The 115,343-nt window shown below is 45.4% G+C and carries 100 protein-coding genes, 4 tRNA genes and 2 rRNA genes (2 of these 106 only partly in view); 44 read left to right on the forward strand and 62 right to left on the reverse strand.

The window, feature by feature from the left end; genetic code table 11:
- The 4 genes from L0P89_RS01755 to L0P89_RS01770 form a co-directional block, all read right to left on the reverse strand.
- A 23S ribosomal RNA gene (locus L0P89_RS01755) occupies positions 1 to 457 on the reverse strand; it reaches 2,370 nt to the left of the window's first position.
- A 207-nt stretch (positions 458 to 664) separates the two neighbouring features.
- A tRNA-Ala gene (locus tag L0P89_RS01760) sits at positions 665 to 738 on the reverse strand.
- A 138-nt stretch (positions 739 to 876) separates the two neighbouring features.
- Positions 877 to 950: transfer RNA gene (locus tag L0P89_RS01765), tRNA-Ile, on the reverse strand.
- Positions 951 to 1,059: 109 nt separating this feature from the next.
- Positions 1,060 to 2,583: ribosomal RNA gene (locus tag L0P89_RS01770) — 16S ribosomal RNA — on the reverse strand.
- The 16S and 23S rRNA genes sit together here with 2 tRNA genes alongside, the layout of an rRNA operon.
- A 364-nt stretch (positions 2,584 to 2,947) precedes the next feature.
- Between L0P89_RS01770 and thrS the strand changes: the two genes are divergently transcribed.
- From thrS to L0P89_RS01795, 5 genes are all read left to right on the forward strand, one after another.
- Entirely contained in the window at positions 2,948 to 4,888 is a 1,941-nt protein-coding gene (thrS, locus tag L0P89_RS01775) for a threonine--tRNA ligase (RefSeq protein ID WP_235266692.1), read from the forward strand.
- 27 nt (positions 4,889 to 4,915) lie between these two features.
- Positions 4,916 to 5,473, forward strand: a complete 558-nt coding sequence (gene infC, locus L0P89_RS01780; RefSeq protein WP_409557569.1) for a translation initiation factor IF-3 — start codon at positions 4,916 to 4,918, stop codon at positions 5,471 to 5,473.
- Between the two features lie 52 nt (positions 5,474 to 5,525).
- Entirely contained in the window at positions 5,526 to 5,723 is a 198-nt protein-coding gene (rpmI, locus tag L0P89_RS01785) for a 50S ribosomal protein L35 (RefSeq protein WP_235266693.1), read from the forward strand.
- A 126-nt stretch (positions 5,724 to 5,849) separates the two neighbouring features.
- Positions 5,850 to 6,194: a 50S ribosomal protein L20 gene (rplT, locus tag L0P89_RS01790; RefSeq protein WP_235266694.1), complete on the forward strand. Its 345-nt coding sequence runs from the start codon at positions 5,850 to 5,852 to the stop codon at positions 6,192 to 6,194.
- 90 nt (positions 6,195 to 6,284) lie between these two features.
- The gene (locus tag L0P89_RS01795; RefSeq protein ID WP_235266695.1) at positions 6,285 to 6,953 is read left to right on the forward strand and encodes an SGNH/GDSL hydrolase family protein; all 669 of its coding nucleotides are present in this window, start codon (positions 6,285 to 6,287) and stop codon (positions 6,951 to 6,953) included.
- 23 nt (positions 6,954 to 6,976) lie between these two features.
- On the opposite strand, the gene L0P89_RS01800 is transcribed toward L0P89_RS01795, so the two are convergent.
- Positions 6,977 to 7,399 carry a secondary thiamine-phosphate synthase enzyme YjbQ gene (locus tag L0P89_RS01800; RefSeq protein ID WP_235266696.1) on the reverse strand — a complete coding sequence of 141 codons (423 nt, stop codon included), beginning with the start codon at positions 7,397 to 7,399 and terminating at the stop codon, positions 6,977 to 6,979.
- A gap of 102 nt (positions 7,400 to 7,501) precedes the next feature.
- Here L0P89_RS01800 and L0P89_RS01805 point away from each other — a divergent pair, with 102 nt between their 5' ends.
- Positions 7,502 to 8,293 carry an HAD family hydrolase gene (locus tag L0P89_RS01805; RefSeq protein WP_235266697.1) on the forward strand — a complete coding sequence of 264 codons (792 nt, stop codon included), beginning with the start codon at positions 7,502 to 7,504 and terminating at the stop codon, positions 8,291 to 8,293.
- Here the strand turns inward: L0P89_RS01805 and L0P89_RS01810 are convergent.
- The 5 genes from L0P89_RS01810 to tgt all read right to left on the reverse strand — a co-directional run bounded on the left by L0P89_RS01810 (position 8,290) and on the right by tgt (position 14,538).
- Positions 8,290 to 9,489: an asparagine synthetase B gene (locus tag L0P89_RS01810; RefSeq protein ID WP_235266698.1), complete on the reverse strand. Its 1,200-nt coding sequence runs from the start codon at positions 9,487 to 9,489 to the stop codon at positions 8,290 to 8,292. The two genes, L0P89_RS01805 and L0P89_RS01810, sit on opposite strands and share 4 nt — an antisense overlap.
- A 76-nt stretch (positions 9,490 to 9,565) precedes the next feature.
- Positions 9,566 to 11,116 carry a replicative DNA helicase gene (dnaB, locus tag L0P89_RS01815; RefSeq protein WP_235266699.1) on the reverse strand — a complete coding sequence of 517 codons (1,551 nt, stop codon included), beginning with the start codon at positions 11,114 to 11,116 and terminating at the stop codon, positions 9,566 to 9,568.
- A gap of 167 nt (positions 11,117 to 11,283) precedes the next feature.
- Positions 11,284 to 12,237: an acetyl-CoA carboxylase carboxyltransferase subunit alpha gene (locus L0P89_RS01820; RefSeq protein ID WP_235266700.1), complete on the reverse strand. Its 954-nt coding sequence runs from the start codon at positions 12,235 to 12,237 to the stop codon at positions 11,284 to 11,286.
- 91 nt (positions 12,238 to 12,328) lie between these two features.
- On the reverse strand, positions 12,329 to 13,408 hold the full coding sequence (locus tag L0P89_RS01825) for an LptF/LptG family permease (RefSeq protein ID WP_235266701.1): 1,080 nt from the start codon (positions 13,406 to 13,408) through the stop codon (positions 12,329 to 12,331).
- Positions 13,408 to 14,538 (reverse strand): tRNA guanosine(34) transglycosylase Tgt, encoded by a 1,131-nt coding sequence (tgt, locus tag L0P89_RS01830; RefSeq protein ID WP_235266702.1) that lies wholly within the window; start codon positions 14,536 to 14,538, stop codon positions 13,408 to 13,410. Before tgt ends, L0P89_RS01825 begins: the two co-directional genes overlap by 1 nt.
- 156 nt (positions 14,539 to 14,694) lie before the next feature.
- Between tgt and L0P89_RS01835 the strand changes: the two genes are divergently transcribed.
- The 3 genes from L0P89_RS01835 (at position 14,695) to L0P89_RS01845 (ending at position 17,186) form a co-directional block, all read left to right on the forward strand.
- Positions 14,695 to 15,540: a transketolase gene (locus L0P89_RS01835; RefSeq protein WP_235266703.1), complete on the forward strand. Its 846-nt coding sequence runs from the start codon at positions 14,695 to 14,697 to the stop codon at positions 15,538 to 15,540.
- 15 nt (positions 15,541 to 15,555) lie between these two features.
- Complete coding sequence (locus L0P89_RS01840) at positions 15,556 to 16,509, forward strand: transketolase family protein (protein ID WP_235266704.1); 954 nt, start codon at positions 15,556 to 15,558, stop codon at positions 16,507 to 16,509.
- An 89-nt stretch (positions 16,510 to 16,598) separates the two neighbouring features.
- Entirely contained in the window at positions 16,599 to 17,186 is a 588-nt protein-coding gene (locus L0P89_RS01845; RefSeq protein ID WP_235266705.1) for a porin family protein, read from the forward strand.
- A 48-nt stretch (positions 17,187 to 17,234) separates the two neighbouring features.
- Here L0P89_RS01845 and L0P89_RS01850 read toward each other — a convergent pair whose 3' ends face one another.
- Positions 17,235 to 18,197: an FKBP-type peptidyl-prolyl cis-trans isomerase gene (locus L0P89_RS01850; RefSeq protein ID WP_235266706.1), complete on the reverse strand. Its 963-nt coding sequence runs from the start codon at positions 18,195 to 18,197 to the stop codon at positions 17,235 to 17,237.
- Between the two features lie 80 nt (positions 18,198 to 18,277).
- On the opposite strand from L0P89_RS01850, the gene L0P89_RS01855 reads away from it, so the two are divergent.
- Together L0P89_RS01855 and L0P89_RS01860 are read left to right on the forward strand one after the other, a co-directional pair.
- Entirely contained in the window at positions 18,278 to 18,649 is a 372-nt protein-coding gene (locus tag L0P89_RS01855; RefSeq protein ID WP_235266707.1) for an RNA-binding S4 domain-containing protein, read from the forward strand.
- Positions 18,650 to 18,681: 32 nt separating this feature from the next.
- Positions 18,682 to 19,179, forward strand: coding sequence for a phosphoribosyltransferase domain-containing protein (locus L0P89_RS01860; protein WP_235266708.1), 498 nt, complete (start codon positions 18,682 to 18,684; stop codon positions 19,177 to 19,179).
- Here the strand turns inward: L0P89_RS01860 and L0P89_RS01865 are convergent.
- Positions 19,171 to 19,683: a shikimate kinase gene (locus L0P89_RS01865; protein WP_235266709.1), complete on the reverse strand. Its 513-nt coding sequence runs from the start codon at positions 19,681 to 19,683 to the stop codon at positions 19,171 to 19,173. The two genes, L0P89_RS01860 and L0P89_RS01865, sit on opposite strands and share 9 nt — an antisense overlap.
- 101 nt (positions 19,684 to 19,784) lie before the next feature.
- On the opposite strand from L0P89_RS01865, the gene L0P89_RS01870 reads away from it, so the two are divergent.
- A tRNA-Lys gene (locus L0P89_RS01870) sits at positions 19,785 to 19,857 on the forward strand.
- A gap of 98 nt (positions 19,858 to 19,955) precedes the next feature.
- Here L0P89_RS01870 and L0P89_RS01875 read toward each other — a convergent pair.
- From L0P89_RS01875 to L0P89_RS01895, 5 genes are all read right to left on the reverse strand, one after another.
- Positions 19,956 to 20,618 carry a hypothetical protein gene (locus L0P89_RS01875; protein ID WP_235266710.1) on the reverse strand — a complete coding sequence of 221 codons (663 nt, stop codon included), beginning with the start codon at positions 20,616 to 20,618 and terminating at the stop codon, positions 19,956 to 19,958.
- A gap of 100 nt (positions 20,619 to 20,718) precedes the next feature.
- On the reverse strand, positions 20,719 to 21,564 hold the full coding sequence (locus L0P89_RS01880) for a universal stress protein (protein ID WP_235266711.1): 846 nt from the start codon (positions 21,562 to 21,564) through the stop codon (positions 20,719 to 20,721).
- Between the two features lie 162 nt (positions 21,565 to 21,726).
- Positions 21,727 to 22,584 (reverse strand): universal stress protein, encoded by an 858-nt coding sequence (locus tag L0P89_RS01885; protein WP_235266712.1) that lies wholly within the window; start codon positions 22,582 to 22,584, stop codon positions 21,727 to 21,729.
- 97 nt (positions 22,585 to 22,681) lie between these two features.
- The gene (locus L0P89_RS01890) at positions 22,682 to 23,734 is read right to left on the reverse strand and encodes a response regulator (RefSeq protein ID WP_235266713.1); all 1,053 of its coding nucleotides are present in this window, start codon (positions 23,732 to 23,734) and stop codon (positions 22,682 to 22,684) included.
- Positions 23,731 to 24,969 (reverse strand): PAS domain-containing sensor histidine kinase, encoded by a 1,239-nt coding sequence (locus L0P89_RS01895; RefSeq protein WP_235266714.1) that lies wholly within the window; start codon positions 24,967 to 24,969, stop codon positions 23,731 to 23,733. The genes L0P89_RS01890 and L0P89_RS01895 overlap by 4 nt, the downstream gene beginning before the upstream one ends.
- Positions 24,970 to 25,053: 84 nt before the next feature.
- Between L0P89_RS01895 and L0P89_RS01900 the strand changes: the two genes are divergently transcribed.
- Entirely contained in the window at positions 25,054 to 25,470 is a 417-nt protein-coding gene (locus L0P89_RS01900) for a hypothetical protein (RefSeq protein WP_235266715.1), read from the forward strand.
- A gap of 3 nt (positions 25,471 to 25,473) precedes the next feature.
- Here L0P89_RS01900 and L0P89_RS01905 read toward each other — a convergent pair whose 3' ends face one another.
- A complete protein-coding gene (locus L0P89_RS01905; protein ID WP_235266716.1) occupies positions 25,474 to 26,295 on the reverse strand; it encodes a universal stress protein in 822 nt (273 codons plus the stop codon).
- A 179-nt stretch (positions 26,296 to 26,474) separates the two neighbouring features.
- Between L0P89_RS01905 and L0P89_RS01910 the strand changes: the two genes are divergently transcribed.
- The 5 genes from L0P89_RS01910 to L0P89_RS01930 all read left to right on the forward strand — a co-directional run bounded on the left by L0P89_RS01910 (position 26,475) and on the right by L0P89_RS01930 (position 30,370).
- A tRNA-Leu gene (locus tag L0P89_RS01910) sits at positions 26,475 to 26,558 on the forward strand.
- Between the two features lie 146 nt (positions 26,559 to 26,704).
- Positions 26,705 to 27,604, forward strand: coding sequence for a MerR family transcriptional regulator (locus tag L0P89_RS01915; RefSeq protein WP_235266717.1), 900 nt, complete (start codon positions 26,705 to 26,707; stop codon positions 27,602 to 27,604).
- A gap of 10 nt (positions 27,605 to 27,614) precedes the next feature.
- Complete coding sequence (locus L0P89_RS01920; protein ID WP_235266718.1) at positions 27,615 to 29,072, forward strand: NAD(P)/FAD-dependent oxidoreductase; 1,458 nt, start codon at positions 27,615 to 27,617, stop codon at positions 29,070 to 29,072.
- 3 nt (positions 29,073 to 29,075) lie between these two features.
- Positions 29,076 to 29,918, forward strand: coding sequence for a phytoene/squalene synthase family protein (locus L0P89_RS01925; RefSeq protein WP_235266719.1), 843 nt, complete (start codon positions 29,076 to 29,078; stop codon positions 29,916 to 29,918).
- Entirely contained in the window at positions 29,918 to 30,370 is a 453-nt protein-coding gene (locus L0P89_RS01930) for a sterol desaturase family protein (protein ID WP_235266720.1), read from the forward strand. The genes L0P89_RS01925 and L0P89_RS01930 overlap by 1 nt, the downstream gene beginning before the upstream one ends.
- A gap of 2 nt (positions 30,371 to 30,372) precedes the next feature.
- Here the strand turns inward: L0P89_RS01930 and L0P89_RS01935 are convergent, their stop codons facing one another.
- The 5 genes from L0P89_RS01935 to L0P89_RS01955 form a co-directional block, all read right to left on the reverse strand.
- Positions 30,373 to 30,936 carry a TlpA family protein disulfide reductase gene (locus tag L0P89_RS01935; RefSeq protein ID WP_235266721.1) on the reverse strand — a complete coding sequence of 188 codons (564 nt, stop codon included), beginning with the start codon at positions 30,934 to 30,936 and terminating at the stop codon, positions 30,373 to 30,375.
- 78 nt (positions 30,937 to 31,014) lie between these two features.
- Positions 31,015 to 33,285: an aconitate hydratase gene (locus L0P89_RS01940; RefSeq protein ID WP_235266722.1), complete on the reverse strand. Its 2,271-nt coding sequence runs from the start codon at positions 33,283 to 33,285 to the stop codon at positions 31,015 to 31,017.
- Between the two features lie 159 nt (positions 33,286 to 33,444).
- Positions 33,445 to 34,398, reverse strand: a complete 954-nt coding sequence (locus tag L0P89_RS01945; protein WP_235266723.1) for an AAA family ATPase — start codon at positions 34,396 to 34,398, stop codon at positions 33,445 to 33,447.
- 4 nt (positions 34,399 to 34,402) lie between these two features.
- Positions 34,403 to 35,839: a peptidylprolyl isomerase gene (locus tag L0P89_RS01950; RefSeq protein ID WP_235266724.1), complete on the reverse strand. Its 1,437-nt coding sequence runs from the start codon at positions 35,837 to 35,839 to the stop codon at positions 34,403 to 34,405.
- Positions 35,799 to 36,527, reverse strand: a complete 729-nt coding sequence (locus tag L0P89_RS01955) for a peptidyl-prolyl cis-trans isomerase (RefSeq protein WP_235266725.1) — start codon at positions 36,525 to 36,527, stop codon at positions 35,799 to 35,801. Before L0P89_RS01955 ends, L0P89_RS01950 begins: the two co-directional genes overlap by 41 nt.
- Positions 36,528 to 36,790: 263 nt before the next feature.
- Here L0P89_RS01955 and L0P89_RS01960 point away from each other — a divergent pair, with 263 nt between their 5' ends.
- The 5 genes from L0P89_RS01960 to aqpZ all read left to right on the forward strand — a co-directional run bounded on the left by L0P89_RS01960 (position 36,791) and on the right by aqpZ (position 39,927).
- Positions 36,791 to 37,246, forward strand: coding sequence for an SRPBCC family protein (locus L0P89_RS01960; protein ID WP_235266726.1), 456 nt, complete (start codon positions 36,791 to 36,793; stop codon positions 37,244 to 37,246).
- A gap of 3 nt (positions 37,247 to 37,249) precedes the next feature.
- Positions 37,250 to 37,504: a hypothetical protein gene (locus tag L0P89_RS01965; protein WP_235266727.1), complete on the forward strand. Its 255-nt coding sequence runs from the start codon at positions 37,250 to 37,252 to the stop codon at positions 37,502 to 37,504.
- Positions 37,505 to 37,514: 10 nt separating this feature from the next.
- Positions 37,515 to 38,651: a serine hydrolase gene (locus L0P89_RS01970; RefSeq protein WP_235266728.1), complete on the forward strand. Its 1,137-nt coding sequence runs from the start codon at positions 37,515 to 37,517 to the stop codon at positions 38,649 to 38,651.
- Positions 38,648 to 39,166, forward strand: a complete 519-nt coding sequence (locus tag L0P89_RS01975) for an SRPBCC domain-containing protein (protein ID WP_235266729.1) — start codon at positions 38,648 to 38,650, stop codon at positions 39,164 to 39,166. The genes L0P89_RS01970 and L0P89_RS01975 overlap by 4 nt, the downstream gene beginning before the upstream one ends.
- Positions 39,167 to 39,234: 68 nt before the next feature.
- Positions 39,235 to 39,927, forward strand: a complete 693-nt coding sequence (gene aqpZ, locus L0P89_RS01980) for an aquaporin Z (protein WP_235266730.1) — start codon at positions 39,235 to 39,237, stop codon at positions 39,925 to 39,927.
- 51 nt (positions 39,928 to 39,978) lie between these two features.
- On the opposite strand, the gene L0P89_RS01985 is transcribed toward aqpZ, so the two are convergent.
- The 15 genes from L0P89_RS01985 to recR form a co-directional block, all read right to left on the reverse strand.
- Positions 39,979 to 41,613, reverse strand: coding sequence for a Gfo/Idh/MocA family protein (locus tag L0P89_RS01985; protein WP_235266731.1), 1,635 nt, complete (start codon positions 41,611 to 41,613; stop codon positions 39,979 to 39,981).
- Positions 41,610 to 42,095 (reverse strand): DoxX family protein, encoded by a 486-nt coding sequence (locus L0P89_RS01990; RefSeq protein ID WP_235266732.1) that lies wholly within the window; start codon positions 42,093 to 42,095, stop codon positions 41,610 to 41,612. The genes L0P89_RS01985 and L0P89_RS01990 overlap by 4 nt, the downstream gene beginning before the upstream one ends.
- A 171-nt stretch (positions 42,096 to 42,266) precedes the next feature.
- A complete protein-coding gene (gene rimO, locus L0P89_RS01995) occupies positions 42,267 to 43,577 on the reverse strand; it encodes a 30S ribosomal protein S12 methylthiotransferase RimO (protein ID WP_235266733.1) in 1,311 nt (436 codons plus the stop codon).
- A 68-nt stretch (positions 43,578 to 43,645) separates the two neighbouring features.
- Entirely contained in the window at positions 43,646 to 44,512 is an 867-nt protein-coding gene (locus L0P89_RS02000) for a DUF2911 domain-containing protein (protein ID WP_235266734.1), read from the reverse strand.
- Between the two features lie 3 nt (positions 44,513 to 44,515).
- Positions 44,516 to 45,472: a signal recognition particle-docking protein FtsY gene (ftsY, locus tag L0P89_RS02005; RefSeq protein WP_235266735.1), complete on the reverse strand. Its 957-nt coding sequence runs from the start codon at positions 45,470 to 45,472 to the stop codon at positions 44,516 to 44,518.
- A gap of 116 nt (positions 45,473 to 45,588) precedes the next feature.
- Positions 45,589 to 45,741: a DUF4295 domain-containing protein gene (locus L0P89_RS02010; protein WP_235266736.1), complete on the reverse strand. Its 153-nt coding sequence runs from the start codon at positions 45,739 to 45,741 to the stop codon at positions 45,589 to 45,591.
- A gap of 9 nt (positions 45,742 to 45,750) precedes the next feature.
- A complete protein-coding gene (gene rpmG, locus L0P89_RS02015; RefSeq protein ID WP_235266737.1) occupies positions 45,751 to 45,933 on the reverse strand; it encodes a 50S ribosomal protein L33 in 183 nt (60 codons plus the stop codon).
- Positions 45,934 to 45,945: 12 nt separating this feature from the next.
- Positions 45,946 to 46,182 carry a 50S ribosomal protein L28 gene (gene rpmB, locus L0P89_RS02020; protein WP_235266738.1) on the reverse strand — a complete coding sequence of 79 codons (237 nt, stop codon included), beginning with the start codon at positions 46,180 to 46,182 and terminating at the stop codon, positions 45,946 to 45,948.
- Positions 46,183 to 46,253: 71 nt separating this feature from the next.
- On the reverse strand, positions 46,254 to 47,501 hold the full coding sequence (locus tag L0P89_RS02025; RefSeq protein WP_235266739.1) for a competence/damage-inducible protein A: 1,248 nt from the start codon (positions 47,499 to 47,501) through the stop codon (positions 46,254 to 46,256).
- A gap of 80 nt (positions 47,502 to 47,581) precedes the next feature.
- Positions 47,582 to 47,920, reverse strand: coding sequence for an Hpt domain-containing protein (locus L0P89_RS02030; protein ID WP_235266740.1), 339 nt, complete (start codon positions 47,918 to 47,920; stop codon positions 47,582 to 47,584).
- Positions 47,920 to 48,531 (reverse strand): fumarylacetoacetate hydrolase family protein, encoded by a 612-nt coding sequence (locus L0P89_RS02035; RefSeq protein WP_235266741.1) that lies wholly within the window; start codon positions 48,529 to 48,531, stop codon positions 47,920 to 47,922. The genes L0P89_RS02030 and L0P89_RS02035 overlap by 1 nt, the downstream gene beginning before the upstream one ends.
- A 6-nt stretch (positions 48,532 to 48,537) precedes the next feature.
- Positions 48,538 to 49,314, reverse strand: coding sequence for a 3'-5' exonuclease (locus tag L0P89_RS02040; protein ID WP_235266742.1), 777 nt, complete (start codon positions 49,312 to 49,314; stop codon positions 48,538 to 48,540).
- Between the two features lie 8 nt (positions 49,315 to 49,322).
- Positions 49,323 to 50,096, reverse strand: a complete 774-nt coding sequence (locus L0P89_RS02045; protein ID WP_235266743.1) for a prolyl oligopeptidase family serine peptidase — start codon at positions 50,094 to 50,096, stop codon at positions 49,323 to 49,325.
- Between the two features lie 59 nt (positions 50,097 to 50,155).
- Positions 50,156 to 51,508: a dihydrolipoamide acetyltransferase family protein gene (locus L0P89_RS02050; protein WP_235266744.1), complete on the reverse strand. Its 1,353-nt coding sequence runs from the start codon at positions 51,506 to 51,508 to the stop codon at positions 50,156 to 50,158.
- A gap of 80 nt (positions 51,509 to 51,588) precedes the next feature.
- Positions 51,589 to 52,209: a recombination mediator RecR gene (gene recR, locus L0P89_RS02055; RefSeq protein WP_235266745.1), complete on the reverse strand. Its 621-nt coding sequence runs from the start codon at positions 52,207 to 52,209 to the stop codon at positions 51,589 to 51,591.
- Positions 52,210 to 52,357: 148 nt separating this feature from the next.
- Between recR and L0P89_RS02060 the strand changes: the two genes are divergently transcribed.
- Entirely contained in the window at positions 52,358 to 53,821 is a 1,464-nt protein-coding gene (locus L0P89_RS02060) for a sodium:solute symporter (protein WP_235266746.1), read from the forward strand.
- 44 nt (positions 53,822 to 53,865) lie between these two features.
- On the opposite strand, the gene L0P89_RS02065 is transcribed toward L0P89_RS02060, so the two are convergent.
- Entirely contained in the window at positions 53,866 to 54,225 is a 360-nt protein-coding gene (locus L0P89_RS02065; protein WP_235266747.1) for a CoA-binding protein, read from the reverse strand.
- 373 nt (positions 54,226 to 54,598) lie between these two features.
- On the opposite strand from L0P89_RS02065, the gene L0P89_RS02070 reads away from it, so the two are divergent.
- Positions 54,599 to 57,049, forward strand: coding sequence for an outer membrane beta-barrel family protein (locus L0P89_RS02070; RefSeq protein WP_235266748.1), 2,451 nt, complete (start codon positions 54,599 to 54,601; stop codon positions 57,047 to 57,049).
- A gap of 92 nt (positions 57,050 to 57,141) precedes the next feature.
- Here the strand turns inward: L0P89_RS02070 and L0P89_RS02075 are convergent, their stop codons facing one another.
- The 4 genes from L0P89_RS02075 to L0P89_RS02090 all read right to left on the reverse strand — a co-directional run bounded on the left by L0P89_RS02075 (position 57,142) and on the right by L0P89_RS02090 (position 60,751).
- A complete protein-coding gene (locus L0P89_RS02075; protein ID WP_235266749.1) occupies positions 57,142 to 57,684 on the reverse strand; it encodes a pyridoxamine 5'-phosphate oxidase family protein in 543 nt (180 codons plus the stop codon).
- Between the two features lie 4 nt (positions 57,685 to 57,688).
- Complete coding sequence (locus L0P89_RS02080) at positions 57,689 to 58,696, reverse strand: 3-oxoacyl-ACP synthase III family protein (protein WP_235266750.1); 1,008 nt, start codon at positions 58,694 to 58,696, stop codon at positions 57,689 to 57,691.
- Between the two features lie 102 nt (positions 58,697 to 58,798).
- Positions 58,799 to 60,112: an ABC1 kinase family protein gene (locus L0P89_RS02085; protein WP_235266751.1), complete on the reverse strand. Its 1,314-nt coding sequence runs from the start codon at positions 60,110 to 60,112 to the stop codon at positions 58,799 to 58,801.
- A gap of 6 nt (positions 60,113 to 60,118) precedes the next feature.
- Positions 60,119 to 60,751: a TetR family transcriptional regulator C-terminal domain-containing protein gene (locus L0P89_RS02090; protein WP_409557558.1), complete on the reverse strand. Its 633-nt coding sequence runs from the start codon at positions 60,749 to 60,751 to the stop codon at positions 60,119 to 60,121.
- A 407-nt stretch (positions 60,752 to 61,158) separates the two neighbouring features.
- Here L0P89_RS02090 and htpG point away from each other — a divergent pair, with 407 nt between their 5' ends.
- From htpG to L0P89_RS02105, 3 genes are all read left to right on the forward strand, one after another.
- Positions 61,159 to 63,048: a molecular chaperone HtpG gene (gene htpG / locus L0P89_RS02095; RefSeq protein WP_235266753.1), complete on the forward strand. Its 1,890-nt coding sequence runs from the start codon at positions 61,159 to 61,161 to the stop codon at positions 63,046 to 63,048.
- Between the two features lie 124 nt (positions 63,049 to 63,172).
- Positions 63,173 to 64,510 carry a hypothetical protein gene (locus tag L0P89_RS02100; protein ID WP_235266754.1) on the forward strand — a complete coding sequence of 446 codons (1,338 nt, stop codon included), beginning with the start codon at positions 63,173 to 63,175 and terminating at the stop codon, positions 64,508 to 64,510.
- A gap of 4 nt (positions 64,511 to 64,514) precedes the next feature.
- Positions 64,515 to 64,874, forward strand: a complete 360-nt coding sequence (locus tag L0P89_RS02105) for a hypothetical protein (RefSeq protein WP_235266755.1) — start codon at positions 64,515 to 64,517, stop codon at positions 64,872 to 64,874.
- Here L0P89_RS02105 and L0P89_RS02110 read toward each other — a convergent pair.
- Positions 64,871 to 65,278: a sigma-E factor negative regulatory protein gene (locus L0P89_RS02110; RefSeq protein WP_235266756.1), complete on the reverse strand. Its 408-nt coding sequence runs from the start codon at positions 65,276 to 65,278 to the stop codon at positions 64,871 to 64,873. The two genes, L0P89_RS02105 and L0P89_RS02110, sit on opposite strands and share 4 nt — an antisense overlap.
- Positions 65,271 to 65,849 carry an RNA polymerase sigma factor gene (locus L0P89_RS02115; protein ID WP_235266757.1) on the reverse strand — a complete coding sequence of 193 codons (579 nt, stop codon included), beginning with the start codon at positions 65,847 to 65,849 and terminating at the stop codon, positions 65,271 to 65,273. The genes L0P89_RS02110 and L0P89_RS02115 overlap by 8 nt, the downstream gene beginning before the upstream one ends.
- Before the next feature lie 131 nt (positions 65,850 to 65,980).
- On the opposite strand from L0P89_RS02115, the gene L0P89_RS02120 reads away from it, so the two are divergent.
- Positions 65,981 to 66,334: a DUF6249 domain-containing protein gene (locus tag L0P89_RS02120; protein WP_235266758.1), complete on the forward strand. Its 354-nt coding sequence runs from the start codon at positions 65,981 to 65,983 to the stop codon at positions 66,332 to 66,334.
- 68 nt (positions 66,335 to 66,402) lie between these two features.
- On the forward strand, positions 66,403 to 67,035 hold the full coding sequence (locus tag L0P89_RS02125) for an MOSC domain-containing protein (RefSeq protein WP_235266759.1): 633 nt from the start codon (positions 66,403 to 66,405) through the stop codon (positions 67,033 to 67,035).
- Positions 67,036 to 67,094: 59 nt separating this feature from the next.
- On the opposite strand, the gene L0P89_RS02130 is transcribed toward L0P89_RS02125, so the two are convergent.
- Positions 67,095 to 67,466, reverse strand: coding sequence for a hypothetical protein (locus tag L0P89_RS02130; protein WP_235266760.1), 372 nt, complete (start codon positions 67,464 to 67,466; stop codon positions 67,095 to 67,097).
- Between the two features lie 228 nt (positions 67,467 to 67,694).
- Here L0P89_RS02130 and L0P89_RS02135 point away from each other — a divergent pair, with 228 nt between their 5' ends.
- Both L0P89_RS02135 and L0P89_RS02140 read left to right on the forward strand, forming a co-directional pair.
- The gene (locus L0P89_RS02135; RefSeq protein ID WP_235266761.1) at positions 67,695 to 68,573 is read left to right on the forward strand and encodes an AraC family transcriptional regulator; all 879 of its coding nucleotides are present in this window, start codon (positions 67,695 to 67,697) and stop codon (positions 68,571 to 68,573) included.
- The gene (locus tag L0P89_RS02140; protein ID WP_235266762.1) at positions 68,573 to 69,172 is read left to right on the forward strand and encodes an alpha-ketoglutarate-dependent dioxygenase AlkB family protein; all 600 of its coding nucleotides are present in this window, start codon (positions 68,573 to 68,575) and stop codon (positions 69,170 to 69,172) included. The genes L0P89_RS02135 and L0P89_RS02140 overlap by 1 nt, the downstream gene beginning before the upstream one ends.
- Positions 69,173 to 69,446: 274 nt before the next feature.
- Here the strand turns inward: L0P89_RS02140 and L0P89_RS02145 are convergent, their stop codons facing one another.
- Positions 69,447 to 70,220, reverse strand: coding sequence for a S1/P1 nuclease (locus L0P89_RS02145; RefSeq protein ID WP_235266763.1), 774 nt, complete (start codon positions 70,218 to 70,220; stop codon positions 69,447 to 69,449).
- Between the two features lie 88 nt (positions 70,221 to 70,308).
- Between L0P89_RS02145 and L0P89_RS02150 the strand changes: the two genes are divergently transcribed.
- The 9 genes from L0P89_RS02150 (at position 70,309) to L0P89_RS02190 (ending at position 79,531) form a co-directional block, all read left to right on the forward strand.
- Positions 70,309 to 72,543, forward strand: coding sequence for a transglycosylase domain-containing protein (locus tag L0P89_RS02150; RefSeq protein ID WP_235266764.1), 2,235 nt, complete (start codon positions 70,309 to 70,311; stop codon positions 72,541 to 72,543).
- A 73-nt stretch (positions 72,544 to 72,616) separates the two neighbouring features.
- Complete coding sequence (locus L0P89_RS02155) at positions 72,617 to 73,477, forward strand: SPFH domain-containing protein (RefSeq protein WP_235266765.1); 861 nt, start codon at positions 72,617 to 72,619, stop codon at positions 73,475 to 73,477.
- An 11-nt stretch (positions 73,478 to 73,488) separates the two neighbouring features.
- Positions 73,489 to 73,986: a DUF6141 family protein gene (locus tag L0P89_RS02160; protein ID WP_235266766.1), complete on the forward strand. Its 498-nt coding sequence runs from the start codon at positions 73,489 to 73,491 to the stop codon at positions 73,984 to 73,986.
- Positions 73,973 to 74,131 (forward strand): DUF4177 domain-containing protein, encoded by a 159-nt coding sequence (locus tag L0P89_RS02165; protein WP_235266767.1) that lies wholly within the window; start codon positions 73,973 to 73,975, stop codon positions 74,129 to 74,131. The genes L0P89_RS02160 and L0P89_RS02165 overlap by 14 nt, the downstream gene beginning before the upstream one ends.
- The gene (locus L0P89_RS02170) at positions 74,128 to 75,057 is read left to right on the forward strand and encodes an alpha/beta hydrolase family protein (protein ID WP_235266768.1); all 930 of its coding nucleotides are present in this window, start codon (positions 74,128 to 74,130) and stop codon (positions 75,055 to 75,057) included. Before L0P89_RS02165 ends, L0P89_RS02170 begins: the two co-directional genes overlap by 4 nt.
- Positions 75,050 to 75,223, forward strand: a complete 174-nt coding sequence (locus L0P89_RS02175) for an Arc family DNA binding domain-containing protein (RefSeq protein ID WP_235266769.1) — start codon at positions 75,050 to 75,052, stop codon at positions 75,221 to 75,223. Before L0P89_RS02170 ends, L0P89_RS02175 begins: the two co-directional genes overlap by 8 nt.
- A gap of 64 nt (positions 75,224 to 75,287) precedes the next feature.
- Entirely contained in the window at positions 75,288 to 77,486 is a 2,199-nt protein-coding gene (locus tag L0P89_RS02180) for a DUF5916 domain-containing protein (protein ID WP_235266770.1), read from the forward strand.
- A 39-nt stretch (positions 77,487 to 77,525) separates the two neighbouring features.
- Complete coding sequence (locus tag L0P89_RS02185) at positions 77,526 to 78,788, forward strand: DUF819 domain-containing protein (protein ID WP_235266771.1); 1,263 nt, start codon at positions 77,526 to 77,528, stop codon at positions 78,786 to 78,788.
- Positions 78,789 to 78,829: 41 nt separating this feature from the next.
- Positions 78,830 to 79,531 (forward strand): DUF4369 domain-containing protein, encoded by a 702-nt coding sequence (locus L0P89_RS02190; protein WP_235266772.1) that lies wholly within the window; start codon positions 78,830 to 78,832, stop codon positions 79,529 to 79,531.
- Between the two features lie 7 nt (positions 79,532 to 79,538).
- On the opposite strand, the gene L0P89_RS02195 is transcribed toward L0P89_RS02190, so the two are convergent.
- The 8 genes from L0P89_RS02195 to L0P89_RS02230 form a co-directional block, all read right to left on the reverse strand.
- Positions 79,539 to 79,811, reverse strand: coding sequence for a hypothetical protein (locus L0P89_RS02195; RefSeq protein ID WP_235266773.1), 273 nt, complete (start codon positions 79,809 to 79,811; stop codon positions 79,539 to 79,541).
- A 25-nt stretch (positions 79,812 to 79,836) separates the two neighbouring features.
- Positions 79,837 to 80,805 carry a type I phosphomannose isomerase catalytic subunit gene (locus L0P89_RS02200; protein WP_235266774.1) on the reverse strand — a complete coding sequence of 323 codons (969 nt, stop codon included), beginning with the start codon at positions 80,803 to 80,805 and terminating at the stop codon, positions 79,837 to 79,839.
- Between the two features lie 5 nt (positions 80,806 to 80,810).
- Complete coding sequence (locus tag L0P89_RS02205; protein WP_235266775.1) at positions 80,811 to 81,218, reverse strand: 6-carboxytetrahydropterin synthase; 408 nt, start codon at positions 81,216 to 81,218, stop codon at positions 80,811 to 80,813.
- Positions 81,215 to 81,745, reverse strand: coding sequence for an isopentenyl-diphosphate Delta-isomerase (gene idi, locus L0P89_RS02210; protein WP_235266776.1), 531 nt, complete (start codon positions 81,743 to 81,745; stop codon positions 81,215 to 81,217). Before idi ends, L0P89_RS02205 begins: the two co-directional genes overlap by 4 nt.
- 76 nt (positions 81,746 to 81,821) lie before the next feature.
- The gene (locus tag L0P89_RS02215) at positions 81,822 to 82,784 is read right to left on the reverse strand and encodes a type IX secretion system membrane protein PorP/SprF (protein ID WP_409557559.1); all 963 of its coding nucleotides are present in this window, start codon (positions 82,782 to 82,784) and stop codon (positions 81,822 to 81,824) included.
- Positions 82,785 to 84,788, reverse strand: coding sequence for an Ig-like domain-containing protein (locus L0P89_RS02220; protein WP_235267977.1), 2,004 nt, complete (start codon positions 84,786 to 84,788; stop codon positions 82,785 to 82,787).
- 46 nt (positions 84,789 to 84,834) lie between these two features.
- Positions 84,835 to 85,479, reverse strand: a complete 645-nt coding sequence (locus L0P89_RS02225; RefSeq protein WP_235266777.1) for a hypothetical protein — start codon at positions 85,477 to 85,479, stop codon at positions 84,835 to 84,837.
- Positions 85,480 to 85,501: 22 nt separating this feature from the next.
- Positions 85,502 to 94,462 (reverse strand): beta strand repeat-containing protein, encoded by an 8,961-nt coding sequence (locus L0P89_RS02230; RefSeq protein ID WP_235266778.1) that lies wholly within the window; start codon positions 94,460 to 94,462, stop codon positions 85,502 to 85,504.
- 115 nt (positions 94,463 to 94,577) lie between these two features.
- On the opposite strand from L0P89_RS02230, the gene L0P89_RS02235 reads away from it, so the two are divergent.
- Positions 94,578 to 94,745 (forward strand): hypothetical protein, encoded by a 168-nt coding sequence (locus L0P89_RS02235; RefSeq protein ID WP_235266779.1) that lies wholly within the window; start codon positions 94,578 to 94,580, stop codon positions 94,743 to 94,745.
- Between the two features lie 867 nt (positions 94,746 to 95,612).
- Here the strand turns inward: L0P89_RS02235 and L0P89_RS02240 are convergent.
- The 4 genes from L0P89_RS02240 to L0P89_RS02255 form a co-directional block, all read right to left on the reverse strand.
- A complete protein-coding gene (locus L0P89_RS02240) occupies positions 95,613 to 99,296 on the reverse strand; it encodes a beta strand repeat-containing protein (protein ID WP_235266780.1) in 3,684 nt (1,227 codons plus the stop codon).
- A 215-nt stretch (positions 99,297 to 99,511) separates the two neighbouring features.
- Positions 99,512 to 101,437, reverse strand: coding sequence for an OmpA family protein (locus L0P89_RS02245; protein ID WP_235266781.1), 1,926 nt, complete (start codon positions 101,435 to 101,437; stop codon positions 99,512 to 99,514).
- A 10-nt stretch (positions 101,438 to 101,447) separates the two neighbouring features.
- Positions 101,448 to 102,398, reverse strand: a complete 951-nt coding sequence (locus tag L0P89_RS02250; RefSeq protein ID WP_262911460.1) for a type IX secretion system membrane protein PorP/SprF — start codon at positions 102,396 to 102,398, stop codon at positions 101,448 to 101,450.
- A gap of 16 nt (positions 102,399 to 102,414) precedes the next feature.
- The gene (locus tag L0P89_RS02255) at positions 102,415 to 107,247 is read right to left on the reverse strand and encodes a gliding motility-associated C-terminal domain-containing protein (protein ID WP_235266782.1); all 4,833 of its coding nucleotides are present in this window, start codon (positions 107,245 to 107,247) and stop codon (positions 102,415 to 102,417) included.
- A 359-nt stretch (positions 107,248 to 107,606) separates the two neighbouring features.
- Between L0P89_RS02255 and L0P89_RS02260 the strand changes: the two genes are divergently transcribed.
- Together L0P89_RS02260 and L0P89_RS02265 are read left to right on the forward strand one after the other, a co-directional pair.
- On the forward strand, positions 107,607 to 109,196 hold the full coding sequence (locus tag L0P89_RS02260; RefSeq protein WP_235266783.1) for a peptide chain release factor 3: 1,590 nt from the start codon (positions 107,607 to 107,609) through the stop codon (positions 109,194 to 109,196).
- A gap of 108 nt (positions 109,197 to 109,304) precedes the next feature.
- Positions 109,305 to 109,736 carry a hypothetical protein gene (locus L0P89_RS02265; RefSeq protein WP_235266784.1) on the forward strand — a complete coding sequence of 144 codons (432 nt, stop codon included), beginning with the start codon at positions 109,305 to 109,307 and terminating at the stop codon, positions 109,734 to 109,736.
- Between the two features lie 49 nt (positions 109,737 to 109,785).
- Here the strand turns inward: L0P89_RS02265 and L0P89_RS02270 are convergent, their stop codons facing one another.
- The 3 genes in view from L0P89_RS02270 to rpoB are tightly spaced (at most 48 nt apart) and all read right to left on the reverse strand, a layout consistent with a single transcriptional unit that may run on beyond the window.
- A complete protein-coding gene (locus tag L0P89_RS02270; protein ID WP_235266785.1) occupies positions 109,786 to 110,097 on the reverse strand; it encodes a DUF3467 domain-containing protein in 312 nt (103 codons plus the stop codon).
- A gap of 48 nt (positions 110,098 to 110,145) precedes the next feature.
- On the reverse strand, positions 110,146 to 114,444 hold the full coding sequence (gene rpoC / locus L0P89_RS02275) for a DNA-directed RNA polymerase subunit beta' (protein ID WP_235266786.1): 4,299 nt from the start codon (positions 114,442 to 114,444) through the stop codon (positions 110,146 to 110,148).
- Positions 114,445 to 114,484: 40 nt separating this feature from the next.
- A protein-coding gene (rpoB, locus tag L0P89_RS02280) for a DNA-directed RNA polymerase subunit beta (RefSeq protein ID WP_235266787.1) crosses the window boundary here: on the reverse strand, positions 114,485 to 115,343 show its end. The gene runs 2,951 nt beyond the window's last position; the window shows 859 of its 3,810 coding nt (coding positions 2,952-3,810); its start codon lies beyond the right edge, outside the window; the stop codon is at positions 114,485 to 114,487.

Raw genomic sequence — 115,343 nt, forward strand, 5'->3', positions numbered from 1 at the left:
TATTTAGCCTTGGCGGATGGTCCCGCCAGTTTCACACAGGGTTCCACGTGCCCCGCGCTACTCAGGATACCGCTATCTCCGACGCTCTTTGCCCGTACGGGGCTGTCACCCGCTGTGGCCCGGCTTTCCAACCGGTTCCGGTTCATCGCGCGAAGAACATCGCGGTCCTACAACCCCAGCACTGCCGAGACAGCACTGGTTTGGGCTGTTCCGCTTTCGCTCGCCGCTACTCACGGAATCACTCTTGTTTTCTCCTCCTCCGCCTACTTAGATGTTTCAGTTCGGCGGGTTCGCCTGCCTTACGGCATGACAGGCCTTCAGCCTGCCGGGTTGCCCCATTCGGAAATCCGCGGATCATATCGTATGTGCCGATCCCCGCGGCTTTTCGCAGCTTATCACGTCCTTCGTCGCCTCTGGGAGCCTAGGCATCCCCCATACGCCCTTCTCTTGCTTGTCGCCCCCCCCATAAAAGGGGAAGGGCCCTCTCGTAATCCTTCAATAAAATTGTTTCTACTACTACGTGTTTCTTCTTCGACTCCGCTATGGCGGCAATACCGCCACGCTTCGTCCCAATATGTCAATGAACCTTTCGACGGCGACAACGCGCCGTCCGGCCCCCCGCGCAAAAAATGTCCCAAGGACATTCCCCCGCGCCCGGGCCCTGTGGAGAATACCGGAGTCGAACCGGTGACCTCTTGAATGCAAATCAAGCGCTCTAGCCAGCTGAGCTAATCCCCCGTTTTTTCAAAACGGGAATTCCAAAATGAATGAAATCCCAAATTCCAAAAAAAATGGGGCCTTCCCAACTCCCAGAATTTCCCGTACAGTACTTTTTAAGAACCTAAAGGACCACGGCCCCTGGCCCCACCTACTTCGTAGTCTCAGGCAGACTCGAACTGCCGACCTCTACATTATCAGTGTAGCGCTCTAACCAGCTGAGCTATGAGACTGGAGCAACGGTACATGGCACCGATATATCAATGGCACATAAGGGAAGACAGCGGAAAGCCCGAAAAGGACCCGACCGCGGGCGACGGCCCCAATGGGGCGTCTCTCTAGAAAGGAGGTGTTCCAGCCGCACCTTCCGGTACGGCTACCTTGTTACGACTTAGCCCTAGTTACCGGTCTTGCCCTAGGCCGCTCCTCGCGGCGACGGACTTCAGGCACTCCCGGCTTCCATGGCTTGACGGGCGGTGTGTACAAGGCCCGGGAACGTATTCACCGCGCCATGGCTGATGCGCGATTACTAGCGATTCCAGCTTCACGGGGCCGAGTTGCAGGCCCCGATCCGAACTGTGACCGGTTTTGGAGATCCGCGCCCCCTCGCGGGGTGGCATCCCCCTGTACCGGCCATTGTAGCACGTGTGTGGCCCAGGACGTAAGGGCCGTGATGATTTGACGTCATCCCCACCTTCCTCGCGGTTTGCACCGGCAGTCCCGTTAGAGTCCCCATCTTTACATGCTGGCAACTAACGGAAGGGGTTGCGCTCGTTATAGGACTTAACCTGACACCTCACGGCACGAGCTGACGACAACCATGCAGCACCTTGCAATGTGTCCGAAGAAAAGGGCGTCTCTGCCCCTGTCACAATGCATTTAAGCCCTGGTAAGGTTCCTCGCGTATCATCGAATTAAACCACATGCTCCACCGCTTGTGCGGGCCCCCGTCAATTCCTTTGAGTTTCATTCTTGCGAACGTACTCCCCAGGTGGGACACTTATCACTTTCGCTTGGCCACGGAGACCAAAGTCCCCACAGCTAGTGTCCATCGTTTACGGCGTGGACTACCGGGGTATCTAATCCCGTTCGCTACCCACGCTTTCGTCCATCAGCGTCAGTACATGGTTGGCCACCTGCCTTCGCGATCGGTGTTCTATGTGATATCTATGCATTTCACCGCTACACCACATGTTCCGGCAACCCCACCATGACTCAAGACCTACAGTATCAAGGGCAGTCCCACGGTTGAGCCGTGGCCTTTCACCCCTGACTTATAGGCCCGCCTACGGACCCTTTAAACCCAATGATTCCGGATAACGCTCGGACCCTCCGTATTACCGCGGCTGCTGGCACGGAGTTAGCCGGTCCTTATTCTTACGGTACCGTCAGATCCCCACACGTGGGGAGGTTTCTTCCCGTATAAAAGCGGTTTACAACCCGTAGGGCCGTCATCCCGCACGCGGCATGGCTGGATCAACCTTCCGGCCATTGTCCAATATTCCTCACTGCTGCCTCCCGTAGGAGTCTGGTCCGTGTCTCAGTACCAGTGTGGGGGATCCCCCTCTCAGGGCCCCTAGCCATCGTCGCCCCGGTGGGCCGTTACCCCACCGGCAAGCTAATGGCACGCATCGCCATCCCCGTCCGATAAATCTTTAGACCCGTTGCCATGCGGCAACGGGTCGCCATGGGGCATTAATCCACGTTTCCATGGGCTATTCCCCTGACAGGGGCAGGTTCGATACGCGTTCCGCACCCGTGCGCCACTCGTCATCTGGTCGCAAGCAACCAATGTTACCGTTCGACTTGCATGTGTTAGGCCTGCCGCTAGCGTTCATCCTGAGCCAGGATCAAACTCTTCATCGTGTTGTCTTTAAATAGACCCCTAAAACGACCGAGCACCCGGCGATCAAAATGGTTCCTTCTCTTTCTTTACGCTGTCTGTATTCCCAATATGTACATGAACTTCTTTACAAAAACATGCCCCCGGAAAAACACAAAGATCCCGAGGGAAACACCTTGCCATGACGGCAAAGCGGGTGCAAATATAGAAAGCTTTTTTCCACCCAACAAAACTATTTCATCAAAAAAAATGAAAAAAAAATTATACGCTGAAAATCAACATTTTAACTTTTCAATTCTGTATAGAACCCTATTCATAAATGCCCAATTCTGTATTGTAAGCATCATTACAAGATCGTATCTTTGCCCCTTGTTAAAGAATCATGATATGATAGACATTACTTTGCCCGATGGTGCGGTCAAAAAAGTTGCTGATGGAACCACTGCCATTGAAGTGGCCCAAAGTATTAGCGAAGGCTTGGCGCGAAATGTGATTTCAGCCTCTTTCAATGATGAAACCATTGAGACAAGTACCCCGTTGACCGAAAATGGCAAATTGACATTATATACATGGAATGACGACAAAGGGAAAAAAGCTTTTTGGCATTCAACCTCCCATGTGGTGGCACAGGCTTTGGAAGAGCTCTATCCAGGCATCAAGTTGACCATAGGTCCCGCCATTGAAAACGGGTTCTACTATGATGTTGATTTTGGAGCGCATACCATATCTGAAAAAGACTTTCCACAAATTGAAAAAAGAGCGCTAGAGATTGCACGCGGCAAACATGACTTCATGATGCGCGAGGTTTCAAAGAAAGATGCACTCGATTATTACCAAGGTCAAAACAATGAATATAAGGTAGAACTCATCGAAAACCTTGAAGATGGTGATATCACATTTTGCGACCACAGCACTTTTACCGACCTGTGCCGTGGTGGTCATATACCCAACACAGGGTTTATCAAGGCCATCAAAATCTTGAATGTTGCAGGGGCGTATTGGCGTGGTGATGAGAACAACAAGCAGCTGACCAGGGTATACGGCATATCATTCCCAAAACAAAAAGAGTTGACCGAGTATCTTGAACTGTTGGAGGAAGCCAAAAAACGTGACCACAGAAAATTAGGAAAGGAACTGGAACTGTTCACTTTCTCCCAAAAAGTCGGTCAAGGGCTTCCATTATGGTTGCCGAAAGGAGCGGCTTTGAGGGAACGACTCGAAGATTTTCTCAAAAAAGCACAGAAGAAAGCGGGCTATGAAATGGTAGTGACCCCCCATATTGGGCAAAAAGAACTGTATGTCACCTCTGGGCATTATGAAAAGTATGGGGAAGACAGTTTTCAGCCCATACACACCCCAAAAGAAGACGAAGAGTTCTTGCTCAAACCCATGAATTGCCCCCATCACTGTGAAATCTATAACAGCAGCCCGTTCAGCTACAAAGATTTACCCATACGCTATGCAGAGTTCGGCACTGTTTATCGATATGAACAAAGTGGTGAACTACATGGTCTTACCAGGGTACGGGGCTTTACCCAAGATGATGCCCATATTTTCTGCACCCCAGATCAGTTGAACCAAGAGTTCAAAAATGTCATCGACCTATCATTGTACGTGCTGGGCTCTTTAGGATTTGAAGACTTTACGGCCCAAGTTTCCGTTCGTGATCTCGACAAACCAGAAAAATATATCGGCGCCGTAGAGAATTGGGAAAGAGCTGAAAAGGCCATTATCGATGCTGCCGATGAAAAGGGCCTCGACTATGTTGTAGAAAGTGGTGAAGCCGCTTTTTATGGACCTAAGCTTGACTTCATGATAAAGGACGCCTTGGGGCGCCAATGGCAATTGGGCACCATACAGGTTGATTACAACTTGCCCGAACGTTTTGATCTGACCTATAAAGGCAGTGATAACGAGCTGCACCGTCCGGTAATGATCCACCGAGCCCCATTCGGAAGTATGGAACGTTTTGTTGCGCTTTTGCTCGAACATACAGGGGGTAACTTTCCGCTATGGCTGATTCCTGTACAGGCTATTGTATTGCCAGTCAGCGAGAAACATGAAAAATATGCTGAAAAAGTTTTGAATTCCCTAGAAAATCACGAAATTCGCGCGCTCATTGATAAGCGGAACGAAACCGTTGGGAAAAAAATTCGTGAAGCCGAGTTGAAAAAAATACCCTTTATGATCGTTGTTGGCGAAAATGAAGAAAAAGCCAACACGATATCGGTCAGAAGACACGGGGGTGAAGACCTTGGAAGCATTGGCACAAGCGATTTTTCAGACTTGGTATCTACAGAAATAAATAGTACCTTAAAGTCGTTCTAGAAATTGTTTAATTAAAAAAGATCAGTCATAGCAATACGAAGAAGATTTAGGCCCCAACCTAGAAGGGAGAACAAGAATCCCCATAATATCAATGAAAAAATAACCGCCCCGAAAGTGCGATTGGTGGGCGACAATGTTGAAATGGGCATTTACCCGATTCAGCAAGCTTTGCAAAAAGCAGAGGAACTTGAACTTGATTTGGTAGAGATTTCACCTAAGGCCGATCCACCGGTCTGTAAGATCATGGATTACAAAAAGTTTCTCTACGAGCAGAAGAAGCGTGAAAAAGCCATGAAGGCCAAGGCCAGTAAAGTAGTGGTCAAAGAAATACGCTTCGGCCCGCAGACCGATGACCATGATTATGAGTTCAAGAAGCGGCATGCCGAGAAGTTCTTGAAAGACGGTGCCAAATTGAAGGCCTATGTTTTTTTTAAAGGCCGATCTATCGTCTATAAAGATCAAGGTGAAATTTTACTCTTGAGGTTGGCACAAGAGCTGGAAGAGTTCGGCAAAGTAGAACAAATGCCGAAGTTGGAAGGTAAGCGAATGACCATGTTCATCGCACCGAAGACAACAAAAAAATAAAGAGCTGATCGCTCGATTAAAATATAAGCGGAGTTAATTAAATATTTAGGAAATGCCTAAAATGAAAACAAAATCCAGTGCCAAGAAGCGTTTCAAGCTGACCGGTACCGGTAAAATCAAAAGGAAGCACGCTTTTAAGAGTCACATCTTGACCAAGAAATCGAAAAAGCGTAAACTTCGGTTGACCCATTCTACTTTGGTACACAAAGCAGATGAGGCCAACATTAGAGAGCAATTGCGTTTAAAATAATTGTTCAAAGGTTTATTCATTAATTAGTAACCATGGAGTCGGGCACATTCACAAGACCTAATATAGCGTTTGAGTGAACTATCAAGTGGCGATTATCGCCCGCCTGCTACAAAAAAGTGAAACAAAATGCCAAGATCAGTAAATTCAGTAGCTTCAAGAGCACGTAGAAAAAAAGTGCTGAAGCAAGCCAAAGGTTATTTCGGGAGACGTAAAAATGTCTGGACAGTAGCCAAAAATGCGGTTGAAAAAGCGATGTTGTACGCTTACCGCGACAGAAGAAACAAAAAAAGAAACTTTAGGGCCCTTTGGATTACCCGTATCAATGCGGGCGCCCGTCAACACGGTATGTCTTACTCTCAGTTTATGGGCAAGGTGAAAGCCAACGGTATCGAGCTCAACCGAAAGGTTCTTGCCGATTTGGCCATGAATCACCCAGAAACGTTCAAGGCCATCGTAGAAAAAGTGAAATAACGATTTTACATAAACTTTACCCCGCTTACTGAAAATCCCGCTGATAGCAGCGGGATTTTTGTATTTTAACCTGACCATAATCCAATCTAAATGTTGAAGAGTTCTTTTTTGACCCTATTGCTGCTATTGTGTTTGAACCTTTGTTCATATGCACAAAATGAATCTCTTTCGTTTTTGGCCATGGGAGATAGTTATACCGCTGCTACGGGCGAGCTGCCAAAAAACAGTTGGCCCAAACTATTGCGGGCACTCATGAACAAAAAGAAGCAACAATTTGACGAGCCCCATATTTTGGCCAAAGCCGGTTGGACGACCACCGACCTATTAAAGGCCCTCGATACCGCTCAACTCGATCCATCATATGACCAAGTAGCACTGCTTATTGGCGTGAACAACCAATACCGTGGCTTGCCCATCACCAGGTTTGAGGAAGAATTTGAACAGCTATTGCAAAAAAGTATTCAATTGGCCAATGGCAATGCCGAACAGGTTTTCATATTGACCATTCCCGATTGGGGGGTCACACCCTTTGCCGGTTTTCGAAATCGTGATAAAATTAGTGAAGAGGTCGGTCGATATAATGCGTTGATTACAGAAATGAGTGCCAAAAAAAATATACTGGTCATCGATATCACTCCCCTGTCAAGGAACATGGGGGTAAACCCAAGTTTAATCGCTTCCGACAGTTTGCATCCCTCAAAAAAAATGTACCAAAGCTGGGCCAAGAAAATTTCAAAAAAACTACGAAAGAAAAATTAAGGGAATTTTTTCTCTTGAAATGATCAATTGCCAAAGGCAGTGATGACCAATCTTCTACCTGATGCGTGGTTACGGTGCTCACACAGGTAAATACCTTGCCAAATACCGAGATTTAACCCGCCGTTGGTAATAGGTATCTGAACAGAGGTACCCATCAATGACGCTTTAATGTGGGCGGGCATATCATCGGGCCCTTCATAGGTATGTACAAAATAGGGCGCATTTTCAGGTACCAAAACATTCATATGGCTTTCGAAATCGATTCGCACCGTAGGATCTGCATTCTCATTGATGGTCAAACTGGCCGAGGTATGCATGATGAAGACCTGTAGCATTCCCTTATTGATTTTTTTGATTTCAGGAATGGCATCCAAAATTTCATCTGTAATCAAATGAAACCCCCTTGAATAGGGCTTGAGCCTTATTTCCGCTTGATGGAATTGCATCAGGTATTACTTTTTTTGGTTAAAAAATATTTAGATCCAAATTTAATGGAAAGATTACATGAATCTTATATATACCCTTACCTTTGCCCCTTATTTTGTTTTATGGACCTGTCACAAATCAAAATGGTCGTCACCGATATGGACGGCACGCTATTAAACTCAAATCACGAGGTAAGCGGGCAGTTCTTCTCACTATTTGAAAGACTGCGAAAAAAAAACATTCAATTTGTGGCCGCCAGCGGAAGGCAATATAACAGTATAGTCGACAAGCTACAGCCCATAAAAGATGATATCATCGTCATTGCAGAAAATGGTGGCTTTGCCATCGATAACGGTGAGGAGATTGTCTCAACCCCACTACCTATTGATACAAGAAATAATGTTCTAAGTATTTTGGAGCAGATCGGGGACAATTACCCGGTACTATGCGGCAAATACGCTGCCTATATTTCTGACAGTTCGCCCAAATTTGAAAAAATGTTGCGGGAGTACTATACCGAGTTTGAGATCATTGACGATTTAAAATCTTATACCGAAGAGACGATGAAGATCGCGGTCTATCATTTTGTCGATTCAGAAAAATACATCTATCCTGCCGTAAAACACTTAGAAGATTACCTAAAAGTAAAGGTGTCAGGCGAGAATTGGGTCGATGTTTCCAGTCTTAAGGCCCATAAAGGTTATGCGTTGAAAAAAGTAATGGAGCGCTACAATGTTCGATCGAACGAAGTATTGATTTTCGGTGACTACAACAATGATATTGAGATGTTGCAGCTTTCAGATTTTAGTTTTGCCATGGCCAATGCACACCCAAATGTAAAAAAGGTGGCACAATACGAGACGTTGAGCAATGATGAATTGGGGGTTGAAAAAGTGTTGGAAAAGCTGACTTAAGTTTTCTGTTTTTTCTTTCTGGCGGCAGGAAACAATACATTGTTCAAAATCAGCCGATAGCCCGGTGAGGTAGGGTGCAGTTCCAATTCGGTTTTGGGGTCTCCTACCCGATGCTGGTAATCTTCGGGATCATGACCGCCGTAGAAAGTGAAAAATCCCTTACCCTTGATGCCGTGTATGTAGCGTGCCTCGCCATTCAGTTTGCTTTCGCCCAATATCATGACCGTAGGTTTCACCTGATTTCTAGTGAATGAGGTCGTTTGACCCATAAAGCCTTTGACCAACATGGTATGGTTTTGGGTCAACATGGTAGGCACGGGATCCCATTTGGCAGAAAACTCCATCAGCGAGAAATAATCCGATTCTTTGGGTATCTGTCTTTTGGCAGTCATGTCTATGGTCGAAAACTCGTAACGCAACGGACTCCTCTCCAATACAAACTCTGTAAAGGCAAATGTTTTGTTGAAATCGAGCTTGCCCTGATAATTGGGCTCTGAGGGGTCACCATCGAACATGGGCTCACAGATATCAACTCCATTGGCGGCCAGTGCTATATCGAATGTATCGGTCGCTGAGCACATGGCAAACATGAAGCCTCCACCGATCACATAATTCCTGATTTTTTGGGCAACGGCCCCTTTTTGTTCAGACACCTTGCTAAAACCCAGTTTTGTGGCCCTCTCTTCTGCCAGTCGTTTGCCTTCGATATACCAAGGGGCAGCGCGATACATGCCGTAGAATTTTCCAAATTGGCCTGTAAAATCTTCATGATGCAGATGCAGCCAGTCGTAGAGTGCCAATTTATCATCCATTACCTCCTCATCATAGAGCGTTACATAGGGTATTTCGGCATAGGTGAGCACCATGGTCACAGCATCGTCCCAAGGCTGGTTGTCTTTCGGTGAGTAAACGGCAATCTTGGGTGCTTTTTCGAGAATAACGGCATCTTGGTTTTGGGAGGGACTACTGATTTCATCTAAAATGGCTTCTGCCTGGGCATCTGAAAGTATTTCGTACGAAACGCCCCGAATTTGACATTCTTTGCGGATAACTTCTCCATCTGGTAACAAAAACGAGCCGCCACGATAGTTCAACAACCATTGCACTTTTTGCTGCTTGGTCAAGACCCAGTAGGTGATACCATAAGCTTTCAAATGGTTTTTTTGGCTCTCGGCATCCATGGGAACGAGAATCATCGATGCGGATAGACCGGCATAAGAGATGAGACATAAGACTAAAGATAGGACGGTCTTCGCCTTAGAATCGAGAAAATCAGAAGGGAATGTCGTTGTCTTCTTCAAAATCATCACTGGCTTCCGGACCATTGTCAAAAGCCTCATCGGCAGAGGGGAAACTTTTTGTGACAAATGGATTTTCTTCATCGGCATTCATCTTGGATTGGAACTCGAATGGTGAGTCAAAGTCATCTAAGTTATCGAATTTACCCAAGGCTCCAATGAACTTTAACCTAATATTATCCAATCCGCCATTACGGTGCTTGGCCACAATAAACTCTGCCTGACCTTGTGTTGGGGTACGCTCTTCATCGTCCCATTCATCGATTTTATAGTATTCGGGGCGATAGATGAACGACACAATATCGGCATCTTGCTCAATCGCACCTGACTCACGAAGATCGGAAAGAATGGGTCTTTTGCTGCCACCACGGGTTTCTACGGCCCTTGAAAGCTGTGACAGTGCTATTACGGGCACGTTAAGCTCTTTGGCCAATGCTTTTAGGTTTCTCGAAATGGTCGAAATCTCTTGTTCACGATTGCCTCCTTTCTGGCTTGCCCCAGAAGTCATCAACTGTAGATAGTCGATGACGATCAGCTTGATCTTATGTTGGGAAGCCAGTCGTCGTGCTTTTGCCCGCAGGTCGAAAATGGACAATGATGGCGTATCATCGATGAACAGTGGTGCTTTTTCAAGTGCCTTTACCTTAACGTTCAATTGCTCCCACTCATGCTTTTCCAATCGTCCGGTACGGAGTTTTTCTGATGAAAGCCCTGTCTCTGAAGAAATAAGGCGGGTAATCAACTGTACCGACGACATTTCCAACGAAAAGAAGGCTACGGGCACTTCTGCGTTCACGGCAATGTTGCGTGCCATTGAGAGCACCAATGCCGTTTTACCCATACCGGGTCTTGCCGCAATGATGACCAAATCGCTGGGCTGCCAGCCCGATGTCAATTTGTCGATTTTATCAAAACCTGATGGAATACCGCTCAGACCTTCCTTATTGGCGATTTCTTCAATCTTTTTCTTGGCCTGAATGACCAAGTTCTGCGCCGTTTCTGCCGAACGTTTCAGGTTACCTTGTGTTACCTCGTACAGTTTTGCTTCTGCATTGTCGAGCAAATCAAAAACATCGGTTGAATCTTCATAGGCCTCTTCGATGATCTCATTTGAAATTTTGATCAACGATCGTTGAATGTACTTTTGCAAGATGATTCTTGCATGGAACTCAATATGGGCCGAAGATGCCACTTTTTGTGTGAGTTTAATGAGGTAAAAATCACCTCCAACTGCCTCAAGATGACCATCTTTCTTTAATTGCGAAGAAACGGTTAATAAGTCTACCGGCTCAGAAGATTCGAACAATTTGAAGATGGCTTCGTAGATAAACTTATGGGCATCTTTGTAAAAGACATCAGAATGCAAAATATCGATGACTTCATCGACACCCTTTTTGTCAATCATCATAGCCCCCAACACAACTTCCTCTAAATCAACAGCTTGAGGTGGAATTTTTCCTCGCTCAAGGCTAATTATCGTCGATTTATCGACTTTGCGTCCGATGATTGGGCTAGGCTTGTCCATGAATGCGAAAGTATGGAATTAACCTTTACTTAACTTTGAATGCAAAGGTTGTGATGTCAACAGGTCTTCAACAAAAGTAATGTTGATAACTCTTAAATTGTGTTAACAATGTAAAAATCGATATGTTTTGATTTTAAAAAAAATCAATCGAAACGAAAAATCAAGGGTTAGCCGTTGAAGACCCCCATATCGGCATACTTGTCCATGCGAGTTTTCACCAAATCTTTTGGTGATAACTTTTTGAGTTCTTCAAAGTGACTTGAAATTTTGTCCTTGACGATCTCGAAGGCCTTTTCGCGGTTGCTATGGGCACCTCCGGCAGGTTCGCGAACAATTTCATCGATGAGCTTCAACTTTTTCATGTCGGTGGCCGTCAATTTCAATGCATCGGCCGCTTGCTCTTTGTACTCCCAGCTCCTCCAAAGGATAGAAGAGCATGATTCGGGCGAAATAACCGAGTACCAAGTATTTTCCAACATCAATACCTTATCGCCGACACCTATGCCCAAGGCCCCTCCCGAGGCACCTTCGCCAATGATAACGACAATAATGGGCACTTTTAAACGGGTCATCTCCAAAATATTGCGGGCGATGGCCTCGCCCTGCCCACGTTCTTCGGCCTCAATACCTGGATAAGCCCCTGGCGTATCGACAAAACTCACCACGGGCACGTTGAACTTTTCAGCCATTCTCATCAACCGAAGTGCCTTTCGGTATCCTTCAGGATTCGCCATACCGAAATTTCGATATTGACGGGTCTTGGTATTGTACCCTTTTTGTTGACCGATGAACATATAGCTTTGGTCACCGATTTTGCCCAGACCACCGATCATGGCCTTATCATCCCTAACGGTTCTATCACCATGTAGTTCTAGAAAAGTATCGCCACAAATGGCATTGACATAATCCATTGTATATGGCCTGTTGGGATGTCTGGATAATTGTACCCGTTGCCATGCTGTCAAGTTTTTATAAATACTCTTTCGCGTCTCGGCCAGTTTTTTTTCGATCTGTTGGCAGGTTTCCGTGACATCGACCTCACTCTCTTCACCAATCACCTTGCATTTTTCGAGCTGTTCTTCCAATTCTTTGATGGGAAGCTCAAAATCTAAATATTCCATAACATCAACGGCATTTGTTTATGTAGTGCACAAATATAAAACTTTAGGTAAAATCGTTTGCCCATATTCTGATATTACCTCATGAACCGCACTATCGCTTGGCTTTCTGAAGAAGATAAATGCCCAAAGCGCCAAACAGCACATTGGGTATGATTACCGCCAACAACGGTGAAAACCCCGATTGCTCGGCCAAAGTACCAAAAACCTTGTCAAAAAAGATGTAGATAAAGGCCACCCCAATGCCAAATGCGAGGTTGACCCCCATACCCCCTCTTCGCTTTACCGATGATACGGCAACAGCTATAATGGTCAATACAAAAGCGGCAATGGGCAAGGCCCAGCGTTTATATTTCACAAGTATATAGGTATTGATATTGGAAGAACCCTTGCGCCGCTGCTCTTTGATAAATTCGTTCAACTCGAACAGGTTTTTGGTATCTGCGACATATGATACCGGTGTCAAATCATCGATATCGAAAGTGAAGAGCGTATCAAGCCTTCTTTTTGTTTGAATGATTTCCCTACCATCGCGAATCTTTCTCTTGGCATACGACGTCAAGCGATATATACTGTCTTTCTCGACCCATCGTATATTGGAGGCCGAGATCTTATAGTCTAACGTATCGCCCTTAAAATGTTCAAAGGTGAAATTATAGCCTATATCACGTGAAGGGTCAAATCGGCTCACGTAGATGAAGTCATTTTCATTGAGCTGGTTGAAAATGTTATTGGTCACCCGATCGGTCTTTCCCTTCTTGAAATATTTGTACTGAAATTCATTATAGTTGATGCTGGCGTGGGGCACGATGAACATTCCCATAAAGAAAATCAAGATGGCCACGATGGTCGCCCCGATAAAATAGGGTCGCAAGAACCGCCAATACGATACCCCAGAACTCAGAATGGCCACAATTTCTGTATTACTGGCCAATTTCGATGTGAAAAAAATGATGGACAGGAACAAGAAAATCGGAAACAGTAAATTGCCAATGACCAAGGTAAAATTGGCATAGAAGATAATGACCTCGTTGAGCGGTGCTTCGTTATCGATTATTTTTCCAATTTTTTCTGCCAGATTGGCCATAATGCCTATGGGCACAAAAAGCAAGAGCATTCCGATGAATGTCCAGAGATAACGCCTCAATATGTACTTGTCAAGAATGGTAAGCATTACAATCTGTTGTTCATTTTGGCGACCATGGTTTTTTTCCACTCCGTAAAATCACCCGCTAAAATACGCTCTCTGGCAGTCTTCACCAACCAACGGTAAAAACCGAGGTTATGAATGGTGGCTATCTGCTTGCCCAGATACTCGTTGGCCGCGAACAAATGCCGCAAGTAGGCCTTACTATATTCGGTATCGACAAATGTGATGCCCATTTCATCAATGGGTGAAAAATCGTCTTCCCATTTTTTGTTCTTGATGTTAATGGTTCCCTCAGACGTAAAAAGCATTCCATTTCGTGCATTACGGGTAGGCATCACACAATCAAACATATCGACCCCCAAGGCAATGTTCTCTAAAATGTTCACAGGGGTACCCACACCCATCAGATAGCGGGGTTTATTTTTGGGGAGGATGTCACAGACTACCTCTGCCATCTCGTACATCTCTTCGGCGGGCTCGCCGACCGAAAGGCCACCAATGGCATTGCCCTCTGCCCCAACGGAAGCCACGTATTCAGCTGATTGAATACGCAAATCTTTATAGGTCGACCCCTGTACTATAGGGAAAAAAGCCTGTGAATATCCATATTTGAGCGGTAGTTTTTCAAGATGTTCCAAGCACCTATCCAACCAACGATGGGTAAGGTGCATCGAACGCTTGGCATAGTCATAATCACACGGATATGGTGTACACTCATCAAAAGCCATGATGATATCGGCACCTATACTACGTTGAATTTCCATCACATTTTCAGGAGTAAAAAAATGGAGCGAGCCATCAATGTGCGATTTGAATTTAACCCCTTCCTCTTTGATTTTCCTGTTATCTGACAACGAATATACTTGGTAACCACCACTATCGGTCAAAATGTTCCGTTCCCAACCCATAAACTTATGCAGGCCGCCAGCTTTCTCAAGAATATCGATTCCTGGGCGCAAGTATAGGTGGTAGGTGTTTCCTAAAATAATATCGGGGTCAATGTCATTGCGCAGTTCGCGCTGGTGCACCCCCTTGACAGAAGCCACTGTGCCCACGGGCATGAAAATAGGGGTCTCTATGGTACCGTGGTCGGTCGTTATCGTTCCCGCCCTTGCCTTGGTATCGGTATCCGTCTTTGTTAGGTTGAATTCCAAGCCTCAAATTTGAACGCAAATATAGCCATCTTGGGTGCAGCAATCCCTTAACAAAAAAATAAAGTTATTGTCGAAAAGACCTTGATAAGTTAATTCACATTGATTTGTTTATGGCACCCAATGCCGTTACTTTTGGCGAATCAAAAAATAGAATCAATGGCAAATATTGAAACATTGGAACGTCTTGTGGTACAGGTACGGCGAGATATTCTGAGGATGGTGCACAAAGTGAACTCAGGCCACCCGGGAGGTTCTTTGGGCTGTACTGAATTTTTCGTGGCCCTTTACAATGAAATCATGAATCTCAAGGAGGGTTTTGATATGGACGGCTCAGGAGAAGATGTCTTTTTTCTCTCAAATGGCCATATCTCACCGGTATTTTACAGTGTTTTGGCCAGACGGGGCTACTTTTCAATCGATGAACTGAACACCTTTCGCCTTATCGATTCGCGCTTACAGGGGCATCCGACCACCCATGAAGGACTACCGGGAGTTCGGGTGGCGTCAGGTTCTTTGGGTCAGGGCATGTCTGTGGCCATTGGTGCAGCTTTGGCCAAAAAATTGAACAATGACGATCATCTGGTTTTCAGTTTACATGGTGATGGTGAACTACAGGAAGGCCAAAACTGGGAAGCCATTATGTTTGCCGCGGCCAAAAAGGTCGATAATCTGGTCGCTACCATCGACCGCAACGGACAGCAGATCGACGGCCCCACCGAAGAGGTGCTATATCTAGGCGATGTTGGTGAAAAATTCAGGGTTTTTGGATGGGATGTACTCGAATTGGATGATGGCAATGATTTAGAAAAGGTGATAACCACTTTGAGAGCAGCCAAAAATCGTACGGGCAAAGGCAAGCCAGTCTGCATTGTCATGAACACCGTTATGGGCAATGGCGTTGATTTTATGATGTATACCCATGCATGGCACGGCAAGGCGCCCAATGATGAACAATTACAGACCGCCTTGTCACAGAATCCAGAAACTTTGGGTGATTATTAAAAAGAAGTTCTACAGATGAAAAAGTATATAGATCAAGGAAAAAAAGATACGCGAAGTGGTTTTGGTGCAGGCATAACAGCACTCGGTAAGACCAATGAAAAAGTTGTGGCCCTTTGTGCCGATTTGGTGGGCTCATTGAAGTTAGAACAGTTTATCGAAGACAATCCAGAGCGATTCTTTCAGGTGGGCATCGCCGAGGCCAATATGATGGGCATCGCTGCCGGTTTGACCGTCGGGGGCAAAATTCCATTTGCCTGCACTTTCGCCAATTTTGCCACGGGCAGGGTCTATGACCAAATACGCCAATCCATAGCCTATTCGGGCAAAAATGTGAAAATATGTGCCTCGCACGCCGGGCTGACCCTTGGTGAAGATGGTGCCACACACCAAATTTTAGAAGATATCGGCTTGATGAAAATGCTGCCGGGCATGACCGTCATCAATCCCTGTGACTTTAACCAGACCAAAGCGGCCACCATTGCCATAGCTGAACACAAAGGCCCTGTATATCTGAGATTTGGAAGACCCAAGGTGGCAAACTTTACCCCTGAAGACCAAACGTTTGAGATAGGTAGGGCCATTACGCTCAATGAAGGAAGTGATGTTACGCTCATTGCTACGGGGCATTTGGTTTGGGAAGCCCTTAGGGCAGCTGAAAGTCTCGAAAATCAGGGTGTCTCGGTTGAGGTCATCAACATTCACACCATCAAGCCTTTAGATGAGGAAGCCATTTTGAAGTCCGTCAAAAAAACAGGCTGTGTGGTCACAGCCGAAGAACACAACTTTTTGGGCGGTTTGGGCGAGAGTGTGGCCCGAACATTGGCTGAACACTTTCCTGCCCCCCAAGAATTTGTGGCCACTCAAGATACTTTTGGGGAAAGTGGCACCCCCGAACAACTGATGGAAAAATATGGCCTGAACAATAAAGCCATTGAGAAAGCCGTTTTGAAGGTGTTGAAAAGAAAATGACATTAAAATTCAGGGACTGGCCTTTTTCTCGATTATCGAGTTTGGTATCGTCTTTGATGCTTTTCAACACGAACAAAAACGAGCACAATATGAAAAAAACACTTCTAACGGTGGTCATGGCCCTTATGGGCATAGCCACATTTGCACAGGCAGGCCCTGGCTTCGGAATCAAGGCCGGGTTAAACTATAACGGCAACGGAGACTACTTCAATTCTGCAGAACAGGCCTTTGAAAATCCTGATAGAAATGCCGGTTTCCACGTCGGGGTTTACGGTAAACTGGGCAATCGTATCTATGTACGACCCGAATTGGTCTATACGAGTACCTCTTCAGACTACAACGAGGGTGATCTAAAGATCAACAAATTGGATCTGCCCGTGTTGGTCGGAGCCAAAATCATTGGCCCATTGCATGCGTTTATAGGCCCCTCTTTTCAGTACATCCTCAGCACAAAATTCGACGATGTCAAATTCGATGATGTTGAAAACGATTTCACCGTTGGCTTAAATCTCGGAGCTGGTTTAAATCTAGGTAAGTTTGGGGTTGACCTGCGCTATGAGCGTGGTTTTACAGAGAACGAGGTCAACTTCATCGACACCAATATCACCAATTTGAATGGTGACAGGGTCGATACACGCCCTGATCAGTTGATTCTGAGCCTATCGTTAAAACTTTAGATTTTTCAACATAGTAAAAAAGCCCCGACAATGTCGGGGCTTTTTTACTTAACTATCACTATCTCGATAATCAGGGATGCCATCATTATCGGAATCGGGAAAGGTGATATTCCCCATTTCATCGATTTCAATCTCGTCACGGGTCAAGATACCATCATCATCATCATCTGGATCCTGAAAGTCTGCCGTGGGCCTGACATTTGCATTGGCTTCTGATTCTGCATCCGTATTGTCATCAAAAAGATATCCATTACCATTAAGATCTTCCATAATAGATGGTATTCCATCACCATCATCATCTGTGTCAACGATCAAATGGCCGACATCAACGGTAAAAATCAAATTTGAATAATTGGGTATGGAACCGGAGGGGCCAGCTCCTAGAAAATATCCAAGCCCAGAAGGCATAATAATCAAACCAATACCACTATCGGTATAAAAAGATGTTCCATCGGGGTTGACTACCAAACCACTTTCCGTTCCAGATTTAAAATTCGAGACGCCATTGGCAAAACCTCTTACCAGAAAGGGAAGCTGTTGCCACGTATAGGTGGGCGATGCATCAAATTTATTGCCATTCAACAACATGCCCTCATATCTAAAAAGCGTTGAATCTGCTACTGTTGGCGACAATCCTTCACCTTCTCTCGCCGACAAATAATAGTATGTGTGCGGAACATCGGTTTCTTCCTCAGCAAGATTGAACTGATTTGAAGAAACGGTTACCACTGCAGACATGAGCTCTGGCATTTCACTTAACGGTGTCTTATCGGCATTCTCGCCCGCTATGGTATCAATACGAATCTTAAAGTCAAAATCGGCAGGTGGACTTTGAAACTCTTCGTAATTATAGAAATGGCTCGCCAAGAATTCCTTGATTTCTGCATCATCTTCGGCTGCCACTTCGCTCAAAAGCCGTGGTGGTACCACCTCGAAGTCATTGCCATCATCATTTCCGCATGAAAATAGCACCATGGTAAGCACTATTATAAATATCGATCTTCGTATCATACAACTTTTATCGTATAGTCGCGCAAGATACAATTTTCCACTATTTTTGGTCATGACCTTAACAAAGATTTGCAACCTATATGCGCATAGATAAATACCTTTGGTGTGTGCGATATTACAAAACGCGAAACATAGCCACCCAAGCTTGTAAAAAGGGCCATGTAAAGGTGAATGGATTGGTCGCAAAGCCTTCCCGTGAGGTATTTGCCACCGATACCATAATGCTTAGAAAAAATCAAATCGATTATCAGCTTACGGTTTTAGACCTGCCCAATAGTAGGGTCGGTGCCAAATTGGTCGATATCTATCGCAAAGATACCACCCCAAAAGAAGCCTTTGCCCACAAAGAACTGTTGAAACATGCCAAAGAGCACTACCGAAAAAAGGGTACTGGTAGACCTACCAAAAAAGATCGCCGCGATATTGAAGGGTATTTAGACGAAACGGAATAATCTGTTTGCTTATTTTTACATAAACTATCGTCATGGCAGACCGCATTCTCTCGCACGAAAAAATACAACATAAGATTCGACGTATTGCCTACCAAATCCATGAAAGCAATGTCGATGAAAAAGAAATCGTGGTCGCCGGTATAAAGGGAGGCGGAATGAGCTTTGCCAAAAAGATTTCGGCCATACTCGAAGACATCACCCAATCAAAAATTACGCTTTGTGAGGTCAGTATGAACAAAGACAATCCATTAAAAAGTGGTGTCATGACCTCGCTTAGTGAAAGTGACTATAAAAATAAGTCAATCGTATTGGTCGATGATGTCTTGAATTCTGGTGCAACGCTGATCTATGGGGTACACCATTTTTTGAAGACCCCCCTAAAACAATTAAAGACCGCTGTTCTGGTAAACCGAAACCACAAAAGATTTCCGGTGAAAGCTGATTTTAAAGGCATTTCGCTATCGACCTCATTGAACGAGCACGTAAAGGTGGTCTTCAAGACCAAAAACGATGCTGTATACTTAGAGTGACGATAGTATTTCATCAACAATTTCTTCGGGGGTTTTGCCATCACAGAAAACAACTTCATCGGCCCGCTCATAGAAAGGTGTTCTCTCAAAGAGATGCTTACCTATAAATTCAGGAAAATCTTCATCGGCCAAAGAGCTTACCAGAGGTCTTTCAGCCTTTTCATGGCGTATACGTTCGACCAAGGCTTGAATTGATAGTTTTAAATAGATCGATTTGGCCGTACTCTTTTCAATATTATCCATATTGTGGCCATAGCAAGGCGTGCCCCCACCGGCGGCAAGTACCATGTCTTCTTTCTCGGCCAAAAGTCTTTTGAGTGCCTCGGTTTCTTTTTTTCTAAAATATATTTCGCCGTGTTGTTCAAATATTTGGGGAACCGGGATTTTTTCTTGCTCTTCAATAGCTTGGTCCAAATCTAGAAATGCGAGGTTCATTTTCTTGGCGAGAAGGTTGCCAACAGTTGATTTTCCACTGCCCATATATCCTATTAAAACTATCTTCATCGAGTGTCTTGTTCCCTGTTTTTTAGAATCGCAAATTTATCATTATTTCAACTTGTGGAATAGATAATTGGTGTTATATTTGCACCCGCAAACGGCGTTTTGACCTGATAGCTCAGTTGGTAGAGCATCTCCCTTTTAAGGAGAGGGTCCTGGGTTCGAGCCCCAGTCAGGTCACTCAGCTACGAAACAGCCCTGACGTTTCCGTCAGGGTTTTTTTATGGTATAGGTGATTGGTTTTGTCTTTAAGGTCGGCAATTTTTATATTCAAAGACTTACAACTCGGCCTGTTCTTCAATCAGTGTTTTCCTAAAAAGGATATCTTGTTCTTGTAATGCAAAAATCACCAATCTGATATAGTCTTTAACCGTTTTTCTGATATTCTTCGGATCGGTAATGTCAATGACCCCGCGCCAAATAAGCTCGCGTTCTTTACCCACGCAGATACAGTACAACGAAGTCTCGGCGTGATACACGGTGAAGTTGTCATAATAACCAGTCTCATAATAGATATCTTGATGATCAAGGTAATCGTCACTGAAATTGCCATATCGGTCTCCGAGGTTTCCCAGCTTTTTCTTGAACATCTTTCTGTTTTTAGAGCCTACGATCTTAGTGAACAGTATGGCATCAAAATCTTTGTCCAATAACTGCTGTTCAACCTCTGAGAGCTGTTCTTCAGACTGTCTTGAGGCAGTGAATTCCACATCGAACAAATCAATGCTGCGGAATGACTCTATGCCATGGTCATCAAACTTCTTTTTCATTTGGTTTTCGAACAATTCTCGTGTCTGGATATCTGAAGTCATACCAACAATGAGTACCTTACTTGCGTCAAAAATGACAATGTCTGGATTTTTCCAGTTACTCACCAAACTGGTTGATGAACATCCACCCAAAACAAATACAAGGGCTATGAGGAAAAAAAGATTTTTCATGTTCTTGATTTATGTTCAATTTAGATATTCTTCTTTTTCTGTTACAAAAAATAACTAGTTGTTTACCATTTCTTAATGAAATATATGCCGATCACCTGCATTACCTGACCAGGTTCTGCATGACCAAAAAAGGAATCTTGGCCGTAAGGCCAATTTCATCAACCGTTGAACGGTACAACATATCTTCAAAAAAAGAGTGCCTCGAGTTCACCATGACCAAAAGATCAATGTCGTGTTCTTTGATGTAGGTCATGATAGCTTCCGTTTTGTTTCTTACCTCTGTTCTTTCGAACGATATATAGCAATTGGCACAGGTATCTTTTAAAAACCGTTTGTTGTCTAATTGTCTATGGCTCAAATCGTCAAAATCGGAAATATGAAGGCAGTGGATCTCTGATTTAAAATTACGGGCCACATCGGCCAACAATTTTATTTCCCTCCTCTTGAAGGGCAGCATATAGTCAGTCGGAAACAATATTTTTTTGGGTTGCCGATAAACAAATTCCATAGGTATAGCCAACACCGGGCAATTGACATATTTGAACACCTGAACCGTATGACTCCCAAAAGTGATCTTTGCTTCTTGATTTTTTCCCCGAGTGCCCATAACGACCAAATCAACGTTCTTTTGTTTGGCCACATCGTTCACCGCATCGACCAAAGATTCAAATGCACTGATTTTCTCAAAAGTGTGCTTTGGGTTGGGCGGTATCTCGGTAACATCATCGGCAAGAGCCGAAAGTTGTGCTTTCACCCTCTCTGAAACCTTCTCTTTTTGCCGATCGAATTCATTTTGATCTACATTCTTGAATTCACCATATACCTCATCGGCATAGGCATGCAGCAAACAAAAATGGGTACGCTCGCACCAATATAGCTTCTCGGCAAAGTCTATGGCATGACGTGCGTTTTCAGAAAAGTCGGTGGGAATCAAGACCGTTTTCATCTTTTGTTTTTTTGTTTTAATCGGTCAGAACTACCCCTGAGGATAGGCTGGGGCACTTCGCCGTTGAACATCATGACATAATCAATCATCTCTTAAAGTTATGGTGGTACAATTTTTCAAACTATGATATTGGTCAATCTGAAAAGCGGTCAGCAAAAGTCTTTATTCATGAATCACGAAAAAAGGCACATTGGTATGAAAGCTGATTTTCTCGACCAGTGGATCGAACAGCATCTGCTGCAAAAAATTGAGGTTTTTGGCCACCATGATGATCATATCAATGTCTCTACTCTCCACAAAACACTGTATAGCGGCATTTACGCTCTTATTGGTCAGCATATGGGAACTGTGCCTGCCCGGAAAAGTTTCATCAAGAAAATCACTAAGATACTCTTGGTTCCTTTTCTGCTCTTGTGTAAGAATGCCCTGCAATTTTGTTACATGCATGACCCTGAAATTACTGTCATCACTTAAATGCATCATTCCTGAAAGAGCTTCCAATATTCTATGGGGATAGAAAATGTTATAATCGGTCGGAAAAGCAATCTCTTCGGGTTTTTTGAGATTTGTTTCTTTCGGAATGACCAGTGTATTATAGGGCACTTTGGTGATGACATCGCCCGTATTGCTGCCTATGATCCTCTTTCTTAGCCCCGTGGCACCTTTGGTGCCCATTACAATCAAATCAATTTTCTTCTCTTTTGCCTGTTTTTTGATTGCGTCGGTGAAGAACCCGTAATCATTGATGGCAAAAAAATGGTGTTGCTCATCTGCAGCAAGGTTTTCGGCCCTCTTCAAAAAATCATTCAGTTGTTTTTTTGAGGAAGTTGTTCCAGTATCAGTGGTCGTGAAAGTTCCATTTGTGTTTTTGGTGTCAACGGCAACAATTGGGTAATCGATTCTTTCGCTGACATGTAAGCAAAAAAAGTTGCAATCTTGCCCTTTAAACAACAATTGGGCATATTGAATCGCTTTCCAAGCATCTTCAGAAAAATCTGTTGGAATCAGGATGTTTTTCATTCTGCTATTCACTTACCTTACAAATCTAGGTGTGTGTCGAGCTTGAAAAAATGACAATTGTCAGTTTAGGAGGGTTTTGAACTAGACAAAAGGCCAGTCAAATGACCGATTTGAGGGCACTTAAATCCACAATCTTAATGTTTCTTCCACCGATTTCTATGAGGCCTTCCTTTTTAAAAGTAGAAAGGGTTCGAATGAGACTTTCGGTGGCTATGCCAGCAACACTGGCCAAATCACTTCGAGCTATGTTTATCGGTTGATCGGGCCCTTTATCAAGTATCTTGGCAAACTGTAATAACGTTCGAGCTGTTTTTTTTCTGACAGAGCCGTAGGCCATTTGCAACAATTTGTCTTTATAGCCTGAGATGTTCGATGATAGCAATTCCATCAATTCCAATGAAACATCTCTGTTTTTTTCAAGTATCTGTCTGAGATTGGTCTTTGATATTTTTGCCACTTCAACTTTTTCAACGGCCGTGGCGCTTTCTTGATAGGTGACATTCTCAAAAAAAGAGGTCAGGCCCAAAAAATTGTCGGCATGGTAGAGACCAGTGATCAGTTCTTTCCCTTCTTCATCCATTCGATGGCATTTTACCACACCTTTCGATATCAAATAAACATGGTTTGCATGGGCATTCTCACCAAATATCAATGCCCCCTTCTCAAACCTTTCCACTATACCATTATCATCAATGAAGTTTTTCAATTGGTGCAGGGAATGCATCTCTTGATCATCAGTTTCAATATCATGAAAACCACTTCTTGCTTTTTCTGTCAGTAATTGTGCCTTAGCCAGCCTACTCTCAACGGCGCTTATAAGCTCTTCTTCCTCAAAAGGTTTGGTGAGATAATCATCGGCGCCCATATCCATTCCCTTTCTTATTTCTGAGCGTTCGGTCTTCGCTGACAAAAAGATGAAAGGTATATGTTTGGTCTGCAAATCTCCCGACAATTCTTTTAGCACACCGTACCCATCCATTTCTGGCATCATGATATCGCAAATAATGAGATCGGGCTGATAAGATCGAGCCTTTTCTATTCCAATTCTACCGTTAGGTGCAGAAACAATTTCATATCCAGAAATCTCCAGTAGCTCTGTCGTGTTATCCCTAAGTGCCGTATCATCCTCTATCAGGAGTATTTTTTTCATACTTCTAATTTAGAGCTTTTAAGAGGAAGCCTCAACTCAAATGTTGTTCCCTCATTTACGATACTTGTAAAGATAATACTGCCCCCCAAGTTTTCAAGATGGGCTTTGGCGATGTTCAACCCAATGCCAGTACCTTGCGTCAAAAGAGCATTGGCAGCTCTATAGTAACGGTCGAATATATACTTCTGATCGTCTTCAGGTATACCAATACCCTCATCGATGACCCTAATGGTTATGTCTTTTTTGTGCTTTTCTACTTGTAAATCGATTGTTGAGTCTTCTGAAGAATATTTGATGGCGTTATTGATGAGGTTTGACAATACCAGTTCCAATATCTTCTCATCAAATTCAAGAACAATTTCGTCGATGTTATTCGGATACAGTATTTTTTGCCCGGTTTTCAATAACATATTAGAGCCATATACCACCTCATTGATCACTTTGCTCAAAGGAAAAACGTGAACATTATATTTGATCTTTCCTGATTCCAATTTTTCCACTGAAAGAAAATCACTCAAGATGTTGTCAAGATATTTGACCTTGCCCTTTATCGTGCTCAAGTGTTTGTTGCGTTTCTCTTGCTGCTCGGTCTGTGTATATTTTGAGAGCAAGGCCGTAGAAGTAAGTATGGCACTGAGCGGCGTTTTGAATTCGTGCGATACCATCGACAGAAACTTGGTCTTCAGTTCACCCAGTTCTTTTTCTCTTTGAAGCGCTTCATTGGCCCTTTCTTCTGCCTCTTTTCTTCTCTTGACCTCTTCTTTGAGCTCAGAAACCTTATCTTGTAATTCTTGGGTGCGCAGTATGATTTTTTGTTCTAATTCCGTATTTAATTTTTTGATATGCGTTTCTTGCTCTTTTCGGTGTGTCACATCAAGAATAAGGGCCATAACATAGGTGTTGCCAGATAGCTCAAATGGGTTTAGCCCCACTTCTAAAGGAAACTGGTCCCCGTTCTTACGAATACCGTGTAGATCCAACCCGACCCCCATACGTCTTTTCTCACCACCCAACAAAAATTTCTTTACGTGCCCATCATGTGAATGGTGAAATCGATGGGGTATCAAGACATTTAACGGTCGGTTGAGCAATTCTCCTTCTTCATAACCGAACATTTGATAGGCCGAACCATTGCAGCCCACTATTAGGCTTTTGCTGTTGACCACTAAAATACCTTCAGAAACAGCCTCAGCAAGTAATCTGAAAATACCGCCGACCTTTTCGAAAACCTTCATATTCTCAAATGTAGTCATTAACTGATTTATATCATCAAATTTGATATATGATTGCCCTACATTTATTCTCATAACCCTAATGTCATGACACTTTCAAGTTCATCAGAAGTCGGCAATGCATTTTACCAAAAAGTAGGTTGTCTGTTCTATTCAATTGCAATGGCAGACCAATCTGTACACATAAGAGAATTGGATGCTTTGAAAAAAATAGTTCGCGACCAATGGCTCTCATTAGATGATACCGAAGATGAATTCGGCTCCGATTCCGCTTTTCAAATCGAAATTGTATTTGATTGGTTATTGGAATATGAAAAGGAGGGCCCTAGTTGTTTCGAAAAATTTGAGGATTTTTACCATGAGCACTATAGCATTTTTTCTCCAAAAGTGAAAGAACTTATCCTCAAGACGGCCCATGCCATAGCCAATGCTTTTTCTGGTAAAAATAAATCTGAATTGGTGCTATTGGGCAAATTGGAACTTCTTCTAAAAAAAGATAAATAACGGCTATATTTTCATCGTAAGCACCGGGGTAACGGAACGCTTTGTCAACATTTCACCAATACTGCCCTTAAAAAAGTGAACAAGCCCGGTTCTGCCGCGTGTGGGAATGATGACCAAGTCTGCACCCTGTCTCTCACAAAAGCCCATGATTCCCTTGCCGATGCTGTAGTCATTAGAAACATCGATAACAACATCTGTACCGGCCAACGCCCGAAAAACATCGATTTTCTTGTTGATTTCCTTGGTACTCTTGAAGTCTTTGTTGGGAAGGTTTATAAACAACACTTTCAATTCGGCCGAAAATCTTTCGGCAAATTCACGAGCTCTTTTATAAGCCCTTATACTCTCTTCCCCAAGATCGGTCGAGAACACTATTTTGTTCACATCAAATGAGGAATGTTTCCTCTTTATGACCAAAACGGGCACCCGAGAGGTTCGAATGACCTTATCGGTATTGGACCCGACCACAAAAGGGCCGATTCCGCTATTCCCATGGGAGCCCATCACAATCAAATCTACCCAATTTTCTTCGGCAATTTGGTCCAGTTCACTGAATATGGTATAGTTCTGAAGCATGACCTCAACCTCTATTCCCTTAAGAAAAGGTTCCTCCAATAGGGGTTTGAAGCGCTTTTTGGCCATGTTCATGTAGTATTGGGCCTCTTCGTGCTCTTGCCTGTCACTTTTTGCCAATACTGCTTCTGAAAGCCCCAGCATATGCAACATCACTATACTGGCTTTGGTCTTTGTGGCTATCTGGGCCGCCACTTCCAAGGCATACAGAGAATATTCAGAAAAATCAATCGGAACCAAGATTTTGTCCATGGTACTTTTAGCAATCAACTTGTTGTCATAAAAGGGTCTATCACCAAAGGTACTGATTGCGATGATTATTTGAAATGAAAGTTATCACCAATAAAACCGGTGTAAGATATCGGGTCTTTTAACCTAAAATTTGGACTTGGCTGTAAAAATACTTTTCTATCTTTGCCTGCCCAAAGCACACCCGGGTGCTGGAACTGGTAGACAGGCATGGTTGAGGGCCATGTGTTCATTAGAGCGTGTGGGTTCGACTCCCATCCCGGGTACAAATCCCTACCAAATCTGGTTGGGATTTTTTTGTTTTTACCGGCCTATATCCACTCCATTTTTATTCCAATGTAAATTTTAACGTACCTTTTTAAAGGTCGAATGCTTTATTAAACTACATTTGTTTAACCATTTTTACAAAAAAATGAACAATGTAAAACAATCGTTCAGCATTCGCGATATGGAAAACCTGTCGGGAATTAAGGCCCATACCATAAGAATATGGGAAAAACGTTACAATCTTTTCACTCCCGAAAGAACAAGTACCAATATACGCACCTACAGCCTTGCGAGCCTTCAAAAATTGTTGAACATCACCTTGCTCTACAACAACGGCTACAAGATTTCCAAAATTGCCAGGATATCGGAAGGTGAGATACCCAAAAAAGTCAGTGAAATAATCTCAAGCACAAGTGAAAAGAGCCATGCCATAAATGCCTTAAAACTGGCAATGGTAAATTTCGACCAAAGTCTATTTTACGAAACATATGATGCGCTTTTAGAGAAAAAATCGTTTAAAGAAGTATTCTACGATGTTTTCATACCGCTCTTGACCGAACTTGGCCTCTTGTGGCAGACCGATACCATAAGTCCGGCGCACGAACATTTTATCACCAACTTGATAAAACAGAAAATCCATGTACATGTCGAGCAATTGCAATCCAGGGCTCCAAGAAGGAATGATAAGGTTTTCGCACTTTTCCTTCCAGAGAACGAAATACACGAAATAGGGCTGCTCTATGTGAACTATGAGATACTGCTCAGAGGCTATAAAACCATATATCTAGGTCAGACCATGCCTCTTGAAAACCTGGGTGATTTATTAAAGTACTTTGACAATATTCATTTTGTGTCTTACTTCACGGTCTCACCGACAAAAGATCGATTGGAAAAATATATTACAGATTTCACCAATGACCTGAATCGTCATGGCCAATCAAAACTTTGGATTTTAGGACGTCAATTGCAGCATCTTTCGTCGCATGAATTGCCGAGTTCTGTAAGAACGTTTGGCACAATAGATCAACTCGCAGAAGCACTCTAGCCGTATTTAAATGAAAAAAGTTGTAATCATAGGTTCTGGATTCTCATCACTGTCTACGGCTTGCTATTTGGCCAAAAACAATTTTGACGTGGTCATTCTCGAGAAAAACAGTACTGTTGGTGGCAGGGCACGACAACTCAAAAGAGATGGTTTTACTTTCGATATGGGGCCCAGTTGGTATTGGATGCCTGACATCTTCGAAAATTTTTTTCAAGACTTTGGGAAAAATACCTCCGATTTCTACCATCTTGAAAAGCTTGATCCCGCCTATAAAATATTTTTTACCGATGATCAAGTAACCATAGGTGATAGCCTTGATAAAATTTGTAAAGAATTCGAACGGTTGGAAGCCGGAAGTTCACAAGAACTTAGAAAGTTCATTGGCAAGGCCAAAAAGAATTATGATGTCGCCATCAACGACATAGTGCTTAGACCAGGGCAATCCCCTTTTGAGCTGGTCACGGCAGACACGGTTCTCAGGATCGATCAGTTTTTTAAGAATATCAGTCAAGAAGTTCGAAAAAGGGTCAATAATCCCAAATTGGTCTCCATCTTAGAATTTCCTGTGCTCTTTCTAGGCGCAAAACCCAGTAAAACCCCTTCATTTTACAGTTTTATGAACTATGCCGATTTCGGTTTGGGTACTTGGCATCCAAAAGGTGGTATGTACCAAATCATAGAGGCAATGCAAAAATTGGCCACCGAATTGGGGGTTGCTATTTATACCGAAAGCCAGGTCAACAAAATTAATGTTTCAAAAGGCCAAGTGCGATCGGTTACGGTAAACAACAAAGAAGTAGCCTGTGATATAGTGGTCAGCGGAGCCGATTACCACCATTCAGAAACATTGTTGGATGCAAGGTACAGGCAATTTTCTGAAACCTACTGGCAGAATAGAACCTTTGCTCCCTCTAGCCTTTTGTTCTATGTTGGTTTCAACAAGAAACTGAAAAATATTGAACATCATAATCTATTTTTTGATACTGATTTTGAGGCGCACGCCAAAGAAATCTATGACAATCCGAAATGGCCCGAAAAGCCATTGTTCTATGCCAATTTTCCATCGGTTTCTGATAGCACAATGGCACCTGATGATTGTGAAACAGGATTTTTCTTGATTCCCATCGCACCTGGCTTGGAGGATACCGATACACTGCGAAACCAATATTTCGACATCATTGCCGATAGGTTCGAACATCGCACTGGGCAAGAGATTAAAAATAGCATTATATTTAAAGAAAGCTATTGTGTGAAAGATTTCGTCAAAGACTACAATTCATACAAGGGCAATGCCTATGGCATGGCCAATACGCTACGCCAAACTGCTTTTCTAAGGCCACCATTGAAGAACAAAAAAGTCAAGAATATGTTCTTCACAGGGCAATTGACCGTACCGGGACCAGGTGTTCCACCCGCTTTGATATCAGGAAAATTGGTTTCAGACCTCATCATCAAACAATACAAATAGTACATGAAAGCGGTTTTCGACAAAGTTTCGTATCAATGCAGCAAAACGGTCACCAAATCGTATAGCACCTCTTTTTCTTTGGCCACTAAAATGCTATCATCCTCGATACGGTCAGACATTTATAATATTTACGGTTTCGTCAGGTTTGCTGATGAGATTGTTGACAGTTTTCATGAGTATGACAAAGAAGATTTGTTGAACCACTTTGAAGATGATCTAGAAAAGGCCCTTTCACAGCGAATCAGTCTAAACCCCATCTTGAATGCTTTTCAGCATACCTACCACACATACCAAATTCCCAAACACTTGGTAGACTCTTTTATGAAGAGCATGCGAATGGATCTTACCAAAAAAGAATATAGCACCGAAAGCGAGTATAAAGAATATATTTATGGATCGGCCGACGTGGTTGGCCTAATGTGCCTTTGTGTGTTTGTAAAGGGAGATAAAGAAAAATACGAAGCATTGAAAGAGTCGGCCATGGCCTTGGGGTCTGCTTTTCAAAAAGTGAATTTTTTACGAGACCTTAAGGCCGATTATGAAGAATTGAACCGAACCTATTTTCCATACATCAATTTAGCAGAGCTTGACGAAAAGTCAAAAAATCGCATCGTCGAAGAAATAAGAGACGATTTCAAAAAGGGTTATCTGGGCATAACGAAACTTTGCAATGATTCTAAGTTTGGTGTTTATACGGCATACAAATATTATAACAAGCTATTGGACAAATTGGTTAAAACACCGCCTTTAGAAATCAAAAATACGCGCATTAGGGTACCTAATTATCAAAAATTTGGGTTATTGGCGAAATCATATGTCAACTATAAATTAAATTTGGTACAGTAATGAAGATTCTTGTTTGGATATTGATTTTTTTGGCCACTTTTTCCTTTATGGAATTTATGGCATGGTTCACCCATAAATATATCATGCACGGATTTCTCTGGAGTCTTCACAAAGACCATCATAAAAAAGATCATGACTCATGGTTTGAACGCAACGATGCTTTTTTTCTTTTTTATGCCGTGGTGAGCATGGTCTGTTTCTATTTAGGTGCCCAGACCGACTTTTGGTACGGTTGGCCTCTTGGTTTTGGTATATTGGCTTATGGTATCGCCTATTTCATGGTACACGACATTTTTATCCACCAACGTTTCAAAATATTCAGAAATGCCAACAACTGGTATGCCCGTGGGGTCAGAAGAGCGCATAAAATTCATCACAAACATTTGGGCAAGGAAGATGGGGAATGCTTCGGAATGTTGGTAGTGCCCTTTAAATATTTCAAGAAGAAGTAAAATTATCGCGCAATCAGTGTGTCCAACAACTGATGGATCTCATCGGTGTTCCAATTCGCTATGCCATCTTCTACATGCACCGCAATGTTTCCCTCTTTGTCGATGATGTACGATGAGGGCACAATATCAACATTTACGGGGGCCTTTTCGCCAATGATCAAATAAGTGACCGGAAAAGTGAATTCTTTTCTTTGCATGAACTCTTCTACCGGCGGGCGTTCTTCATTGGTAATGACATAAAAAACGACTTCGCCCGCATATTTATCGTATAATTTTTGAATGCTGTGGAGCTCTGCTTCTGAAATCAATTTCCATGATGCCCAGAAATTGATAAAGACAACATAGTCTTTCGAATTCTCGAAATTGAAAAAATCCCAATTGGCATCCTTCAGTTTCCAGTCATAATCGACAATTTTTTTCCTTTCTTGTTCAGCAATCACTTTGGGGCCAAAGTTGAAGGCCCTAATTAAAAAGAGCTTTCCATAATAGCCCATCGGGGTTACAAAGAAAGACAGCACAAAAAGAATGAGCAGTAGGTTGAGAACGGTTTTTCTTTTAAATTTCATGGTTAGTTGGGAAGGTTTGTTCAAAAATAAAGAACTCCTGAAAAATCAGGAGTTCTTTTATTTATAATCATCAAAGCGTTAAGCATTTTCCTTTTTTATCAGGTTCAGGGCTGAACCCTCTTTAAACCATTCTATCTGTGAAACATTATAGCTATGGTTGGCCATAATGGTATCTTTGCTTCCATCTGCATGTATTACTTCAATGGTCAAGGGCTTGCCAGGAGTGAAATCAGCGATATCAACAAAATTAAAGGTATCATCTTCTTGTATAAGATCATAATCATTCTCATTGACAAAGGTCAAGGCCAACATCCCCTGCTTTTTTAGATTGGTCTCATGGATTCTTGCAAAAGATTTTACCAATACTGCGGCCACGCCCAAGTGCCTTGGTTGCATGGCGGCATGTTCGCGAGAAGAACCTTCGCCATAATTGTGGTCACCGACCACAATTGTTTTGACTCCCTCGGCCTTGTAGGCCCTTTGTGTGTCAGGCACACCACCATATTCACCCGTTAATTGGTTCTTGACAAAATTTGTCTTCTTGTTAAATGCATTGACAGCGCCTATCAACGTATTGTTGGCAATGTTGTCGAGGTGGCCCCTGTACCGCAACCATGGACCCGCCATTGAAATATGGTCGGTGGTACACTTGCCAAATGCCTTGATAAGTAATTTCATGCCTTTAAGGGCTTCTGGCTTAATGGGCACAAACGGCTCGAGCAACTGTAGCCGCTCAGAATCTTTGGCCACTTTTACCTCAACACCGCTTCCATCTTCTTTTGGAGGTATATATCCGGCATCCTCGACTGCAAATCCTTCTGGTGGCAGTTCATACCCGCGTGGTTCGTCGAGCATTACCTCTTCCCCATCCTCATTGATCAGTTTATCGGTTACAGGGTTGAAATCTAACCGGCCTGCAATGGCGATGGCGGTGACCAGTTCGGGCGAACCCACAAAGGCCAAGGTGTTTGGATTGCCATCAGCCCGCTTTGCAAAATTTCGATTGAACGAATGTACAATGGTATTTCGGGGGCCATTGGCCGCCTTGTCACCATAGCGGTCCCACATACCGATACAGGGGCCACAGGCATTGGCAAATACCGTGGCGCCAATATTGTTGAACGTATCGATAAAGCCATCACGTTCAATCGTGTAACGAACCTGCTCAGAACCAGGGGTGATGGTAAACTCTGATTTTGTCTTTAGATTTTTATCGGCCACTTGTTTTGCCAAAGATGCCGCTCTTGAAATATCTTCATAAGATGAATTGGTACAAGAACCGATAAGTCCGACCTCAACGTTCAAAGGCCAATCGTTTTCTCTTGCCGCTTCACTCATCTCTGATATGGGGGTCGCCAAATCTGGTGTGAAAGGCCCGTTCAGATGGGGCTCTAAGGTAGATAGGTCGATTTCTATCAGTTGGTCGAAATAATCCTCTGGATTTTCATAGACCTCGGGATCGGCGGTTAGATGTTCTTTTACCTCTTTGGCCGCATCTGCCACATCGACACGATCAGTGGCCCTTAAATAGCGATCCATTGATTCGTCATAGCCAAAAGTAGAGGTCGTGGCCCCAACTTCGGCACCCATATTACAGATCGTACCCTTACCGGTGCATGACATTGAGGTGGCTCCCTCACCGAAATATTCGATAATGGCGCCCGTACCTCCTTTTACCGTTAGAATATCGGCCACTTTCAAAATAACGTCTTTGGGGGCCGTCCACCCTGACAATTTTCCGGTCAGTTTGACCCCAATGAGCTTGGGAAACTTTAACTCCCAAGGCATTCCGGCCATTACATCAACTGCATCGGCGCCGCCTACTCCTATGGCTACCATGCCCAATCCACCGGCATTTACAGTATGTGAATCCGTACCGATCATCATCCCCCCAGGAAAGGCATAATTCTCCAATACCACTTGGTGGATAATCCCTGCGCCAGGTTTCCAAAAACCGATTCCATATTTGTTCGAGACCGATTCTAGAAAATCGAAAACTTCATTGCTGGTTTCGTTGGCCCTTTTCAAATCTGCTTCCGCTCCTACTTTGGCCTGAATCAAGTGATCACAGTGCACGGTGGTAGGTACCGCAACTTTGGGCTTGCCGGCGTGCATGAACTGCAGAAGCGCCATTTGTGCCGTAGCGTCTTGGCAAGCGACACGATCGGGGGCAAAATCGACATAATCCTTACCTCTGGCAAAAGCTTTTTGCGGATTGCCTTCCCATAGATGGGAGTACAAAATTTTCTCTGCAAGGGTAAGGGGTCTTCCCACCAATTTTCGCGCTATTTCTACCCGTTCGCCCATGGTAGCATAGACGCTCTTGATCATGTCTATATCAAATGCCATTTTGTAGTTGAATTTTCGAAATTATAATTTGCTAAAATTACAAAATAAGAGCGGGCTTTGAAACTAATCATGCGCTGATTAGCACGCTTTTTGGCAGTTATCAAAAATCTGTGCCGGTCTTTATCACATCCTGATTATTTCACGGACAAAAATATGCCTTTACAAAAGGCTATCAATAATCGCTTCGATGGATATGCCGTCGGCCTCAGCCTTGTAGTTTTTGAGTATTCGATGTCTCAAGATACCATGTGCCACCGCTTTTACATCTTCAATGTCAGGGGAAAACTTGCCTGATATGGCGGCATGGGCCTTTGCCCCCAAAACCAAATTTTGGGATGCCCTGGGGCCGGCTCCCCAATCGATATAATTCTTGACAAAATCGGAAGCGCCATCAAGCGTGGGCCTGGTCTTATTGGCCAGCTTAACCGCATAGTCAACCACATTATCAGGAACAGGGATTCGACGAATAAGATGCTGAATGTCATTGATGGCATCTGCGCTGAAAAGCGTGTTGAGCACCACTGACCGATCTGATGTGGTCGATTTCACGATATCGACCTCTTCGTCAATGGATGGATAGCCCAATTTAATGGCGAACATAAAGCGGTCTAGTTGTGCCTCTGGTAAGGGATAGGTACCCTCTTGTTCAATTGGGTTTTGGGTCGCCAAAACAAAATAAGGTGATTCAAGCTTATGTCGCTGACCGGCAATGGTCACCGCACGCTCTTGCATGGCTTCCAACAGTGCTGCCTGTGTTTTGGGCGGGGTTCTGTTGATTTCATCGGCCAAAATAATATTGGCAAAGACAGGGCCCTTGATAAATTTGAAATTGCGGTCTTTGTCAAGCACTTCGCTGCCCAAAATATCGCTTGGCATCAAATCAGGGGTAAATTGAATACGCTTGAAGTCCAGGCCAAGGGTCTGGGCAATGGTATTCACCATGAGGGTCTTTGCCAAACCGGGAACACCAATGAGCAATGAATGCCCCCCAGTGTATATAGACAACAGAATCTGATCAACTACCTCATCTTGCCCTATGATGACCTTTGCGATCTCATTCTTTAGGGCCCGGTGTTTTTCAACAAGGTTTTTGATTGCGGCTACATCAGACATGCATTTACTCTTTTAACCAGTTATTGGCAAAATTGCAGTCTTTGTTTTCGGGGTCAACATGTATATAGGTGTCTTGAATGTGCTCGGTCATCCATTTTTGGATGGCTTTGAGTTGCTTTTCACGCAAGGCCAATTCTTGAATCTTTATGTAATCTCTGGCAAAATCTGCCACATGCTCATCATATCGGTTCGAGATTTTCATAATCTTGAATTTGGGTGCCCCTCCCCTAGGGTCATCTTCCCTTACAGCTTTCGAAATTTCACCATCCTTTAGATTTCTTACCTGGTTATAGAGTGTTGGATCCATTTTCGTCAATTCAAAACGGGAATCAAAGTTGATGGGGTTTCTAAGAAGTCCGCCATCAAATTTGGTCTCTTTTTCATCTGAAAAATTCAGGGCCGCTTCAGAAAAGGTATACTTGCCATCAAGAATGTGCTGGCGAATGGTATCAAGTTCTTTAAGGGCGGTCTCAGTAGCTTTTTCAGAAATTTCAGGAATCAACAAGATATGTCGCACATCACGCTCTTGGCCCCTTACCTTCTCAACCTTGACAATATGATAACCGAACATGGTCTCAAAAGGCTCGGAAATCTGGCCCTCTTGAAGACTGAAAGCTGCATCTTTGAACTCTTTTACAAACGGGGTCTCTTTCGTCATTCCAGGATAGAGGCCGCCTTTTGATTTTGAACCAGGGTCTTGCGAATACAAAATGGCCTTGACATTGAAGCTTGCTTCATTTTCCTCGACATCTTGCTTAATGGTCTTTAACCGATCGATGACCTTTTGTTTTTCTTCTTCAGATGCTTTTGGCTGCTTTACTATTTGGGCAATTTCAAGTTCTGCACCGAATACTGGTCGCTCACCTTCGGGAATCTTAAAGAAAAACTGCCGTACCTCTTCTGGGGTCACTTCAAGATCTTCTACTATTTTGCCCTGCATTTTTTCTGAGAGCATACGCAGTTTGTTGATTTCAAAAAGTTCAGATCTAAATGATTCTAGATCTGGTTTTTTGTAGTACTTCAACATTTTTTCAATGCTTCCAATTCTAGAGACCAGTTCATTGATTTGTGCATCGCTTTGGGCATTTACTTGATCATCTGATACCAAAAGGCTATCTTGCACCGCTTGGTGGGCATACAGCCTGTCTTCCATCAATTTTCCCAATAGCTGGCAGTGCGTGATGTCCTCGGTCGATGCCCCTTGGCTCCGAAGATCGATCAATGTCTTTTCAATATCAGATTCCAATATCACATAGTCACCTATCACAGCTGCAATACCATCTATCTTTACTTTGTTGATGGATTTCACGGTATCGTTCACGGCAGTCATCTCAGCCGATTCTTGACCAAAAGCATAAGCCAGTCCGACCGTCATGAACAACAAGAACAACGAGCTTACTCTATCTATACAGTTCAAATTCATTTTTTTTGATTGCTTCATCTATGATTTCCGTTTGTAATTTTTTGATATGGCCAAGTCTTCTTCTGTTAAGGATAATCTGTCGTATATTGGGGGTAATATAGGGCAATGGTGCGATTTCATTGGCCTCTAAAACTTGGATAACTTTTCCCAAATATACCCCTAATGAATCTTGCAGTTCAAAAAATTGTGATTTTTTTAAGTACCTGTGCTGGTTATCAGAATTCAGGGGGCTGATTTCATTAATGACCCTTGATGCACTGACCCAAACCGAATCGTTCAAGTGCAATTTCTTGAACTGTACCGCTATGGAATCGAGATATCGACGATCATCATCCTCAAAAGTCCGCAACTTCTCTTTAACCTCGTCCTTATTAAGAAATTGATTGGGCAGCACCACGAAACGAAGCTGAACCAATTTTTTGTTCAATACAAAATTCTCTTTTTCATCTTCATAGAACCCTCGTAGTTCAGCGCTGCTGATCGTAGTATCGTTTGATTGCTCGACCAGGGCATCGAGATAGGCCCGGGTGTAGAGATCGGTGCGATATTCATCAACAAGCTTATCGTACTTTGAAAGTTGTTCTTCAGAAAGATTGATTTTGGCCTTTGATAGCAGCAACTGCTTTGCCGCCCAATTGTTGATGTAGTTCACGACAAAAGCCGTACTATCTTGGGGTGATAGGCTTTCGTCTACCAAAGGTTCCATATCTTCTCGGTAGAGGTAGTGTTCACCTACCCTCGCTATGGGTTTTTTCTCTTCCTTTTCCTTAAAAAAGGAGCTACAAGATGATACAAGGCTGAATATACCTATTAAAAAAATAAGTTTGGGGTTGACTTTGGCCGAAAAATGCATTTGGCAAAAATAACAATAACTTCATGTTGGGCAAGAGTACTCTACCTTGATTAACAGATTTTTAGTAGGCACTGCAAGTCAATATTTTAGTACATTAGTAAGCAAAACCAACACCAATGAAATACACTACCGAGATTCTTATTGACCTTCCCAGAGATGAATTTCTCAAGAAACTCGACAATGCTGAAAACATGAAACACTGGCAAAGAGGTTTCATGGGCTACGAACAGCTTTCGCAAAACCCTGGTGAAGAAGGTGCCCGAATGAACCTTAAATACAAAATGGGAAAGAAAACTATTGAAATGGTAGAGACGATCATCAAAAGAAACCTGCCAGAAGAATTTCATCTGACATACGATACCAAAGGGGTACATAACATTCAGAAAAATTATTTCAAGGAAGAAGATGGCAAGACCCGTTGGATTTCTGAAAGTGAGTTTCAATTCTCTTCATTGGGCATGAGACTCATGGGGTTGCTCATGCCAGGTGCCTTTAAAAAACAGTCAATGAAATATGCCATAGATTTTAAAAACTTTGCTGAAAAGGGCATTTCAGTGCTTGACGAAAAATAACTCATGGAAAAATCGGTACATCGAAAAATAAAACTCATCTGGGACTTTCGTGGTCCTGCAGCCGCCAAAACCGCAGAACACCATGAAAAGCATTTGGCAGAATTTATCTTTCTCGAAAAATTAAACAACGACATCACAGGTTTTTCCCATTTCAGCGATATGCACAGCATGGCTTACATGGTGGTCGATGAATCAGAGATGAAAAGCGTTCGAGATGTATTAAAACCCCATAGAGGTGAGGTCTATGAAGAGATGTAAACAACAGCTCATGTCAAGAACCCTTTTGGTGGTGGCCATTGTTGCCTCATTTTTCTTGGCATGTGAACAAAAAACAGCGGGTGACCCTTTAAAAAAGGCCCTGTCATCAGAAGATGTCCGTATCAAACGGGTGATTGACAATCTCGACCAATACGAGGTGCAGATACGATATACCCAAATCGACCGCTATGGTGATAGTCTAAATTTTACCGATTACGATTTTCAGGTCAATGTCGGTACCTATTTTTATCCGGCCAGCACAGTTAAGTTTCCCGCAGCAGTTGTCGCACTGGAAAAACTGAACGAAATCGATTCGGTACATCGCGATACCCGGTTTTATATCGAGGGTGATTCTATAGAGACCAGTTTTTCTGAGGCCATACTCCAAATTTTTGCTGTCAGCGATAATGCCGCCAATAACAGGTTAATTGAGTTTTTGGGGTTCGACGACCTCAATCAAAGATTGAAAAAAAGAGGTGTTGCGCCCATACGTATTTCGCACCGGTTGTCGGTCAAAAATGGCGATGATGTCACGACAAAACCCTTGATCATCTATACGAATGATAGCACCACGGTGACTTCCAACCCCATTGTCAACAATGTTCCGGTTGCATTGAAACTAATGGGAATCAAAAAAGGAAAGGGGTTTTATGCCCAAGATTCCCTATACCAAGAGCCTTTTGACTTTGGGTTGAAAAATTATTACCCTATCAAAGCCCAGCATGCTTTGTTGAAACGGATTATTTTTCCCGAGCAATTTTCAGAGGAAGAACGTTTTGACCTCACCAACGACCAGCATCATTTTCTGTTGAACGCCATGCAAATACTCCCTAAAGAGGCGGACTATCAAAAAGAAAAATACTATGACAGCTATGGCAAGTTCTTCATCTATGGTGATTCAGAAGAACCTTTGCCAGACTATATCAACATTTATAACAAGGTGGGCTATGCCTACGGTACCCTTACCGATTGTGCTTATATAAAAGACACCAAAAACAATGTCGACTTTATGCTCACGGCCACCATTTTGGTGAACAAAGATGAAATATTCAATGACGATCTCTATGAGTATGATGAGGTGGGCATTCCTTTTTTGGCGCAATTGGGTCGTGAACTTTATGAATATGAACTAAAACGCAAAAAATGAAACCTTTTGACTTTACCGAATTCACCAAAAAAATATATATCAAGGCACCCTTGGATAAGCTGTATTGGTGTTGGGCCACAAAAACGGGCATTGAAACATGGTTCTTACGGAAAGCGGTCTATACAGATGCACAAGGAAAAAACAGGAAGCCTGAGAGCCTCATACAAACAGGTGATGACTATACTTGGGAATGGCACAATTGGAACGGAAAAGAAAAAGGCACCATCTTGGAGGCCAACGGCTCTGATTTTTTCAAATTTTCATTTGCCAATGACATTTGCAAAGTTTCCGTTGCGCTTGAAGATAAAAAAGATGCCGTACTACTCACCTTAAGACAGTATGATATGCCCACCGATGAAGAGACCAAAATGAACATATACAACGGCTGTAGCTGTGGGTGGACATTCTGGTTGGCCAACCTAAAGGCCTTCCTAGAACATGGTATCGTGTTGAATGAAAAAGAATTCGACCTCACCGACATTCCACAGGCCGGTCATATCTATGTTAATATGTAAATGGTCAAGATGTGACTTTATTGCCAAAATAGTTTCTAAACAGGTATACTAACTAAATAAGAATCATTATGAAAAAACTTGTAGCTGAGTTTATCGGTACGCTTTGGTTGGTTCTTGGTGGATGTGGAAGTGCGGTACTTGCTGCAGCGTTTCCTGAACTCGGAATCGGATTTGTAGGGGTCGCCTTGGCATTCGGACTCACCGTATTGACCATGGCCTATGCCATTGGCCATATTTCGGGTTGTCACCTGAACCCTGCAGTGACCATCGGATTGGCCGTTGGTGGCAGAATCAGTAAAAAAGACGTATTGCCCTATATTGTGGCACAGATACTGGGAGGCATAGCGGGCGCAGGAATTCTTTATCTGATCGCTACTGGAAAGCCTGGCTTTGAAATAGGTGGCTTTGCGGCCAATGGTTATGCAGAGCATTCGCCCGGTGGTTACGGTATGACGTCCGCTTTTATTACCGAAGTGGTGATGACCTTCATGTTCTTGATCATCATTTTAGGGGCCACCCACTCCAAAGCCCCAAAATATATGGGGGGCTTGGCGATCGGTCTTGGACTTACCCTTATTCATCTAATCAGTATACCTGTAACGAACACATCTGTAAACCCTGCCCGAAGTACCAGTCAGGCCCTTTTTGCAGATGGCTCATGGGCCGTTCCCCAACTTTGGCTTTTTTGGATAGCGCCTATTTTAGGGGCCATCATCGCCGGAATCGTATACAACTATCTGTCGCCCGAAAAGAGAGGATAAAAGAAGTCCCGACCCATTACAGGTCGGGACCTTTCATTCAATCATCGAAGTCTATGACAACATCTCGACGGGTTTATCAGTCTCTTTCTTGTCAAAATCCAAAGATTCTGCCAATAAGGCTTCATCAAAATCAATCCCCTCTATGGGCACCAATGTTTCGCTTTCGGCATCCCAATCGATTCGTTTGCCCAATTTCCAAGAAAGGCCGGCCATATGGGCGGTAATGGCCTCATCAAAGCCTTCATCGATTCCACAGCTCACCTTGCCACCGTTCTTGATTGCACTCAACCATTCACGCATATGTAAAAAGGTTGAATCGACCCTTTGGCCATTGATGTATGTCCACATAAGGCCCTTATCAGCGAAATATTGTGATGTGGCCGAAGAAATGGCATCTGGTACATTGGCTCCGGGGTTGTATTGGTAGATCGGAGCCACTGGTCGCATTTTCTCTGCTTCGAGCATTTCAGCATATCGGGTAGAGCCACCATCTGGCCATACGGTAAGTTTATTGCCCAGTTCCATGGTGGCATCGTGCCCCATCAAGATAGTGGGTCTGTTGAAGCCATTGCCCAAGGTGGCGCTATAACAAAAGGTCATACCCTTTTCTTTGCCCTTTTTCTGGCTGCTGCCTGTACTGAACTCAGGAAATTCCATATTCACCTGTAGTACATCGGGTACGGTTCGGCTATCGTTGTGGGTATAGATGCCACCAGATGCCATAACTGATTTTGGAATACCCATATTCAGCACACAGTTCAAACGGTCATAGTCATGGGTCAATAGGTCACCTGAAAGCCCTGAACCATACGACCACCATTTACGCCATCTAAAAAAATGGTTTTTATTGAACGGTATTTTGGGAGCAGTACCCAAAAACATTTCCCAGTCAATGGTCTGTTCACTCGCCTTTTCATGAATATCATAGTTCCAGGCACCATTGTCGTCATTCCGGTTTGTATTGGTCTGTATGAGCGAAACGTGGCCCAAAGTACCTTTCGATACAATGTCTTGTGCCGTCTTGAAACTCAACGTTTGCCTGTGCTGGTGGCCTACGGCAAATACGGCTTTTGATTTTTTGGCCGCCTCACGAAGTCTATAAGTCTCTTCAATGGTATGGGTCATGGGTTTTTCAACATATACATGAATCCCTTTATTGAGCGCGTCGATTGACATAGGGGCATGCCAATGATCGGGGGTAGCAATGACAATGGCATCGACCTCACCGCTGTCGATCATCTCTTGATGGGTCTTATAGCGTTTTATGGTATTATCTTTTGTAGCAAAGGCATTGATGGCCATCTCGGCCCGAACATCGAAAACGTCACAGACCGCTGTTATGCGCACGTTCAGCTTATCTTGTTTTAAAAAATCTTCCAAAGCTTTGTGGTTGGGATTTTCATTGGCCTCCAATTCCATGGCCTCTACCCATTCTTTGGTGGCGAAACCCATGGCGCGGCACAAATGCTCGCCCCGGCCTCCAAAGCCAATAATACCCACGCGAACAGGGTCGCCCGTTATGTCAGGTACGGTAGGCGGCAACGATGGGGCTATGTTCAACTGTTCCAATATTTCAGAGCGTTCTCTTCGGCCACTGACCGTATTGGCGGCCCCGGCCCACCAAACAGCTCCCAATATTGGCAGACCGCCCAAACCTTTTAGCAAATCTCTTCTACTCCATTTCATACCTTCTCTATTTTAGCTGTTCTTTTATTGTTTTTGAAAAAACACCCCAACCCGAAGACATGTCCGGTAGGATGTTGATAAAGAATCATACAGGCCACCAACTCTATCAGGTTTTTGTTCACGAACCAATAGCTGCCCTCGACATTTATTTGGGGTAGCCAAGGTAGCGAAGGATGCGCCAGATAATAGAGTGCCAAAAGGCCAATACCCGCCAAGGCGCCTATTTTTTCAAGAAAGCCCAAAATAAGGGTTATTCCCACCAAAATTAACGCAACTACGTTCAACGTATCGACCCATCCGATAAGGGCATCAGAGGTCAGCCAAGTAAAAAATGGTTTTAACGGACCCTGTGCTGAGGCCAAGTATCCGAAAGAGGTCCAATCAGGATCATACATTTTTGTAATGCCTTCGTACAAAAAATGCCATCCTATCAATATCCGCAATAGCACGATGCTATGTTTCAATTGCCAATTCGATTTCATTGTAGACATATGATTGAGTGGTTAAGGTTGTCAAAACAAGTTACAAGATATAAAAGTAATCTCCCTAGCAAAAAAAGGTCATGACAAATATCATAAAACGAAATTCAGGCCGATGATGAAAAAAGCAACAAAATATGGGCGACGCCATATAGATCAACTCTTCGGCAGCACTCAAGATGACAAAATGGGCATTCCGTATAAATCAAAGTCAGATGCTTCGGTGATTTTGATATTCGCAAAATCTCCGATTTTCACATAATATTTAGAGGCATCTACCAGAACTTCATTGTCGACGTCGGGGGAATCAAACTCGGTGCGACCAATAAAATAATTGCCCTCTTTTCTATCGATGATACAACGAAAGGTTTTCCCGATTTTATCTTGGTTCAGCTCCCATGAGATTTGTGACTGTACTTCCATGATCTCGTTGGCGCGCTGTTGTTTTATTTCTTGTGGTACATCATCTGCCAAATTAAAGGCATGGGTGTTCTCTTCGTGACTATAAGTGAAACAGCCCAAACGTTCAAACCGCATAGCCCTGACCCAATCTTTCAGAATTTGAAAATCTGCTTCGGTTTCCCCAGGGTAACCAACGATCAAGGTGGTACGGATGGCCATACCTGGCACAGCTTCCCTAAAATCTTGTAGCAACTTGGTCGTTTTTGCCTTTGTGGTTCCCCTACGCATACTCTTTAAAATGGGGTCTGCAATGTGCTGTAATGGAATATCGATATAGTCGCAGATTTTTGGGTCATCTTTCATAACCTCCAAAACATCCATGGGGAACCCGGTTGGAAAGGCATAATGTAGACGGATCCATTCAATTCCGGTCACTTTGGCCAATTTTTGAAGCAGCTCCGCCAAATTCCGCTTTTTGTATAAATCCAACCCGTAGTAGGTCAGATCTTGGGCGATCAGAATCAGTTCCCTTACACCATTGGCAGCGAGCTTTTCAGCTTCGGCAACCAGTTCTTCCATCGGTTTGCTTTTGTGCTTGCCGCGCATCAGGGGAATAGCACAAAATGAACATGGCCTGTCACAGCCTTCCGCAATTTTTAGATAGGCATAGTTTTTTGGGGTAGTGGTCAAGCGTTCTCCCAACAGCTCATGCTTATAATCAGCCCCCAAGGCTTTCAAAAGATTGGGCAGGTCACTGGTGCCGAAGTAGTCATCAACATTGGGAATCTCCTTTTGCAGATCAGGTTTGTAGCGTTCGCTCAGACATCCCGTGACAAATACCTTATCGACCTCGCCCGCCTCTTTTTTCTGCACATATTCAAGAATGGTGTTGACGCTTTCTTCCTTGGCATTGGCAATAAACCCGCAGGTATTGATGACCACTACATTGCCCTCTTCTTCATGCACCACCTCTTTGTTATTGGCACGCAACTGCCCCATGAGCACCTCAGAGTCGTAGACATTTTTGCTACAGCCCAAGGTCACCACATTGATTTTGTTCTTTTTAAGTGATTTTGTACGCATACCAAAGAAAATGGATGCAAAAATACAAAAGTTAATCTGTGTGGTTCCACCGAACATGCTTCATGGCCTCACAGCTTTGCTTTCCACTTTTTGATGTTCTTTTCGTTCATACGGACGAATTCGTCCTTTTCCAATTCTGAAGCGATCTTTAAAGATATCTGGGCAGATTCGATGGCTGCGCCATAATCACCCAATGCTGCTTCTACCAAACTCTTCACCCGGTGAAAATAATAGGTGTCGCCACCAATCTCAAGTGCCTTCTCGAGGTATTGCAATGCCCGTTCAAAGTCTTTGCCCTGTTCTTGTAGGTAACGGGCCGCTTCATAGTACGTCAGGGCCGTAGGGTTTTCTTTGATCTGTTTTGCAATCTCAGCTTCCATCTGGGCATCGGTATCAACGGAAAAAGGGATGGTCACTTTGGTATTGGCCCAAATCAAGTTCAGGTTGGCAGAAGTATGGGTGATATTGTCAAAGGCCATTAAAAAGTTTTCTTGGTGATAGGGTATCTCTTGTGGTATTGCCGTTATCCTGAACAAATCTTCATCAAGATTGTAATTCTTTCGCCCATCTCCCCAGTGGCCAGTGTTCGTGTGAAAAACGATTTGCCACTCCTTTTCATCGGGAAAGGCATATAGGGCATAGACTCCCTTCGGCAATTTATTGCCCATTACCTCCATATTCGCCTCTGCCGTGATTTTAGTGCTTTCATTGGCCCCGACCCGCCAGATACGCCCATAGGGCACCAAGCCTTTTTGCCCATCTTTTTGAGGACCGAACACGTGACGCCCCCGAACGGCCGGACGGGAATATTCAACACGGATTTTGGAAAGGCCCACTTCCTGTTCCACTACTGAAAACGGACTGGCTTTGGGGTGGGAGATTTGTGAATGGCATAGCCAACATGAGAGGGTAAAAAGCAGGCTGAGCCATTTCATTGTTCAAATCTTAAAAAACGAATCCACAAACTCGTATTTGTTAAAGACCTGTAGGTCATCAATGCCTTCCCCTACCCCAATGTATTTGACGGGTATCTGAAACTGATCGGAAATGCCGATCACCACCCCGCCTTTGGCCGTACCGTCCAGTTTGGTCACGGCCAAACTGGTAACTTCAGTGGCCTTGGTAAACTGTTTGGCCTGCTCAAAGGCATTTTGCCCTGTGGAACCATCCAGTATCAACAATACATCATGTGGGGCATCGGGCACCACTTTTTGCATGACCCTCTTCACCTTGGTAAGCTCGTTCATCAGGTTCACCTTGTTGTGCAACCGACCCGCCGTATCGATCAAGACCACATCGGCATCGTCGGCAACGGCAGAATTCAAAGTATCAAAAGCTACGGAAGCGGGGTCACTGCCCATTTTCTGCTTCACGATGGGCACATCAACGCGCTCTGCCCATACCTGCAATTGATCGATGGCCGCTGCACGAAAGGTATCTGCCGCGCCCAAGACCACTTTTTTGCCTTGATTTTTAAACTGACGGGCCAGTTTGCCAATGGTCGTGGTCTTGCCGACCCCGTTCACCCCGACCACCATGATGACATAGGGTTTTTTATTCTCTGGCACCAAAAATTCTTCGGCCTCGCCCACATGGGTCTCTGAGAGCAATGCTGCAATCTCTTCACGCAAAATGGTGTTCAGTTCATCGGTGCCCATATATTTGTCTTGGGCCACCCGCTCTTCAATACGTTCGATGATTTTTAAGGTAGTATTGACCCCTACATCAGAGGTGACCAATACCTCTTCAAGGTTATCGAGTACTTCGTCATCGACCTTTGACTTGCCCGCGACCGCTTTGGTCAGCTTGCCAAAAAAACTGGTCTTGCTCTTCTCAAGGCCTTTATCAAGCGTCTCCTTTTTTTCTTTTGAAAATATTTTTTTGAATAGGCTCATTGGTCCATTTAAAGTTGGAAATCAAAGATAGGAAAGTAAGGGGAGTTATGTTAAAACAAAAAAGCCGTCCTGATGGTTATGGGGACGGCTTTTTTCATTCTCATATCGTGTTTGGCTCACTTCTTCGCCAACCATTCGTTTACAAGCTCAGGGGGCATAACAGACTCTACAAAGGTGTAGGACCCTGACTTGGGCGATTTGACCATTTTGATGGCCTTTGTCAATCTTTTTGAGCTCGATTGTAATGTTGCTACGGTCTTCTTTGCCATGACTCCTGCTTATTTGATTTCTTTATGAACGGTCATACGCTTCAAGATCGGATTGAATTTTTTGATTTCGATCCTATCGGGCGTGTTCTTTTTGTTCTTGGTGGTAATATACCTTGATGTACCCGGCATACCAGAATTTTTATGCTCGGTACACTCTAAAATAACCTGAATTCTATTGCCTTTCTTTGCCATCTTGCTCTGCTATTATTTGGTGTATCCTTTGGCCCTTGCCTCTTTCAAAGCGGCTGAAACACCTCTTCTGTTGATGATCTTGATGCCCTTGGCGGAAACATTCAACGTCACCCAACGCCCCTCTTCAGGAACATAGAAACGCTTCTTTGAGATATTGGCGTCAAATCTTCTTTTGGTCTTGTTGATGGAGAAGGAAACATTGTTTCCGAACATCACCTTTTTTCCCGTAATTTCACAAATTCTTGACATCGCCTTCGCTTTGCGTGATTTTATTGAGGGTGCAAATTTAGTGCTTTTCGATTGATGCGCAAAATTCCCGCTCAGAATTTTACAATTTCCTTTTGCAAAAGCTCAAAAGCCTTGTTCACAGACTTTTGCACGATACGCTCACGGTGATTGCCCATCACGAACTGTTGTGCAAAAGTACGTTCGGGCGTGCTTATGGCAATGAAAACCGTGCCCACCTCGACATCGGAATCACCTTTGGTCGGGCCCGCATTGCCCGTGGTGGCTATCGAGAAATCAGTACCCAAGATTTGTTTTACATTCTTGGCCATTGCCACGGCCACCGCTTCACTGACCACTGAATATTGTTCGATCAACCCTTTATCAACGCCCAATAATCGTATTTTGGTTTCGGTAGCATAGCTGACCACTGTACCCTTAAAATAGTCTGAAGCCCCTGGAACGGCGGTGATATGCCCTGCAATTTTGCCCCCCGTGAAGCTTTCAGCGGTCGAAAGGGTCATCTTTTTATCGGTCAGCAATTTGGCCACCAGTGCCTCGATACTTTCATCTTCTTCTTCCCCATAAATGATATCGCCAATCAACGGATACAGTTTCTTCGCTTCGGCCTCAATTGTTTTTTTGAGCAGTTCCATATCGGTACCCTTGGCGGTCAGACGTAATCGTACCCGACCCAAATTGGGTAGATAGGCCAGTTTGACAAAGGATGGGAGCTTGTTTTCCCAATCCTCTATTTTATTGGCCACGGCACTCTCTCCCAATCCATAGGTCATGATGGTTTTATGGAGAATGTGCGGACGCTCATATTTATCAATAATTCGTGGAATCACCTGATCAATGATCAAGTTTTTCATCTCAAAGGGCACCCCGGGAAGCGAAACAAAGACCGAACCGTTTTTCTCCATCCACAGTCCAGGAGCGGTACCATAATTGTTTTTCAGTACAACGGCCCTAGTGGGCACCAGGGCTTGTTTGCGGTTCAAATCAGATATGGGCGTCGAAATGAATTTCTCGAACAGCATTTCGACATGGGCCAAGATCTCACCATCTTGAACCAGTTCATCCTCTAAAAACTCACATAGGGTATGCTTGGTGATATCGTCTTTCGTCGGACCCAAACCACCGGTCATAATGACCACTTGTGAACGCCGGTTGGCTTCTGTCAAGGCATCTAAAATATGCTGACGATCGTCTTGTACCGACGTGATTTGGTATACAGATACCCCGATCTTGTTCAATTCTTTGGCGATAAAGGCCGAATTGGAGTCGATAATCTGCCCAATCAAGATTTCATCTCCAATGGTTACGATCTCTGCCTGCATAAAAAACGTATTTGCCTACTTGAAACTTTGCAAGTAGGCAGCAAAAATAACCAAACTAAATTCAAGAAAAGTAGTGGAGATTAAAGGTCGAAGTCACTTTTCAGCTCGGCGATCACCTGTTCGATATCTTTTTTGAGCAAGGGGAATTTTCCCTCTATTTGTTCCAAATTCGATTCGTTCTTGCCCAAAGTCTCGATTTCCAGGGCTATGGCACGGGTCTGTTCCATCCCCAACAAATCAACATTGGGTTTTATTTTATGGGCCAGTTTGTAAACCTGTTCAAAGTCTTTTCGGTCAATGGCATCTTCAAGGGCCGTTAAGTCTTCAGGCACTTCCTCTAAAAAAACTGAAACCACCGACAAGACAAAATCCTCATCTCCTTCGGCCATTTCATTGACCTTTTCCAAACTATAAATCATTACCTGACGTTAATTGCGAAAAACTCTTCCGCTTCTATTCTACCGACAAGGTAGTCATTTGGCACTACTTTACCAACACCTGCAGGAGTGCCCGTAAAGACGATATCGCCCTTTTTGAGCATAAAATAGGTTGAAACGTGGGCAATGAGCTCGTCTATCTTCCACAGCATCAGACTTGTATCTCCAGATTGTACAATTTCCCCATTTTTTAACAACGAAAACCCCAGTCTGTCTAAATTTTCGTACTTCTCTTTGTGAATCCACCTACCCACTACGGCTGCACCGTCAAAACCTTTGGCCTTTTCCCAGGGCAAGCCTTTTTCTTTGAGTTTTGATTGTAGATCGCGGGCGGTAAAATCAATTCCTAAACTGACTTCATCATAGTACCTATGTGCAAATTTCTGGTCGATATGCTTGCCCACTTTTTTGATCTTGACCAAAACCTCAACTTCATAATGCACATCATTCGAAAATTCAGGAATATAAAAATCTTGTTCTTTGGGCAATACCGCAGAATCAGGCTTGATGAACACTACAGGTTCGGCAGGGCGTTCATTGTTCAGTTCGTCTATATGGGCCGCATAGTTTCGGCCAATGCATATTAACTTCATACTATATTATGCCAATTTATTGTTCAATCGGCTCAACTTGATCTGTGTCAACACCTTTTTGGTATAGAGCGGGAAGTCGGCATTCAGTATCCAGCCGAAATAGCCTGGTTCTTCATCCAAAACCTTTTCCACTTCTTTGCCTTTATGCTTTCCAAAGGAAAAAATCACATCACCTTCTTCGTTATAACCTAGAAAACCGGCAAAATCGGCAAATTTTCGATGTGTAGAGAATTCGGCCAGTTTTTTGATATTGTTCTCCAGTTCTGGATACCGTTCTAGCTGGGCCAACAGCACCTCATAAGTGGCAAGGGTATCGGCCTTGGCACTATGGGCATCCTCCAGACTTTTATCACAATAGAATTTGTAGGCCGCTTCAAGTGTACGCTTTTCCATTTTGTGAAAGATGGTCTGTACATCGACAGACACCATGTGTTTCATGTCAAAATCAACATCGGCCCGCATCATTTCCTCGGCCAGTAGCGGAATATCAAAACGGTCTGAATTGAACCCTGCCAAATCACTGTCTTTGATCAAGCTGTAGATTTCTTTTGACAATTGTTTGAAAGTAGGCTCGTTCACCACTTTTTCATTTGAGATGCCATGAACGGCAATGGCCTCTGCCGGAATCTCCATCTCAGGATTCACCAGCCAGGTCTTGCTCTCTTTGTTTCCGTTAGGATGTATCTTTAGTATGGATATCTCGACAATACGGTCTTTCGCCACATTGGTACCTGTGGTCTCAAGGTCAAAAAAACAGATGGGTTTGGTCAGTTGTAATTGCATGGATGCGGTTATTTAGATTTGGAAAATAGCCAAGAAAGCAAGCCGGGTTCTGCGAAAGCGTTGTTCCAACTATCATGGCCCACATCAGGGTATAATGAATACTTTACTTCTGCCCCTACATCTTGTAGCGCATCGACCATTTGGGTGGAATATTTTGGTGGCACCACATTGTCAGCTTCACCATGAAACACCCACCAATACACTTTTTTTAGTCGTTTTGCGATATTAGGATTTGCTCCACCGCATATCGGAAAGGCAGCTGCAAACATTCTGGGGTTGCGGTTCACCAACTCAAAGGTACCCATACCGCCCATTGAGAGTCCGCCAACGTACATCCTGTTTTTATCGACGGGATATTTTCGTTTCAAGTATTTGAGCAAGCCCTCTAAAAGCAGCAGGTCGTTTGTAGGTTCGGCATCCTGATAAAACACAAACTCGCGGTTGCCCCACTGCCCACGAACATCGGTTTTTGCCCATGAACTATTGGCCGCACACTGCGGAAATACAACGATTGCCGGGTATTTCTCACGCACATCATCCTTCAAAAACAGGCTGGAACCGTGCACCAACTGGGCCATATTGTCATTGCCCCGTTCACCCGAACCGTGTAGAAACAGAATGAGCGGATAGTCTTTTTCTTCATCATAGTCTTTGGGCAACAGCAAACGATAGGGCAATGCACCGCCGTCCATCTCAAAAACCTTCTTCACGTACATAGTGGAATCTTGTGGTATCGCTACTGAAAAGGCCAAAAGCATAAGGATCAGGCTAAAAAACTTCATGGATTCAGGTTTTCAATCCCTAAAAATAGTAATACCAGTCCTAAAAAAGATATGAAAACCTAAATTTCACGGTTTACATCCCAGGCCTCAAGATAATCAGCAACTGCTTTTACGAACATGCCGCCCAACGCGCCATTGACCACTCGGTGGTCATAGCTGTGTGAGAGAAACATTTTGCTGCGTATTCCAATAAAATCGCCCTCTTCCGTTTCAATGACGGCAGGCACTTTACGGATTGCCCCAAGGGCCAAGATCCCCACTTGTGGTTGGTTGATAATAGGTGTGCCGAACACGCTCCCAAAAGAGCCTACATTGGTGACCGTGTAAGTGCCATCTTGAATTTCGTCTGGCTTCAATTCATTGTTGCGGGCCCGATTGGCCAAATCATTCACCGTCTTGGCCATGCCCACCAAGTTCAGTTGATCGGCATTTTTGATGACGGGCACAATAAGGTTACCGTCGGGCAGTGCCGCCGCCATGCCTATATTGATATTCTTCTTTTTGATGACGTTGTCACCATCGAGAGAGATGTTTATCAGCGGATATTTTTTTATGGCAACGGCCACGGCTTCCATAAAAATCGGTGTAAATGTGAGTTTCTCACCTTCTCGTTCTTCAAAGCTCTTTTTGGTCTTGTTGCGCCAATTGACCACATTGGTCACATCGACCTCGACAAAACTCTGTACATGTGCCGAAGTGGCCACACTTTCTGTCATATGATGGGCAATAAGCTTGCCCATTCTGGTAAGCGGTATTGTTTCATCACCATCTTTCACCGCCACAGTGCTGGGCCTTGAAGGTTCTTTAGCGGTTTCTTGAATAGGATGTGGTGTCGGTTCAGCTTTTGGTTGCACCTCAATGGCTTTTGAGCCGCCATTTGCCCCTCGATTTTCGATAAAGGCCAAAATATCGTTCTTGGTCACCCGGCCTTCTTTGCCCGTACCGGGGATTGTCTCCAACTCTTGAAATGAAATGCCTTCTTCTTTGGCGATATTCTTGACCAAAGGGGAATAAAAACGCCCAGAACCTGAAAGGTCTGCTGCTGCCGGAGCTACCGATTCTTGTACCGTCTGCATTTGTTGCTCTAACTCGACCACTGGTTCGGGTGCTTCAGTGGCCCCTGTTTCTTCGGCAGGCTCATCTTCTATGGTCACTTCTTGGGAAACCTCACCTTCAGTTTCAATCACGGCGACCACTTCACCGACCTTGATCACGTCATCGACCTCGAACCTTTTTTCCAACAACTTGCCTTCGACTTCGCTCGGCACTTCAGAATCAACCTTGTCGGTGGCAATTTCGAAGATAGGTTCGTCCATTTCAATGGTATCACCCACTTCTTTCAGCCAAGCGGTCAATGTTGCCTCGGCGACACTCTCGCCCATTTGTGGCAATTTCAATTCGAATTTTGACATATTCTTATTGTTCGAGCTTTTTGAAGCTTATTTTTTGCAAAAATAATATAAAAACGGGCTGATCTTTAATTTATGCATAATTAATTTGCCTTGATGGAACTCTCAAATGGCACTCGGTTTAAAATACTGCGCCCCAAGGTCACCTCATCGGCATATTCGAGCTCATCACCCACTGAAATGCCGCGTGCAATGGTCGAAGTCTTCACATCAACACCTTCTAACTGCTTATAAATGTAAAAATTGGTCGTATCGCCTTCCATGGTCGAGCTAAGGGCAAAGATCAGTTCTTTGATTTCCCCTTCCTTTACTTTTTCCACTAGGGAAACAATGTTCAAGTCTTGTGGACCCACCCCTTCCATCGGTGAAATCTTTCCGCCCAGAACATGGTAGAGACCACGATATTGTGAGGTGTTCTCAATGGCCATGACATCCCTGATATCCTCAACCACACAGATCAGGGAAGCATCACGCTTAGGGTTAGCACAGATCTCGCACAGTTCGGTATCGGAAATATTGTGGCAGTTTTTGCAGAAATTCACCTCATTGCGAAGCTTTGACAATGCGCTTGACAGGTTCTCGGTCTGTGCTTCGGGCTGTTTCAACAGGTACAGTACCAGGCGCAAGGCCGTGCGTTTGCCTATACCGGGCAATTGTGACATCTCGTACACCGCATTTTCCAATAGTTTCGATGAAAACTCCATACCCAAAGTTAAGGATGTAAAATTACGATTTTATTGTTTGTTTTGCTTCTCACCCCAATTGCACTTTCAAGGAGAAGGAACCAAAAACCTTTCTTAAGTGGTGGGCAATGAGGTATGACTTTTGTACTTTGCGATCCAAAATTTCTACATGTCGCCGACCCAGATACTCATTTTGATAGGGGCCTATTTTTTGGTTTTGCTTCTCATCTCTTATTTTACTGGCAAAAACGATAGCAACGCCGATTTTTTCAAAGCGGGCAAGCAATCACCTTGGTACCTTGTTGCCTTCGGCATGGTGGGCGCCTCACTATCAGGGGTAACCTTTATTTCAGTGCCCGGTTGGGTCGAGGCCTCACAGTTCAGCTATATGCAGGTCGTTTTGGGCTACCTCTTTGGTTATTTTGTAGTGGCCTTTTTGCTGATGCCCATCTATTACCGGTTAAATCTGACCTCAATCTACGAATACCTGCTCGAAAGGTTCGGCCCTACCAGCCATAAGACGGGAGCCTTTTTTTTCTTCGTCTCACGGGTACTCGGTGCTGCCTTTCGGTTGTTCTTGGTGGCCATCGTTCTGCAACAATTCGTGTTCGACGACTTTGGGGTACCGTTTGAAATCACAGTGGTCATCTCCATCTTACTTATTTGGACCTATACCGCCCGCGGAGGCATCAAGACCATTGTGTGGACCGACACCCTGCAAACGCTTTTCATGATTCTGGCGGTCATTCTCAGTATCATTTTCATCAATCGTGAACTGGAATGGAGTTTTTCAGAGTTTATCGCTTCGTCTGAATTAAAAGAATACAGCACGTTTCTCTTTGTTGATGATTTTATGGCCCGAAACCACTTGCTGAAGTCGTTCATCGGCGGTATGTTCATCACCATTTGCATGACAGGGCTTGATCAAGACATGATGCAAAAGAACCTTACGTGCAAAAACCTGAAAGATGCCCAAAAGAATATGGTATCGTTCAGTTTTGTGCTGGTCGGCGTTACCTTCCTGTTCATGCTGTTGGGGGCTTTATTGTTCATATATGCCCACAAAAACAACATCGCCGTACCGTTGATGGACGGCGCCCCGAAGACAGATCTATTGTTCCCAGAAATAGCGCTCAATAGCGGTTTGGGGCTTACCTTGGCCATCACCTTTATGTTGGGGCTCATCGCTGCGGCCTACAGCAGTGCCGATAGTGCCCTCACCTCGTTGACCACCTCGTTCTGTATCGATTTCATGAACATCGAAAAAAAATCAATGGCCGATCAAAAACGCCTGCGCAAGCGTACCCATATCGCCATGAGCGCCATGTTGATTGTGGTCATTATCATTTTCAAATATGTGCTGGCCCGTAATGTAATCGATGGACTCTTGACCGTGGCGGGCTATACCTATGGGCCACTGCTTGGCCTCTTTGCCTTTGGCATATTTACCAAACTCGAAGTAAAAGATAGTTATGTGTGGTTAGTGACCGGGCTTTCAGTGGCCATTATTGCCCTAGTGGCCAACCTGCCCCCAGAACATTTGGGCGGTTATGTACTGGGCTACGAGCTCTTGCCCTTGAACGGGCTGTTGACCTTTTTGGGATTATGGTTGATAAGTAAAAAACCCGATTAGCCTTTTTTGCCAAAGGTCAACAAAAAGGTCATCTTGATCAATACCTAATACTGCCCTGTGCCCAACAACACCAAAGTGCAGGCCTCTTCGACTTCGATACCATGTTCTTCAAGTAGCGGGTAAAATTCAGGGTTTTCAGTATTTGGGTTAAAAATGACCCTACGGGGTTGAAGTTCAATGATATCGTTATAATACTCTTTTTGTCGTTCTGGGGTCATATACAATGAAATCGTATCAACTTCTTGAATGGTATTAAGATTTGTGGTAACTTGCACTCCCGAAACCACTCCTGTGCGCAATCCGAATGCTACGGTCCGTATACCATGGGCCACCAATCTTTGAATGGCTAGATTGCTATATCGGTGAGACTTTAAAGATGCCCCAAAAACCAGTGTCTTGCCCATATTGTTAATTTAAGTGTTAAACTGATTTGAAGATTGTAACTATTTTAAAAAAAACTCGTCTATTGGTAGCGTAAAAATATTCAATCATTGGTAAGTCTGTATTTTTTTATAGTTAATGGTTAGTGTTTAGTATAGCTTATCAATGTAAAGAACCCCGGCAGCAATGTCGGGGTTCACTTCTTTTGGAAAAGCACCCTCTTATTCAACCATCACAAAATCAAATACTTAAAAATAAAAAATGCATTAAAAAGTGTTAAAGCACACTTTTAGTGTAACATGAAAGCAATACTATCGTCTTATCGGTAACATCATCAATCAATCTATTCCGTACCGATAGTTATCGGTGTTTCGGATACCAATAAAACGAACAGTCATGAAAAACATAGCCGTGCTCTTAGTGCTGCTTTTTTGTACCATCAATCCAAACAAGCTATTCGCAAACGATTCTGAAGACAAAATTGGTTCCATCACGGGCAAGGTCATTGACAATGCCAAGAATCAGCCAGTGGCCTACGCCGCCATTGTCATAAAATCAGCGGATGGCAACGAGACCGTTACAGGTGGCATCACGGCTGAAGATGGCACTTTTGAAATAAAGAAACTGCCCGAGGGAAATTTCATTTTAGAAGTACAATTCATTGGTTACCAAACTTTCAAAAAAGATTTGGTCATTACCAAAAAGAATCGAAAGGTAGAATTGGGCACTATTACCCTAATCGAAGATGCCCAAAAGCTTGAAGAGGTAGAAGTTGTGGGCGAGCGAACCACTATTGAACAACGGGTAGACCGCAAGGTCATCAATGTGGGCAAGGATCTGACCACGGCAGGTGCCACGGCATCAGACATTATGAACAACATTCCGTCGGTCAACGTCGATTCACAGACCGGGGATATTACCCTACGGGGCAACTCAAATGTTCGGGTCATGGTCGATGGTAAGCTTTCAAATGTACCTGTGGCCCAGTTGCTTCGTCAAATACCTTCCACTTCGATAAAATCCATTGAATTGATTACCAATCCGTCGGCGAAGTACAACCCAGAGGGCATGAGCGGCATTATCAACATTGTACTGCACAAAAATGCCAATATCGGTTTCAATGGTAACATCAATATGGGGTTGACCAAGGGCATCGAGGCCAAATTCAATACCTCGATCGATTTGAACTATCGAAATGGCAAGTTCAATTTCTATGGTAATTATGGCACCAATATTGGCAAGTGGGTCAATGATGGGTTTATTTTCAGGGAGGATGAAAACTCGATACAGATTTTTGACTTTTTGAGCAATAACAAGTCACATCTGTACAAGCTTGGTGTCGACTTCTATTTGAACGACAAGAATACCATCTCTTTCTTCACCAATCAGAACCACTTCAACGGCAAGACCGATGCAACCACCGATGTTCAGTACAATTTAGATCCCAATCGAGATGTGATTCAATTTTTCAACAATGAGAACGACAACCTCAGCGAGCAATACAATTTTGACTATAAACTTGATTTTGCCAAAGAGGGCCACAATATAGAATTGGAAATCGACCACAATCGCTTCAACGATGATGAGGATGCCGATTTTAGGTCAAGGGGCACAACGTTGTTTCCTGATTATATGGACTTTGTCGATACCGAACGTACCCAGACCATTGCCAACCTAGACTATGTAAATCCGTTGGACAGTATTTCAAAATTGGAAGTCGGTCTGGAAGCCCGTTTGTTCGAAACTGATGTAGATTATGCTTCAACAGGATTGTCATTCAATTCAAATGGTGATTTGATTCCGACCCCAAGTACAAAATTTCTGTATGGAATGGATATCTACTCTGCCTATGTCACTTTTGGCCAAACACGTGAAAAATGGTCATATCAAGTAGGTGTTCGGGTAGAAGATGTTGAAGTAAAAGCCGATACCAATAGGGTCAGGGCCTTTACCGATGATTACTCCCAAATCTATCCCTCGGCTTTTCTGACCTACAATGTCAACGAAAAAGATCAGTTGCAGGCCAGTTTCAGCCGTAGGGTCGATAGACCGGGGCTTGGACAGGTAAACCCTATACGGGAATTTGCCACACCACTGATATCTTCTTTCGGAAACCCCAGTTTGTTGCCCCAGTTCACCAATTCATATGAACTGAATTTCACCAAACGTCTCAAAAAGGGAAGTCTGACCGCTGGTGTTTTTTATAGAACGATCGAAGAAGAAATCAACCGCGCCGTGTATGTTGACCGATTAGATTTCAATAAGCTCATCCTCACTTTTGACAATTTTGACGATACTTCGGCCTATGGTTTTGAACTATCGACAAATTATAAACCGACCAGTTGGTGGAGTATCAATGGAAGTTTTGACCTGTTCAGCCAAACACAACGGGGTATCACAGAACGACTTGAGGGCGATCAGGCCACGGCTACAGAAGACGATATTGTAATCGAAGACGTTGAGGTTGAAAACACGGCATGGAACCTGCGTATGAACAACAGCTTTACGGCCACCAAAAAATTGTCCTTTCAGATATTCGGCTTCTATCGTGGTCGAAATCAGAATTTACAGTTCACGGTCAAACCGATGTATTTTGTCAATACTGGGGCACGTTACAGTTTTGCTGAGGGCAAGGGTACCATTAGCGTAAATTTCAATGATGTGTTCAATACCATGCGGTTTCAATTTGACGGACAGCGCCCCTATGTTCAAAATGGCGAGTTCAACTGGGAAAGCCAGAACCTATATGTCGGTCTTTCTTATCGTTTTGGAAGTGGTAAAAACCGTGCAAAAGGAAGAAAACGAAGGGATAGCAATACGAAACAAGCCGGTGGCGGAATTTTATAAAGACTATTGATTTGCCTTGATGCTGAATATTGGTTGGTTAGTTCTTTTTAAGGCTTATCAATAAAAAACCCCGATTTTGTCGGGGTTTTGTTTTATTCGAATATATTGGTCTTGTGGCCATCAAGACTTGTCGTATTCTTCTTTTCCCAATATTCTTCTATCCCATTCTTTCCTTTTTCTTCAGCCCAGTTGACCAATTCTTGGCGTTGCTGTTTATACTCCATCAATGGCACTCCGAAACCGCATGAGATCTGTACCAAGTCGATCTGCACCTCAATCAATTGCCTTGCCCCTGTCATCTCTGGAAAAAGTGCAACATACTCTTTCCACGAACCATCATATTTATGATAGGCCCTTGCGGTACCATAAAGTCTAAGAATCATTGGTGGGCCTTCAAAAGCGCAGAACATAATGGTCATACGCCCATCATGCATCAAGTGGGTCGCGGTTTCATTTCCACTACCGGTCAAATTCATCCAAACAACTTTTTGTGCGTCGATGACCTTGAAAGAATCCAAGCCTTTAGGTGAAAGGTTGATACGCCCTTCATCCATGGCCGTGGCAACGAAAAAAAGATGCTGCCTTTCAATGAACCCTATGAGCCTTGGGGTAAGTTTAGACATACGCTTGCCCATAATTCTACCATTTAATGATTACACTGCCCCAAGTAAAACCACTGCCAAAGGCGGCAAGCACCACCAAATCGCCTTCTTTGATTTTACCTTCTTCCCAAGCTTCGGTAAGTGCAATGGGTATCGAGGCCGCCGTAGTATTGCCGTAGTGCACGATATTATTGAATACTTGATTATCAGATAGGCCGAATTTCTTTTGTACGAATTGTGAGATACGAAGATTTGCCTGATGTGGAATCAACATATCAATATCTGATGGTTGCAGGCCATTCTTTTGCAGCCCTTCCATGATCACCTCACTAAAACGTACCACGGCATTTTTAAAAACAAACTGCCCATTCATATAAGGGTAGTACGATTCATCGTTTGGGTCATTGTCTTCAATGATATCGAGAACCCAACGCTTGCCCATTCCAGGCGCTATCAGCGACAGTTCTTCGGCGTGTTGCCCCTCAGAATGTAAGTGCGAAGAGAGAATGCCCTTAGAAGTATCTTCTTCCCTACTGACCACGGCAGCACCGGCACCATCACCAAAAATTACGGATACCCCGCGGCCCCGAGTGGTCATATCCAAACCATGTGAATGCAGTTCAGAACCGATGACCAGCACATTTTTGTACATACCGCTCTTCACATATTGATCGGCAACAGAAAGCCCATAAACAAAGCCTGAACACTGATTGCGCACGTCAAGGGCCCCAACCGTCTTGATATCCAAATCTCGCTGTACCAATACCCCCGGACCAGGAAAATAATAGTCTGGACTCAAGGTTGCAAAAATGATGAAGTCAATATCATTTTTATCGATGCCTGCCCGTTCAATGGCAATTTTGGCGGCTTTCACCCCCATTGAAGTAGTAGTGTCGTCACCTTTGATGACGTGGCGGCGTTCTTTGATTCCGGTTCGCTCTTGAATCCATTCGTCACTGGTATCCATCACTTTTGACAAATCATCATTGGTGACCACGTTTTCGGGCACAAAATGGCCAAGACCTATTATTCTAGAATTGTACATATTGATCAGTTAAAACACCTTCACTAGATGCCATATTTCAGGAAAAGGTAAAAATAAATAATAAGAATGGTCAATTTCTTGGAAAAGTACCCTGATGGTTTCTTAGCTGGCGATATGATTTCTGAAATTATTGACCTCGACCTTGGCCCGTAAATCATGAAGTAGGTTGTAAAGTCCGAAAAAAGTACGATTCATGTACAAAAAGTGCTTTGATCCCCGGTTGCCATTCATTTTTCGAATTTGTTCGTCTTTTGAATACCGTTCGCTCAGGTCAGCAATTTTGTTCCAAAAAGCAGTTGAACCAAAGTCAAATACCTCATCATTGAACGGTGAGGTAAAAATGGTCAGCATTTCTTTGAAAAGCGCCTTAAAGAACAGCAATTCTTCTTTAGAATCTGTCTGGGTAAGAATCTCAAGCTCGTAGAGCTTTTTCATAAATACCCCGTCATTGTCGATATTGTCTTTCTGAGCCAGTTCGAAATATGGTTCATAGAACTCATTCGGTATTTTCTTGATACAGCCAAAATCAATGGCAATCAGTTTTTCTTCATCGTCAATCAAAAAATTACCCGGATGGGGGTCGGCATGTACTTTTCGAAGTACGTGAATCTGAAACATATAAAAATCCCAAAGGGCTTGCCCTATCTTATTTCCGAGCTTTTGTGAAAAATCGGTTTTGACAAACTCTCCCAAGTGCCGGCCTGTCATCCAGTCCATGGTCAAGATGCGCTCGCTTGACAGCTCTGGATAATACTTTGGAAATTCAATATTGGGAATGACCTCACAAGCACGGGTTATTTCTTGACTCTGCTGCAGTTCAAGAAGGTAGTTCGTCTCTTCGATCAATTTTCCTTCAACCTCTTTAAAGTATTTGTCAGAATCTTTTCCCTGTAAATTGAACATACGAATGGCAATGGGCTTTACGATAGCCAAATCGCTGCTTATACTTTGGGCCACCCCGGGATATTGTATTTTCACGGCCAGCTCCATACCATCTTTTCGGGCACGGTGCACCTGCCCAATACTGGCGGCATTGACAGAATCTTTTTCGAAAGCATCAAACAATTCTTCAGGATACTTGCCGAGGTATTTTTTAAAGGTCTTTCGCACCAATGGTGCAGAAAGGGGCGGAACCGAGAATTGAGACAGCGAGAACTTTTCTACATATGCCCTGGGCAGAAGATTTTTCTCCATGCTCAACATTTGGGCCACTTTCAGTGCACTGCCCTTAAGACTCTTTAGGCCATCGTAGATATCGCTGGCATTGTTTTCATTCAATTCGTCTTTGGTCAAATCAGGATTGACCAGTTTCTTACCATAATATTTCACATAATTGCCACCGATCTTTACCCCCGTTTTGACCAACGTACCGGCGCGCTCAATTTTTCCTGTGGGAATGCTGTCAAGGGTCTTCATGATCAGTTATGCAAAGGTCTCTTTGTAAAGAAATTTTCCAAAGTCGATAATGCTGTCCAAAGGGGTATTGTCGAAAACATCGAATATCGTGGTGACCGATTTCTCTATGGCCATATCGGTCTTTTCAAATGCAGGTGAAGAATCTTCCATCCAAAATTTTAAAAGAAAGAGAAACTGCACCCAGGCCCCTTCTGAAAAAATGGCAGGATTCTGCTTGGTAATTTTCAAGGTTTTGCCCTCATTGCCCAATTCGACCAATTCAGCGGCAAAATCTTTGATATGCCGACGTAGACCACTCAATTGGGCCATAGCCTCCATTTTGCCGCCCTGCTCTTTGAGGGCGAACAGTACATAGCTACGATTGAGTGTGAGCAATTCAAAAAAAGTATAGAAAAAAGAGAGCATCTTCTCTTTGTTGGCATAGCCCTCGTAGTCTTTGTTTTTGCCCAAAAGACTATTGGTCTGCTCAAAAAAAGTATTCCAAATCTCTTTTTGAAGTCCTTCAAGTGAACCAAAATCTTTGTAAAACCGATCTTCCTTTATGTTGATGATCTTACAAAACTTGTAGATGGACTTTGGAACGGTCTCATGTTCCAATACATAATTCATGTACAGGTCAATGATTTTTTCCTTGGTCATTTTTGATGAGGATGATGTTGTTGCCATAATGGGTGTATGTTAAAAAGGATCAGGCACAATGGGTCTTCTTATTTCAAAAGAAATTGAGAAGAATGTTTTAAAAACAGGAACGTGCTTCTGGCAAAGCACGTTCCAAACAACCTAACCAATAAATAAACAAACTTGTTGCAGTGTGCATCTTTTCATAGCAATTCTTTTACCACAACACGTCAAAAATACAAAACTGTTTAATCTTTTATCTTAAAAATTAAACAAAATTTTGTTAATTTTTTATTGCACACAAAATGTCACTTTGTCACTTTCAATACTATGGTATCTTTTTTGGTCAGAAAGGGTGAAATTAATGTTAACCACATTTAGGCCATAAATCAGTTTTAATGGCAGAAATGAAAAAAATAAGCATGATAATGGCAACAGGTAAAATCAATGTTTCGGTCGAGAATATTTTTCCGCTCATCAAGAAGTTTTTGTACAGTGACCATGAAATCTTTCTGAGGGAATTGATTTCAAATGCAACCGATGCAACCTTGAAACTAAAGCACCTTGCCTCTATCGGAGAGGCCAAGGTCGAATATGGCGATCCAATCATTGAAGTGAAGGTCGATAATAAGGGCAAGAAAATACACATTACCGACCAAGGCATAGGCATGACCGAAGAAGAGGTCAAAAAATATATCAATGAAGTGGCCTTTTCAGGTGCCGAAGAATTTTTGGAAAAATATAAGGATGCGGGCAAAGATGCGGGCATCATTGGCCACTTTGGCCTCGGTTTCTATTCGTCGTTCATGGTGGCCGATAAAGTTGAAATCATTACCAAAAGTTACAAAGACGAACCTGCCGTTCATTGGACCTGTGACGGCTCGCCTGAATTTACCATCAAAAAAGCCAAAAAAGAAGACCATGGTACAGAAATCATTCTGCACATTGCCGATGATGAGAAAGCGTTTCTAGAAGACCATCGCATTCGAGAACTGTTGACCAAATACAACAAGTTCATGCCCATACCCATCAAGTTCGGCACCAGAACCGAAACGCTTCCGAAACCCGAGGGTGCCAAAGAAGATGAGCCGGCCCCTACCCATGAGGTTGATGACATCATCAATAATCCGAATCCGGCTTGGACAAAAAAGCCCACCGATCTAAAGGACGAAGATTACAAATCATTTTACCGTGAGCTTTATCCGATGCAGTTTGAAGAGCCGTTGTTCCACATTCACCTAAATGTCGACTATCCCTTCAATCTTACGGGTATTCTATATTTTCCCAAGTTGACAAACGACATCAACATACAGAAAGACCGTATTCAACTGTACCAAAACCAGGTTTTTGTCACCGATAATGTAGAAGGTATCGTACCCGAGTTCTTGACCATGCTTCGGGGTGTCATCGATTCGCCCGATATTCCACTGAATGTTTCGCGCTCTTACCTACAGGCCGATGGGGCAGTGAAGAAAATCTCATCGTATATCACCAAAAAAGTGGCAGACAAACTGAACTCACTGTTCAAGAACAACCGTGAAGATTTTGAAAAGAAATGGAACGATATCAAAGTGGTCATTGAGTACGGAATGTTATCTGAAGAAAAATTCTTTGAAAAAGCAGAGAAATTTGCGCTTTACCCGACCGTTGATGGCAACTACTTCACTTTTGAAGAGCTTGAGAAGAAAATCAAGGACGCACAGACCGACAAGGACGACAAATTGATTCTACTCTACGCTTCTGACCAAGAAGCACAACATAGTTACATAGAGGCTGCCAAAGCGAAGGGATACGAAGTTTTGCTAATGGATTCGCCCATTGTGTCACACCTCATGCAGAAATTGGAGACCACCAAAGAAAAAATCTCCTTTACCCGTGTAGATGCCGACCATATTGACAACCTCATCAAAAAAGAGGATACCGCCATCTCAAAGCTTTCAGACGAAGAAAAAGACAAACTGAAAGGCGAAATTGAAAAAGTGGTGGGTGAAAAAAGTGCCTATACCATTCAATTGGAAGCTATGGACAGCAGTGCCCAGCCCTTTATCATCACTGAGCCAGAGTTTATGCGCCGCATGAAAGAAATGCAGCAGACCGGTGGGGGCGGTATGTTGGGCATGGGCAATATGCCAGATATGTTCAATCTGATCGTCAATACCAATCACGAACTGGTGGGCCAGATCTTGAATACCAAAACGGCCAAGAAACGTGAACGCCTGATCAACCAATCCCTCGATTTGGCACGATTGTCAAAGGGCCTGTTGAAAGGTGAAGAATTGACCAGTTTCATCAATCGTAGTTATGAGATGATCAAATAAGGGTATCATTTCCTTGTTCCCCTGAGCTTAACGAAGGGCAGCTGGAAATTCTATATAAATCGAAACCGCCATTTTATGGCGGTTTTTTGTTGATTGCCTATCTTACTTCCTAAATCGACCAAATATGAGCAACGATTACAAAAGCCCTGGTTTCAAAAAATTGCTCGATTCACTACAACAACAGAGTTGGGAGCTTGAATTGATTATTTCGGGTTTTGCCATTTTCGGACTTTTTACCGCCTATGAACCCCTGAGAATCGGAGCGGAAAATGCCCAGAACAATCAGCAGATCTATCAATTTGTGCTCTACTTGGTCGCGTTTATCGCCTGTAGCATCTTGCTGTTCAATTTATTGTTGCACGTAATACTACGAGGACTTTGGATAGGGGCCCTTGGGCTGCGGTACGTTTCGGGTGATATTGAATTCGATAAGCTGAAATACAGCGAAAAATTCAAAAATTACCTGAAGAAAAAGATTGTCTCATTCGACCGCTATATAGCCAATTTAGAAAACTATTGCAGTGTACTGTTTGCCATTTCTTTCTTGCTCATATTTCATGTTGTCGCCATTACACTCATCATATTGAGCATTGCCCTCGTGGCCAATTTTATCATTGACAATGACCACCTACCTGATTGGATATCAAGTTGGGTAGGTATTCCGCTCGTTTTGTTCATCTGCTTCGGAATGTTATTGGCATTTATCGATTTCATTACCCAGGGTATTTTGAAACGCAACAAATGGGTAGCCAGGCTCTATTTTCCTTTTTACTGGGTGTTCAGCTTTCTTACACTATCTTTTTTGTATCGCCCATTGGTCTATAACTTCTTGGATAATCGATTTGGCAAACGTATCATCTTTCTTCTTACACCGATCTATATTGTGATCTTACTCTTGAGTGGATTGGAGTACAGAAACTCCAATTATCTCAATAAAGAGAAGAATTCATCTACCATTTTTGCCAATAAGGAGAATTATATGGATATGATGACCGAAGATGAAGATTATCCGGGAGAAGCGGTCATACCATCTAAAGTCATCACCACATCTTACCTTCAGGTTTTCATGCCCTACTCAGAAAATATTGAAGAGCGTATTTTTGCTTTCGAAGAGTCGTTGAAGCCTGAAGAGGATAGAAGAGGACTCGCCTCGAACAATTTTAGTTTCAACACGAATTGGAGTGATAAAATCACTTCTGAAAGGCAGAAAGATAGCATTCGCAAACACTATCTGTCCATTTTTAATGAAACCTATTTTTTTAAGATCGATTCTCTACGAATCGATAGTGATTTCATTATCACCACCAATAATAAAAATCATCTCGGATTTGAAACATTCTTGAATCTGACCATGCTGAGCGAAGGCAGGCACCAATTACGGGTAATGCGAAAAAGAAGGGAAAAAGACTCTATCGTAGAATTGATCCAAGAATCCATACCTTTTTGGTATTTTAAAGACTAATATAATGAACTACCCTTGGCATTTATATCTAATGGCCAGCATGTACATTTTTGCGGGCACCATGCATTTTGTCTTTCCGAAAGCGTACATGCGCATTATGCCCCCATACATACCCCACCACCGATTGATGGTCTACTCAAGTGGTTTGGCTGAAGTCATATTGGGTATTGGCCTATGCTTTGCCCTGACCAAGAACATTTCGATATATGGCATCATGCTGATGCTCACCATTTTTTTCATCATACATTTCTATATGTTAACGGGCAAGAAAGCTGCTGCCGGTATTCCCAAATGGATATTGTTGCTCAGGGTACCCCTTCAATTTGGTTTGATATATTGGGCTTATTGGTATTTGCGGTTTTAAGTCAGTTTGCGGTCAAAATACCCTTTCAACATGGTAATCTGTATCAATACCATCATCCCAAAAAACACAACGCCATAAACCATAATGTTTGAAAAATCCATTTCAAGTGATGGCAATTTTACTTTTGACAACCAAGGTGCCAGATCAATGCGATCAAACCATCCTTCCCTAGAAGAAAAATTTCCCGTGACGATCGGGTACCCGATCAATACAAGAAACAGAACACCTATAAGTATGAGCATTTTTTTTGACATGAGGGGCTTATAGGAAATGGCACTTTTGGTGATCTCGGCCTCAATGCGATCCATGACCCTTTCAGTAAAATTTGATGGGGGTACATCCAGTTTCATATCCCGCATAGCGGAATCTACCAATTTTTCGAGTTTCTTTTGATTGTCATCCATGATTGCTCAGCATTTCAGGTTCCAATTGTTGCAATAATACTTCCGCCATTTTTTTTCGTGCCCTAAAAAGACGCACTTTCAAAGTGTTGACGGTCAATTTCATTATTTTTTCAATCTCTTTCAAATTTTTTTCCTCTAAATAAAAAAGGGTCAATAAAGCGGTATCTTCAGCAGAAAGATAATCTAAACAAGACCTTACCATTTCTGCACGCTCTTCAACTATCATGATGTCAAGTGCATTTTGCAATGATTCCATTTTGTTTTCCGTAACCTCGTTCAATTCAAGTTGATCAAAGCGTTTCTTGTTTTTTTTGATATGATCCAAACACGTATTGTAGGCGATTCTATAGATCCAAGTCGAAAATTTCGAATCTCCTTTAAAACTTTTCAGTGATGTATAGACCTTTACAAAGGTATCTTGACTGACCTCTTCGGCTTCTTCTTGATTTTTGAGCATACGAATCGCCAATGAAAACACTAGGTCTTTATGCCTATCGACCACATGAGCAAAAGATTGGCTATCACCATTGATGATCTTGTTGATCAGTGCCTGTTCGTTGTTGGTTGTCATCTGAATGTTTGACGATGACGATTAATCATTGGTTACATTTTTTTCATTTTTTTTTAATTCATGTAACCTGTTTTAAAAAAATGTCGTCATACTCAATGAACAAAATTAATAATCAAATAAAACGAACAATTATGGGATCAGAAGTAATTATTGTACCGATTATCTTTGGGGTACTATTTGCCATTGCCTATCTCTACTTTTCAACCAGAAACAAAGAGCGCCTTGCCTTAATAGAAAAAGGCGCCGATGCGAGCATATTTATGAGAGGCCGTCGCAACGGTGCGTCACCCTTCTGGAAAGTGCTTTTGCTCAACCTTGCACTTCTGTTGATAGGCATCGGAATTGCCATCTTTTTCGCCTCGATCTTGGTCTATTCATTCGGTGTAGACGAAGAAGTGGCCTACCCGGGCACAATATTCATGTTTTCAGGAATTGGCCTGCTCAGTGGTTTTTATATGACCAAACGGCTAGAAAACGAAGAATAAGCAAGTCCAAGACCGATATTTTAGAAAAAACCGTCGCTGACAACGACGGTTTTTTCTATTTTCATCATGTGAAAATTATCTCGACCAATATCGGCCAGCCCACTGCCATTATCTGGAACGGCAAAAAACAAACCACTGGCATTTATAAATACCCGACCGTACATCACATACAACTAGAAAAGGAAAGCGTGGCCCATGACACGATCGCTGATAGAAAAGTGCATGGTGGACCTTACAAGGCTTGTTATCTATTTTCTGCCGACCAATACCCCTACTGGAAAGAAATGTACCCTGATCTGGAATGGAACTGGGGTATGTTCGGTGAAAATCTGACCGTTGAAAATCTAGATGAGACCGCAATAAGAATCGGAGATGTGTACCGCATCGGTGAGGCCGTTGTGCAGGTCACCCAGCCTAGGGAACCCTGCTATAAGCTCGGCATACGCTTTGGTGACCAAAAAATACTCAAACAATTTATAGCACATGGTTATCCGGGCACTTATGTTAGGATAATCGAAGAAGGCGAGGTAAAAGTAGGCGATACCGTAGATTTGATCACAAGATCATCTTCTTCTTTGACAACAAAGCAATTTTTTGATCTGTTGTTTTCAAAAAAGAAGAATGTGACGCTCATTGAAATGGCCGTGGCCAATGAGGCCCTACCACAAAAAAAGAGACAGCGCCTTCAAAAATTCCTATAAAAAAGAATCCCGGCCAAAACCGGGATTCAAAAGATTGCTCAAACTAAAAATAACTACGCTTACTTCACGGTCACTTTTTCGCTAAAGGTTTCGTTGTTGTCAACAACTATCACTGTATAGTCATCTTCATAGGCTCTTTCAAAATTGAAAGCTTTTTCAATAACGATTTCACCTTCAAGCGTTTCTTCAAATACGATCCTGCCCTCACTGTCATAAACCTTGATGGTAACCTTTTCTTGGTCAAGGTTCAAAAGATTCATAAAAAGTTTATTGCCCTTTTTGACAAATACAGGGTCTACATCGATATTGATCAACTCTTTTTCAACCCCAAAGCCTTTTTTACCAAAAGTTTTTTCGGGTCCGTTGGCCAAAACTGTTGTTGAAGCGAACAAAATGGCCAGTGCAACTGTAAATTTTAAAACTTTTCTCATAACGTTTGTTTTTTAATATCCGCCCAACGGCAGATTGGGTTATCAAAAATTTACAGTGCAAACATACTACCGCCCTACCCCTAAAAAATACCACTGGCTTTTCCAATTTCTATGCAATTTTAACCTTAATGAAGTGTTAAATATTTTAGAATGGTAAAATACCATATTTTTTGGGTAATTTTGCACAGATTATTTAATGCCAACGTATATAATTTTACTAAAGCAAAAATGGAAACCGTGAACCAAAAACCTGCTTTTGAATCGATAGCACCCACTTTTGGCAATTCATTTACCTATCAAAGATTTGATAAGAATAAAATGAACACCAATAAAAGTTGGCATTACCACCCTGAATTAGAATTGGTCTATGTGAACGGGGGTTCTGGTAAACGCCAAATAGGTAGCCATGTCTCTTATTTTGCCGATGGCGATCTTATTTTGATAGGGTCTAACCTACCGCATTGTGGTTTCACCGATAAGTTGACCGGTAATGACAGCGAAACGGTCATTCAAATGAAAATGGATTTTTTGGGGAATGATTTTTTTGACATCCCCGAAATGGAAAAAATCAAAAAACTTTTTGAAGTCTGTAAGAGCGGTATTGCCTTTCATGGCAAAACAAAACGTAAAATCGGGGAAAAAATGGAAGTTCTTGAATACCAGACCGATTTTCAACGTTTGTTGTCGATACTCAATATTTTAAATGAGTTGGGAAACTCTCAAGAATACAAAGTACTCAATGCCGAAAGTTTCTCGATGCCCACCGAAGTCAAAGACAATGACCGTATCAATACGGTATTCAACCATGTCAAATCAAACTTCAAAGAAGATATTACCTTAGATGAAATCGCTGATATGGTCAGTATGACGGTACCCTCTTTCTGTAGGTATTTCAAAAAAATCACCAACAAGACCTTTACACAGTTTGTCAATGAGTACAGATTAGTGCATGCTTCAAAATTATTGGCCGAACAGCCCATGAGCATTACGGAGGTCTGTTATGAAAGTGGATTCAACAACTTTTCACATTTCAATAAATCGTTTAAGGCCTTTACCGGTCAAAATCCTTCTGAATACCGTAATCAATTGAAAGCGGTATTGCAGTGATGAAATACCTTTTACAAGAGCGTATTAGACTGCCAATACCCAATGCCGAAATTTGGTATTTTCCTAATTTCCTTACAGGCAACCAGGCAGACCGTTATTTTGAAACATTCAAGAATACCATTGCCTGGCAACAAGACGATATCACCTTATTTGGCAAAACCTATCCACAACCAAGACTGACCGCCCTGCATGGAAACAACGGTAAATCCTATTCGTACTCAAATGTGACGATGAAACCAAAACCCTTTACAGAAGAACTGCTTGCCATCAAACAAAAAGTTGAGACAATGACCAATGTAGCTTTCACCACTTGCCTTTTGAATTTGTACAGGGATGGGCGGGATAGCAACGGCTGGCATTCCGATGATGAAAAGGAATTGGGTAAAAACCCGGTTATCGCTTCGGTCAGTCTAGGAGCGGAACGGTATTTTCACCTACGGTACAAAAAAGATAAATCACAAAAGCAAAAACTGCTTTTGCAACACGGTAGCCTTCTGTTGATGCAGGGCGAGACGCAGCATCATTGGCAACACCAACTACCCAAGACCGCGAAAAAAATTGGTGATAGGATAAACTTGACGTTTAGGATCATCAAATAAAGAAAGTAGGCCAAATAAAAAATCGGCTCTTTGAACCGATTTTTTGATCCCATCTTCAGAAGAAACCTTCGCTGCCTTTAGCACATCGTGGGATACCGTACTAATCTCCTTGCATCCAGCTTCCTAACATTAATATAACTTCAAATCTTATGCCAAGGTATGGTCAATCGACGATTTTCCCATTTTTTGGACAAAAAGCAGTATCAGATTTATTGATGGTACGCTATATTGATTTTCAATGGGCAAGCAGCACTTTGACGGTCAAAACGACCCTTTAATCGAACAGCTCGTTCAATACCTTGGCCAATCGTAGGCCCCCGACGTGTAATTGCTTGATCATTAGCTTATTGTATTTGTAACTATACTGATAACCATGTTTTTCACCTACTTCCACAGAATCGTAAAGCTCATTGGCCAAGTCTTGTGATTCTTCCACCCAGTCATAAACTGTTCCCCGTTGGATCTGTTTTATTTCCCCTTTTGATAATTTGGGCATTGTCTGGGCAAGTTCAGTGTAAGACATTCCATAAGAATCGATCAGATTCTTATCCCACAATCGATGAAGGTTGGTGCCCTCGTCGAACCATCGTACCTGAAGGTCATTTCCTCCTCTGTCTTCCAACCTTCCTACATGCATGGGTTGGTGCAGGTCACCCACAAAATGGATGAGCATCTTCAGATAAAATACCTTGTCTTCTTTAGTACTGCCCTCATCGCTTACCATTTCAATGCACTTTTGAATGCCCATGACGACATCTCCATACGGATTTGGTTCTACCTCTGTATATTTTTTATCTGTAGGGTAGTTCACATAATGCCAAGCATTGAATTTTGAAAAATTCCTGTCTGCCTTGATCTCATCGGCAAAATTCGATACAAAGGCCAGATCATGCCCCCCAAGGAGTTGTGTGATGGTCTTTTCCGCCTTTTTGGTCAAATGCTGTTGGGCGATTTCCGCAATGGCCCTATGCCCGGTTTTTGACCAGATTTCGTCATTGGCCAGTACTAAATTGACCGAAAAACAAAAAAGAACAACAAGAATGCGCATGATAGAAATTTTGCCAAAAATAACATTGCGGTTTTAAACCAATGTTAAATTCAATCTCAATATTTTAGCGGAAATCGGATATTGCGGCATGAATATAACGAAACGGCGATTTCTAAAAATACTCTTTTGGGCGTTGGGCGTACCCTTGGCGATGGTCATTCTTTTCGTCGGTCTGGTTTATTTCGGTGCATGGGGAAAGATTCCGACCAAAAAACAACTGGCCGATTTTCAATATCAAAGGGCTTCAGAGATCTACTCGGCCGACAGTGTGCTGATCGGCAAATTTTATCTCTACGACCGTCAGCCGATCGGCTATGAACAGTTTCCCGATCATTTGGTCAATGCTTTGGTCGCCATTGAAGATGAAAGGTTTTATGAGCATAAGGGGATCGATACCAAGAGCCTCTTCAGGGTCTTCTTCAAAACAATACTGCTGCAAGACGTTGCCGCTGGTGGAGGAAGTACCCTAACGCAACAACTCGCCAAAAACCTATATCCCCGAAGGGATAGAAAAAAAGCCCATATTGCCGTGAACAAAATCAAGGAAATCATCATGGCCAAACGCCTCGAAAAGGTGCTTTCAAAAAAAGAGATCATCACGCATTACCTCAACACCGTTTCCTTTGGTGGCAATACTTTTGGTATTGAAAGCGCTTCCCTCAAGTTCTTTGACAAACCCACCAAATCACTCACTATTGAAGAGGCAGCCGTGTTGATCGGTATGCTAAAGGCCACACACGGGTACAACCCCAAGCTATTTCCTGAGAAAAGCATCGCCCGTAGAAATTTAGTGTTCTCAGCCATGGCCAACAATGATTTTATCTCCAAAAAAGAGAAAGACAGTCTGGCCCAACTCCCCTTAAACCTAAAGTATAGGGACTACGGTCAAAATGAGGGCATAGCCCCCTATTTCAGGGAAGCCGTCAGAAAAGAACTGTTGCAATGGTCAAAAGATTTCAATGGAAAAAAACCGGTCAATATCTATACCTCAGGACTCAAAATCCATACCACCCTTAACCATGAAATGCAGCTATTGGCCGAGAAGACCATGCAAGAACACATGCAATCGCTTCAACGTGATTTTGAAAAAAGCCATGGAAAGAACGCGCCATGGCTGGTCGATAAAAACCTCATCAGAAAGCAAGCCAAAAAACTGGGCATTTATAAACGATTGAAAGATTCTGGTATGACAGAAGACCAAATCTGGGATTCGCTTTCCGTCAAAAAAACCATGAAATTGAGTTTTTGGGAGGGTGAAAAAGAATACAATGCCAGTACACTCGACAGTATTTGCCACTACATGAAATTCTTGAACGTGGGCTCACTCGGCATCGACCCTAACAATGGTGCCATCAGAACATGGATAGGGGGCATTGACTACGCCCATTTCAAATACGACCATGTGTCACAGAGCAAGCGTCAGGTAGGCTCTACCTTCAAACCCGTAGTGTATACGGCAGCCCTTGAAAAAGGGTTGGATCCCTGTGGCCATATTTCGGCAAGGGAGGTGGAGTATAAGAATTTGGAAGGATGGAGTCCCAGTAACTCCAGCGATGAAGATGAGGCCTATCTAAATTATTCCATGGAGGAAGCCCTGAGCAAATCTGTGAATACCATTGCCGTAAAAGTGCTTGAAAAAACTGGAATTGAGACCGTTATCGAACAAGCACAGAAAATGGGCATCGAAGAAGAACTGCCCAAAAAACCCTCTTTGGCGCTCGGTACCGGTGAAATCAAGATCATAGAATTGGCCGGGGCCTATGCGAGCTATGTAAATGCGAGTAGACCAGTGACCCCCATGCTCATCACTTCAATCACTACGGCCAATGATTCAATCTTGCGATCTTTTTCGCCCAGGGTGCAACATGAAAGGGCCTTTTCTGAAGAAACCCGTGAAGTGATGCTCGAGATGATGAAAGCGACCGTAAATAAGGGCACAGCCTCTAGAATTCGAAATGTATATGCCCTCAAGAATGATGTCGCGGGCAAAACCGGTACCACACAATATAACAAAGATGCTTGGTTTGTGGCAGTAATGCCCAAAATGGTGCATGTAAGCTGGGTAGGGCTTGACAACCATGAAATCGGTTTCAAAAACACCCGTCTGGGCCAAGGGGCCAGTGCAGCCCTGCCCCTTTTTGCATTACTGTTGCGAGAAATGAACAAAAATGACCACTTCGATACCATCACCAAGGTGCGTTTTACGCCACCTAAAGAAACCGCACTCGCCAGACTTGACTGTGAACCCATAAAACGCGATGGCTTCCTCAAACGACTGTTCACCAATCCGAACAAAAAGAAAAAACGCAGGTTCAAAAATTAAAAGTTTTGTCCAATGAAATTAATTTGATATATTTATGATATCATTTTAATATCACATTCTAAATACTACTACGATGACAAACGAAAAAACCATTACACCGATCAATGGGTATTTGATGCTCTTCATTTGCCTTTTGTTCATTTTTGGGGGAATTGCCGCCTTGGTCAACGAACAATCACTGTGGTTCTTATTTGCTGTTTTCTTGGGGCTCTTCCTTTTCTTCGGCATTGTGCTCGTGAATCCGAATAGCTCAAGGGTACTGCTTCTCTTTGGCAAATATGTGGGCACCATCAAAAAGAATGGCCTCTATTGGGTCAATCCGTTGTACACCAAAAAGAAAATATCGTTACGGGCCAGCAACTTTGATAGCGAACGCCTAAAGGTAAACGACAAATTGGGCAACCCAGTTATGATCAGCACCATTCTCGTATGGCGGGTCACCGATACCTACAAGGCAGCCTTTGACGTCGATGATTATAAAAACTTTGTTCGGGTACAGACCGATGCCGCCGTTCGTAAGCTGGCCAGTATGTACCCTTACGATAATTTCGCCGATGAGGGCATTGAAGAAGACATCACCCTTCGCTCAAGCGTGAACGAGGTAAGCGAAGCCTTGGAAAAAGAGATACAAGATCGCCTTGAAATGGCCGGTATCGAAGTACTCGAGGCCCGGATTGGCTATTTGGCCTATGCCCAAGAGATCGCCAACGCCATGTTGAAGCGACAACAGGCCACTGCCATTGTCGCCGCACGGCACAAAATCGTCGAGGGCGCCGTTAGCATGGTCGAAATGGCCCTTGAAGAGTTGAATAAAAAAGATGTCGTGGAACTTGATGAAGAACGAAAGTCTGCCATGGTCAGCAACCTGATGGTCGTGCTCTGCTCAGACAAAGATGCCGCACCCATTGTCAACACGGGAACCCTGAACCATTAATGACCAACAAAATGAGGGTTTTCGAAGAAAAACAATGGTTTGACCAATGGTGGCTATGGGCAATGCTCATCATCGTTTCTGGAGTTTTCCTTTTGGAACCGATTAGGAAAATAAATCATAACGGGGCCTTTGCCCTCGATTATTTGGATACTGGCTTTTGGATTGGATTCGCTGTTATGGTACCCGTAGTTTTACTGTTTAGGTTTTTGGCATTGTACACAGAAATTGACGAGCATGGCATTCGCTACAGATTTGCCCCTTTTCAAGGCAATCTCAAACAAATATCCTGGCAAGAAATTGAAAAATGCCATACTCGAAAGTATAGGCCATTATTGGAATATGGAGGATGGGGAATGCGAATGGGATCAAAAGGCGGTGCCTACAATGTAAGGGGAAATTTCGGAATTCAAATCAAGTTCAAAAATGGCAATAGATTATTGATCGGCACCCAAAAACCAGAGGAGGCCCAACAAATCATCGATAAATATTTCAACAATGAAAGAATATAAAGTGGTCAAGTGGAAAATAGGGCTGACCAACAATAGCGAACGATTGGAAGATACCCTGAACGAATATGCAAAACAGGGTTGGAGAGTAGTACATATTTATGAGAATACCGCCAGCATTGTCTTTGAAAGAGATAAAAATCGATGAAAAAACTGTTGTACATCCTTTGGTTGACCGTACCGCCCTGTGCAGGGCAAGAAATCGTCGTCGAAGAGCTTGTACTCCATAACCGTGACATCTACCTGCCCGGCACCTTGAGCTACCCCAAACAAGAAAAAAAGCCGCCGCTCGCCATTTTTGTTCACGGCTCTGGCAATATCGATAGAGATGGCAATCAAGGTGAGCTGGCGCGGGCCGACTATATCAAGCAATTGGCCGACAGCCTAAATGCAAAGGGAATTGCATTTTACCGCTATGATAAGCGTACCGCAACACCTTCCAATCTTGAGAAATCAAAAAAAATGCGCATCGGTGACCTGGTCGATGACCTTAAAGTGGGCATTGAGCATTTTAAAGATGATGATCGTTTTGTTTCCTTGCACCTCATCGGCCACAGTCAAGGTTCACTAGTGGCCATGATGGCCGTTTCAAATGCCGTGCGCAGTTATGCTTCACTGGCAGGTTTGGGTACCACGGTCGATAAGGCTTTGGTACGGCAGCTCGGTGCCCAGAACCAAGATGCCGGTAAAATTGCGGAAGGTTACTTTAATGAGTTGATGGAGACCGATACCATACAAGATGTCAATCCGTTCTTAATGGCCATTTTTTCTCCCGCCAACCAAAAGTATTTGAAAGACTGGGCTTTGTTGGATCCATCGGAAGAAATCAAGAAATTGGATATCCCCACGCTAATAATCAATGGTAGTACCGATCTGCAGGTGACCATTGAAGATGCCCAATTGCTCAAAGAAGCAAAACCGGACGCCAAACTGGTCATCGTGCCCAAAATGAACCATGTGCTCAAAACCGTTGAATCGTCGGGCGAAAACCAACGATCTTACCGAGAACCCGATTTTCCGTTATCATCTGGACTAGTTTCGACGCTGGCCCAATTTATTCAAGAACATGAGTAAGAAAAAAGCATTTGCCCTACGGTTGAACGAAGATATGCTGAAGGCCATTGAAAAGTGGGCGGCAGATGAATTTCGTAGTACCAATGGACAAATCGAATGGATGCTGATGAAAACCCTAAAAGAGGCCAAACGGGCACCTAAAAAGAAGACAGGGGAAAAAGAGTGACTTTTTTGACATTTTTTTAACGCCGCTTACCCTTAAATTTGGGCGACTAATTCAAAAAAGCTTCATGGCAAAAAACTACCTCTGCCTATTTTTCCTTCTATTTCTTATTCATTTAACCGCCCAAGAGCAAACAAAATCATTTGTTGTCAAGTATATCGATGAGCCCATTCAAATCGATGGCGCTTTAGATGAACCCATATGGGAGATGGCCGATAGCGCCCATGACTTTCAACAATACTTTCCCACCGATTCTATTCTGGCAACACAGAAAACCGATATCAAAATGCTCTATGACGGTAAGGTACTGTACTTGGGCCTTCGAATGGAGACCAAAGGTAAAGATTATGTCATTCCGTCTCTTGAACGTGACTTCAGGGCAGGAGGCAACGATAACATCAGCCTGTTGTTTGACACCTTTAATGACGGCACGAACGCATTTCTTTTTGGCATTAACCCGTATGGTGTGCGAAGGGAAGCCCTTATTACCGGGGGAGGTTCTGGTTTAGGTGGGTTCACCACATCATGGGATGTAAAATGGCGTGGCGAATCAAAAATATATGATGATTATTACACGGCAGAAATGGCCATACCATTGACCTCTTTCAAGTTTCGGGAAGGTGAGACCAAATGGCGGTTCAACAGCTACCGCTTTGACATGCAGGCCAATGAACGCAGCACCTGGGTTCGCATACCGCAAAATCAATTGATTTTCAACCTCGCCTTTATGGGCGATATGGTTTTTGAGAAACCCTTGGGCAAGTCACGAACCCCCCTTACATTGATACCTTATGTAAATGGTTTTTCGGGAAAAGATTTTGATGCCGATGAAAGAACGAATACCGTAAAGGTGGGAGGTGATGCCAAAGTGGCCATTGGCAATTCGATGAACCTCGACATCACCATCAATCCCGATTTTTCACAGGTAGAAGTCGATAATTTCATTACCAACCTGACCCGGTTCGAGGTCAGGCTTCCCGAAAGACGGCAATTTTTTATCGACAACAACGATCTTTTTGGCAATTTCGGTGGATCGCGCGATGCCAATCCATTTTTTTCAAGGCGAATAGGTATAGCTGAAGATACCGCCGACAATACCATTGAAAATCGTATCATAGCGGGAATGCGGTTGAGCGGAAAAATAAACAACAACCTTCGGTTGGGCGTTTTGAACATTCAGACTGAAGAAGACGCCGCCAATGAGATTGCCTCGAACAACAACATGATGCTCAGCCTACAGCAGAAAGTGTTCTCTAGGTCAAATATCGGTTTGTTCTTCATTAACCGCCAAACGTTCGATTCTCCAGACTTTGTCGATGAATCAGAAGAGTATAACCGTGTTGTGGGCATTGATTACAATCTAGCCTCTAAAGACAATACATGGATAGGGAAGTTTTACGGTCATAAATCATTTCAGCCCAATGATAACGAGGGCAACTATTCACTGGGAGCGTTTACGGCCTATAATTCAAGAAAATATGGTGCTTTTCTTGATTTTGTGTTCATCGATGAAGAGTTTAATTCAGACTTGGGTTTTGTGCCCAGAAAAGACATTTTTAAGGTCGCTGGCAGTGTGTCCAGATTGTTTTGGCCCAAAGAAAAGAAAATAAACAATCATGGCTTCGAGTTATTTTCAGTGTATACTTGGCGTCCCGGGCTCGATTTACAGAATACCGATCAAGAGATCAATTTTGGGTGGGGCGCCGAATTCAATAATCTTTCTGAGATTGAAGCTGGGGTCACCTATCAATATATTTTCTTGACCGAAGAATTTGAGCCCACCGATAAAGACGATGCCGTACCACTGCCCGCTGATCGAGGGTACTATTTCACTTCATTTGGCGGAGAGTTCCGTTCTGACCGAAGAAAAGTGTTTTCATATTCCATAGAACCAGAATTTGGGGGTTTTTTCAACGGAAATAGATATTCATTGCAATTGGGGGCTAATCTTAGATTGCAGCCAAAATTCAATTTGGGGCTTCAAACCCAGTACGACCATCTTGAACTCCCAAATCCACATTCTGATGCCGATATCTGGCTGATAAGTCCGCGAATCGATATCACCTTTAATAAATCCATATTCTGGTCAACATTGATCCAATACAGCAACCAGCGTGATAATGTCGGCATCAATTCTCGCTTACAATGGCGTTTCGCACCACTTTCTGATTTGTTCATTGTGTACAACGACAACTATTTTGTCAACACCTTCATGCCCCGTAACAGGTCTATCAACCTAAAGCTTACCTATTGGTTGAACATTTAGGCCAGCTGATTTTTCTATATTTGAAAAAATACCCACTAAATGAACCAACTACCCTTGACCGATGATACGGTCATTTTCGGCTTACTGGCCCTCTGCCTAGGTTTTGTCTTTTACACCTCATCGATAAAAAGCGGTTTCTGGAAAAAGTTCTACTCCATCATTCCCGCAGTGCTCATGTGTTACCTCTTACCAGCGGTCTTAACGAGTGTAGGGCTCGTTAGCGAAGAAAAGTCAAACCTCTACTATGTGGCAAGTAGGTACCTGTTGCCGGCAGCACTGATTCTGATGACACTGAGCATTGACCTTAAAGCGATCATCAATTTAGGCTCAAAAGCGCTTATCATGTTTTTTACGGGTACGATCGGCATTATCATCGGAGGGCCTTTGGCCATACTTATCGTTTCTGTTTTTTCTCCGGAAACTGTCGGAGGTGTGGGTCCGGATGCCGTATGGCGAGGACTTTCGACCATCGCAGGAAGTTGGATAGGCGGTGGAGCCAACCAAGCCGCCATGCTTGAAATCTTTCAGTATAATCCTGAAAAATTTGGCAATATGGTCTTGGTCGATGTATTCATGGCCAATGTTTGGATGGCCCTATTGCTTTTGGGCATTGGCCGTTCAGACAAAATCGATGCATGGCTCAAGTCAGATACCTCATCAATCGAAGCGTTAAAGACAAAAGTATCTGAATATACCGAGCGAATCGCTCGTGTCACCTCTTTGCATGATCTGGTCATGCTGCTCTTCTTTTCATTCGTTGGGGTGGGTATCGCCCATTTTGTAGGCCATCATTTTTCGGAGTTTTTACAAGATAATTTTGAGGTGATCCGAGATAAGCAAAAAGCATTGTCATCATTGGGTTCAAAATTTCTATGGATGGTCGTTACCGCCACCATCATTGGTATAGGCCTTTCGTTTACCAAAGCAAAAAACTATGAAGGAGCTGGGGCAAGTAAAATTGGTGGTATGTTCATCTATATATTGGTTGCTACCATAGGTATGAAGATAGACCTCGGTCGTGTCTTTGAAAATCCAGGGTTATTGGTCATTGGCTTTATTTGGATCGCCATTCACGCCGGCCTTTTGATTTTGGTCGCCAAACTGGTCAAAGCCCCATATTTCTTTATGGCGGTGGGCAGTCAGGCCAATGTTGGTGGGGCCGCTTCGGCGCCGGTTGTCGCCGCAGAATTTCATCCGTCACTGACGTCAGTGGGTATTCTATTGGCCGTTTTTGGCTACGTGGTCGGTACTGCTGGTGCCTACATCTGTGCCTTGTTGATGGAAGTGGCCTCTACTGTATAAAAACAAAAATCTTTCGGATATTTGCGCCTCAAATTTGATGTATGAAAAAAATCGTTTCCATATTGGTGCTGACCGTTCTTTTATTTTCCTGTGGAAAAAAAACCGAAAATACCATGACCGTATCGGGTTCAATAGATGGTCTGAAAAAGGGCACTTTGTATCTGCAACATATCAAAGATTCTTCTTTGACCACCATTGATTCCTTGAAATTGCGTGGAGATGGCTTTTTTTCATTTTCGCATGAAATGGAAACCCCTGAAATCTTTTACCTCTATTTGAAAAAGGCAGATAACAATGATATCAACGACCGAATTGCTTTCTTTGGTGAGCAAGGGGATATTTTTGTCAAGACCAAATGGAATACTTTTGATTTACAACCTAAAATCTCGGGCTCAAAAAGTCACGAGACCTATGCCCAATGTGCCGAGATGCTCTCGAAATTCAACACTCGCGAACTCGAACTGGGCCAAGCAAGTCTAAACCCTGAAATTCAAAATGATTCCTTGGCCATTGACTCTATCGTTCGGTTGATCAATAAAAACACGGTTTCTAGATATCGCTATGTGCTGAACTTCGCGTTGACCAATGCCGATTCGTATGTAGCCCCATATATGGCCCTTGCCGAAGCTGCTGAGGCCAATCCAAAATATCTGGACTCCATCAACAGGGTCTTGACCCCAGAAGTGGCCAAATCAAAATATGGGAAAGCATTGGACTCCTATGTCCGGTCCCTGAAGCAATAAGTAAAGCTTATTTTTGTAGCTTATTAAGCTGCTCGACCATTTCGGTGGCCTTTTTTTCCAGTTCCACCCTGATTTTCTTGAAGTGCACTTTGGGTTTTTCAACACCTTTGTCATTTACCTTTTGCATTAGGTCGTCAAAGGTTGTAATGGCCTTGTCAATGATAGCTGTACCCTCTTTCGAGTCTTTTTTGTTGGTCTCGGCTTCCCAGATGTAAACCGCCTCTATGATATCGCCCAACACGAAATTGATATCCTTTTTTAAATCACGTACACTTGCCATACTATTCTTTTCGCCAAAGGTAGGATTAAATTGTTATTTCCAAAAGTTCGACCCCCACCGTATCGATGTCAACATACTGGCTCGAGGCCGCCAAGAGAACGGTTTCCCCTTTTCTTAAAGTGGCACTCCCCTTCTCATTCGTGATAGTGGCCATGCCCGAGACACACATAAAAATGGTAAACGAATCCCTATTGTCCAAATTTTGGTGCATGGCTTTGTCAAGGCTCAAGAAATTGGTTTTGAAGTACGGACAATCGACCATTCCATTGACCTCGTTTTCTTTCTTTTCGTAGGCCACCTTGAAATCATCCTTTTTTTGATAATCGATGGCATCGACCGCTAAATCAGTGTGCAATTCGCGTAATTGCCCATTTTTATCCCTTCTATTGAAATCAAAGACACGATAGGTAATATCAGAGGTTTGTTGTATTTCGGCCAACAACACCCCAGCTCCAATAGCGTGAATTTTTCCCGTATTGATAAAAAAAGTATGCCCTTCGGCAACCGTTTCATAGTTCAACAAATCGAGTAGGGTATTTTCTTTGAGACTGAGCACATATTCTTCCTTTTCTACATCTCGATTGAACCCGACTATGAGTTGTGCGCCTGGATCGGCATCCATAATGTACCACATCTCGGTTTTGCCGAAAGAATCATGGCGCTCTTTTGCCAGTCGATCATTCGGGTGCAATTGAATCGAAAGATCTTGTTTAGCATCTATAAATTTGATAAGGATGGGAAATTCGTTTCCAAAACGCCCATACACACTTTTGCCCATCAATGATTCAGGGTCTTGATCGATCAGTTCTTGCAGGGATTTCCCTTCGAGTTCTCCCTCAGAAACAATCGAGACATCGCCTTTTACGGCAGATAGCTCCCAACTCTCCCCGGTTAGCTGACTTTCAATGGGTTTGCCCAGCACATCTTTCAGTTTGGTGCCGCCCCAAAGGCGCTCTTTCAAAATGGGAATAAATTTTAAAGGGTAAAAGTCCATATGCGTTAACCTGAATAAGTGACAAAATTTCTTGGTGTTTCGTACAAAACGATTTCTAGCTCATGTTTCGAATCAATATGTGGCCGTAGTTTTTCAAAAATGACCACAGCTATATTTTCAGCCGTAGGATTCAATTCTTTGAACTCGGGCACATCTTCATTGAGATTCTTGTGGTCAAAGGTATCTTCAATATGTTTTTTAATCAAATCCTTTAATGTTTTCATATCCATCACATAACCCGTTTCCCGATTGATTTCACCTGTGATACTCACAATCAAATCATAGTTATGGCCATGATAATTCGGATTGTTGCACTTACCGAACACCTCTTGGTTCTTATCAAAGCTCCAATCAGGTCGGTACAAACGGTGGGCGGCATTGAAATGTGCCTTTCTGCTCACTTTCACTTTCATTTCACCGAGGTTTTGGTCAGATGGTCATAAAAACGATCAAAAATGATTTTGAACCATGCCGTATAATTCCCGGGAGATTTCTCAATATCATTTTTGATGTCTTCGGGGTACATCCATTTCCAATCGGCCACCTCATCAGGATTGATCTTTGGTTCATCATTGAAATGACCAATCATCACATGGTCAAATTCATGCTCTGTAAGACCATTGTCAAAAGGGGCCTTATAGATAAATGAAAATAATTCTTTCAACTCTGTAGTGAAGCCCATTTCTTCCATCAAACGCCTTTTGCCCGCTTCAATGTTCGATTCTCCTTCTCTTTGGTGACTACAGCACGTATTGGTCCAAAGCAATGGGGAATGGTATTTAAGGGCGGCCCTTTGTTGCAACATCGTCTCTCCTTTATCGTTCATGATAAAAACAGAGAACGCCCTGTGCAACAGTGCCTTTTTATGGGCCTCCATTTTGGGCATAAGGCCGATGGGCCGGTCATTCCGGTCAACCAATATTACATTTTCTTCTTTCATGGTCTAAAAATATGAATCTTTAGACCATAAAAACAGTGATTGCGCTAACAAAATCCTATAGCAGGATAGGAAAAACTTAGAAAAATCGTGGTGATTTTAGATTGCTCAAGTTTCTGATGAAATCGTAACGGAGAATAATTTCAAAAGAACCGTCATTAAATGAAGTGGCGCCCAAATCGGTAATCTCGCGGTCATAGGCAAGACCTATCAAGAACTCATCTGAGAGCCTAAAACCGACCATACCACTAAAAGCGGCATCCCAGCGATAGGCCGCTCCAACGATAAATTTCTCGTTCAACAAGAAGTTTGCGGAAAGGTCAACCTGTAGTGGGGCACCCTGTACAGCTTTGGTCAGAAGTGCCGGTTTGAATTTTAGAAACGGATTTAGGTCCCAAACATAGCCTGTGATGAAGTAAAAATTCATCTGTTCTCTGGCAGTTGTGGGGTTTGGGCCTTCTTGAAAATGTTCTGTCTCCAAAAATCTGGGTACTGATAGCCCTGCATAGAATCGCTGTGTATGATAATATACCCCTGCCCCTATATTGGGCGAGAGCTGGTTGTCAATATTATTTTGCAAAATAGGGTCATTGCCTTGTCCGAAATCTTGGTTCAATGCAGCAAAATCGACATTCAAAAGATGTGCACTTGCCTTCAGGCCAAAGCTCAGACGAGCTTCTAGACTGGTTTGAATGGTATAGGAAAAATCAACATCAAAGTAGGTTTCAGAAGTCGGACCGATCTCGTCGTTCACAAACGAAAGCCCGAGACCCACACCGCGATATCCGACTGGGGTGTGAATGTTAAGTGTCTGTGTCACCGGGGCCCCTTCAAGACCTACCCACTGTGCACGATATAGCCCAGCAATGCTCATATGGCCCCTAGACCCTGCATACCCGGGATTTACGCTGACCGTATTGTACATATATTGGGTATATTGGGCATCTTGCTGTGCGCTTGAAATGCCTGATACCAACATCAATAGTATTGCTATCGGTACAAGGGTCGTATTTTTAAAAATCTTATCCAAAATCAAATTCATTTACCTGTTAATGTATATGTAACCAGAAAGCTGTTTCATATTGCCATTCAGGTCTTCGTAATCTATGATATAGAAATACGTACCCACCGGCAACTTTTTGTCTTGATCGACGGTCACCCTACCTTCAGAGGTGCCATCGAAGACGTTTCCTGAGGAGTTATAGGCCTTGGTCACATATACCAGTACGCCCCATCGGTTATAAATCTTTACTGTGTTGTTTGGATAATTTTCAATATTTCGGATGGACAGCACATCATGAATGCCGTCTCCATTTGGTGTCAATACGTTAAAGACCTCAATCTCATCATCGTCGGTCATGCCAAGATCTGGATCTAGGTAGTTCGGCGTGCCATCACCATCAGAATCATCATTGGCAAAATTGCCGTCGAGGTCAAGATCCTCATCCCTGGTCTCGATACCATCATCGTCATCATCTATATCTCGATAGTCTACATCGTCTGTCTGGTCTGTATTTGGTAAATCATTCGCAGGGTCATCGATCTCGTCGTTGACATCAGCATCGATCTGCGTATCACCTTCGTAGCCATCGTCAAGGCCATCATTGTCTTTGTCAGACCCCGTGTAAACCACATCGGGTACGCCGTCATGGTCAAAATCGTGTGCCTCTATATTGTCAGGTACGCCATCATCATCACTGTCATCATCGACATAGTCAGGAATGCCATCGCCATCGGTGTCAACAGGAATGAGCCCAACGTTTCCTCCGTTTTCATAGGCATCATCAAGGCCATCTGCATCTGCATCAGTGCCACTTGGCGGAATGTAACCTGCCGTGGTCTGGGCCTCTACGTTGTCAGGAATGCCATCGTCGTCGCTGTCGATATCCAAATAATCAGGAATGCCATCGCCATCGGTATCGGTTGGGTTTGTCGATGGGTCGTTATCGCCATCGGTATTCAAATCCTCAAAACTGTCGATTATTCCATCATCGTCACTATCTAGGTCAGAGGCCATTGGTGGTGTGACCACGACCGTAACGGTGGCCGTACTACAGTTTCCTTGGTCGTCGCAAATAGTATAATCAAAAGTATCAGTACCTGTAAACCCGGCATTCGGGGTATAGGTCACCATATCATCAGAGGGATCGTTCGGCGTGCCATTATCATCGATGACCACTGTTCCATCAGAAGGACTTGTGGTGGTCAATGTTCCCAAATTCGGCAAATCGTTGTCATTCGACAAAATGTCAATGACCACGGGAGTATCCTGTTCTGTGGAAACAGAATCATCAAGGGCATCGACAATTGGCAACACATCGACTGTCACCGTAGCCGTGCTACAATCTCCTGAAGAATTACAGACCGTATAGGTAAAGGAATCCGTTCCGTTGAAATCTGGATCTGGCGTATAGGTCACTATATCATCTGTTGGGTCGTTGGGTGTACCATTGTCATCAATGGTCACTGAACCATTTGGTGGATCCGAGGTTGTTAGCGTACCCGTGGTCGGTAAATCAGAATCATTGTCAAAGATGGGAACCACCACTGATTCATCTTCATTCACAGTGACGAAATCATCAACAAGGGTGGCCGCTTGGTCAAGGCAGACCACTGTAAATCGTGGAAGGGCACTACTGTTACCGGCTTTGGTGATGGTCGCCACATATCGTTCGACCGTTTGGGTGGCCGTTACTGTTGGCCTGGTCTGGTCTCCTGATAAAGGTGGATTCCAATTGATGGTCGCCCCTCCGGAAACATTCGCCGAGATATCTAAGGTCACCTCATTGTCGGGTGCATTGCAGTTGGTCAAAATGAAGTATCCGGTAGCGTTTGAACCACAAAGTGTACCATCATAGGTGGCAAAATAGACACCAGGTTGGGTAGCCTCGTAAAAGGAGTTCGTGCCCAAAACCGTCGAAGTATCGGAAGCTTCATACCATCTATAGTTATTCTCATCGCCACTATTGGGTGCCTGCAAGAGAAACTGCCCATGAAGGGATGAAGCACTTACAAGAAGTGCCAATAGCAGAAATCCAGATATGATATTTAGGTTGCGCTCTTTCAAAGATTTGGCTTCTTGCTTTTATTGTTTATTTGACCACAAAAACCACGTTTATCAACGAATTGTAATCGGCCGGTTGCCCCCAAATTTCATAGTTCAACAATCCGTTGTCATCTATGGATAGATTTCTAAAAACACTGGGGTCATAGTAGGTCACATAATAGTCCAACTCATTTGCCGCATAAACAGGTATGGCAGACGGTGCCGATGGATTATGGACCATACTGGCAGATGCAAATTGATTTGTATATTCTGTGTAAAGGTTTATTGAAAAGTTCCCATTTGTTGAAGCATCTATTGCTATGGAAGGGGGATAAAACACCCGGGCCGCCCTTGAGGTAATGGGTGCAATTGCTTGAATAGCTTCTTCTACCGTGGTTTCATTAGTTGGGGAAGCAGCTCCTGCTTCGTCCATATCCACAGCAGTGACCAAGTTCACTTCGGAAGCATCTTGATCATCCGTTGCCCTTTGCCAGCCCGTACTGGTATAGTAATAGATAACCTGTTCTTCTAGATTGTAAACGATTGCCCCTATCGCTGGGCCAACAATACCGTTCATATTGACAGTGGTATCGACTGTTGGCAATCCCATTAGGGAACCGGCATCAATTTGTGCCTTTACCGACATTGAAAATGTCAGTAGCACTATTATTGATAAAATCAGCTTTTTCATCTTTCCGCTTGTTACTTTTCCTTTAGTTTGGTATGGTGATTACCGTAAACATAAACTCTAGATCGATATCATCCTTTTGGGTGGTACCGTTATCACTGTCTCCTATGTTTACCCTGAATCCTGAGGTCGTTTGGTTATAATAGGTAATGCCGGGGTCATCATAGTTGGCACTGGTGTTGCCAGGGCAATCACCGTCACAATCCAATGTGGATAACTGTATGATATAGCCCGTGTCTGACAATGCCGTATCAAATGTCACTTGGTAATCACCTTCGTTCAATCTGGTCACGGTTGCCCCATAAATATTGGAGTTTGTAGCATCTACACCAGGGGTTCCAACATATTCAATGGCTACCTTACCCGTCGAGTAAATGGTTGGCATAGCGGCTAGGTATGCTCCTCCATTTGAACCCACACTTATCATATTATCTGCTTCAGCCCCAACTACATTGGCAGTTTCTGGTGTACCGCCATCTTCATCGGTATAACTGATAACCCCTGTCGTTGTATTCTGGGACAATGATGTTACGGTTTCGTTGACATCCACGGCTGCTGTACCAGGTTCAGAAATAGTAGCGATTCTATTCCCTGCCACGGTATTGGTCACAGAAACATCGTCGTCCGCAACGCTGTCGACATAGTTCTTCGTGGCGGCGTCCTGTGCATTGGTAGGGTCCGCTATGTTGGTGATGGCCGAGCCACCGCCGTCGTTGCCCTCCGTAAGCACCTCGCCAAGGTCCTGGTCGTCGGTGCCCAAACTGCTCAACGGAACGTCAAGGTCGCCCCCGCCGTCCGTGATCCGGAGGTTGCCCCCCGTCACCGTGAAGCCCGTGTTGTACTCGTTGCCCACGACCGAGTCCGCATCGTCGACGCTCAGGTTGTCGACATAGTTCTTCGTCGCGGCGTCCTGCGCGTTGGTAGGGTCCGCTAGGTTCGTTATCGCGCTGCCACCGGCGTCCGCGCCCTCGGTCAGCACCTCCGACAGGTTCTGGTCGTCAGTGTCGATGGAGCTCAGCGGAACGTCGAGGTCGCCCCCGCCGTCCGTGATCCGGAGGTTGCCCCCCGTCACCGTGAAGCCGGTGTTGTACTCGTTGCCCACGACCGAGTCCGCATCGTCGACGCTCAGGTTGTCGACATAGTTCTTCGTGGCCGCGTCCTGCGCGTTGGTCGGGTCCGCAAGGTTCGTGATCGCGCTGCCACCGGCATCGGCCCCCTCGGTCAGCACCTCCGACAGGTTCTGGTCGTCAGTGTCGATGGAGCTCAGCGGAACGTCGAGGTCGCCCCCGCCGTCCGTGATCCGGAGGTTGCCCCCCGTCACCGTGAAGCCCGTGTTGTACTCGTTGCCCACCACCGAGTCGGCATCGTCGACGCTGAGGTTGTCGACATAGTTCTTCGTCGCGGCGTCCTGTGCGTTGGTGGGGTCCGCTATGTTGGTGATGGCCGAGCCACCGCCGTCGTTGCCCTCCGTAAGCACCTCGCCAAGGTCCTGGTCGTCGGTGCCCAAACTGCTCAGCGGCACGTCAAGGTCGCCCCCGCCATCGGTGATCCGGAGGTTGCCCCCCGTCACCGTGAAGCCCGTGTTGTACTCGTTGCCCACGACCGAGTCCGCATCGTCGACGCTTAGGTTGTCGACATAGTTCTTCGTGGCGGCGTCCTGCGCGTTGGTAGGGTCCGCTATGTTGGTGATCGCCGAGCCACCGCCGTCATTGCCCTCGGTCAGCACCTCGCCAAGGTCCTGGTCGTCGGTGCCCAAACTGGTCAGCGGCACGTCGAGGTCGCCCCCGCCGTCCGTGATCCTAAGGTTGCCCCCCGTGACCGTGAAGCCCGTGTTGTACTCGTTGCCCACGACCGAGTCGGCGTCGTCGACGCTCAGGTTGTCCACATAGTTCTTCGTCGCGGCGTCCTGTGCGTTGGTCGGGTCCGCTATGTTGGTGATGGCCGAGCCACCGCCGTCATTGCCCTCCGTCAGCACCTCTGACAGGTTCTGGTCGTCCGTGTCGATGGAGCTCAGCGGCACGTCGAGGTCGCCGCCGCCGTCCGTGATCCGGAGGTTGCCCCCCGTGACCGAGAAGCCCGTGTTGTACTCGTTGCCCACGACCGAGTCCGCATCGTCGACGCTCAGGTTGTCGACATAGTTCTTCGTCGCGGCGTCCTGCGCGTTGGTCGGGTCGGCCAGGTTCGTGATCGCACTGCCACCGGCATCGGCCCCCTCGGTCAGCACCTCCGACAGGTTCTGGTCATCAGTGTCGATGGAGCTCAGCGGCACGTCGAGGTCGCCCCCGCCGTCCGTGATGCGGAGGTTGCCCCCCGTCACCGTGAAGCCCGTGTTGTACTCGTTGCCCACAACGGAATCGGCGTCGTCGACGCTTAGGTTGTCGACATAGTTCTTCGTGGCGGCGTCCTGCGCGTTGGTAGGGTCGGCCAGGTTCGTGATCGCACTGCCACCGCCGTCATTGCCCTCCGTCAGCACCTCGCCAAGGTCCTGGTCGTCGGTGTCGATGGAGCTCAGCGGCACGTCGAGGTCGCCCCCGCCGTCCGTGATCCTAAGGTTGCCCCCCGTGACCGAGAAGCCCGTGTTGTACTCGTTGCCCACCACCGAGTCCGCATCGTCTACGCTCAGGTTGTCGACATAGTTCTTAGTGGCCGCGTCCTGCGCGTTGGTAGGGTCCGCTATGTTGGTGATCGCCGAGCCACCGCCGTCGTTGCCCTCGGTCAGTACCTCCGACAGGTTCTGGTCGTCGGTGTCGATCGAGCTCAGCGGTACGTCGAGGTCGCCGCCGCCGTCCGTGATCCGGAGGTTGCCCCCCGTAACCGTGAAGCCCGTGTTGTACTCGTTGCCCACAACGGAGTCCGCGTCGTCGACGCTCAGGTTGTCGACATAGTTCTTCGTGGCGGCGTCCTGCGCGTTGGTCGGGTCCGCTATGTTGGTGATGGCCGAGCCACCGCCGTCGTTGCCCTCCGTAAGCACCTCGCCAAGGTCCTGGTCGTCCGTGTCGATGGAGCTCAGCGGCACGTCGAGGTCGCCCCCGCCGTCCGTGATGCGGAGGTTGCCCCCCGTGACCGAGAAGCCCGTGTTGTACTCGTTGCCAACCACCGAGTCGGCATCGTCGACACTGAGGTTGTCGACATAGTTCTTCGTCGCGGCGTCCTGTGCGTTGGTAGGGTCCGCTAGGTTCGTGATCGCGCTGCCGCCAGCGTCCGCCCCCTCGGTCAGAACCTCCGACAGGTTCTGGTCGTCGGTGCCCAAACTGCTCAAGGGAACGTCAAAGTTCGTTCCGGCCTCAGTAATCCGAAGATCTGTTCCGTTTACACCAAAAAATGTTATCAATTCGTTCGTGTCACTGGCATCACCTGGGATGGCACTGCCACCGACCACGTTCCATGTAGTCCCGTTCCACATATATAATTGTCCTGCAACGGTATCCACATAAGTGACACCCGGATTATTGTTGGCAGGTGCGCCTGAAGGAGCTCCAGGACCACTGGTCGTAAGCTCGTTGGTGATATCGGAGTCCGCGTCGTCGACGCTCAGGTTGTCGACATAGTTCTTCGTGGCGGCGTCCTGCGCGTTGGTAGGGTCGGCCAGGTTCGTGATCGCGCTGCCACCGGCGTCCGCGCCCTCGGTCAGTACCTCCGACAGGTTCTGGTCATCAGTGTCGATGGAGCTCAGCGGCACGTCGAGGTCGCCCCCGCCGTCCGTGATCCGGAGGTTGCCCCCCGTGACCGAGAAGCCCGTGTTGTACTCGTTGCCCACGACCGAGTCCGCATCGTCGACACTGAGGTTGTCGACATAGTTCTTCGTCGCGGCGTCCTGTGCGTTGGTCGGGTCCGCAAGGTTCGTGATCGCGCTGCCACCGGCATCGGCCCCCTCGGTCAGTACCTCCGACAGGTTCTGGTCGTCAGTGTCGATGGAGCTCAGCGGAACGTCGAGGTCGCCCCCGCCGTCCGTGATCCGGAGGTTGCCCCCCGTAACCGTGAAGCCCGTGTTGTACTCGTTGCCCACGACCGAGTCCGCATCGTCGACGCTTAGGTTGTCGACATAGTTCTTCGTGGCGGCGTCCTGCGCGTTGGTGGGGTCCGCTATGTTGGTGATGGCCGAGCCACCGCCGTCATTGCCCTCCGTCAGCACCTCGCCAAGGTCCTGGTCGTCGGTGCCCAAACTGGTCAGCGGCACGTCGAGGTCGCCCCCGCCGTCCGTGATCCTAAGGTTGCCCCCCGTGACCGAGAAGCCCGTGTTGTACTCGTTGCCCACCACCGAGTCCGCATCGTCTACGCTCAGGTTGTCGACATAGTTCTTAGTGGCCGCGTCCTGCGCGTTGGTAGGGTCCGCTATGTTGGTGATCGCCGAGCCACCGCCGTCGTTGCCCTCCGTAAGCACCTCGCCAAGGTCCTGGTCGTCGGTGCCCAAACTGGTCAGCGGCACGTCGAGGTCGCCCCCGCCGTCCGTGATGCGGAGGTTGCCCCCCGTCACCGTGAAGCCCGTGTTGTACTCGTTGCCCACAACGGAGTCCGCATCGTCGACGCTCAGGTTGTCGACATAGTTCTTCGTCGCGGCGTCCTGCGCGTTGGTCGGGTCGGCCAGGTTCGTGATCGCACTGCCACCGGCATCGGCCCCCTCGGTCAGCACCTCCGACAGGTTCTGGTCATCAGTGTCGATGGAGCTCAGCGGCACGTCGAGGTCGCCCCCGCCGTCCGTGATGCGGAGGTTGCCCCCCGTCACCGTGAAGCCCGTGTTGTACTCGTTGCCCACAACGGAGTCGGCATCGTCGACGCTCAGGTTGTCGACATAGTTCTTAGTGGCCGCGTCCTGCGCGTTGGTAGGGTCCGCTATGTTGGTGATGGCCGAGCCACCGCCGTCGTTGCCCTCGGTGAGCACCTCGCCAAGGTCCTGGTCGTCGGTGCCCAAACTGGTCAGCGGCACGTCGAGGTCGCCCCCGCCGTCCGTGATCCTAAGGTTGCCCCCCGTCACCGAAAAGCCCGTGTTGTACTCGTTGCCCACCACCGAGTCGGCATCGTCGACACTGAGGTTGTCGACATAGTTCTTAGTGGCCGCGTCCTGTGCGTTGGTGGGGTCGGCTATGTTGGTGATGGCCGAGCCACCGCCGTCGTTGCCCTCCGTCAGCACCTCACCAAGGTTCTGGTCGTCGGTGCCCAAACTGGTCAGCGGCACGTCGAGGTCGCCCCCGCCGTCCGTGATGCGGAGGTTGCCCCCCGTAACCGTGAAGCCCGTGTTGTACTCGTTGCCCACAACGGAGTCCGCATCGTCGACGCTCAGGTTGTCGACATAGTTCTTCGTCGCGGCGTCCTGCGCGTTGGTCGGGTCGGCCAGGTTCGTGATCGCACTGCCACCGGCATCGGCCCCCTCGGTCAGCACCTCCGACAGGTTCTGGTCATCAGTGTCGATGGAGCTCAGCGGCACGTCGAGGTCGCCCCCGCCGTCCGTGATGCGGAGGTTGCCCCCCGTCACCGTGAAGCCCGTGTTGTACTCGTTGCCCACAACGGAATCGGCGTCGTCGACGCTGAGGTTGTCGACATAGTTCTTCGTCGCGGCGTCCTGTGCGTTGGTAGGGTCCGCAAGGTTCGTGATCGCGCTGCCGCCAGCGTCCGCCCCCTCGGTCAGAACCTCCGACAGGTTCTGGTCGTCGGTGCCCAAACTGCTCAAGGGAACGTCAAAGTTCGTTCCGGCCTCAGTGATCCGAAGATCTGTTCCGTTTACACCAAAAAATGTTATCAATTCGTTCGTGTCACTGGCATCACCTGGGATGGCACTGCCACCGACCACGTTCCATGTGGTCCCGTTCCACATATATAATTGTCCTGCAACGGTATCCACATAAGTGACACCCGGATTATTGTTGGCAGGTGCGCCTGAAGGAGCTCCAGGACCACTGGTCGTAAGCTCGTTGGTGATATCGGAGTCGGCGTCGTCGACGCTTAGGTTGTCGACATAGTTCTTCGTCGCGGCGTCCTGTGCGTTGGTAGGGTCCGCAAGGTTCGTGATGGCCGAGCCACCGGCGTCCGCGCCCTCGGTCAGTACCTCGCTCAGGTTCTGGTCGTCAGTGTCGATGGAGCTCAGCGGTACGTCGAGGTCGCCCCCGCCGTCCGTGATCCGGAGGTTGCCCCCCGTCACCGTGAAGCCCGTGTTGTACTCGTTGCCCACGACCGAGTCGGCGTCGTCGACGCTTAGGTTGTCCACATAGTTCTTCGTCGCGGCGTCCTGTGCATTGGTGGGATCGGCTATGTTGGTGATGGCCGAGCCACCGCCGTCGTTGCCCTCGGTGAGCACCTCGCCAAGGTCCTGGTCGTCGGTGCCCAAACTGCTCAGCGGAACGTCAAGGTCGCCGCCGCCGTCCGTGATCCGGAGGTTGCCCCCCGTCACCGAAAAGCCCGTGTTGTACTCGTTGCCCACAACGGAGTCGGCATCGTCGACGCTCAGGTTGTCGACATAGTTCTTAGTGGCCGCGTCCTGCGCGTTGGTAGGGTCCGCTATGTTGGTGATGGCCGAGCCACCGCCGTCGTTGCCCTCGGTGAGCACCTCGCCAAGGTCCTGGTCGTCGGTGCCCAAACTGGTCAGCGGCACGTCGAGGTCGCCCCCGCCGTCCGTGATCCTAAGGTTGCCCCCCGTCACCGAAAAGCCCGTGTTGTACTCGTTGCCAACCACCGAGTCGGCGTCGTCGACGCTCAGGTTGTCGACATAGTTCTTAGTGGCCGCGTCCTGTGCGTTGGTGGGGTCCGCTATGTTGGTGATGGCCGAGCCACCGCCGTCGTTGCCCTCGGTGAGCACCTCGCCAAGGTCCTGGTCGTCGGTGCCCAAACTGGTCAGCGGCACGTCGAGGTCGCCCCCGCCGTCCGTGATCCTAAGGTTGCCCCCCGTGACCGTGAAGCCCGTGTTGTACTCGTTGCCCACAACGGAATCGGCGTCGTCGACGCTTAGGTTGTCGACATAGTTCTTAGTGGCCGCGTCCTGTGCGTTGGTCGGGTCCGCTATGTTGGTGATGGCCGAGCCACCGCCGTCATTGCCCTCGGTCAGCACCTCCGACAGGTTTTGGTCATCGGTGCCCAAACTGCTCAGCGGTACGTCAAAGTCCGTTCCGGCCTCAGTGATCCGAAGATCTGTTCCGTTTATACCAAAAAATGTTATCAATTCGTTCGTGTCACTGGCATCACCTGGGATGGCACTGCCACCGACCACGTTCCATGTGGTCCCGTTCCACATATATAATTGTCCTGCAGCAGTGTCCACATAAGTGACACCCGGATTATTGTTGGCAGGTGCGCCTGAAGGAACTCCAGGACCACTGGTCGTAAGCTCGTTGGTGATATCGGAGTCCGCGTCGTCGACGCTTAGGTTGTCGACATAGTTCTTCGTCGCGGCGTCCTGTGCGTTGGTAGGGTCCGCTATGTTGGTGATGGCCGAGCCACCGCCGTCGTTGCCCTCCGTCAGTACCTCACCAAGGTTCTGGTCGTCGGTGCCCAAACTGCTCAACGGTACGTCGAGGTCACCGCCGCCGTCCGTGATCCGGAGGTTGCCCCCCGTGACCGTGAAGCCCGTGTTGTACTCGTTGCCCACCACCGAGTCCGCATCGTCGACGCTGAGGTTGTCGACATAGTTCTTCGTGGCCGCGTCCTGCGCGTTGGTAGGGTCCGCTATGTTGGTGATGGCCGAGCCACCGCCGTCGTTGCCCTCGGTCAGTACCTCCGATAGGTTCTGGTCGTCAGTGCCCAAACTGCTCAGCGGTACGTCAAGGTCGCCCCCGCCGTCCGTGATCCTAAGGTTGCCCCCCGTCACCGTGAAGCCCGTGTTGTACTCGTTGCCCACCACCGAGTCGGCATCGTCGACGCTCAGGTTGTCGACATAGTTCTTCGTCGCCGCGTCCTGTGCGTTGGTAGGGTCCGCTATGTTGGTGATGGCCGAGCCACCGCCGTCGTTGCCCTCCGTAAGCACCTCGCCAAGGTCCTGGTCGTCGGTGCCCAAACTGGTCAGAGGCACGTCGAGGTCGCCTCCGCCGTCCGTGATACGGAGGTTGCCGCCCGTCACCGAGAAGCCCGTGTTGTACTCGTTGCCCACCACCGAGTCGGCATCGTCGACACTGAGGTTGTCGACATAGTTCTTAGTGGCCGCGTCCTGCGCGTTGGTAGGGTCCGCTATGTTGGTGATCGCCGAGCCACCGCCGTCGTTGCCCTCCGTAAGCACCTCGCCAAGGTCCTGGTCGTCGGTGCCCAAACTGGTCAGAGGCACGTCGAGGTCGCCCCCGCCGTCCGTGATGCGCAGGTTGCCCCCCGTGACCGTGAAGCCCGTGTTGTACTCGTTGCCCACAACGGAATCGGCGTCGTCGACACTGAGGTTGTCGACATAGTTCTTAGTGGCCGCGTCCTGTGCGTTGGTAGGGTCGGCTATGTTGGTAATGGCAGAGCCACCGCCGTCGTTGCCCTCCGTCAGCACCTCGCCAAGGTTCTGGTCGTCCGTGTCGATAGAGGTCAGCGGCACGTCGAGGTCGCCCCCGCCGTCCGTGATGCGCAGGTTGCCCCCCGTGACCGTGAAGCCCGTGTTGTACTCGTTGCCCACAACGGAATCGGCGTCGTCGACACTGAGGTTGTCGACATAGTTCTTAGTGGCCGCGTCCTGCGCGTTGGTAGGGTCGGCTATGTTGGTAATGGCAGAGCCACCGCCGTCGTTGCCCTCGGTGAGCACCTCGCCAAGGTCCTGGTCGTCCGTGTCGATAGAGGTCAGCGGCACGTCGAGGTCGCCCCCGCCGTCCGTGATGCGCAGGTTGCCCCCCGTGACCGTGAAGCCCGTGTTGTACTCGTTGCCCACAACGGAATCGGCGTCGTCGACACTGAGGTTGTCGACATAGTTCTTAGTGGCCGCGTCCTGCGCGTTGGTCGGGTCGGCTATGTTGGTGATGGCCGAGCCACCGCCGTCGTTGCCCTCCGTAAGCACCTCGCCAAGGTCCTGGTCGTCCGTATTGATAGCCGCTTCCAAATCGGCAAGTGTGACAAAAAGAGTATTATTATCAGAATCTGTAATTTCTAATTGCCCTGTACCAGTATTTACAGTGAAATTGACATTTGTTGTATTGGTATCAACGACTGCGGCAATGTCTGCCAAAGCAATGCGAACGTCGTTGCCGTCGCTGTCACTCAAAATCAAATCGTTCCCATCTTCTGTCAAAGAGGCATTGGTCGTATTGGTATCATCACCCGATGTCAATTCCCAAGAATCTCCATCCCAAAAGAAAATGGTGCCCATATTGGTGTTCACATAAATATCTCCCGTATCGGCTCCTGTCGGGGATGTGGTTCCAGGAGTGGTAACCGCCGTACCGCTAAGTACCTCACAGTTACACTGATCTTGCAAGGTCACCGTAGTTTGGGCAAGTCCATAGCCAGATACAAAAAGAAAGAGGATGAAAATTGGTAGCTTTTTCATGGGGTAGTTTTTATTTGACATCATCCTAATGAAATGGTCTTTATGTTTAATTGGTTTTCCCAAATGGGAAATTTTTTTAGTCACAATTGACCTTGAAAACCTTGTATCGGAGGGAAGTATTTGGTAAACGGTTCTCTTGCCTGTTTGCAAATAGAAAATCCGAAATCCTTTTCAAACTTTACCTTCGATGAGTTGGTCAAATCGTTCATAATTTAGGGGTGTATCTAGCTCTTTTTCAGCCAATACAGTTTTTCTTCACTATACAAAATTACTCTTATGACCCCCCGAGGAAAATAATTGTTGTGTAACTGCCAATTCGTACGGTATAGCCCTGTAAAGTTGAAGTGTGAAGTTTTTTTGAAGGTTAACGAAGGGAATTACCGTTTATCGATTTCGTCAATAATAACAGTACTTTCTGACCACAAGAAAATGTTAATTTTTGCTTACCCCGTACGTGATTCTTCGGTTGGTGATTACGGTATTGACCTGTACTATCAATAGGGCCACATTCGAAGTAGTCGAATCGAAAATATAGCTTAAGGTTGTCTACTACAACCTGGTGTTGGTTTCTGCCCTGGGCGATAATAGCATTGGCCAAAATCGTTAAATGTAGTGAATTGGTTTATCAAGACCGCCAATCCTCATAATAATGAGGTCTAGGAAAAAAGTGTAAGTACTTGAATTTTAGATAACTATATTAAAATCAGTTTGGGTTCACCCGATAGGTAATTCTTCGATTTGTAATAACGGTAGCCACACGCAATATCGACATAGGGGCAAATTCAGATGTACTGTTTGCCAAGGTTGCCGTTGCGGTGATCATCTCGCCCAATACCGTACCGGCCGGCAAGGGCAGGTTGAAATGAAATCTATTGGTATTGTCCGTATTTCCGTCTGCATCAGAATAGGAAGAGGAGCTGCCATCATTGTCGGCAACACTTCCTTCTATCGCTGAAGCAATATATGTTTGCCCTTCACCGTAATCAACAGTCAATCCTAATTGATTATCACCAGCCGTAGCGGTACCTTCATTGACATCGGTAAAGAAAAATTCCAAAGTCGTACCTGGCCTTGACCACCCCTTCACAACCAAATTGCTGCCAGAAATATACGCAGCCGATATAATGGGGAAGTTAAGAAGGTTGTTCGGACCTGAATCTGTATCGTCATTATCATTTAGGGTAACGTCATCACCAGCACTTGCAGAGGCATCGAGGTCGATCCCCAACGCTGCTGAAACCGTACCATTGGCATATATTGAATTTTGACTAATACGATTTCCGGTTCCTCCTAGAGCCACAATACCAGCTCCTCCATTGCTGTAAATCACATTATTGTTCATCTGTGAATTATTGCCCGCGATTTTGATTGCCATCCCCTCAAAGCTACCGGTGCAATTGCCCCCATGTTGCCCTGAAGAAGTTATCGAATTTTCAGTTATGGTGACCGTGCCCGAAACCGATTCGGCATCGATACCCGCAGAGGCCGCATTTTCTATCAGGTTTTGCTGTATGACAATGCCTGTGCCGTTCTGCAATAAGATATTATCATCACAGGCAGCATCACCATTACCTGTTAAGTGGTTGTTCTGAATGACGTTTGAAGTACCCCCATCAATGAAAATGCCCGTATCGGTATTGGTCGCTATATAATTGCCATCAATGGTAATGTTGGCTCCCGGGTTTTCTACCCCATAATCCACATTACCCGCATTAACGCCTTGGGCATTCACCCCCAATAGATTCTGAAGAATTGAACATGACCCGCTATCGGTACGTATGGCCGCATTATTATTTGCGTAAACAGATAAGTTTCTTATCACCACATTGTTCGCCTGTGTCTTGATAACGTCCCCGCTGTTTCTATATACTTGAATCTCAGGGCGTGGATATGTGGGAAGATTGACGGCAGAGACCCCCACAGGGGTACCCCCAGAGCCCACTGTGCCTGAATTGGTATCGCCTGAATAGGCGGTTTGTGTACGGCCATCAATGACCGTATTGTCATCGGTGATATCAGAAAGCGGATTGCCATTTGAAATGGATATGTCGAAATAACCGCTTGAAAAATTCGAATCTGCTGTCCGGCCAAAGGGATCGGCAGTGGTGGGCATCATAAAAATCGAGGTGTCTTCGCCCGCTGCGGGATCAAAAATGCTATTGGCCACTATATCCAATCCTGTTTCATCCAGATTGTTTGCGTTCACGATGAATTGTTCCAAAGAGCCCTGCCCGTCTTCATTGGTGTTGACAATGGTGTTGAAGTTAAATCCAAAATCGATTCCGACCAACCCTTCACTGGTAATGGTGATCGAGGCCACCGTTTGTGCTCCGGTCAAATTGCCTGCCGCCACATCTTGGGCCGAGGGGTCTGCCCCGCCCACTTCATCGGTCACTTCTGTAATCGACACCCCTGCATAGGCCGTTCGAAAGGTCTGTACCGGAAGGCACGAGGCGCATGATGATCCACCTCCCCTGGTCGATTGTACCGATCCGTTGACTACCCTGATACTATAGGTTCCGTTCGCCATACCCCCAAAGGTATAATCACCATTGACATCGGTAGTGGTGTTGTCGACCAAAGAACTGGTGGCATCATAGAGTTCTACCGTTGCCCCGGCCACACCAACCCCGGTAGCCGTCGCTTGGTTGCGGCCCGCACCACCTCCATAATCAACGTCTTCGAAGACCGTTCCGATCACAAGATTGGAAGGCACCTTCAAAACGAGTGCATTCATGATGACGAAGTCTTGCCCCGACTGCACATTTGTGGTCACCGATGATTCACCGGGCTGTATATACGGCGAAACATCATAGGTATCCAAATCAACACCGTAGGAGGTGGCATTGTTGACATTGGGAATGATTGTATTGTCAAATATGGTCGAGTTAAAAGGGTTGTTCACCGTGGTTCCGTTATTATCGCCATCACCGGCCAGGGTAAAGGTCCCCAAACCCGTGGTCACGGTCAACAATTCGTTGTTGCTCAGGTTTTGGTCGCCTTCCCATGAAAGCACGCTGGTCTTTGAACCGGTCGCACCAATGGCAAAAAAACCACTCAGACTGAATGATGAAGATGAGTTGCTCTCACCATTGAAGCCCTGATATAGATTCACTGTTGAGGCGGGCAAACTGTCATCCTCATAAAAGACAAAAAGACTCCAACCACCTAAAACGGTCGCAGTTGAGCAATAGTTTCCTGTATTGTCAACTGTCAATCCAGAAAAATCATAGGTATTGGTCGATGGGTTCGAGATGCCCTGTATGATCGAGGTCACATCGCTTACCCCCCCATAGAAGACACGGTTGGTCAATGAAGTCGTGTACATAAGGTCTGCGGTAACAGTGTTTCCTTCAAAAGTGACCTGTGAATCAGGACTAGTTCCAGAATGGGCCCAATACAAAAATGCCTTGGCAATGGTCGCCGTGGCCGGTATGGATGAGGTCAGCGTATTGCTCGATGAAGTGGTAATGGCACACGCGTTTCCACTGTTGGGCTCTGTTCTGAGGGTGCCCCCGGTTGATGTATAATCTACATAACCATCGAATTCTTCATACAATGCCAAGGGGGTATTACCCAATAAGTCGTTGTCGATGATAGTTCCGGTGGCCGTGTCTGCAATATTGATCGAGGGGTCAGATGAGCCGGTAAACGAAACGGTAAAGTTTTCTGCACTTTCGAAATCGCCATCGTCGGTTATGGAGACCACAATAGTATCGGTGTCACCGCTAGTGCCATCAAAGCTCAAGGTGCCCGAATTAGCCGTATAGTCACTGCCTGCCAGGGCAGTGCCATTGTTGGTCGTAAAGTTCACCGTAAAGTTTCCGGCTGCATTGGGGCCCTCATGTCTTGCCGTGAACGTTGCCGTGCCATCTCCCTCATTTACCGATACATCATCGATGGTTATCGATGCCACCGCCGTTGCCGTAATCAATACATCATCGATAAACACTTGGTCATTACTGCCCGACCAGTCACTACCCCCTTTGATGAACCTGATTGTGGTATTGCTTGAAATATAGGCCGATATATCTTGGCTAAATGTACCACTCTGTGTACCTGAAAAAGTGGCCAAGGTGGTGTACGAAGAACCATTACTGGAAGCTTGGATGACCAAGGTCTCCCCAGATTCCAGGCTCGAGGTACGCCAATCAAACGAAAGTGTGGCCGAAGAATAGCCACTCAGATTGGCCGATCTTCTAATGCTTTCTGTCCATATATAAGAAAACCTCAGTTGGTTACTAGTAATTCGTATATATCCACCAGATGGGGAATTGTTATCACCAAATTCAAGCCAGTTCGATGACCAGTTCTGCGTTCCGTTGTTGTTCGAGTACGAAACCGAACTGAACGTATCATAAAAAGTTTCCTGGGCCATCGTCGCCATAGAAAACAATATGGTAACCATCAACGCGAAAAAAGTTGGTATTTTACCCATTTAGACCTGTAACTTTCAATTAATCAAAAGTAACCGTATAGGTCAACCTGGTCTAAAAATTGTTGTGAACAGTCTTAATATAGGGGTCAATAGCAAGAAGTTAGATGGCTGGCACTTAATCGATAAAGCCACGATAGGTCAGGCTTTGGAACACTTGAGATTAGTTATTCCAAAATAATAAACTCTGATCGTCGGTTCAATTGGTGCTTCTCCCTTGAACAGGGTACCCCATTGCCACATTCATTGACAAGTCGCGATTCTCCAAAGCCTTCGCCTTTCAAACGTTCTGCGGAAATACCTTTTGAAATCATGTAATTGACCGTTGATTCTGCCCTCTTCTGAGACAGCCACATATTATAATCGTCATTGCCGCGGCTATCGGTGTGGGAATTCACCTTGATTTTCAGGCTTGGATATTTTTCCATGGCTACGATTACCTTTTGAATCTCTACTTCAGCATCAGGACGTATGTTATACTTGTTCAAGTCAAAATAAATGGTACTCAACTGCAACAGTTTTGCCAAATCATCTCCATAGCCCCCTGTGACCACGTCACGCTCTAAATAAAAATCAACAATACGTGGTTTGCCATACGATTTGGGAAGATATTCTTCTGAAGGCACATAACCTTCCATCAACGCCCGAACAAAGTTACCTTTCGAGCAATCCAACTCAAGAACATAGTCTCCTTCAGAATCGGTAATCGTTGAAGAAACCTCATTGTTTTCCTCATCGATGATTTTGACCGTAGCACCCACCAATACTTCGTTTGAGATCCTATCGCGAACCGTGCCCGTAACACCCTGTAGGCAATCAAGCCTTAACGGATCGGTCTCTGTAAAAGCATAGATATCATCTTCGCCGAGCCCGTCAGGCCTATTTGAAGAAAAATAGCCCTTCCTGGTCTCTTCATCCATGATAAAAGCAAAGTCATCATATTTGCTGTTCGCTGGTCTCCCCACGTTGGTCACCGTCTCATCATAACTGAAAGCGATCTTTGTGGCAAAAATGTCCAATCCTCCCAAACCCGGATGTCCATCAGAAGAAAAATACAATACTCCCTCAGCGGTTATAAAAGGAAAGGTCTCACGTGCCACGGTATTGATGTTCTTGCCTAAATTTATAATGGGACCATAAGTGCCGTCACCGATAATTTTGGTCATGAAGATATCGGATTCACCATGAGAGCCTGGCATATCGGACACAAAGTATAATATCTTTTCATCAAGACTCAGCACTGGGTGTGCAATCGAGTATGAATCATTGTTGAAAGGCAACTCGGTAATGTCTGTCCATTCACCATCGATAAATGTAGCCGTATATATTTTCAGACGCGTAACGCCTTGTTGGTCTTTATATTTTTTTCCATCCAAGAAATTGTTACGTGTAAAATACATGGTGCTTCCATCTTTTGTCACTACGGAAGTAGATTCGTGTAACCGTGTATTGACATCACCCTCGAGTTTTACCACATTGTTTTCAGAGATGCTGTCAGCATCTACCTTGTAGAGGTCCAAAAAGTCTTTAGAGTTCCATGTGTGACGATATCGGGCAAGGTTTCCAGTATCTCTATCTGATGAGAAAATCAATCCTCTTTTATAAAAAGAAGTCGCAAAATCGGAATGTTTGCTATTATAGGGAAATGCTTCTACTTCATATCTTCCCGAATTCTCTTCAATCTTTGCCAAGTAATCTTCTTCATAAGCGGCCATTCTGCTATCGGCACTGGCCATATCGTTAAACTTGGCCATCATTTCTTTGGAGCCGTCATAGTCACCCAAAGTCTTCAGGGTTTGTGCATATCGGAAGATATAGTCTGTACCCATTTCATCAGGATATTCTTCGATCAGACGCCGATATATCTCATTTGCTTTTTCGTAATCGGCATTGAAATAGTAAGAATTGCCCAGTTTCTTTAGCAAGTCTGGGGAGACATAGCCCTTTTCGAGCACTTTTTGGTAGATATCGATCGCAGGCCTAAAAGAGTAGTCTGAATATTCTTCATCTGCCCTGACCAGTCTCTTTTCTTGAGCATTGAGGCCAACAAAACCCAACACCAATATCATAAACAGAAGTAGTCGTTTCAGCATAATAGTTTAATTAAAAAAATCGTGGCGAAACGGTTCGTTGAAATGATTTCAACAATTCGAGCCTCAAGAAAATCTCAAAAGAGCCATCATTGAACTGGGTACCGCCCAGTTCAGTGGTCTCTCGGTCATAGGCCAGCCCCAACATCAGCTGTTCCGTAATCTGAAAACCCGCAAGGGCGCTTACAGCAGCATCCCAACGGTAAGCTGCACCAAAACTGAACCTATCATTAAACAAGAAACTTGCCGATAAATCAACCTGAAGGGGTGCACCCCCAACTGCCTTTGTCAATAGGGCAGGTTTGAACTTCAAATTTCCACTCAAATCAAAAACATAGCCTGTTATCAAATAGAAATTAATCCGTTCGGCGGCCAAAAAATTAACCGCGTTGCTATCACCCCCACTATTGTCAAAGTACTCAGTCTCCAAAATATTAGGTGCCGATACTCCGGCATAAAATTTATCAGTGTGATAGTAGATACCCAATCCAAAGTTGGGCGAAAATTGGTTGTCAACGTTATCTTGATCTACTACCTCTTGATCAAAATTTCGCAATCCATTATAGTCCAAACTCAATAAATTACCTCCAGCCTTTAAACCAAATGATAGTTTCGCGTCAAAAGAAACATCAATAGTGTATGAAAGCACGGCATCTAAATAAGTTTCTTGTACCACTCCATCGCCAATATTGTCATTGACAATAGAAATACCATATCCCAAACGACTATTTCTAATGGGAGAATGCAAGTTTAAGGTAAATGTCTCCGGAGCGCCATCAAGACCCACCCATTGTGATCGATAGAGGCCAGCGAAACTCAATTGGCCCCTTGAACCCGCATACGCCGGATTGACACTCAGCGTATTGAACATATATTGGGTATATTGGGCATCTTGCTGGGCAAACATATCAAAAGATGTCAAGCAAATCAGCAAGAATAGGAACGGTACTGTTTTTCTTATCATGTTAAAAATTAACGGATTATCGACTTATATAGAGGTAATCGGTATCGGTTATCCTTCCTTGGTCAGATTCGTACTCAAATATATAAAAATATACCCCTGATGGAAGGTAGTCATCGCCTGACAATGTTGACCGGCCTTTTGACCTACCATCAAATATATTGTTGATATTGTTATAGTTACTTCCCTCATACACAGCTACACCCCATCGATTGAAAATTTTCAATGTGTTGTTTCTTGCATTTTCAACGCCTCTGATAAACAGAAAGTCATTTCTACCATCACCATTGGGTGTTACCAATTGATTGACTTCTATTGAATCGATCTGTGGTTCATCATCAATTGGGTCGAGGTAGTCGGGCGTGCCGTCACCGTCGGTATCGTCATCGGTAGGGTCGCCGTCACCGTCCGCGTCCTCGTCGGGGGTCTCGATACCGTCGCCGTCATCGTCTAGGTCACGATAGTTGACGTCGCCGGTGCCGTCCGTGTCGGGAAGGTCGTTCGCAGGGTCGTCGATCTCGTCGTTCACGTCGTAGCCGTCGTCGACATCGCTCCCCTCGTAGCCGTCGTCAAGGCCGTCACCATCGGTGTCGGTGCCCGTGAAGGACTGGTCGGGCTGCCCGTCGAAGTCGAAGTCGTTGCCCTCGTTGTTGTCCGGAACCAAATCGTTGTCAGTGTCTTCGTCAAGGTAGTCGGGAGTGGTGTCGCCGTCCGTGTCCTCGGGGGTGACCCCCTCGTCGCCAGTGCCCTCGTAGGCGTCGTCCAGGCCGTCGTTGTCGCCGTCATTGCCGCTAGGGGGCACGTAGCCATCGGTGGGCTGCCCCTCTACGTTGTCGGGGATGCCGTCGTCATCGGAGTCGATGTCGAGGTGGTCGGGCCTGCCGTCGCCGTCACTGTCCTGTGGGTCCGTCAGCGGGTCGCCGTCACCGTCAAGGTCCGGGTCCTCAACCGTGTCAAGTATCCCGTCGTTGTCATCGTCGATGTCAACCACGTCGGGAACCCCGTCGCCGTCTGTGTCGTCGCGGTCATCGTCGGGGTCCAGGTAGTCGGGCGTGCCGTCACCGTCCGTGTCGTCATCGGTAGGGTCGCCGTCACCGTCCGCGTCCTCGTCGGGGGTCTCGATACCGTCGCCGTCATCGTCTAGGTCACGATAGTTGACGTCGCCGGTGCCGTCCGTGTCGGGAAGGTCGTTCGCAGGGTCGTCGATCTCGTCGTTCACGTCGTAGCCGTCGTCGACATCGCTCCCCTCGTAGCCGTCGTCAAGGCCGTCACCATCGGTGTCGGTGCCCGTGAAGGACTGGTCGGGCTGCCCGTCGAAGTCGAAGTCGTTGCCCTCGTTGTTGTCCGGAACCAAATCGTTGTCAGTGTCTTCGTCAAGGTAGTCGGGAACCGTGTCGCCGTCCGTGTCCTCGGGGGTGACCCCCTCGTCGCCAGTGCCCTCGTAGGCGTCGTCCAGGCCGTCGTTGTCGCCGTCATTGCCGCTAGGGGGCACGTAGCCATCGGTGGGCTGCCCCTCTACGTTGTCGGGGATGCCGTCGTCATCGGAGTCGATGTCGAGGTGGTCGGGCCTGCCGTCGCCGTCACTGTCCTGTGGGTCCGTCAGCGGGTCGCCGTCACCGTCAAGGTCCGGGTCCTCAACCGTGTCAAGTATCCCGTCGTTGTCATCGTCGATGTCAACCACGTCGGGAACCCCGTCGCCGTCTGTGTCGTCGCGGTCATCGTCGGGGTCCAGGTAGTCGGGCGTGCCGTCACCGTCCGTGTCGTCATCGGTAGGGTCGCCGTCACCGTCCGCGTCCTCGTCGGGGGTCTCGATACCGTCGCCGTCATCGTCTAGGTCACGATAGTTGACGTCGCCGGTGCCGTCCGTGTCGGGAAGGTCGTTCGCAGGGTCGTCGATCTCGTCGTTCACGTCGTAGCCGTCGTCGACATCGCTCCCCTCGTAGCCGTCGTCAAGGCCGTCACCATCGGTGTCGGTGCCCGTGAAGGACTGGTCGGGCTGCCCGTCGAAGTCGAAGTCGTTGCCCTCGTTGTTGTCCGGAACCAAATCGTTGTCAGTGTCTTCGTCAAGGTAGTCGGGAACCGTGTCGCCGTCCGTGTCCTCGGGGGTGACCCCCTCGTCGCCAGTGCCCTCGTAGGCGTCGTCCAGGCCGTCGTTGTCGCTGTCATTGCCGCTAGGGGGAACATAGCCATCGGTGGGCTGCCCCTCTACGTTGTCGGGGATGCCGTCGTCATCGGAGTCGATGTCCAGGTGGTCGGGCCTGCCGTCGCCGTCACTGTCCTGTGGGTCCGTCAGCGGGTCGCCGTCACCGTCAAGGTCCGGGTCCTCAACCGTGTCAAGTATCCCGTCGTTGTCATCGTCGATGTCAACCACGTCGGGAACCCCGTCGCCGTCTGTGTCGTCGCGGTCATCGTCGGGGTCCAGGTAGTCGGGCGTGCCGTCACCGTCCGTGTCGTCATCGGTAGGGTCGCCGTCACCGTCCGCGTCCTCGTCGGGGGTCTCGATACCGTCGCCGTCATCGTCTAGGTCACGATAGTTGACGTCGCCGGTGCCGTCCGTGTCGGGAAGGTCGTTCGCAGGGTCGTCGATCTCGTCGTTCACGTCGTAGCCGTCGTCGACATCGCTCCCCTCGTAGCCGTCGTCAAGGCCGTCACCATCGGTGTCGGTGCCCGTGAAGGACTGGTCGGGCTGCCCGTCGAAGTCGAAGTCGTTGCCCTCGTTGTTGTCCGGAACCAAATCGTTGTCAGTGTCTTCGTCAAGGTAGTCGGGAGTGGTGTCGCCGTCCGTGTCCTCGGGGGTGACCCCCTCGTCGCCAGTGCCCTCGTAGGCGTCGTCCAGGCCGTCGTTGTCGCTGTCATTGCCGCTAGGGGGAACATAGCCATCGGTGGGCTGCCCCTCTACGTTGTCGGGGATGCCGTCGTCATCGGAGTCGATGTCCAGGTGGTCGGGCCTGCCGTCGCCGTCACTGTCCTGTGGGTCCGTCAGCGGGTCGCCGTCACCGTCAAGGTCCGGGTCCTCAACCGTGTCAAGTATCCCGTCGTTGTCATCGTCGATGTCAACCACGTCGGGAACCCCGTCGCCGTCTGTGTCGTCGCGGTCATCGTCGGGGTCCAGGTAGTCGGGCGTGCCGTCACCGTCCGTGTCGTCATCGGTAGGGTCGCCGTCACCGTCCGCGTCCTCGTCGGGGGTCTCGATACCGTCGCCGTCATCGTCTAGGTCACGATAGTTGACGTCGCCGGTGCCGTCCGTGTCGGGAAGGTCGTTCGCAGGGTCGTCGATCTCGTCGTTCACGTCGTAGCCGTCGTCGACATCGCTCCCCTCGTAGCCGTCGTCAAGGCCGTCACCATCGGTGTCGGTGCCCGTGAAGGACTGGTCGGGCTGCCCGTCGAAGTCGAAGTCGTTGCCCTCGTTGTTGTCCGGAACCAAATCGTTGTCAGTGTCTTCGTCAAGGTAGTCGGGATTATCTGTTTCATCTGTATTTACGGGATTCAATCCTTCGAAATCACCATCATCATATGCATCATCCAAGCCATCCCCATCTGAATCGTTACCTGTTGGCGGAATATATCCATCGGTCAACTGTGCTTCAACATTATCAGGAATGCCGTCATTATCGCTGTCAATATCGACCCTGTCTGGGAGACCATCACCATCTGAGTCCACATCCTCGCTAAAAGTTGTGGTCTGGGGATCCAAAAAGTTGTCCAAACAAGAAAACTGAATACCCGATTGCCTTACGATGGTCTGAAAGTTTTCATTTGTGGTGGTCTGCACACCAAACCTAAAGACAAAGGTGGAAATATCAACAAATTGAACCGCCACATTAACCGAGGGGTTTTGATTGGAAATACCAGTGTATTCTTCAAAACCGCCATTGATCAAAAGACCCCCAGAAGTAGTGTTCACCACAACTTCGGTAGGATTGTCAACAGTATAACTTACCGGCAGATCAAAGCGGTTGAACTCTTGATATCTTTGATTACCATCAACATCTATAAAATTGGCTATCAATTCTTCTAAAAAGACGGGTTGAGTTGTACCGTCTTCAACCAATGATATTCTCAAATCAACGTAAGGTCTTCTAACATCATCAGTAAACTCAAACTGAATTTCAGGTTTAAAATATTCAGGGTCGATACCGTTTTGGTCAAGAACATCTATCCTACCATTGACTATCTCTTCAACGGTGATTAATGCATCTATTCCCTGAAACACATCATTTATTCTATATACAGAACCTTCGCTGAAGGCTTGACCTGACTCAAGAACAGGTGTTTCGCTGAAGTTCAGGTTGGGAACGGTCTCGCAATCAAAGTCAGTACCCAGCGTGCTTGACTCAGTCTGATCTAGAATTCCGTCGTTGTCTGAATCTATGTCAACATAATCTTCGATAGTATCATTCTCAGTATCAATGGGTGTCAGGCCCTCTCCACTACCAGGTGTTGATTCGTAGCTATCATCCAATCCATTTCCATCCGAATCAATCCCTGAAGCTTCAATAAAATTTGAAGAAAGCTGTGCTTCGTAATTATCTACCAACCCATCGTTGTCTGAGTCCACATCCAAATAATCAGGTGTGCCATCAGCATCGGTATCATTGGCGTTGGTTGAAGGATCGTTATCACCATCTGTGTTTTTGTCCTCTACGGTATCGAGAATACCATCGTTGTCATCATCTATATCGTGTTGATCGAGCACTCCGTCGCCATCTGTATCAACATAAGTCGTATCTAGGGAAATTAATGATGAAGAATCATCGAAAGATGCCAGTAGTATCAGAAACAAGAAGGCAATGGACCAAGAAACCACCAAAGGGACCAAACCCCTAAAGCCCAAAAAAGTAATTTTTTCCATAAATGATAGTTTTACATAAACATATCACCATGGCTGTGTAGGCTTTCAAAAGAATAAGAATAAGGGGTACTTCTTAAACTAAATGCAAGATATGGCAATATTCGAACTCACCAAACCTTGTGCATATTTAGTTTTAATATCCATGAAATCCTATTTTATTCGACAAAGCGCAAAAGGATTTACTTCATCAACCATCTATCTATTTACGTTGCTTTTTTAGGGTCTGGATTATATGAAAATCAAAAACTTTGGAAGCCTTGGGCGCGTTGCCCAAATATAATTCGGGCCGTTGTCTTTTTTGGGTCAGTTATTCAGGCCATGAATTCTTTATTTCCGTTATTTTTGCGCAAAATTTTTATATGGATTTTACAAAGGAAATCGGTAGGAGAAGAACCTTTGGAATCATTTCGCATCCTGACGCCGGCAAGACCACTCTAACTGAGAAATTGTTGCTTTTCGGGGGTGCCATTCAAGAAGCCGGTGCCGTCAAGAATAACAAGATAAAAAAATCGGCCACCAGTGATTTTATGGAAATCGAGCGTCAAAGAGGTATTTCTGTGGCCACGTCTGTTCTGGCATTCATCTATAAAAATTTCAAAATCAATATTTTAGACACGCCCGGGCACAAAGACTTTGCTGAAGACACTTTTCGAACCCTGACCGCCGTTGACAGCGTCATTGTCGTGATCGATGTGGCCAAGGGGGTAGAAGAGCAGACCGAAAAATTGGTGGAGGTATGCCGTATGCGCAATATCCCCATCATTGTTTTTATCAATAAACTGGACCGGGAAGGAAAGGATGCTTTCGACCTTTTGGACGAAGTAGAACAAAAACTGGGCCTCGTGGTCACGCCCCTGAGCTTTCCCATAGGGATGGGGTATGATTTCAAGGGAATCTATAACATCTATGAGAAAAACATTAACCTTTTTAGTGGCAATAGCAAGAAAAATATAGAAGAGACCATCGCTTTTGATGACTTGACCAATTCTGAGTTAGAGAATGTCATAGGGTCAAAGCCTGCGGAAACGCTTCGTGAAAATCTTGAATTGGTAAGTGGCGTGTATCCTGAATTTGATATGCAAGCATACCTTGATGGAAATCTACAACCCGTTTTCTTTGGATCTGCCCTAAATAATTTCGGGGTACGTGAATTATTGGATTGTTTCGTTGAAATTGCACCGGCACCAAGGCCTAAAATGGCAGAAGAACGACTTGTAGAACCAAATGAAAAAGACTTCTCGGGCTTTGTCTTTAAGATACACGCAAATATGGATCCCAAGCATAGGGATCGCTTGGCCTTTGTCAAAATAGTTTCTGGGACTTTTGAACGCAATACCCCCTACTTACACGTACGACAGGGTAAAAAATTGAAGTTTTCAAGTCCGAATGCATTTTTTGCCGAAAAAAAGGAAATTGTCGATGTTTCCTTTGCCGGCGATATTGTCGGATTGCACGATACCGGAAATTTTAAGATCGGTGATACCCTGACGCAAGGTGAAAAACTTCACTATAGGGGTATCCCCAGTTTTTCACCCGAGCATTTCAGGTATATCAACAATGCAGACCCCATGAAAGCAAAGCAACTCAATAAAGGCATTGATCAATTGATGGATGAGGGCGTAGCTCAATTGTTTACCTTAGAGATGAACGGTAGAAAGGTGATCGGTACCGTGGGGGCATTGCAGTACGAGGTCATTCAGTATAGATTAGAGCATGAATACGGTGCCAAATGCACTTATGAAAATTTTCCGGTCCACAAGGCATGCTGGGTAGATTCCGAAGCTGAAAATGAAGAGTTCGTAGAGTTCAAAAGGGTCAAGCAAAAATTCTTGGCCAAAGATAAACATGGCCAACTGGTGTTTTTGGCCGATTCGGCCTTTTCCCTACAGATGACCCAACAAAAATATCCATCCGTAAAACTACGGTTTACGTCAGATAAACAGGTTTGATCTTACCATCTTCACAGACTTGATCAACCTCTTACAGAATAGGTTTTTCATTGGTGAAAATCCTTTTTTTGTATTTTGGGGATTGATAACCAATAAAATGTAACGATTATGTCTAATACAACGAAACCGCCCATCTGGTTCTGGGTGGTCAGTTCAGTCGCACTCGTATGGAACCTTATGGGTGTCTTTAATTATTTAAACCAAGCCTATAATCAAGAAGCCATTTTAGAGAGTTTGACCCAGGCACAACGCGAGGTTTTTGAGGGCATTCCGGCATGGGCAACAGCTGCCTTTGCCATAGCTGTTTTCTCTGGGGCCATTGCCTCCATTGCCCTTTTCTTAAGAAAAAAATGGGCAAAACCTTTGTTCGTTGTCTCCTTGGTCGCGGCAGTGGCCCAGTTCATCCACTGGCTTTTTATCTCAAATGCAGTGGAGGCTTTTGGTTCTTCGACTTACCTGCTGCCTATTCTTGTGGTGGTCATAGGGCTCTTCTTGGTTTTCTTCTCAAAAAAGGGCATTCAAAAAGGTTGGTTGAACTAATAGGGTTCACCGTAAACAAAAAGCCCGACAATTGTCGGGCTTTTTTGTTTTATGCTTCTCCAGTAGGACCAAAATTTAGTGGTATAGGAGGCTGTTCATAATCTTTTATGGTACCATGGGCCTGTTCAAAACGTACTACATTCTCGTTCAAGGCCTTCAAAAACTTTTTAGCATGCTGTGGGGTCAAAACTATTCGACTTTTGACCTTTGCCTTGGGGGTACCTGGCATCATACTAATGAAGTCAATGACAAATTCAGAAACAGAGTGGTTGATGATGGCCAAATTTGAATAGGTACCTTCGGCCGTCTTCTCATCCAATTCAATATTGATCTGTTTTTGTTTTTTTTCTTTCTCAGCCATACCATTGCTATTTAAAAAACCCCAACCTAAATGGTCGGGGTCAGTACATTAAAATTTGAATTCTTCTTTTCGGGCCATGATTTCGTCATACTCTTCCTTAGAGCCCACAATAATACTATCATAGTCTCTCATGCCCGTACCGGCAGGAATCTTGTGTCCGACGATTACATTTTCTTTGAGACCTTCCAGCGTATCGACCTTACCACTTACCGCGGCCTCGTTCAACACTTTGGTGGTTTCTTGGAAAGATGCAGCCGAAATAAATGACTTGGTCTGCAATGACGCCCTGGTGATGCCCTGAAGTACAGGTGTAGCCGTAGCTGCAATGGCATCCCTAGCTGTGACAACTGCCTTATCTGAACGCTTCAAAAGTGAGTTCTCATCACGTAGTTCACGAGCAGAAATGATCTGACCAGCTTTCAAATTTTCAGACTCACCTGGGTCTTCTACCACTTTCTTACCAAAGATCTCATCATTCTCATGAATGAAATCATCTTTGTGCACCAATTGGTTTTCCAAGAAAATCGTATCGCCCGGATCTTGAATCTGAACCTTGCGCATCATCTGTCTCACCACTACTTCAAAGTGTTTGTCGTTGATTTTCACACCTTGCAAGCGGTATACTTCTTGAACTTCGTTGACAAGATACTGCTGAACAGCTGAAGGCCCTTTGATCGCCAAGATATCGTCTGGCGTAATCGAACCATCTGACAATGGCATACCTGCCCTAACATAATCATTCTCTTGAACCAATATTTGGTTTGAGAGCTTGACCAAGTATTTCTTGATCTCCTCAGTTTTAGACTCAATGATTATCTCGCGGTTCCCCCTTTTGATCTTTCCAAAGGAAACCACTCCATCAATCTCTGAAACCACTGCCGGATTTGAAGGATTTCGTGCTTCGAACAATTCGGTCACCCTTGGCAGACCACCAGTGATATCACCTGCCTTGGCCGATTTACGTGGAATTTTGACCAAAATCTTTCCTTCTTTGATCTTATTGCCATCATCAACCATTAGGTGTGACCCTACAGGAAGGTTATATGAACGTAACACTTCACCCTTGCCATCCTTGATCAACAAAGTCGGTATGAGCTTTTTGTTTCTTGATTCAGAAATTACCTTTTCTTGGAAACCGGTCTGCTCATCAATCTCTACTTGATAGGTCACGCCCTGTTCAATGTTTTCATAGGCAATCTGGCCCGTAAACTCTGAAACAATTACCCCATTGTACGGATCCCATTGACAGATAACATCTCCTTTTTTCACTTTTGCCCCATTCTTGATAAACAATTGTGAACCATAAGGAATGTTATTCGTGCTCAGGGTAATGCCCGTTTTCTCATCGACAATCTTGATTTCACTGGTTCTGGAAATCACAATATTTGCTTTTTGACCTTCTGAATTTTCACCTACAACGGTTCTAAGGTCTTCAATCTCGGCAACGCCATCATATTTGGCTTCGAGCTTATTATCTTCAGAAATGTTACCAGCGATACCTCCGACGTGGAACGTACGCAATGTCAACTGTGTACCCGGCTCGCCAATTGATTGGGCTGCCACAACACCAACGGCTTCACCACGCTGTACCATTTTGTTGGTTGCAAGGTTTCTTCCGTAACATTTTGCACAAATACCTTTGGGCGCTTCACAGGTCAAAGCTGAACGCACTTCGATTTTCTCAATTGGTGACGCTTCTATCTTAGCAACATCTTCCTCTTTTATTTCTTGACCGGATGTAAGCAATAATTCTTCTGTCATCGGATCGTACACATCGTGCAACGATACCCTACCCAAAATTCTTTCACCCAAGGTCTCGACTATCTCTTCGTTCTTTTTCAAGGCTTCCACCTCTATACCACGAAGCGTTTCACAGTCTTCTATGGTCACGATCACATCTTGCGAAACATCTACCAATCGACGGGTCAAATACCCCGCATCAGCTGTTTTCAATGCAGTATCGGCCAGACCTTTACGTGCACCGTGGGTCGAAATGAAATACTCGAGAATCGACAATCCTTCCTTGAAATTGGAAAGAATTGGGTTCTCAATGATTTCACCACCGCCAGCAGTTGATTTTTTAGGCTTGGCCATCAAACCACGCATACCTGTCAACTGGCGAATCTGTTCTTTTGAACCCCTTGCACCAGAATCCAACATCATATATACTGAGTTGAAGCCTTGCTGATCTTCGCGAATGCGCTTCATGGCCAATTCGGTCAACATGGCGTTGGTCGATGTCCAAACATCGATTACTTGGTTGTAACGCTCGTTGTTGGTGATCAGACCCATGTTATAGTTGGCCATGATACCATCGACCTGCCCATTTGCATCAGCGATCATTTCATGCTTTTCCTCAGGAATGATAATATCGCCCAAGCTAAATGAAAGACCACCTTTGAAGGCAAAATCATAACCCATGGTCTTGATCCTGTCCAAGAAATTTGCTGTGGTCGGTACATCTGTGACGCTCAAGATCTTACCGATGATATTTCGGAGCGATTTTTTATTCAGTACATCGTTGATGAACCCAGCATTTTCAGGTACTACCCGGTTGAACAATACCCTACCTACGGTAGTCTCGATAATTTGATATACCAGCTCTCCTTCTTCATTGAAATCTTTGGCCCTTACCTTGATGCCCGCATTCAAATCTACCCTGCCCTCGTTAAAGGCGATGACCACCTCTTCATCTGAGTAAAAAGTCAACCCTTCACCCTTTACAGGATATTCTTTAGATGACTTTCGCTCTTTGGTCATGTAGTAAAGACCCAATACCATATCTTGCGAGGGTACCGTAATCGGTGAACCGTTCGCCGGATTCAGAATGTTCTGTGAGGCCAACATCAACAATTGCGCCTCAAGAATGGCCTCAGGCCCCAACGGTAAGTGAACGGCCATTTGGTCGCCGTCGAAGTCAGCATTGAACGCCGTACACGCCAAAGGGTGCAAACGAATTGCTTTACCCTCTATCAATTTTGGCTGAAACGCCTGAATACCCAAACGGTGCAACGTGGGGGCCCGATTGAGCAATACTGGGTGCCCCTTTAGCACGTTTTCAAGAATATCCCAAACAACGGGTTCTTTCTTGTCAATGATCTTTTTGGCAGATTTCACGGTCTTTACAATACCCCTTTCAATCAGTTTTCTGATAATAAACGGTTTGTAAAGTTCTGCTGCCATATCTTTTGGTAGACCACATTCGTACAGCTTCATCTCAGGACCCACGACAATTACCGAACGTGCAGAGTAGTCAACACGTTTACCTAAAAGGTTCTGCCTGAAACGCCCTTGTTTGCCCTTCAATGAATCAGAAAGTGATTTCAAGGGCCTGTTTGATTCTGTCTTTACTGCAGATGCTTTTCTAGTGTTATCGAAAAGGGAGTCCACCGACTCTTGAAGCATCCTTTTTTCGTTTCTCAGGATCACCTCTGGCGCCTTGATTTCCATCAGGCGCTTTAAACGGTTGTTTCTGATAATGACCCTACGATACAGATCATTCAAGTCAGATGTGGCAAAACGGCCTCCATCCAAGGGTACCAATGGGCGCAATTCAGGCGGAATTACAGGAATCACCTTCATGATCATCCACTCTGGGCGGTTTTCACGATTATCCTGCGCTTCACGAAGGGCCTCTACCACTTGAAGTCGCTTCAATGCCTCTGTTTTTCGCTGCTTGGAAGTCTCTGTATTGGCCTTGTGCCTCAATTCGTACGAAAGCTCTTTGAGGTCAATTCTTGCCAAAAGATCGATCAAACATTCCGCACCCATCTTGGCAATAAATTTGTCAGGGTCAGAATCTTCCAAGTATTGGTTTTCAGCCGGAATGGTATCTAAAATATTTAGATATTCCTCTTCGGTCAAGAAATCCATCTTTTGTATTTCCTCTCCTTCCGGGCCTTTGGCAATACCTGGTTGAATGACCACATACCTTTCATAGTAAATGATCATGTCAAGTTTCTTGGAAGGTAATCCAAGAAGGTACCCTATTTTGTTTGGAAGCGACCTGAAGTACCAGATATGGGCCACAGGTACAACCAAGTTGATGTGGCCTACCCTATCTCTACGAACTTTTTTCTCGGTAACCTCAACTCCACAACGGTCACAAACGATACCACGATAGCGAATGCGCTTGTACTTACCACAGGCACACTCATAATCTTTTACCGGGCCGAAGATACGCTCGCAGAACAATCCGTCACGCTCTGGCTTGTGTGTTCGGTAATTAATGGTTTCAGGTTTCAAGACCTCGCCTCGTGACTCAGCCAAGATTGCCTCTGGCGATGAAAGTCCGATTGAAATTTTGTTGAACCTTTTTGGTGTATTATTATCCTTAATTCTTGCCATAATAGTATGGTGATAGCTTTAAATACGTATTTAACAATTCTTACTCTTCCAATCTGATATCAAGACCCAATCCTTTGAGCTCGTGCATCAATACATTGAAAGATTCTGGCAATCCAGGTTCTGGCATGCTCTCTCCCTTGACAATTGACTCATAGGTCTTTGCCCTACCGATAACATCGTCAGATTTCACGGTCAACAATTCACGAAGGGTAGATGATGCGCCATAGGCTTCCAGAGCCCAAACCTCCATCTCACCGAAACGTTGGCCACCAAACTGGGCTTTACCACCCAATGGTTGTTGTGTGATAAGGGAGTATGGGCCAATGGATCTGGCATGCATCTTGTCATCGACCATGTGACCCAGTTTCAGCATGTAAATGACCCCAACAGTGGCTGGCTGATGGAAACGTTGACCGGTACCACCATCATACAGATAGGTATGGCCGAATCGTGGCACCGCTGCTTCATCGGTCAACTCGTTGATTTCGTCAAGTGTGGCACCATCAAAAATCGGTGTTGCGAATTTCTTTTCGAGATTTTGTCCGGCCCAACCCAAAACGGTCTCATAAATCTGACCGATGTTCATACGTGATGGTACACCCAATGGGTTCAACACGATATCAACGGGCGTTCCATCTTCCAAGAACGGCATATCTTCTTGACGAACGATACGGGCAACGATACCTTTGTTACCGTGACGACCGGCCATCTTGTCACCGACCTTCAGCTTACGCTTTTTGGCGATGTAGACCTTGGCCAACTTCATGATGCCCGCAGGTAGCTCATCGCCCACAGAAATCGTGAACTTGTCTCTTCTTAGGTTTCCTTGTAGATCGTTCAACTTGATCTTATAGTTGTGCAATAGATCGTTGACCAAAACATTGGTCTTTTCATCGGTT

The sequence above is a fragment of the Muricauda sp. SCSIO 65647 genome, assembly GCF_021534965.1.
Lineage (GTDB): Bacteria > Bacteroidota > Bacteroidia > Flavobacteriales > Flavobacteriaceae > Flagellimonas_A.

Bases quoted from the DNA above. Each gene is read 5' to 3' on its own strand.
- htpG (WP_235266753.1), top strand. From the start codon at position 61,159: ATGGCAACAGGTAAAATCAATGTTTCGGTCGAGAATATTTTTCCGCTC.
- L0P89_RS02160 (WP_235266766.1), top strand. From the start codon at position 73,489: ATGAGGGTTTTCGAAGAAAAACAATGGTTTGACCAATGGTGGCTATGG.
- L0P89_RS02010 (WP_235266736.1), bottom strand. From the start codon at position 45,741: ATGGCAAAGAAGACCGTAGCAACATTACAATCGAGCTCAAAAAGATTG.
- L0P89_RS02115 (WP_235266757.1), bottom strand. From the start codon at position 65,849: ATGACAACCAACAACGAACAGGCACTGATCAACAAGATCATCAATGGT.
- L0P89_RS02165 (WP_235266767.1), top strand. From the start codon at position 73,973: ATGAAAGAATATAAAGTGGTCAAGTGGAAAATAGGGCTGACCAACAAT.
- L0P89_RS01955 (WP_235266725.1), bottom strand. From the start codon at position 36,527: ATGGAACCTTTGGTAGACGAAAGCCTATCACCCCAAGATAGTACGGCT.
- L0P89_RS01930 (WP_235266720.1), top strand. From the start codon at position 29,918: ATGAAGATTCTTGTTTGGATATTGATTTTTTTGGCCACTTTTTCCTTT.
- L0P89_RS02270 (WP_235266785.1), bottom strand. From the start codon at position 110,097: ATGGCTGAGAAAGAAAAAAAACAAAAACAGATCAATATTGAATTGGAT.
- L0P89_RS02250 (WP_262911460.1), bottom strand. From the start codon at position 102,398: ATGATAAGAAAAACAGTACCGTTCCTATTCTTGCTGATTTGCTTGACA.
- L0P89_RS01805 (WP_235266697.1), top strand. From the start codon at position 7,502: ATGGACCTGTCACAAATCAAAATGGTCGTCACCGATATGGACGGCACG.
- L0P89_RS01845 (WP_235266705.1), top strand. From the start codon at position 16,599: ATGAAAAAAACACTTCTAACGGTGGTCATGGCCCTTATGGGCATAGCC.
- L0P89_RS02215 (WP_409557559.1), bottom strand. From the start codon at position 82,784: ATGAATTTGATTTTGGATAAGATTTTTAAAAATACGACCCTTGTACCG.
- L0P89_RS02150 (WP_235266764.1), top strand. From the start codon at position 70,309: ATGAATATAACGAAACGGCGATTTCTAAAAATACTCTTTTGGGCGTTG.
- L0P89_RS02155 (WP_235266765.1), top strand. From the start codon at position 72,617: ATGACAAACGAAAAAACCATTACACCGATCAATGGGTATTTGATGCTC.
- L0P89_RS02140 (WP_235266762.1), top strand. From the start codon at position 68,573: ATGAAATACCTTTTACAAGAGCGTATTAGACTGCCAATACCCAATGCC.
- L0P89_RS02110 (WP_235266756.1), bottom strand. From the start codon at position 65,278: ATGGATGACAATCAAAAGAAACTCGAAAAATTGGTAGATTCCGCTATG.
- rpoC (WP_235266786.1), bottom strand. From the start codon at position 114,444: ATGGCAAGAATTAAGGATAATAATACACCAAAAAGGTTCAACAAAATT.
- L0P89_RS02135 (WP_235266761.1), top strand. From the start codon at position 67,695: ATGGAAACCGTGAACCAAAAACCTGCTTTTGAATCGATAGCACCCACT.
- L0P89_RS01890 (WP_235266713.1), bottom strand. From the start codon at position 23,734: ATGAAAAAAATACTCCTGATAGAGGATGATACGGCACTTAGGGATAAC.
- L0P89_RS02100 (WP_235266754.1), top strand. From the start codon at position 63,173: ATGAGCAACGATTACAAAAGCCCTGGTTTCAAAAAATTGCTCGATTCA.
- L0P89_RS01985 (WP_235266731.1), bottom strand. From the start codon at position 41,613: ATGAAATGGAGTAGAAGAGATTTGCTAAAAGGTTTGGGCGGTCTGCCA.
- L0P89_RS01840 (WP_235266704.1), top strand. From the start codon at position 15,556: ATGAAAAAGTATATAGATCAAGGAAAAAAAGATACGCGAAGTGGTTTT.
- L0P89_RS02190 (WP_235266772.1), top strand. From the start codon at position 78,830: ATGAAAAAAATCGTTTCCATATTGGTGCTGACCGTTCTTTTATTTTCC.
- L0P89_RS01825 (WP_235266701.1), bottom strand. From the start codon at position 13,408: ATGCTTACCATTCTTGACAAGTACATATTGAGGCGTTATCTCTGGACA.
- recR (WP_235266745.1), bottom strand. From the start codon at position 52,209: ATGGAGTTTTCATCGAAACTATTGGAAAATGCGGTGTACGAGATGTCA.
- L0P89_RS02180 (WP_235266770.1), top strand. From the start codon at position 75,288: ATGGCAAAAAACTACCTCTGCCTATTTTTCCTTCTATTTCTTATTCAT.
- L0P89_RS02045 (WP_235266743.1), bottom strand. From the start codon at position 50,096: ATGAAGTTTTTTAGCCTGATCCTTATGCTTTTGGCCTTTTCAGTAGCG.
- L0P89_RS02235 (WP_235266779.1), top strand. From the start codon at position 94,578: ATGTCTGCCAAAGCAATGCGAACGTCGTTGCCGTCGCTGTCACTCAAA.
- rpmI (WP_235266693.1), top strand. From the start codon at position 5,526: ATGCCTAAAATGAAAACAAAATCCAGTGCCAAGAAGCGTTTCAAGCTG.
- L0P89_RS01900 (WP_235266715.1), top strand. From the start codon at position 25,054: ATGACACTTTCAAGTTCATCAGAAGTCGGCAATGCATTTTACCAAAAA.
- rimO (WP_235266733.1), bottom strand. From the start codon at position 43,577: ATGCGTACAAAATCACTTAAAAAGAACAAAATCAATGTGGTGACCTTG.
- L0P89_RS01850 (WP_235266706.1), bottom strand. From the start codon at position 18,197: ATGATACGAAGATCGATATTTATAATAGTGCTTACCATGGTGCTATTT.
- L0P89_RS01895 (WP_235266714.1), bottom strand. From the start codon at position 24,969: ATGAAGGTTTTCGAAAAGGTCGGCGGTATTTTCAGATTACTTGCTGAG.
- L0P89_RS02065 (WP_235266747.1), bottom strand. From the start codon at position 54,225: ATGGGCAAGACACTGGTTTTTGGGGCATCTTTAAAGTCTCACCGATAT.
- L0P89_RS01945 (WP_235266723.1), bottom strand. From the start codon at position 34,398: ATGTCTGATGTAGCCGCAATCAAAAACCTTGTTGAAAAACACCGGGCC.
- rplT (WP_235266694.1), top strand. From the start codon at position 5,850: ATGCCAAGATCAGTAAATTCAGTAGCTTCAAGAGCACGTAGAAAAAAA.
- L0P89_RS01880 (WP_235266711.1), bottom strand. From the start codon at position 21,564: ATGAAAACGGTCTTGATTCCCACCGACTTTTCTGAAAACGCACGTCAT.
- L0P89_RS02225 (WP_235266777.1), bottom strand. From the start codon at position 85,479: ATGAAAAAGCTGATTTTATCAATAATAGTGCTACTGACATTTTCAATG.
- L0P89_RS01810 (WP_235266698.1), bottom strand. From the start codon at position 9,489: ATGATTCTCGTTCCCATGGATGCCGAGAGCCAAAAAAACCATTTGAAA.
- L0P89_RS02185 (WP_235266771.1), top strand. From the start codon at position 77,526: ATGAACCAACTACCCTTGACCGATGATACGGTCATTTTCGGCTTACTG.
- L0P89_RS01970 (WP_235266728.1), top strand. From the start codon at position 37,515: ATGTCAAGAACCCTTTTGGTGGTGGCCATTGTTGCCTCATTTTTCTTG.
- L0P89_RS02040 (WP_235266742.1), bottom strand. From the start codon at position 49,314: ATGCAATTACAACTGACCAAACCCATCTGTTTTTTTGACCTTGAGACC.
- L0P89_RS02200 (WP_235266774.1), bottom strand. From the start codon at position 80,805: ATGGACTTTTACCCTTTAAAATTTATTCCCATTTTGAAAGAGCGCCTT.
- L0P89_RS02035 (WP_235266741.1), bottom strand. From the start codon at position 48,531: ATGAAGTTAATATGCATTGGCCGAAACTATGCGGCCCATATAGACGAA.
- L0P89_RS02080 (WP_235266750.1), bottom strand. From the start codon at position 58,696: ATGTACAATTCTAGAATAATAGGTCTTGGCCATTTTGTGCCCGAAAAC.
- L0P89_RS02260 (WP_235266783.1), top strand. From the start codon at position 107,607: ATGGATTTTACAAAGGAAATCGGTAGGAGAAGAACCTTTGGAATCATT.
- L0P89_RS02000 (WP_235266734.1), bottom strand. From the start codon at position 44,512: ATGAAATGGCTCAGCCTGCTTTTTACCCTCTCATGTTGGCTATGCCAT.
- L0P89_RS01975 (WP_235266729.1), top strand. From the start codon at position 38,648: ATGAAACCTTTTGACTTTACCGAATTCACCAAAAAAATATATATCAAG.
- L0P89_RS02205 (WP_235266775.1), bottom strand. From the start codon at position 81,218: ATGAAAGTGAAAGTGAGCAGAAAGGCACATTTCAATGCCGCCCACCGT.
- L0P89_RS02050 (WP_235266744.1), bottom strand. From the start codon at position 51,508: ATGTCAAAATTCGAATTGAAATTGCCACAAATGGGCGAGAGTGTCGCC.
- L0P89_RS01950 (WP_235266724.1), bottom strand. From the start codon at position 35,839: ATGAAGCAATCAAAAAAAATGAATTTGAACTGTATAGATAGAGTAAGC.
- L0P89_RS02130 (WP_235266760.1), bottom strand. From the start codon at position 67,466: ATGAGAAAAGTTTTAAAATTTACAGTTGCACTGGCCATTTTGTTCGCT.
- L0P89_RS01960 (WP_235266726.1), top strand. From the start codon at position 36,791: ATGAAATACACTACCGAGATTCTTATTGACCTTCCCAGAGATGAATTT.
- L0P89_RS02075 (WP_235266749.1), bottom strand. From the start codon at position 57,684: ATGGGCAAGCGTATGTCTAAACTTACCCCAAGGCTCATAGGGTTCATT.
- thrS (WP_235266692.1), top strand. From the start codon at position 2,948: ATGATAGACATTACTTTGCCCGATGGTGCGGTCAAAAAAGTTGCTGAT.
- L0P89_RS01860 (WP_235266708.1), top strand. From the start codon at position 18,682: ATGGCAGACCGCATTCTCTCGCACGAAAAAATACAACATAAGATTCGA.
- L0P89_RS02240 (WP_235266780.1), bottom strand. From the start codon at position 99,296: ATGGCGACGATGGCCCAGGAAACTTTTTATGATACGTTCAGTTCGGTT.
- L0P89_RS01915 (WP_235266717.1), top strand. From the start codon at position 26,705: ATGAACAATGTAAAACAATCGTTCAGCATTCGCGATATGGAAAACCTG.
- L0P89_RS01865 (WP_235266709.1), bottom strand. From the start codon at position 19,683: ATGAAGATAGTTTTAATAGGATATATGGGCAGTGGAAAATCAACTGTT.
- L0P89_RS01795 (WP_235266695.1), top strand. From the start codon at position 6,285: ATGTTGAAGAGTTCTTTTTTGACCCTATTGCTGCTATTGTGTTTGAAC.
- L0P89_RS02175 (WP_235266769.1), top strand. From the start codon at position 75,050: ATGAGTAAGAAAAAAGCATTTGCCCTACGGTTGAACGAAGATATGCTG.
- rpmB (WP_235266738.1), bottom strand. From the start codon at position 46,182: ATGTCAAGAATTTGTGAAATTACGGGAAAAAAGGTGATGTTCGGAAAC.
- L0P89_RS02120 (WP_235266758.1), top strand. From the start codon at position 65,981: ATGGGATCAGAAGTAATTATTGTACCGATTATCTTTGGGGTACTATTT.
- dnaB (WP_235266699.1), bottom strand. From the start codon at position 11,116: ATGGACAAGCCTAGCCCAATCATCGGACGCAAAGTCGATAAATCGACG.
- L0P89_RS02170 (WP_235266768.1), top strand. From the start codon at position 74,128: ATGAAAAAACTGTTGTACATCCTTTGGTTGACCGTACCGCCCTGTGCA.
- rpmG (WP_235266737.1), bottom strand. From the start codon at position 45,933: ATGGCAAAGAAAGGCAATAGAATTCAGGTTATTTTAGAGTGTACCGAG.
- L0P89_RS02255 (WP_235266782.1), bottom strand. From the start codon at position 107,247: ATGGAAAAAATTACTTTTTTGGGCTTTAGGGGTTTGGTCCCTTTGGTG.
- L0P89_RS01925 (WP_235266719.1), top strand. From the start codon at position 29,076: ATGAAAGCGGTTTTCGACAAAGTTTCGTATCAATGCAGCAAAACGGTC.
- L0P89_RS02085 (WP_235266751.1), bottom strand. From the start codon at position 60,112: ATGAAGACCCTTGACAGCATTCCCACAGGAAAAATTGAGCGCGCCGGT.
- L0P89_RS01920 (WP_235266718.1), top strand. From the start codon at position 27,615: ATGAAAAAAGTTGTAATCATAGGTTCTGGATTCTCATCACTGTCTACG.
- L0P89_RS02145 (WP_235266763.1), bottom strand. From the start codon at position 70,220: ATGCGCATTCTTGTTGTTCTTTTTTGTTTTTCGGTCAATTTAGTACTG.
- L0P89_RS01905 (WP_235266716.1), bottom strand. From the start codon at position 26,295: ATGGACAAAATCTTGGTTCCGATTGATTTTTCTGAATATTCTCTGTAT.
- L0P89_RS01820 (WP_235266700.1), bottom strand. From the start codon at position 12,237: ATGGAATATTTAGATTTTGAGCTTCCCATCAAAGAATTGGAAGAACAG.
- L0P89_RS01940 (WP_235266722.1), bottom strand. From the start codon at position 33,285: ATGGCATTTGATATAGACATGATCAAGAGCGTCTATGCTACCATGGGC.
- idi (WP_235266776.1), bottom strand. From the start codon at position 81,745: ATGAAAGAAGAAAATGTAATATTGGTTGACCGGAATGACCGGCCCATC.
- L0P89_RS01965 (WP_235266727.1), top strand. From the start codon at position 37,250: ATGGAAAAATCGGTACATCGAAAAATAAAACTCATCTGGGACTTTCGT.
- L0P89_RS01855 (WP_235266707.1), top strand. From the start codon at position 18,278: ATGCGCATAGATAAATACCTTTGGTGTGTGCGATATTACAAAACGCGA.
- L0P89_RS01990 (WP_235266732.1), bottom strand. From the start codon at position 42,095: ATGAAATCGAATTGGCAATTGAAACATAGCATCGTGCTATTGCGGATA.
- L0P89_RS02245 (WP_235266781.1), bottom strand. From the start codon at position 101,437: ATGCTGAAACGACTACTTCTGTTTATGATATTGGTGTTGGGTTTTGTT.
- aqpZ (WP_235266730.1), top strand. From the start codon at position 39,235: ATGAAAAAACTTGTAGCTGAGTTTATCGGTACGCTTTGGTTGGTTCTT.
- L0P89_RS02195 (WP_235266773.1), bottom strand. From the start codon at position 79,811: ATGGCAAGTGTACGTGATTTAAAAAAGGATATCAATTTCGTGTTGGGC.
- L0P89_RS02265 (WP_235266784.1), top strand. From the start codon at position 109,305: ATGTCTAATACAACGAAACCGCCCATCTGGTTCTGGGTGGTCAGTTCA.
- L0P89_RS01935 (WP_235266721.1), bottom strand. From the start codon at position 30,936: ATGAAATTTAAAAGAAAAACCGTTCTCAACCTACTGCTCATTCTTTTT.
- L0P89_RS02030 (WP_235266740.1), bottom strand. From the start codon at position 47,920: ATGATTTATAGTTTGGAAAAGGTCAATGAAATGGCCGAAGGAGATGAG.
- L0P89_RS02090 (WP_409557558.1), bottom strand. From the start codon at position 60,751: ATGACCAAGGAAAAAATCATTGACCTGTACATGAATTATGTATTGGAA.
- L0P89_RS01835 (WP_235266703.1), top strand. From the start codon at position 14,695: ATGGCAAATATTGAAACATTGGAACGTCTTGTGGTACAGGTACGGCGA.
- ftsY (WP_235266735.1), bottom strand. From the start codon at position 45,472: ATGAGCCTATTCAAAAAAATATTTTCAAAAGAAAAAAAGGAGACGCTT.
- L0P89_RS01875 (WP_235266710.1), bottom strand. From the start codon at position 20,618: ATGAAAAATCTTTTTTTCCTCATAGCCCTTGTATTTGTTTTGGGTGGA.
- L0P89_RS02105 (WP_235266755.1), top strand. From the start codon at position 64,515: ATGAACTACCCTTGGCATTTATATCTAATGGCCAGCATGTACATTTTT.
- L0P89_RS01800 (WP_235266696.1), bottom strand. From the start codon at position 7,399: ATGCAATTCCATCAAGCGGAAATAAGGCTCAAGCCCTATTCAAGGGGG.
- L0P89_RS02025 (WP_235266739.1), bottom strand. From the start codon at position 47,501: ATGCAGGCAGAGATCGTAACCATTGGAGATGAAATCTTGATTGGGCAG.
- L0P89_RS02070 (WP_235266748.1), top strand. From the start codon at position 54,599: ATGAAAAACATAGCCGTGCTCTTAGTGCTGCTTTTTTGTACCATCAAT.
- L0P89_RS02060 (WP_235266746.1), top strand. From the start codon at position 52,358: ATGTCGCCGACCCAGATACTCATTTTGATAGGGGCCTATTTTTTGGTT.
- L0P89_RS01885 (WP_235266712.1), bottom strand. From the start codon at position 22,584: ATGAAAAACATCCTGATTCCAACAGATTTTTCTGAAGATGCTTGGAAA.